Origin of the sequence: Saccharicrinis aurantiacus (genome assembly GCF_947489045.1) — a bacterium.
GTDB lineage: Bacteria > Bacteroidota > Bacteroidia > Bacteroidales > Marinilabiliaceae > Saccharicrinis > Saccharicrinis aurantiacus.
In genome coordinates this window covers 1-100,608 of the sequence record NZ_CANLCN010000020.1, presented here as the reverse complement: position 1 = coordinate 100,608, position 100,608 = coordinate 1, and the positions used below count along the sequence as shown (strand labels likewise).

Genomic DNA, 100,608 nt, shown 5'->3' with positions numbered 1-100,608 from the left:
GGGCGATGAGGGAGTCGAACCCCCGACCCCTTGGGTGTAAACCAAGTGCTCTGAACCAACTGAGCTAATCGCCCGAAAACGTATTCTTCAATGCTTTTAAAAAAGTGGGCGATGAGGGAGTCGAACCCCCGACCCCTTGGGTGTAAACCAAGTGCTCTGAACCAACTGAGCTAATCGCCCTTTTAGAAAACTAACTAAATTCTCGTTTGAATTATCAAGGCTTGTTTCCAAAAGCGGTGCAAATATAGAGGTCTTTTTTAGAACTGCAAAAATTATTTTCAAAATCACACAACTTCCGCAACAACAAAAGTACTTCCCCCAATGAATATCAAATCATTATGGGATGCATTTTTTTTTGCACCTTTCTTCGCTTCATCCACAGAATCGTACACTTTGCCCATTAAACCGTGTTTTTTGGCGAAACTTTGTAATTCAACAGCATCTAGTCCACGAGGAATATTTGGCCTCGCAAAGTAATATGTTGCATCCTTTGGTAATAACTTTAATACATTATCAACATCCTTATCGTTAACCATACCCCAAACGATGTGCAATTTATCAAACGCTGTTGATAATAACTGCTGCATCAACTCCTCCACTCCTTCTTTATTATGACCCGTATCACAAATAATTTGAGGATTCGCACCTAATACTTGCCATCGTCCCATAAGTCCAGTATTCTTCACAACCTTACACAAACCATTATAAATATCTTTAGATGTGATAGCGTACCCATTAGCTATCATCACATCAAGAACCGTTAAAACAGTCATTAAGTTTTTCTTTTGGTAATGTCCTAACAAATCTAATTTTAGATTTTCAAACTCTAACTTACCATCCTTATAAACCTGAAATATCTGACGGGCATCAATACCGTTCATTACAACTGGGCTCGAATAAATTTCTTCTGCGAATCTAATTTCAGAATTCCCAGCATTAGCTTTTTCTATAAAAACATTTTTAGTTTCAGAATGAATCGCACCAATAACTACAGGTATATTTGGCTTTATCACTCCTGCTTTCTCTATTGCTATTGCCCCTAAGTTATCCCCTAATAAAGCTGTATGATCCAGACCAATATTAGTAATCACTGAACATTCGGGGGTAATAATATTAGTAGAATCAAGCCTTCCACCTAAGCCGACTTCTATAATCGCAATATCAACCTTACAATCTGCAAAATATTTAAAAGCCATTGCAACAGTCATTTCAAAAAATGACGGTTTTATCTCTTCTATAATCTTTTTGTGATCAGTTACAAAATCAACTACATCCTCTTCCGATATACATAAACCGTTTATTTTAATTCGCTCCCTAAAATCTTTTAGATGCGGAGAGGTATATAAACCCACTTTATATCCAGCCTCTTGCAACACCGAAGCCAAACAATGCGACACCGAACCTTTTCCATTAGTACCTGCCACATGAATACTTTTAAACTGCTCATGCGGTTGTCCGAAATAAGCATCTAACTTTTTAGTATTATCCAAATTAGCTTTATAAGCTACCGCACCACTTCGCTGATACATTGGAAGTTGAGAAAACAGAAAATCTAAAGTCTCTTTATAATTCATTCTCTTAATATTTTCAATAAAAAATAAGTAATATATATCATCCTTATTTGTTAATAAAATAAATAACTTTAAGCATGTTCAACCACTAAAACGTCCTTTATATGCCTAAAAACCGGAAAATATTTGTACTTGACACAAATGTGATTTTACACGACCACAAATGTATATACAACTTTGAGAATAATGATGTAGTTCTGCCAATTGTTGTTTTAGAAGAGCTGGATAAGTTCAAAAAAGGAAATGATCAAATTAATTACCAAGCAAGAGAGTTTGTTAGAGATTTAAATAAAATTTCAGGAGAAAAACTCTTTAAGGAAGGTATTTCGCTTGGAGCAAAGCAGGGTAAGCTTTTTGTAGCCACCGGAAAACCTTTTACAGAGGCAATGCAGAATTCCTTTTTTGAAAAAAATGCTGATCATAGAATCTTAGCTATAGCCCTGCACATAAAAGAGGAATTTAACGGAAGAGTTGTAACCTTAGTTTCAAAAGATATTAACTTAAGAATGAAAGCCAAATCTCTTGGCCTATTAAGTGAAGATTATGAAACTGACAAAGTAAAAAACATTGACCTCCTAGAAAAAGGGGTTCAGATTCATGAAGACTTTGACACAGAAATTATTTCGAACTTATACAACTCAGAAGGTATTCCTGAAGAGGATTTTCCGATTAAGGACATGCCTGCTAATCAGTATTTTGTTCTGAAAAATGGCACACAAAGCGTTTTAGCTTGGTACGACTCTCAAAACAGTATAATTAAACGAGTTGAAAAACACAGCTGCTTTGGCATTGAGCCGAGAAATGCTGAACAAACTTTCTCGTTACATGCCCTAACAAACCCCAATGTCAAACTAGTTTCTTTAACTGGAAAAGCGGGAACAGGGAAAACTCTTTTGGCATTAGCAGCAGCTCTCCATCAACACAAAAACTTCAAACACATTCTATTGGCGCGACCAATTGTACCCTTAGCTAATCGAGATTTAGGATTTCTACCAGGCGATGTTAATGATAAAATTGGCCCATACATGCAACCTCTTTTTGATAATCTAAGTGTAATTAAAAATAGCCATGGAACTAAAAGCCGAGAAAATGTTCTGATTGATGAAATGCAACGAGATGAACAATTAACCATTACACCATTAGCATACATTAGAGGGCGCAGTCTTTCTGATGTGTATTTCATTGTTGATGAAGCTCAAAACCTGACACCTCACGAGGTAAAAACAATTATAACGAGAGCGGGCGCAGGAACAAAAATGATATTTACTGGTGATATTGAACAAATCGATTCTCCGTATCTAGATAAAACATCAAATGGACTTGCGTATTTAACTGAAAAGATGAAAGGACAAGATGTATTTGCTCATGTAAACTTAATAAAAGGAGAAAGAAGTTTCTTAGCAGAATTAGCTTCCGACTTATTATAAAACAACTAGTCTCATCACAAAACCGGCTCGCCAAAGAGTCGGTTTTTTTCTTTTTCGCAAAAACACACACAATCTCATTTTCAATTATTATCTTTGTGCCCTTATTTTTCAGAATTTAACTGAAAATAAAAAAGATACAACTACATTACCCAGATGGAGTTGCATTTAATTGGAGATTAGAGATGATTGATAAAACACAGTTTTTAGAGAAGAAAGTAGCTTTTCACACTTTAGGTTGTAAATTAAACTTTAGTGAAACCTCAACCATAGCCAGAGGATTAATGGAAGAGGGCTTTAGCAAGGTGAAATTTACCGACTTTGCGGATGTATATGTTCTGAACACATGTTCTGTTACTGAAATTGCTGACAAAAAGTGCAGACAAGCTATTAACAAAGCCATCAAAATAAATCCTAACGCCTTTATTGTTGTTACAGGATGCTTTGCTCAATTAAAACCCCAAGCCATTTCTGAAATGCCCGGCGTAGATCTTGTACTAGGCTCAAACGAAAAGTTTAAGATGGCTGATTATCTTGGCGATCTTCAAAAGAAAGCATCAGGTGAAATTCATGCCGGAAAAATTTCTACAAATAAAGAGTTTTTCCCAAGCTATTCTATGGGAGACCGCACACGAACCTTTTTAAAAGTTCAAGATGGATGTGATTACTTCTGCTCATACTGCACAATTCCTTTAGCAAGAGGAAAAAGCAGAAATGCAAACATAAAAACAACTGTTGATTTAGCGAAAAAAGCAGCAAAAGAAGGTGCCAAAGAAATCATTTTAACTGGAGTAAACATTGGTGATTTTGGAAAGAGCACTAATGAAACCTTCTTTGACCTAGTTAAAGAATTAGATAAAATTGAAGAAATTCAACGTTTCAGAATTTCTAGTATTGAACCCAACCTACTTAGTGATGATATTATTGAATTTGTTGCAAAGTCTGACAAAATAATGCCTCATTTCCACATCCCTTTACAATCGGGTTCAAATAAGATATTAGCTCTAATGAAGCGCAAATACAATAGGGAATTATTTGCCAAAAGAGTAGAAAAAATAAAATCATTGTTACCAAATGCCTTTATAGGTGTAGATGTAATTGTAGGTGTTAGAGGAGAAACCGACACACACTTTAACGAAGCCCTTGAATTCATAAAGTCATTAGAGATATCGCAATTACATGTATTTACGTATTCCGAAAGGCCTAATACAAAAGCACTAACAATAGAACATATTGTACCTATTGAAGAACGCAAAAAAAGAAGCCAAATTTTACACGAACTATCGGATAAAAAAACACGTTTCTTTTACCAACAATTCGAAGGTCAGGAAGAACAAGTTTTATTTGAGGGCAGCGAAAACAATGGTTTCATGAATGGCTTTACGCAGAATTACCTGAAGGTACGTATTCCATACAACGAAAAGCTTACAAATCAAATCACATCTGTAAAACTCAATAAGTTTAATGCAGAAGATATGATTTATGATGCGGAAGTTTTAATTGATTATTCTAGCTTTGAGCTTCAAGTTTAAAACTATGGATTATAAAACTATTTGCCAACAAGCAATTGACCTGATTAAATCAACAGGTGTCTATATTAAAGAAGAAGGTAAAAAACAAAAGCGAATTGAGACTAAAGGCAGTAACGATTTTGTTACTCATGTTGATAAAGGATCTGAAAGACTCCTTGTTGACGGCCTTAGCAAACTTTTGCCTGAAGCTGGTTTTATAGCAGAAGAAGGAACTTCTGAAGCTATTGGAGATACACATAACTGGATAATAGACCCTATTGACGGAACAACTAATTTTATACATGGATTATACCCACATGCAATAAGTGTTGCCCTCGAAGAAAATGACGAAATTGTTTTAGGTATTGTTTATGAAATAGGCTTAGATGAATGTTTTTATGCTTGGAAAAATAGTTCTGCATTTCTTAATGACGAACAAATCCAGGTATCGAACACACAAAGAGTAAAAGACAGCCTTTTAGCCACAGGTTTCCCATATTCGGATTTTGCCAAAATGGAAGGCTTCATGAAATCTCTTGATTATTTCATGAAGAACTCTCATGGATTAAGAAGACTTGGCTCAGCTGCAACAGATTTGGTATATGTGGCATGCGGAAGGTTTGAGGGTTTTTATGAATACGGACTTAAACCATATGACGTAGCTGCCGGAGCCTTCATTTTGAAGCAGGCTGGAGGTAAAAACTGCGACTTTAGCGGAGGTAATAACTACATTTATGGGAAAGAGATTATTTCCTCTAACAATTTAATTTTTGAGGAATTTAGAACAACGATTAACCAACTAATGAATTAGTAAATTGAAAACTTTCATAGTACACATAGGAATACTTTTAATTAAACTAATAGGTCACCTCCCATTTTGGGCAATATATTTTTTATCAGATATATTTTACCTCTTAGTTAGACTTATAGGCTATAGAAAAGAAGTAATTTTCAGAAATCTAAGAAATGCCTTTCCTGAGAAATCAGAAAAAGAAATATCAGAAATAGCTAAAAAGTTTTACAAACATTTATGCGACTTATTCTTTGAGACTTTTAAAGTACATGCCATATCAAATAACGAGATGGCAAAACGTATGAAATTTCACAATACAGAATTGCTTGACAAATTTTATGATGAAGGCAAAGATGTAATTATTATACTTGGTCATTATGGAAACTGGGAATGGGTACCTTTCGTAAATGGCCATATAAAAGCATTAGGAACGCAGGTTTATCATCCACTCAGGAACAAACCCTATGATAAATTCTTACTTAACATACGCTCTAAATGGGGCACATTAAATTTCCCGATGAAAACATGCTTCAGAGACATGTTAAAATTAAGACGAGACAAACAACACTTTATTATTGGTATGATTGCAGATCAATCTCCTGCAAAAAATAAAATTCAGTATTACACCAAATTCTTTAATCAAGAAGTTCCGGTATTACTCGGGGCAGAGAAAATGGCAGTTAAAACGAATAGCCCCGTTGCTTTTTTAAGAGTGGACAAAGTAAAAAGGGGCTATTACGAAGCTACTTTTGAGCTATTAGTAGAACACCCTAAAGAATGTGAGGAATTTGAGATAACCAAAACACACACCCAACACCTCGAAAACATAATTAAACAGAAACCTGAATACTGGCTATGGAGTCATGATAGGTGGAAACACAAAAAATAACAAACCTATATGACAACAGTAGCAATCGTTATACTCAACTGGAATGGAGAAAAACTACTAAAGGAGTTTATACCCACAGTAGTTAAAAACTCACATTCAGTTGATTTTAAGATCTATGTGGCCGACAATGCATCTACCGATAATTCTGTTTGCTATTTAGAAAACAAGCACCCAGAGATTGAAATCATAAAGCTTGATAAAAACTATGGCTTTACGGGCGGATATAATAGAGCCTTAAAACAGATAGAGTCCAAATATTACATATTACTCAACTCTGATGTTGCTCCGGCAAATAACTGGCTAGAACCGCTTGTTTTCGAAATGGAAACGCATGATAATATTGCTGTATGCGTTCCTAAAATTAAAAGCTATAAAGAACCAAAATATTTTGAATACGCAGGTGCAGCAGGAGGACACATTGACAAATATGGATTCCCATTTTGTGAAGGTCGTATTTTTAATAAAATAGAAGAAGACACCGGCCAATATAACACTTCAAAAAACATATTCTGGGCTAGTGGGGCCGCACTAATGACACGAGCAAACATATTTCATGAAGTTGGTGGTTTAGATGAAGACTTTTTTGCTCATATGGAGGAAATTGATCTATGTTGGCGCTTAAAGAACAGAGGGTGGAAAGTTAAATATATTGCAGAAAGTGAAGTATATCACCTAGGAGGTGCCACTCTAGATTATAGCGACCCAAGAAAAGTATACTTAAATTTCAGAAACAACTTATTTCTGTTAACAAAAAACCTACCTCGAAACAAATGGCTGTTTAAGTTAATTGAAAGAATGATTATTGACGGGATCGCAGCCCTGAAGTTCTTAGCATCTCTAGAAATTAAAAACTTTTGGTCGGTATTAAAAGCTCATCTTAGTTTTTATAAACACCTTCCCTTATTCTATAAGAAAAGACGCAAAAACCTTAAATATACAACTCAAAATAAGCACCCTGAAATATACCAACACTCTATTGTATTTCAATTCTTTTTTAGAGGGATCAGAAAATACTCAGACCTCAGACATAAAATATAATACTAAAGATATTTTACTACATCTTCGAGTTTATTACTCCTTGATCCTTTTATAAATACAAAAGAATCTTTAATCGGGTGATCTTTTAAGTAATTGATTAGATCTAATGTTTTAGAGAATATTGTAAAAGAATCATTACAATATGACACCTGGCTAAAACTAGTTCCAAGAAGAAAAACGTGCGAAAAATCTTCCTTAATAATTGTATCAATTATATTTTGATGCTCCTCAACACTTGATTCACCAAGTTCTTTCATTTCACCAATAACCAATACCTTATTCTGATGATCTAGCTTAATAAAGTTCGCTAACGCCAAAGCCATGCTACTTGGGTTTGCATTATAGGCATCAAGCAATATCTGATTAGTCGCCGTTTTTATTAACTGCGACCTGTTATTTGAAGGCACATACGACTCTATTGCAGCTTTAATATCTGATACAGCTATATTAAAATACATACCAATGGAAATTGCTGCCAACACATTCTCGACATTATAAACCCCAATTAAATGAGTTGATAAACTTATATCCTTTTCTCCAACTTTTGCGATAAATGAAAGAAGAGGTTGATTACTGATTTCCTTACACGATATATTATCAAGACCTGAATTACCATAAGAGATTGTTGTAGCTCCAACATCAAGCATACTGTTCAAATGTAGATTCTCACCATTAATAAAAAGGGTTCCATTAACACTTTCAATATATCTATATAATTCAGACTTTGCTTTCTTTACTCCTTCAAATGAACCAAAACCTTCAATATGTGCCTTTCCAACATTAGTTATTATACCACAATTTGGTTGAGCAATTGCGCAGAGCTCTGCAATTTCACCAACATGATTAGCCCCCATTTCCACAACACCAACTTCTATCTTCTCATCCATAGATAGCAAGGTTAAAGGAACTCCAATATGGTTATTTAAATTTCCTTTTGTGGCGCAAACATTTAAACCTTTACTTAGTACAGCATTAACAAGCTCCTTAGTTGATGTTTTCCCATTTGTTCCAGTAATCCCTATGATAGGAATATTAAGATACGTTCTGTGATAATTAGCTAAGTTTTGAAGAGTTTTAAGAACATCATCCACCACTATAACAGAATCATCACCCCATGCTTTTTCATCATCCACAATGGCACACTTTGCTCCATCTGCAATAGCTTGTTCAGCAAATTGATTCCCATCAAAATTAGCACCCTTCAAAGCAAAGAACATACTCCCTTCAATAATATTACGGGTATCTGTACATGCCCCACTTGACTTTAAAAACAACTGATGTAACTCTGCAATACTTTTCATACATGCAAAAATAAAAAAAGGTTGATTCAATTAAGAACCAACCTCATATATTTATTACAAAAAATTCTTTATTTCTTTTTCCCATTGCTAGTTGGACTACCTACGCGAGTCATCGCACAACGGAAACCTAAATCATCTCTAGCTTCTCTTTCATCAAGATAACGACGAGTACCTGGACTTAACCAATATGCTCTATCTCTCCACGATCCTCCTTTGTATACTCTAGTTCTATCTGAAACTAATGATCCTAACTGACCTGTATGCGCTCCATACATATCCGAAGTAGATTCTTCACTATCTAACCAATCACCAGTAGCTATATTTGTTTGACCATCACCATCTTGGTAATTTCTATTATCAGCAGTACGGTAATTTTTTCTATCCAAGATATCTTTATCTGTTTCCATTCTATAACGAATACGACCTAAGCTATCTTTTTCAACAACATAACCTTCTTCATCAAGAACTTTGGTTTTAAATTCATTACCTCTATATGGACTAAACTCTTCAACATCTTCGAATGATAATGGGCGGTAAACATCAGCAACCCACTCGTTAACATTACCTGCCATACAATATAAGCCATAGTCGTTAGGATAATATGATAATACATTTACTGTTTTATCACCGCCATCATTTAAATCTCCGGCTACCCCCATGTAATCACCTCGACTTCTAACAAAGTTAGCCATCATCTTGCCACGCTCCTGCTTACTTGCATTTCTTGTAATATGACCATCCCAAGGATAAATTCTACGATTTGTAACACGCTCTTCTTGAGAGTTACCAATTAAACCTAGTGCAGCATACTCCCACTCAGCTTCAGTAGGGAGACGGTAACGAGGCAATAAATGTCCATCTTCCCATCGAACTCTACGGCTATCTTTATTTGGATCTAAATCTGGCATTGGTTTTTTACCTGCAATACCATCATATTGACCTAATAAGTAAGCATCTGTATTAAAGTTATTATCACCTTGCTGATTCACATCCATTTCAAGAACGCCCATATCAACAAGAATCTTTTCATTTACTCTATCTGTACGCCAAGCACAAAAATCACTTGCTTGAAGCCAATTAACACCTACAACTGGGTACTCACTATAAGCAGTATGACGAAGGTAATTTTCTACCATCGGCTCATTGTAAGCTAAAGACCTTCTCCACACAAGAGTATCTGGCAATGCCTTTTTATAAACCTCAGGGTAATCAACAAAAACACGATTTGTCCAATATAAATATTCGCGATAATCAACATTACGAACTTCACTTTCATCCATATAGAAAGAAGGCACAGTAACTCTACGCGGTACATTATCCCAATCGTACATTACATCCTGCTCAACACGCCCCATAATGAACGTACCACCTTCAACAAACTTCAGACCAGGTCCTAATTCTTGTTCATAACCAGCATAATATTCAAAACCTCCATTTTCAGGGGTATTATAATCCCAACCTGTAACTGATGATACATTACCCGAACCACCTTTACTACATGAGGTAAAAACTGCAATGCTTAGCACAATTGTAGCATACGATAAAATACTTCTTAATCTCATAGTAATATATTAATACTTTATTTTAATTCTTCGATTACGACCCAAGAGACTTAATAAGATATTAAATCTCACTCTTGCATTATACTGCAAAAATAAAAAAAGGTTATAATCTGAATCATTAAAATGGATTTTTTTTTCAATAACTCTGATTCACACCTCAATGCTATCATTTTACAGCATACTGCATAATAAATTCCAATAGAATAACGTTTAAGTTATTGAATTCGTATTTTTGTAGCGAATTTATTTTTATCCAAACCAAAACTAACCAATTTCGTTTATTAGAAACGGCATTGCAATTAACACAAAAAGAGAAAGATGATTTTCACAGTATATAAAAAGATACTTTTATTTAACCTTTTATTTATTCTGACTATTTCTGCTGTCGCAGAAGAAAAGATACTTTTAAAGAAAAAAATTACTTGGCTCGAAACGAGCCAAGCAGCAATTCACGGAGAAGAAAAAAGTGTTTTAAGCTTTTCCAATAATGGATATACCAATGACATAGGTTTACCTGTTATTATAGAAACAATTGATATTCCTTCGAACATTGATTTATCAAGCCTAAAAATATCCATATCAGATGCAAGCTATAAATGGCCAACTCCAAAAGAGCACCTTGCTATTAAAGATATTGTTGAAAAAGACAGCATTGTAATTTCTTATAAGGTCAGCACATCACGAAACATAAATAATTTAGATGTATCAATAATTCCCGTTAAAAGAAACCCTGATGAACCAACCTTTAAAAAGCTACACCAATACACTTTAAACGTAAACTACGATACGCTAAGTGACGCAAATTTAAAAGGAGCCTCTAAGGTGTCTACCTTTTCGAATAATTCTGTACTAAAGGATGGTAAATGGGTAAAAGTTAAAATTAAGGATAGTGGCATTCATAAAATTTCATACACTGAGCTTAAAAATATGGGGTTTTCAAACCCTGATAAAGTTAGTGTTTATGGGAATGGTGGACGAATGTTGGCGAAGCTTAATAGTGATTTCAGACATGAGGATTTAGCAGAAAATGCAATTTGGCACCATAACAATGCCATTTATTTCTACGCAGAAGGAACTAAATATTGGAATTACAATCAGACTAAAAACATCATTGAACATGAAATTCATGATTTCACAGATGATGCAATTTACTTTCTTACTGATAAAAACTCAACTATAAAATCCATAACGAATTCGGATGAGCAAGGAGGATCTGCAACAATTAATGTGGATTACTTTAATGATTATAAATTCTTTGAAACAAACGAACAAAACCTGATTAAATCAGGTAGAATATGGTTTGGAGAGCGTTTTTCAACATACAGCTCACTATCATATGATTATACATTCTCATTCGATAATTTAATTACAACTGAAGATGTAGTTGTATATACCCAACTAGCAGCACGGTCAGCAACAACATCAAACTTCACAATTAACCATAATTCAAACCTATTAGCTACGGTTAGTATTCCATTTATTATACCAGATAAAACCGAATGGTATTTTGCTCAATTAAGAAGTAATGAAGTGTCTTTTTCTCCTGGTGAAAATAACTTCACCATTACATTACAATACAACGGTACAAGCTCTTCAATTGGTTATCTGGATTACATTGGGGTTAATGCAAAAAGAAAATTAATTCAATCAGGAAGTCAAATGATTTTTAGAAACATTGATATTGTTGGCGACAATCAGGTTGCAAACTATACCCTTGGGAATATCAATGCTGATTACAAGATTTGGGATATTACTGATCCAAGCAATTGTAAACTGCTTAACTATACTATAAATGGGTCTAATGCGTCTTTTAACTACAATGCAAACTTGATAAAAGAATTTATTTCATTTAATCCATCACAAAGTTATCCTAGTGTAACATTTGTTGAGAATGTTGAAAATCAAAACCTTCATAACTCAACTCCCGTTGACTACATAATAGTAACCAATGAAGATTTCATAGATCAAGCAGAACGCTTAGCATCAATACATCAAGAGCATAATAATCTAACAACCTTAGTGATTACACCAGAGAAAATTTACAACGAATTTTCAAGCGGTCAACCTGATGTAAGTGCAATCAGAGACTTTGTAAAAAGCCTATACGAAAAATCTGGCGACAATACCGATTTATTACCAAAATACTTACTTCTCTTTGGCGATGGATCCTATGATAATAGATCAACAACAGACAATACAAACAAAATTATCACCTACCAATCAGATGAATCATTGCACCAAAGTAATTCTTTTGTTTCCGATGACTTCTTTGGCTTCTTAGACTCTAATGAAGGTGTAAACATCCAAAACAATAAACTTGATATCGGAATAGGTCGTTTCCCCGTAAATACTATTGAGGAGGCAACTAATGCCGTTGACCGCTCTGAAAAATATATTACCTCGCAAAAGTTATCACCATGGAAAACTCAGGTTTCATTTGTTGCTGATGACGGTGATGAAAATACGCATATGAGAGACGCTGATTTCATCAACGAAACATTATCAGATAAACATCCGGAAATAAATGTAAATAAGATATATTTTGACGCATACCCCAGAATATCTACATCAAGTGGAAATAGGTATCCTCAAGTTGAAGATGAAATCAATAAGGCTATTCAGCAAGGAACTTTAATATTTAACTATACCGGCCATGGTGGCCCTAATGGCCTTGCTGAAGAAAGAGTAATAACAAAGGAAAGCATTAATAGTTGGACCAATATTAATAACCTCCCATTATTTGTTACTGCAACTTGTGAATTTAGTCGTTTTGATAATAAACTAGAAACTTCGGCAGGAGAAATGGTTTTTTTAAGCCCTGTTGGTGGAGGGATTGCGTTATTCACAACCACACGTATTGCATATACAGGAAGTAACAAAACGATAAGCTTAAATTTTTACAACAACGTTTTAGAGAAGGATGAAAACAATAAAAAGCTACGCTTTGGCGAGATAATTAGACGTACAAAGAATGATTGTAGTGCAGGAGTATACAAACTTAACTTCACCCTATTAGGTGATCCTGCTCTTGAATTAATTTTTCCAGACTTTGATGTTGAATCAACTAAGATTAATGATATATTAATCTCAGAGCCTGATAAAATAGACACATTAAAAGCTTTATCATTCAATAAACTAGAAGGTAATATAACATCTAATAATTCCTCTCAAAATACCGTTATTGATGATTTTGATGGAGAAGTAAACTTAACCATTTATGATAAAAAACAAACGGTTAATTGCCTAGGCCAGAATTCTACTAGTATCTTTTCTTTTGAAACGCAAAAAAGCACAATTTATAGTGGCCGTTCTTCAGTAAACCGTGGACAATTCAAGTCTGAGTTTATCATACCAAAAGATATTAAATACAATTACGACTATGGCAAAATAAGTTATTATGCGAGCAGCGAAGGTCGTGAAGCTTATGGCGCATTTAATGATATCATTATTGGGGGCATGAATGAAGATGCAATTGATGACAACGAAGGACCAGACATTAATGTATTTTTTAATAAACGAAGTTTTAAATCAGGGGATGAAACTACACCAGCTCCTTTACTTATAATTGACCTGTTTGATGAGAGTGGAATTAATACTACAGGAACAGGAATTGGTCATGATATCACCTATGTTATCAATGAGCTAAACCCAAGCCCTACGGTACTAAACAACTATTATATTGGAAAACTTGATAGTTACCAAGAAGGATCTGTAGAATTTAATCTACCGCAAATGGACATTGGAGAATACACACTAACCGTTAAAGCATGGGATAGCTTTAATAATTCAAATGAAAAAACCATTGCTTTCAAGGTGGGTAAAAACATAAAAATCGATTTTAATAATCATAAGGTATATCCCAACCCTGTTGCAAGTGGGACTGATGCATATTTTAGCTTTGAACATGACGAACCTAATTTAAGCCTAAGTATTGAAGTTAATATTCACACTTTAAGTGGAGAGTTATTAAGTAAACAAAGCAAAAATGTAGTTTCTTTAGGTAATACAATTCCGCCTATTCAGTGGAAAGCCAACTATTCAAATGGCAAACCTTTAAGTGCAGGTATATACATTTATCAATTAAGAGTGAAGTCAGAAACAGGAAGAGTTGGTAATCTTTCTGGAAAAATAATGATCACTCAATAATAAAAATCATTTTTTTGAGTTTACTTTGTAGACTATTATATTATACAAACAAATAATTTATGCAAAAATCAACCTTTAAACTAGTTGCTATTGTAGGTATTTTTGTTCTTTCTACAATTGCTTCTTTTGCGCAAAACGAAGTTGAAGAAGGAATATTGGTTCCAACCGCTACCCCATTCTTAAATATTTCACCAGAATCAAGAGCTGGAGCAATGGGTGATGCAGGTGTTGCCACATCGGCAGACCTTAGCTCTCAACATTGGAACTCATCTAAGTATGCATTTTTAGAGCAAGACATGGGGGTTTCTGTATCGTTTACTCCTTGGTTAAGAAACTTGGTTAATGATATCAACCTATACTATCTTACTTTCTTTAAAAGAGTGGATAAGATGTCTACGGTAAGTGCATCCTTAAGATATTTTTCTATGGGACACATTACCTTTACCGATGACAATGGAAACCCAACTACAACAGGTAATCCTAATGAATTTGCTATTGATGCTGCCTATTCTCGATTATTATCAGATAACTTTTCAGCATCTATTGCTTTTCGATATATTCGATCAGACTTATTGAATGGCAGTGGTACAGCTGGAGCCTCTCCAGGTAATGCCTTTGCTGCTGACCTTAACTTCTATTATCTACAACGCGTAAAATGGGGAGGCCGAAAAGGTGATGTATCTGCCGGATTAAACTTCTCCAATCTTGGTTCTAAAATATCCTACAATGGGGGTACTGACGAACAATTTCTACCTGCTAACATGCGCTTAGGGGGAGCTTATTCTACCGAGATTGACCGATATAACAAAATTGGCTTTACAATGGATATTAATAAGCTAATGATTGCAAAAGGTGAAGAAAACCAAGATATTTCTGTACCTGCTTCATTCTTTAAATCTTTTGGCGATATGACCCTTGAAGACTTCATGTTTTCTTTAGGTGCTGAATATTGGTACGATAATCAATTTGCACTTAGAGCCGGTTATTCTCATCAAGATGAAACAAGAGGAAATAACAAATATGCAACCGCTGGTGCTGGGCTTAAATTTAACATGTTCACTATAGATGCTTCGTATATTATTCCACTAGTTGCTAATAATCCGTTGGCAAATACAATCAGATTCTCACTAGCATTTAATTTTGATGAGATGACAGGGAAAAATAAACGACCTACTTATAAAAGAAAAAGATAATTGTTCTTAATATATTTAGAATCCCGTATACCCCAAGTATACGGGATTTTTTGTTTCATATAGTTTAATTAGCTTTACAAAAACATTAATTTAATTATCATGAAAATAAGAGTTGGATTTGGCTATGATGTTCATAAACTTGGTGAAGGTGAAGAGCTGTGGATTGGTGGAATACATGTAAAACACATCAAAGGGTCAATTGGTCATTCTGATGGTGATGTACTTATTCATGCAATATGTGATGCTTTACTTGGGGCATGTAACATGCGTGACATAGGTTTCCACTTCCCGGATACATCAAATGATTTTAAGGGCATTGACAGTAAAATATTATTAAAGCGAACAGTTGAAATCATCACAGAGAAAGAATTTGAAATTGGGAATATCGATTCTACTATTTGCCTCGAAAAACCTAAATTAAAAGATTTGATCCCAACAATGCAATCAACTCTCGCCAATGTAATGAACATTGACACAGATGACCTCGCCATTAAAGCCACCACAACTGAAAAGTTAGGTTTTGTTGGTACACAAGATGGAATTGCTGCTTATGCAACGGTATTGGTTCAAAAACTAACGAAATAACAAATATGAAAACTTTAGTAATTGGTGCTAGCCCAAAGGCAGAACGATATTCAAACAAGGCTGTTAAACTACTAATTTCTCATGGACACAATGTTATTGCCCTTGGGAATAGAGCTGGACAAATTGACAACACCCCTATTGTTACACAATTAGGTACCACAACTGATATTGATACAATAACAATGTACATTGGAGCTATACATCAAGCTCAATATTTCAACTTAATTAAATCAATTCAACCACGAAGAATAATTTTAAATCCAGGTACAGAAAATCCAGAATTAGAAAAATTTGCAACACAAGAAAATATTGAAATAATGCATGCGTGTACTTTAGTACTTCTAAGTACCAATCAATATTAGATAATCATAGTTATAATTTATTCCAACGCTTCTGAATATTTAATTAATCAAATGTTTGATTGGAGTTTGATGAAATACGAATCATTTCTTGATACTCATCAGCAGTTAAATCATTAAAGTAATAATGCGTTGGATTTACTTTTTTATTCTTAACCATAACCTCATAGTGCAAGTGAGGCCCTGTAGAAGTACCACTATTACCAACGTAACCAATTACATCACCTCTTTTCACCTTCTGCCCTTTTTTTACATTAAAATCATTTAAATGTGCATACAGAGTTTTATATCCAAAACCGTGATCAATTTCGATTCGTTTTCCATAACCAATACTTTGTTTGGTCACTTTTGATACTTTACCATCACCTGTTGCATATACTTCTGTACCAGTAGATGCTGTAAAGTCCATTCCATAATGAAAACGACGTGTTTTGTATATTGGGTGAATACGGTATCCCCATCCTGAAGCCGTACGTTTTAAATCTTTATTAGCAATTGGCATAATAGCAGGAGTTGCTTTTATTAGCTCTTCTTTTCGTTTAGCCAAACTAACTATTTCATCAAATGATTTTGACTGAACATACAGTTGTTTCATAATTACATCAAGCTTCTTAGATGTATTTATTACCAAAGCTGCATCATCTAAATCCTCTAGACCCTCGTAACGATTAACACCGCCAAAACCAGCATGTCTGATAGAGTTCGGAATCGAGTCGGCCTGAAATATAACCCTATAAATATTTTCATCACGCAGCTGTATGTCGTCCAAAACCAAAGCTACCTTATCAAACTTCTTATTAATGATTTCAATTTGGGTAGTTAACCTTGCATTCTCTCTCAGTAATCGTTTCTCTTTTGGACTATCGACCAAATTAGAGTACGCAAAAAAGAAGGCTAAGCCGAGAACAGCACCAAACAACGTGTACAATACAGCACGAGCCGTATAATACTTAAATCCGGTTTCTATTTTATCGTAACTTAAGGTTTCTGGGTTATATCGGAATTTAACTTTTGCCATACAACAAATAACTTATTGTAACTAGTGGATTTTTAAGATTATTTAGATGCAAAATTAGCGAAAAAATCTAACTTTGCAACTTCGTAAAATAGGTACAATAAGTAAGTATAACAATAATTAAGTAAGAACAATGAATGCTTCTGAGGTAAGAAAAAGTTTTTGGGATTTCTTCGAATCCAAACAACATCAGATTGTTTCATCTGCCCCAATGGTTGTTAAAAACGACCCAACATTGATGTTTATCAATGCAGGTATGAATCAGTTTAAAGATATTTTTTTAGGAAATGCCAAACCTTCTTCATCACGAATAGCAAACTCTCAAAAATGTCTTCGTGTTTCCGGAAAGCATAATGACTTAGAAGAAGTAGGTCATGATACTTACCACCATACTATGTTTGAGATGCTTGGCAACTGGTCTTTTGGCGATTACTTTAAAGCTGAAGCGATAGATTGGGCCTGGGAATATCTTACCGAAGTATTAAAAATTGATACAAGCAGACTTTATGCTTCAGTATTTGAAGGTGATAAGGATATGAAGCTTGAAAAAGATATGGAAGCTTTCAATTTATGGAAGAAACATTTACCCGCTGAAAAAATTATCAATGGAAATAGAAAAGATAATTTTTGGGAAATGGGAGAAATGGGACCATGTGGACCGTGCTCTGAAATCCATGTAGATTTACGCTCCGATGAAGAAAGACAAAAAGTTGATGGTGCTTCTTTAGTAAACGAAGATCACCCTGAAGTGATTGAAGTGTGGAACTTGGTTTTTATGCAATACAATCGTAAAGCAAATGGAGACCTAGAAAATCTACCTCAAAACCATGTTGATACCGGAATGGGTTTTGAACGTTTATGCCGTGTTGTACAAAAGAAACAATCAAACTACGATACTGATGTATTTGTGCCTATCATAAATGAAATTGCAACAATTGCGAACATAAAATATGGCAAGAATGAAGATTCTGACATTGCCATGCGAGTAATTTCGGATCATATCAGAACCATTGCATTTTCTATAACTGACGGACAATTACCTTCTAACAATAAAGCGGGCTATGTAATACGTAGAATATTACGTAGAGCAGTGCGTTATGGATATACATTTTTAAATCAGAAACAAGCATTTTTACACCAATTGATTCCTGCTTTAATTGAATCAATGGGAAGTGCATACCCTGAGTTAAAGCAACAACAAGATATAGTAACTAAAGTTATTCGTGAAGAAGAAGACTCTTTTTTAAGAACTCTTGAAACGGGTATCTCCATGCTAAATAAAATAATAAAAGAAACTAAAGCCGATGATTACAAGGTAGTACCAGGTAAGATTGCTTTTGAACTTTATGATACATTTGGTTTTCCATTAGATTTAACTGAATTAATTTTAAAGGAAAACGATCTTGTGGTAAATCGAAGAGAGTTTGAATCTGAAATGAATGCGCAAAAAGAACGTGCACGAAATGCAACTTCGATTGAAACTGACGACTGGGTTATTTTAAAACATGATGATGTTGAAGAATTTATCGGTTATGATAATTTAGAAAGCGACGTTTACATCACTAAATACCGTAAAGTAACGGCCAAAAACAAAACTCTATTTCAGCTTGTATTTAATATTACACCTTTTTATGCTGAAAGTGGTGGACAGGTTGGCGATACAGGATTCATTGATAATGGATCAGAGAAAGTAAGTATCATTGATACTAAAAAGGAAAACGGATTAATTGTTCATATGGTTAAAAAACTGCCAGCTAATTTAGAGCCAAGCTTTAAAGCTGTTGTTGCAGTTACCAACCGTAAATCAACCGATAGAAATCATACGGCAACCCACCTACTTCACCATGCCTTAAGGAGTGTTTTAGGCGAGCATGTGGAGCAAAAAGGGTCATTGGTTCATCCTGATTATTTACGCTTTGATTTTTCTCACTTTCAGAAACTAAGTCCTGAAGAAATTGAGCAGGTAGAAAATATAGTGAATACCAATATTAGAACCAATTATGCACTTAACGAGATGCGTGATATTCCGGTTAGCAAGGCACAAGAAAAAGGCGCTATGATGTTATTTGGAGAAAAATATGGCGATCTAGTACGTGCAATTCAATTTGGAGATTCAATAGAACTTTGTGGAGGTACGCATGTAAAGCACACTGGTGAAATCGGCTCCTTTAAAATAATTGGTGAGTCATCTATTTCGTCTGGAATTCGTCGTATTGAGGCAGTAAGTGGAGAGAAGGCATATCAAATGTTTCAAAAACAAACGCAATTACTCACAGCCTTAGGTAATATGTTTAAATCAACTGGTGATCTCGAGAAAAACATTGAGAACATGCTTAGTGAAAACTCAAGCTTAAACAAAGATTTAAACGGCATGAAACAGAATCTATTAAACATGAAAAAACGTGAATTAATAGATGATGCCCAAACAATTCATGATATCAAACTAATTACTGCAACAGTTCAACCAATATTAGGTGATAAGATAAAAGATCTAGCCTTTCAATTAAAGAAGGAGCTGGGGGAATACGTTGCCATTATTGGATCTGAAGTTAAAGGTAAACCACAAATATTAGTAGCTGTATCTGAAAACTTAGCGAAAGAAGGAAAAGTAAACGCAGTTGAGGTTATTAAAGATGCTGCAAGTGAAATTAAAGGTGGCGGAGGTGGCCAAGCATTTCTTGCAACAGCTGGAGGTAAAAATCTTGAAGGATTAGAAAAAGCAATCGACAGAGCACGTAACTTTGTCGAAAATAAAATAAGTTAATTATAAACTTACTATATAACCAAAGGCCGGGTTAATCTCGGCCTTTTTTTATGCCCTACAACACTATCTAGAAGGATTCTAAATACAATTACCCTGTAAAAGACAGCAGTTAAAATAGTGGATGAAAATCCTTTAATTAAAGATTAAAAGCTATTTTTTATACATATACATGAACCAAATGTGGTAAAAGAGGGTTAATGTTATGCTTAGCTTTAAATAAACTCTTAAATAAGTAAAGTGTCTCTAGATAGAACTAGTTTCACAAATATCTGTTTATTATGGATACAACAAAAATGAAAGATAATAGGATTCCATTCAAAAAGTTTCACGAGAGAAACGAAAAGTTAGAAGATCAATACGACGAAACATATTTTTCTAAACAACATGCCAAAGGTAAATTAACCGCTAGAGAGCGTATTGAATACCTTATGGATGAAGGTAGTTTTAGAGAAATTGATGCTTTTGTTAAACCTGCTGGAATGCCTAATGAAGAAAAATTTGGCGACGGAGTTATAGTTGGTTATGGAACAATAAACGGACGTCAGGTTTTTATATACGCCCAAGATTTTAGTTTTATGGGTGGTTCTTTGGGAACCGTACATGCGCGAAAAATCATAAAAGTTCAGGAGATGGCTCTTAAGATGGGTCATCCAATCATTGGGCTCATTGACTCTGGTGGAGCCAGAATTCAAGAAGGGGTAGCTAGTTTAGCTGGTTACGCTGGTATTTTTATGCAGAATGTAAAAAGCTCTGGAGTAATACCTCAAATTTCTGTAATTCTAGGGCCTGCAGCTGGTGGTGCTGTATACTCCCCTGCTTTAACTGACTTTAAATTCATGACTCGCGATACATCATATATGTTCGTTACTGGTCCTGATGTGGTTAAAGAAGTGCTTAATGAGGATACAACTTTTGAAGAATTAGGAGGTGCCGAAGTACACGCTAGCCAAAGTGGTGTTGCCGATTTAATTTACAGTGATGAGGAACATACTTTAATGGGTGTAAAAAAGCTATTAAGTTATTTACCATCTAATAATGTAGAAAATCCTCCTGTAACATCGGTAGAGAACGCTGCAAGTTCTAAAATCGAGAAGTTATCTATGCTATTGCCTGATGACCCTAACAAGCCTTATGACATTGTTGAGGTAATTAAGTTGATTGCTGATAAAGATAGCTTTTACGAAATTGCCGAAAATCATGCTCAGAATATAGTTATAGGCATGGCGCGCCTGAATAATCAAGTAGTGGGTATTGTTGCTAACCAACCAAAAGTAATGGCCGGAACACTTGACATTAACGCCTCTAAAAAAGCTGCTCGTTTTGTTCGTTTCTGCGATTCTTTTAACATTCCAATATTGGTACTTGAAGATGTTCCTGGTTTTATGCCTGGAAAAAGCCAAGAGCACAACGCTATAATTATGCATGGTGCTAAATTACTTTATGCCTTTGCCGAAGCTACCGTACCAAAAATTACTGTAATTCTGCGTAAAGCATACGGAGGTGCTTATATTGTAATGAATAGTAAAAATATGGGTGGCGACTTTAACTTTGCTTGGCCTACTGCTGAAGTTGCGGTTATGGGTCCTGAAGGAGCTGTTAAAATCTTAAATCGTAAGGAATTACTAAGTGCCAAAGATCCTGAAGAACTAAAACGCAAATTAATTGCTGATTATAAAGAGAATGTGGCTAACCCATATGTAGCTGATGAAAAAGGTTATATAGATGAGGTAATTGACCCTTCTGAAACAAGAGATATTATTATTAATGCATTTGCATTGTTAGAAAATAAAGTTGAGCAAAATCCTCAACGTAAGCATGGAAATATGCCTTTATAAAAAATTTAAAGGTCATACTTACTGAATTTCAACAGGATTGATGTAACTTTTAAGCAATCAGTCGTCTGTAAAAAAAAATTATAATGAAGATTAAATCGATTTTAATTGCAAATAGAGGCGAAATAGCCATTAGAATTGCACGCACAGCAAAATCTATGGGTATTAAAACCTATATGTTTTTATCTCACCATGAGCCAAATGCATTACATATTGAGCATGCGGATGAGGTGATTGATGTATCAGATAATACATTTATCAATGTTTATACTAATATTGATAAATTAATTGAAGTGGCATTAGAAAATAAAATTGATGCCATACATCCAGGATATGGTTTCTTATCTGAAAACCCATATTTACCAAGAGAATGCGAACGTAATAATATCATATTCATTGGACCTTCTTCTAAAGCCATTAATCAGATGGGTAATAAAGGGCTGGCCAGAAATATGGCGATTAAAAATAAGGTACCTGTTTTATTAGGAAGTAAGGGCGTAATCTCTACTCTAGAAGAAGCGGAACGTACCTCTGAAGAAATTGGATATCCAGTTATGCTAAAAGCAGTTGCTGGAGGTGGTGGAAAAGGAATGCGTGTTGTTCGTAAAAAAAGCGAGCTTGCACTGATGTATAAACTCGCAACCAACGAAGCAAAATCTTTATTCGATAACGATGCAATGCTTATCGAAAAGTTTGTTGAGAATCCACGTCACGTAGAATTTCAAGTTTTAGCTGATAAAAAAGGGAATGTAGTTCATCTTTTTGAAAGAGAGTGTAGCATACAGCGAAAGCACCAAAAGTTACTTGAAGAAGCTCCATCATCGGCTTTAACTGAAGAGTTGAGAGCCAAAATTGGAGCAGATGCAGTGCGCCTTTGTGAGGCTACCGGATATTACAGTGCAGGTACTGTTGAGTTCTTGCTTGACAAAGACTTGAACCATTACTTCATGGAAATGAATACACGTGTTCAGGTAGAACATCCAATTACTGAAGAAATTACTGGCTTCGATATTATTGAGCAGCAAATTAAAATTGCTCAAGATGAAGCCATGGATATCAAGCAAGAAGATATCAAAATTAATGGATGGGCTATTGAGTTAAGAGTTAATGCTGAAGATGTACAATCGGGTTTCGCTCCTTCAACAGGTTTAATTGAGCAAATGGATATCCCTAACAAGAAATGTTTACGTGTTGATTCGGGTTACCAAGTTGGCAAAGTGGTTATTTCTTCTTTTGATTCATTGGTTGCTAAATTAATTATAACAGGCAAAAACAGATCTGAGGCAATTAAGAACTGTAGATCTGTATTAAACAGCACCACAATTAAGGGAGTAAAAACTACACTACCATTCTTTAAGCAAGTGATGAGAACACCTTCATTTGTTAAGGGTAATTATAACACATCATTTATTGAAACTGACTTAGAGCAGAGCTTTTATCAAGAAGATGATGAGCTTGTGGCCGCTGCAGCATTAGCTATGCAAGCATACCTTAATGAGCAGGAAAAGATTAATTCTGATACATTATCTGACAAATCTGTTTCAGCCTGGGCAATGAGTAAAAAAATTAAGGGTAATTAAATAGTTGGTTAATAACCTTCGTTTTATACTCAAATAAAAACTTAGTAATTTGTAATTACATTTATTATGAGACTTATACATCATACAAAAAATTACACTTTAACTGGAGAACAGAAAGTTACAGTTCAGGTTAAGGATAAGAAGATTAATAAAATTAATAATAAAAAATCTCACGTTGAAATAGAACCTTTAAACGAAGAGGAATTTTTAATAAAAGGTGAAAAGAAATCTCATGTTGGCGAAATTGTTAGCTTAAAGCAGAATGAGGTAAGCGTGATGATTAATGGTAACACTTATACGTTTACTATTGATACTGAAATTGCTAGCAAAAGAAAGGCAAAATTAAGTAAAAAAGCAGGACCAAAAGTTGAGAAAGTAAATGCACCATTGCCTGGCGAAATTGTAGTAGCTCTTGTTGGCGAAGGCGCTGAAGTTCATAAGGGTGAACCTGTAATGATTTTAGAAGCCATGAAGATGCAAAATGAAATTACTAGTCCGATTAATGGTAAAGTAAAATCAATTCATGTTAAGGCTGAAGAAACTGTAATGAAAGATCAATTATTGTTTGAAATTGAGCCTTTAAAATAATAACATCAATCTTATTTTTGATTTAAGGAGTCTGATTATCAGGCTCTTTTTTTTTGCTTATACGCTAAAGAATCATATTCAGCACAAATATGATAATAGTCATATTTAACTAATATTCAACACCTTGTGAGAATTATCATTTTTTATTTTATGCAAAATAATGAAATTGAGATCATACCTAATTAATAAATAATCTCAAATACATATTGCATGATAAGTAAAGTAATAACAGCCATTTTGCCGCATCTTCCAAAGAAATTTGTTTGGATGTTCTCTAAAAAATATATCGCTGGTGATTCACTCTCCGATGCTATTAAAGTATCCCAAAAATTAAACAACCAAGGGATTAATGTCACCATTGATTTACTTGGTGAGTTTATAGAAAACATGTCGCAAGCGGATTATTATAAAAGACAATATCTTGATATAATTAATACCTTCGAAAATAAGAATGTAGAAGGAACGTATTCGCTTAAACCTACCAGTTTTGGACTCCTAATTGATAGAGAACAATGCTATAAAAATATTCATGAAATTGTTGCTCTGGCTAGTGCTTACAATTCCTTTGTTAGAATTGATATGGAGGACTCACCATGTGTTGATTTAGAAATAGAACTTTATAAGCGATTAAAAGCTGAATTCCCGCAAAATGTTGGTCTGGTATTACAAGCCTACTTATATAGAACAGAAAAAGACATTGATCATTTACTCACAGAACATAGTGCAGAATCTCCCTTAAACTTCAGACTCTGTAAAGGAATTTACATTGAAGATGAAAGCATTGCCATTAAAGATCCTAAAAAGATAAATGAGAACTATTTACTTTTATTAGAAAAGCTCCTCATTAATAAAGTATATGTAGGTATTGCAACGCATGATGACTTCTTAATAAAAGAATCGAAGAAATTAATACAAAAACATAATGTATCAGACGATATGTTTGAATACCAAATGCTATACGGTGTAACCCCTCACTTGAGAGATCAGATTGTGAAATCTAATAAAAAAATGCGGGTTTATATTCCTTTCGGAAAAGATTGGCTTAAATATTCAATACGACGCTTAAAAGAAAACCCAGCGATGACATCTCATATCTTAAAATCCTTATTTAATTAAGCATAAACTATAGCCAAATAATACCCTACCATTTTAATTGTATTTTGCTTATATTTAAAGAAGTAACTTGATTTACTCCTTAATAAGCAGAATGCAATAACTGGTAAACTATAACTTATGCTCTTATCCCCTCAAAAAATTCTTATTATTGACGATTCAAAAGCTAATATCCTAATGCTTGGGGAGGCGCTGAGCGATTACAAATGTGTTGCGGCAACCAAAGGCGAAAATGGTATTAGAATTGCCAAAGGAATAAAAAAACCCGATCTTATTTTGCTTGATGTTGTAATGCCTGGTATAGATGGCTATGAAGTATGCCGAAGATTAAAGGCTGATGAAGAAACGAAAAACATTCCTATTATCTTTTTAAGTGCCGCTACAGACTCCAATAGTCTTGTAAAAGGATTTAGCTCAGGAGGAGTAGATTTTATTACAAAACCCTTCAATTTTGAGGAGCTTCGTATTAGAGTTTCAACGCAGTTGCGCCTAAAAAAATCACTTGATGATAACACACGTTATTTAAAATCTATCGAAGAGATCTATTCAACCATTACAGATAGTATATTTTACGCCCAAAGGATTCAAGAAGCGTCGTTACCTAGTAATTTACATTTAAAGGAAACTTTAGGCGAGGACTTTTTTATAGTATATAAACCTCGTGATATTGTTAGCGGTGATTTTTATATTACACACCGCACCGAAGACAAAACAATAATTGTTGCAGCTGATTGTACAGGCCATGGTGTTCCCGGGGCCTTGATGAGTATGTTAGGTATGGTGTTTTTTAGAGAAGCCATTCGTTTTGACAACCTTACTACTCCATCTGTAATTTTAGATAGGGTAAGAAATGCCATTATAAACACGCTAGCTAACAATACCGAAAATGAGGTTCAGGATGGAATGGATGCCTCGGTAGTATGTATCAATCACTCGGAAAATACAATGGAATTTGCAGGTGCTAACTTACCTCTTTACATCATACGTAATGGAGAATTAATAGAATACAAAGGAGATAGAATACCCGTAGGTCCTTACCCTCAGATTCGACCTTATACCAACCATTTAATTAACATTACCAATAATGATTTAATTTACCAATTCTCGGATGGCTATGCAGATCAGTTTGGAGGAAGCTTTAATAAGAAATTAATGGCCAAACGTTTTAAAGGAATTCTACTAGAGCATCATAAACTAAAAATGGAGCGCCAAAAATACAAGCTTGAAGAAGCCTTTAGTAAATGGCGCGGCTTATACGATCAAATTGATGATGTATTAGTTATGGGTTACAAATTTAATGCACAGCCTTAATGAAGCTCAGCCACAACTTCCTCTACTAGTAATACTTCTTCTTTTAAATCATCGACAGATTTAACGTAATCACCTGAAGCTTGTTCCACCAAGTCTTTTCCTTTATTCAATTGATCTGATGCAACTTGAATTGAATCTACAATGGTTGAGATATCACGCGAATACTTCTTCGTTTCTTCTGACATTTGAACAATCTCACCAGAAATTACCCGAAAACCGCTACCTAAATCACCAACATACTGAGATTCAATAGATGCATTCAATCCCATTATCTTAATCTTATCAGACATTTCATGAATATACTTCACAATTTGGCTTGTTTCGCCAATTTTCTTACTTGTGCTGCTTACCTTATCAAATAGCTCATTGGTAAAGGTCATCATCTCGGATTGTTGCTTTGCCAAACGCCCAATTCTCATTGTTAATTGGTCAACACGTTCAATCAGTTTATCGCCGGCATTTTTACGCTTACTAATATCAGAATCAACCGTTACTAAGTGGATTATTTCGCCATTATCATCAAGTACTGGCGACAAAGAAGTATGAGTCCATATTTCGTTTCCTGATGGTGTAACATTAATCGCTTCGTATGATGTGGGTTGTTTTGTACTAAGCGTTTCGTTAATACATTGTCTCACTAAAGGGTTAAAACTCGTTTGTAAAATATTGGTGCCTCGTTGCTTTATAAAAGCTTCGAAGGTATACTCATACATACGAGTAAAACCATCATTAATCCATTGAATATTGCCCTCAACATCCATTACCATGATGGCATTATCGGTTTGCTTGGCAACAATAGAGAGTAGTTTTAATTCAGCTAAACGCTCATCATCCTTTTCTTCAAAAGAGTCACTTAATTTTTCTGCCTCTTCACGCATTGGTGTATTAATGTGTTGCTTTAAGCCTTTACATTTTTTTTGAAGCCATACTATATAACAAGACATAGCTATGCCACAAAAGCAAATAAAATAGATCATAGGTGGTGTATTTTTATAGTCTCCCAGTGCAAATATAATAATTATAAGAAATTCACCCCATAAAAAATGATAATTGTAATTAATAAAACCATTTTATTTACGATCTATCATAAAAGACATGTATTCATTTACAATATTGATTTATAATAATAAGTTATATTGAGTTCGGCCAAAGTAAGATATACTAAATTAATACCTCCACAATATATTTTACTGGCTATATAGTTACATAACTAATATTTGCCTTAGAGTTTAATCTTATCCTATTAAGCTACTTCTCTAGTTTGAATCAAAACCATACTGAGCAGTAATAAATAGTGGCTTATAATATATGACCTATAACAAAAAACGCCAAGCACATATTATTGTACTTGGCGCTGATGGTATTAAATAATAAGGTTAATGATCGTGATCATGACCTTCTTCTTCAACTACAATCTCCATCCACGTCGTTGATTCGTTACCAGCAACATCAAAGCAATAAACCCCTAAGTGGTACTCACCCGGTTCAGCGTTTTCAGGAACTTCAATTAAAAAGGCTACACTATCTTCTTGTTCTTCTTTAAGATCTCCAGACCATTCTTGATCCCATTCAACATGATCCTCTTCAGTAGCAGATTTAACTACGGCACCATGCTCATGTCCATCACCATTATAATGAATCGCAACTTTATAAGACTTAAGAGCGACATTATCTGTAAACTTCGCTTCAAATTCGAATTCATCACCCTGATGAAATTCAATATGATCCTCACCTGCATCTGCAACTGGTTTTATTATTTCAATAACGGGCTTTGTTGTATCAACGTCGTCATTATCGTTGTTACATGCTACTAAAAACATTGCTGCTACTGCAAATAAAAAATACTTCTTCATAATATAAAATGTTTGATTGTTTTTAAATAGATAATTGTGCGACACTATGTTGTCGCATTTCATTTGTGATAATTAAAATGGAACTTTAACCAATAATTGAATATTCCTTCCTTGCTCAGGAATTTCTATCTGTCGGTAAAAGCTCATGTGGTTGTAATACTTGGCATCCAATAAATTGAACCCCTGCAATACTAAATCCACCTCCTTATTACTTAATCTAACTTTTGTTGAAAAACCAGCTCCTAACGAGAAGTAACCATCTGTAACCTCTTCGTTTCGGGCCACATTTTCTTGTTTTGACGCAAAGCGGGTATTCACAAAAAATCGACTTTGCTTCAATACTTTTGAATGGGCAAAAGCAGCATAATCTATTTCTATAAATCCGTTTAACGGTGGTGTAAATGGTAAAGGATAACACTGTGAAGGATCATCAGATACTTGTTGATTATAAACATACTCGAGCGTAAAATCTGCACTGAATTTACCCAATTGCCTGCGTGCACTCAACTCTAAACCTGATACAATTGCAGCTGTTTGATCATAAGCATAAATCTGACCTGCATGCGGTAAACTACTCCATTCTCCTGTTGGGCGCAAATACAAAAAGTTGGTGAAATAATACAAATACGGACTTACCGAAAAACTCCACAAACTATTGTTGAATTCAACATTAGCATCGGTATAATACCCCTTTTCCGAATCGAGTTCGCCATTGCCTAACTCATGTCTGAACGAACCGTGATGAATTCCGTTAGAAGATAACTCAACTGCTGTGGGCGTGCGAAAAGCTTTGCCGACATTAAAACGCGTAATCCAATTATTAGCTGGTTCGTAAACAAAACCAACTAACCAACTGTAATCACCATAATCTTTATGCAATTCAGTGCTTCGTTGGGCATAAAAACTGGCTTCTTCTTCGCTACTACCTTTCGCAATAAAATAATCGTATAAAATAGGATCAAAATAAGCCTCGGTATCAATATTTGAATAATCAAACCTAAGCCCTACGTTCATTTTAAACTTATAGTTTATTGTATAAGTATCTTTAGCAAATAATCCGGTTGATAAACTCTGATATTGGGGCATTAAAAAGCTATAACCTCCTACTTTATTATCGCGATACTGCGATTGCGAACCTATGGAAATAGCATGCTTTTCTGTTTCCTTAAAAACATACTTAACATTAGCTGTATAGGTACTCAATCGAAATGCTAACTCTAAATCAGGATCTACTTCTGGGGGCGATTGATTGCCATAGTGTGTATGAAACTCACTTAACTCTTGCCTATTATTAAATTGATAAGCAAGATCAGCTATTAACTCACCTGAGTTGAAATAGAATTTGTTATTACTCATCACCTTGGTATGATTGGCCACTTGATAAGGAAAATCAATATTGCGATAATCACCATCATGTTTCACACGGTCAGCATCCGGCACACCGTGGGCTCCGGGAAAAAATCCGGATTTCTGGTAAACATTACTGATGGTGATCGACGATTTAAAAGCTTCGTGCAAATACCCATATTGAAGATAGGCATCGTACTCTTTACCTGCCGTATTTTTAAGTCGGCCATTATAAATGGGGACAATCCTATCTAAATAAATTATTTGATCTGTTGGCACTTTATAATCGCCATAATCAATGGCACTTGCCCTCACTTTCACATAGTGCTTATCCCCTCTTGCTTCAACAGCGCCCGATGCACCAAAAGTGGCATTTACACTCTTGGTTAAAAAGCTTGCTTCGCCAGAAACTGTATTAGGCAGAGGAACCTTATCGTTACTAATATTAATATATCCACCAATGGCATCGCTACCATACTCAATACCCGATGCACCTTTAACTATTTCGGCAGTTTCAATATTGAAAGGATCAATCTCTAGTCCGTGATCTGCGCCCCATTGCTGACCTTCTTGTTTTACGCCATTTTCACTTACAACTACCCTATTAAATCCCATTCCTCTAATAATAGGCTTTGAGGCATTGGCACCAATATCCATAGCATTTACGCCTGGTAATCTTTCTAAACTTTTAATAAAAGTGCTCGACAAGTTTTGAGCCATGAACTCCGCTGTTACGACTTCGTTTTTTCGCGATTTCATGGTATCAATCCTATTTCCTTTAACAGAAATTTCCTGAACCATTTCGTGCGACGGAATCATGTGAATATCCAAGCTTGTGTTTGAACGAACTAAAGTGTCCAAACTATTATAGCCCATAAAAGTAAAGGTAAGATTTGCTGTTAAGGCCTTAGCCTCAATTGTAAATGCTCCATCACCATTAGTTATGTTACATGTTTTCCCGTAATGAACATGGCATCCTGGCAAAGGCATACCTGTTTCATCAGAAACAACACCCTGAACAGTAAACTGTGCAGAAACATAACTTACAGATAGAAATAGAACAATTATTGTAATAACAATATTCTTATTCATCGTAATCTGATCAACAAATTTATACAACCTATGTCTCTTAATATTTTTAAGAAATAGGTATCCCGGGCATCCTTAAAAACTATACAAGTTTTTAATAAACGCCAATAAACTATTGTATAAGCACAGATATATTGATGCACTTTACCGCATAAAACGGTAAGGCATTATAACTGACACTTAACTAAACCAGATTATTTGGTGGTCCGCGATGGGGATTGGATGAAAATAGAATGGAATTATAGCCTCGTTGCAAACGAGCCGCAAATTCCCTTTGATAAGTATTTGTAATGTGATTTAAAAAAAGCTGCCTTTCAACTTCAAAACCTGCATAATGGAAATTACAGATATAACAATTGTGGTTTGAAACCTCTGTTATGTTACTAGCAAATCCATCGCTCTGCTTTTCATCGGCATGGTGATGATCGCAATACTGGTGCGTAGCTTCACAATGATGTAGCAACTTAGCCATGTTAGGAAACGCGAAAGCTCCCAACACTACAAACGCCAATATTTTAAACCAACTCTTCATAAAAAACATATTCGACTCTATAACTCGAAATGGTTTGTTTTGTTTAAATGAGAGCGCAAATCTATATAATTTTTAAGGAATAACTATTCTAATCTCCGCAAAAGCCATTTTAGCTACAAAATAATTCCTGAACATTATGTAGCCTATCATCTTTATAGAGTATCACCAAAATTTACTAGACTATGAGAGCATATGAATTTGTTATTATTGGCGGCGGAAGTGCTGGTTATAGCGCCATAAAAGCCATTAGGGAAGAACAGAAGAGTGCAAGTATATTATGGATTACCGATGAAGATCGTCTACCCTATAAACGAACTCATATCAATAAAAATATAAAATCGGGTTTTAAGCGAGAAGCCTTTGCTATGGTTAGCAATGAATGGCTCAGTGAGCAGAACATTGAGTTACGTTATGCGCATGTAACTAAAATTGACGGCCCAAATAAAAACCTCACTTTCGCAAATAATGATAGTTTACGTTTTGAGAAACTTATTATTGCGGTGGGTCAATTACCTAAGAAACTAAGCATCGAAAACCTAGAGCACATTGCGCATGTTTATACAGCTCAGCAAGTAGAAGATATCATTAAAAAAGCAGAGCATGCCACTAATGTTTTAATTGTAGGAGCTGGAGTTGAAGGCGTTGAAACGGCCTCACAATTGGTGGATATGGGCAAAAAAGTGGTTTTAATAGATAGAAGTGATATGCTTTTAAAACAGTTCTTCAATAAGCGTTTTAGTGAGCTGATGGCAAATTCCCTTGCTGAGGCAGGAGTTGAATTACAACTAGATTGTAAGCATATTTCTTACAATTCTGATTCGGAAATAACTTCCATCGATGGCAAAAACTACCAGTTTGACATGCATATTAGTACCATTGGATACGTACCAAATATTCAATTGGCTATGGAAAGCGGTATAGCTTGCAAACGAGGGATTATTGTTGATAAAAATCTTAGAACCTCTGTTAATGATATTTTTGCAGCTGGCGATGTGGCCCAACATCCAAATGGACAAACCACAGGCCTTTGGCACGCAGCCGAACAACAGGGTTATATTGCAGGCAAAAATGCTTGTGGTGGTTCTTTAAATAACGAACTTCCTCCGTTTAGAATGAAAACTCAGGTGTTTGAATCGTTCTATTTTTCTGTTCCTCCGAAAGATAAAACATATGAGATTATCGACGATTCGAATGACACCATCACCAGAGAACTCTACTTTTATGATAATAAATTAGAAGCTGCACTGGTAAAAGATGATGCTACTAGAGCCAAATTGTATCAGAAAGCATTATTGGAAGGATGGGATAAAAAGCAAGTAATTGAAAAACTAGCCTTATAGTGTTATAATAGATATTTAAATTCAATCCAAAATATAACAGCAAAATTACCCCTTCCCTATTGAATAAATACATCTATTCAAACAAAAAAACAGTACCTGAACAGAAGATGATAAGTCCACTATGCATATTACCCTCCGCCTATTGCGAAAAGGTATTTCTTAATTATCTAAAGGCAACGCTTTATATCAATAGGGCTGTTCCCGATGGTAAAAAGTGACTCTTTGTCACAAAAAGGCACTTCCCAAAGGTTAAAAGGCACTTCCCAATGACAAAAAGGAACATTTTGTCAGGTAAAGGCTATTCCCATACATTTTGCCTACCATCCATAATAATTATCATCCTTTTGGTGAGATGCTTTACGTAATTTTGCCCTAAACAATCACAAACAATAAGTATGAGCCAAATTATAGAAACTTCAGTTGATTCAGAAATTGGAGAATTAGAAGGAGTAATATTACACACGCCAGGTAGCGAGGTTGAAAATATGACTCCGGGTAATGCAGAAAGAGCCTTGTACAGTGATATCCTAAACTTATCAGTAGCTGATGAAGAATACCAACAGCATGCCGGTGTTTTAAATAAGGTGACTAAAACTTTTCAGGTTAAAGATTTATTGGAAAGCTGCCTTAATAACAACTCGGTAAAAAATAACTTAGTTACAGATATCTGTACCAGCGAGAACGTATTATTTTTAAAAGATAAGTTATTGGATTTGCCTTCAGCTGAATTAGCCCAACAAATTATTGAAGGTGTGCCCTTAGAGAACAATACTTTAAGTGCATTTTTATCTGATGAACGCTATGCTTTACGACCTTTGCATAATTTCTTTTTTACACGCGATGCTTCAATAACAGTGCACGATAAGGTGCTGATTGGTAAGATGGCGAATAAAGTGCGAGAAAGAGAATCGTTGGTTATGGAAACCATATTTAACAATGCTCCGTTAATCAAATCATCTACCATTAATCCTACCGAAAGCTCGGGCGATCAAAACCTGATTTCTATCGAAGGTGGTGATGTACAAATTGCACGTGAAGATATTTTAGTAATTGGTACCGGCGAAAGAACCACAACACAAGGGATTGATTTTATAGCAAAATCGATACAACAAAGACATAAAGGCAAACACTATATAGTGGTGCAACAACTGCCATCGAAACCCGAATCATTCATTCATTTAGACATGGTTTTTACCTTTTTGGATAAAGACAATTGCATGGTATACGATCCGGTAATTATGCAACCCAACAGGTATCAAACCATTTTAATTACGATAGATAATGAAGAGGTTCAGAAAATTGAAAAGAAAGATAACCTGCTAAATTGTTTAAAAGGTTTAGGTATGGATCTTAAACCAATATTTTGTGGGGGCAGAAAAGACCTTTGGATTCAAGAGAGAGAACAATGGCATAGTGGGGCTAACTTTTTTGCTATTGCTCCGGGTAAAGTTATGGGCTATGCCCGAAATGTTTATACCCTTGAGGATATGAATAACAATGGCTATGAAATAATCTCGGCAAGTGATGTAATTAACAACAAAGTTGATATTAACACCTACAACAAGTGTGTTGTAACTATTCAGGGTTCTGAATTAGCCCGAGGTGGTGGTGGTGCACGATGTATGACAATGCCTATCCGCAGAAAAACGGTTACTTGGTAAGCAATAAGTATTATTGCAACAGTTGAGTATTTACAAGACACATAAAAAAAGGCTATAAAACATCTGTTTTATAGCCTTTTCTATATTATCAATTATCGCTTATCTAAGCTCTAACTTTTTTGTATTACCATATTCACCGCGTATCGCTGTAAATTCAGCTAACATTTCCTCTAATTTCTCAGGCTGTGCTTTTGCTAAATTATTCTCTTGGCCAATATCTTCTTTTAAGTTGAATAGCATAAAGTCTGTGCTAATTCCCATTTCAATATTAACCTGAGTGTTAACTGGCTTTCCTTTGTAAGGAGGAATTAAAATCCAATCTCCTTTACGGAAAGCAGTTTTTGTATTTGCTTCAATTACTAAGCTTTCTCTTCCTTTAACTGAAGTTCCTAAAAATGCATCCAATACATTTTTACTATCCGAATAAGTTTTATCAGAACCTAACATCGCTCCAATCGAAGTCATTAAATCCATTTGGCATACTAAAGCATCAGATACTTGTGGCTTAATAGTACCTTTCCAATAAGTCATTAATGGCACACGTGTACCCGCTTCAAATAAACTATACTTTCCACCTTTTAAAGGACCTGTAGGCTTATGATTTCCTAATAACTCAACAGCATCATCATTATAACCATCGTTTAATACTGGTCCGTTATCACTAGAGAAAACCACTAAAGTATTTTCTAAGATACCTTCTTCCTCTAAAGTTTTCATAAACTCACCAATTACCCAGTCAGCTTCTAAAATTACATCACCTCTTGGTCCCATACCTGATTTACCAACAAAACGAGGATGTGGTGTACGTGGTACGTGAGGTTGTTGCATTGCATAGTATAAAAAGAATGGTGCGTCTTTATGATTCTTCACATAATCTTGAGCTTTAGCTAAGAAGTGATCTGCCATATCAACATCGTTCCAACGTGCTTTCTCTCCACCTTTCATGAATCCAATACGAGGAATACCGTTGATGATAGTGCTGTTATGACCGTGATGCCACATCATTTCACATAATTCAGGATTATCTTTACCTGTAGGCTGACCTTCAAAGTTGTTTTTATAATCTACTTCGATAGGATCGTTAGGATCTAAACCAACAACATTTCCATTATCAATATATACCGTAGGAACACGATCTTGTGTTGCTGCCATAATATATGCCTCATCAAAACCAACTTCGTTTGGTCCAGGAGTAACATGCTCGTTCCAATTCACCACGCCCGTTCCTAAACCTAAGTGCCACTTACCAACAACTGCAGTTTGGTAGCCATGCTCTTTCATCATTTTTGGGAATGTAAACTGATCTGTTTTAATCAACAAAGGAGCTGTACCTGGTAAGATACGGGCATCTTTATTTCTCCAAGGATATGTACCTGTTAATAATGCATAACGAGATGGTGTACATGTAGCAGAAGAAGCGTAACCATTGGTAAATTTAACGCCACCATTAGCAATAGCATCAATATTAGGAGTTTGAATTTCAGTAGCTCCGTAAGCACTTAAATCGCCATATCCTAAGTCATCTAAATAAATAACAACTACATTAGGCTTAGTTTCTTTTTTTGTCTCTTTAGTTGTGCTTGTTCCGCATGATGAGAAAAGCGTTAATACTAAAGCGAACACAAGGGATAATGATAAATATGTTCTGTTCATCTTCAAATAAATTATTATGTATAAAAGTTTATTTTAAATAACGATGCGCAATGTACAAAATAATAGATTGTAACATTGTTCTTGTAAGTACAATTGACATGTTCTTGAGTGTTTGCCCCCCCAAATAATTAAACACACCTTATTAAAAAAGTACTCAACTGTACATTTGTACAGTTTTTAAAATGGATACGCACAAAAAAAGCTGCCCATAGATATGACAGCTTTTATAAATCAAAATGTTTTAAACTTTAAAACAATCGCTCATCAGTATATATCGTACATGCTGATGTTGCTGAAAGTACTGTATCATTAGCTGCAGTAATTTCATACTCCTCATAAACACCCACGCTATCAATTGCAGTTCCACTTATGTGATAAAAACGAATAAGAGTAGTGTCATTATCATCCTCAGTAAGTGCTTCTCGTTCTAAGGTGTAATTTACAAGGTAACCTTCGCTTGAAGTTTTATCCTTAAAATCTACCATCGCAAAACTTTTTAAAGTTGAAGCTTTTTCAAATTCAATAAGTAAAGCCTTTTCTTTATACACCTCAACTGCGTGTAACGAGATATCATCATTTAAATCTGTAAGTAAATAGATAGGCGTAAGAGCCGTATCTGAATCTTGCCACTCTACTTCATCGCAACTTGTAAAGGTTAGTACTGCTAAAGAAATCCATATTGCTTTATATAATAATTTCATTGTTTCTGATATTTAGTGCAGCTCCCAAAAGAGAGCTGCATGAATAATAAACTATGGTCGTAATTCTAAATTAGTAAACGAATGATCGTCAATATAAAAGGTTTGATCTCCAACTGCAGTAGGGTTATCAGCTGGGTTCACTAATAAATCGTATCGTTTCCCAGACACAATTAAATCGGTAGTTACTTCTTGACTTAAAGTAACCCACTTACCTCTTTCCACATCAGTAAGATCCCAAGGAATAGCTTGATATGGTGTTTGAATCGCCGTTTTGATTTTAGTCATTGTATTACCACTTTCTAAGTAAATATTTAGCGTAACAAGGTATGTACCTGCTGGTATATCTCCTTCCTTTGAGAAGTCTGATCCTTGCAGGGTTCTATTTTTAGTAAAACCATCTGTACTGCTGTACCTCATAGAAGCCTTGCCTGATAATGACATACTTTCCGTACGTTGATAGGTTCCATTATCATTAATCGCAGCTCCCCAATATCCTTCACAATAAGCTTTTAAGATATTTGAATTGAAAACTTCGAATCCTGCCCAATCACTATCTAATATATTTTCACCCGCATAGATAAGAACATCTTCATTAGTAAATAAACTTAAACTACGCTCATCAGAAGATTTTATTTCTCCTTTTGCAGGGTCGTATGATACCTTTATTTTATCGGTATTATAAATTGGATCTGCTAAGGTTAACTTTATACTAGTTGGGTCTTCAGGATTTACTTCTGCTAATTGCACTGCAATCACTTCATCAAAACCTGTTTTATCATTTGTTACATTTACTGTAAATGCGCTTTCGATACCAGAAAATTTAGCAACTGTACCTGAAACACTAAATGTGATAGATTCATCCTCATGCTCCATAAGTCCACCTATAAATACAAATGGTTTTGAAGAAGCTACAGTTCTTACGTGCAATGGAATACGTTTCAATGTATTAGCTGAAGGAACACTGTTATTTTCACTAGTTCTCTCAGAACGTAAAGTACCTGCACCATTATTAGTATCTCCTAGTTTATTGTAATAAACAATGCTTTCAGCAAGATTTGAAACCTCATTCGGTTTATTAAAAAAGGTCCAAGTTCTACCAGTTGGTCGGTCTGTAGTAGTTAAATCAACATATTTTAGTCGACTTCCCATCTCAACCTCAATTGTATCCCACTCTGCGGCATCTTCCAATTGAGGATCCCACTCTTCATCTACACTAAGGATTTCTTTCTCTTCAATTATATTACCATCCTCATCTTCTACTAATTGAAAAACCTGAAATGCAGGTTTCATAGCTCCGTAAACATCCACAATAAAAGTGGTATCAATTACCCATATATCACCTTCTTGAATAGCTTCAAATTCAACCGCTCCTTTGTAGCTAACTTTTTCAGAGAAAGTATTATAAAGTCTTACTTTTCTTTCGCCAGGCTTCGTAAATAAAATACTAACAGCTGCATCATCACTTGATAAACCTTTCGTTTCATCAATAAACAATGGCAATGAGTCATTTTTACTAAAACCATCTTTTAAAAAGTATGCGCCTTCTTCAATGATCCATTCGTGACTAAGAAGCCCCTGTGAGAGATCCATAAAAGCCATATACTCATCTTCGTTGAGCTGATAATCTGTTCCGTTTCGCTGACTGGTATACCATGATACATCGGATACAAAACCTGCTGGCTCATATTCATTATCGCAAGCTCCCACAAAAAAACTGAAGGCTAGCAGAATTACTAGTATGTATATATTTTCTAATCTTTTCATTTTTCTTCGCTTTTAAGATTAATTGCCGTACAAACCTGGATTACTTACAATCTCTGTTGATGGAATTGGCAACCAAGCATGTAAATCGTACTTAAAGTTAATAGCTGCTTGCTCAAAGTCTTTAGCAACCGCTTTATTCGGGTCGTTTGGATCTATCTTGGTAATGGTACTATTCCATTTTACCTTACTGCCATCTTTAGGGGCATAATCAGCTGTCCAGAATGTTTCAGCAGCGCGTTTCTCAAAGTTCGACTCCAACTTACCCCATCTGCGCAAGTCAATCCATCGGATAGAATGCCCTTCGATAGACATCTCTAATGGCTTTTCAATTTCTTGCAAACGATCTAACAAGCTCTGATCATCATAAGCAACTTCATTGTAAGTGTACTGAGTATCTCCATTACTTAAGCCCAATCTTATTAAGCCCCAACGACTACGTACATCATTGATCAACTTTAAAGCCTCATCTATTTTGTTTTGATAGATATAACACTCCGCTAACATCAAATACACATCTGCTAAACGATTCACTGTGATATTTTTTCCTGAGTGATTTCTACCTCCTGGATTATCATTTTCATCGCTTAAAATATCATGGTTGGTATACTTTTTATATCGAGAGAAACCATTATCGTAACTAAAGGGTGCTTTACCACTATATACTGCTGGCTTACCATAATACAACGAATTTTCATCTTGAAATAAAGCTACCATCGCTGATCCTCTTAAGGAAACATCTCTCATTGTTGAAGTCACATCATAGTTTCTTGTGTCCAATGGATCCATTTCTTCGTTAAGGTACTCCCATATCATCCAACATGAAGGAAAAAATGATGAAGTGGTATTTGACCATGAGTCAGAAGCTAACCTATTGGTTAACCTATCCTCTACCCATGTATTTAACTCTGGCTTTAAAGCAGTAGTATATTCAATTTCAAAAATAGACTCTTTGTTATTCTCTCCGGCCGTGGTAAATAATAACAGAGTATCCTGCACTAACTCATAAGCATATGATTTTTCGCCATCAACGTTATTGATATTACAAATATCCTCGAACATTACAACTGCTGAATCTATTTCATTTTCATACAGAAAACTAGTTCCTAAAATTGTAGCAGCGCTACCTCTGGTTACTCTATAATTATCCTTAGCATCTTCGAAGATTGTTGGTAAAGTTTCGTAAGCATATTTTAAATCCTCTCTGAAAAATTTAATTACATCTTCTGATGGGGATAATGCTTTATTATATTCTTCAGTTGTACTTGGTACAAAATCTCTTATAATAACACTTCCCTTATTAAAATCAGAGTGCAAATAAAAATGAAATAAGCCTCTAAAGAAACGGGCCTGCCCCATTTGTATAGCCCATGCATCAGGATCAACAGAATCTTTACACTTTTCTAAACCAGCAATGGTTTGATTAGCTCTAAATATACCTAGATAGAGGGACTCCCATTTGTTATAAATAGAAATATCTGTGTTGGTATATAACTGAAAGTTCCACTGAGCACCAGTTTCTCCGTAGTTAGGGCGACCGAACCCAGGTACTGCCATATCTGATCGATAGGCCTCTTCTTTAATATTAAGCACATAATGACTTAATAAACTAGCATAAACCGAATTTAATGTATAATCTGTTTGCTCCAGGTTATTCCAAAATGATTCACTATCTGATTGATTAGGATTTGATTCCTCTAACCAATCTTCACAAGCCATAAAAGATACACTCAATAAAATGGCAATTGTATATTTTAATATGTTCTTCTTCATAAGTTCTAGTCTTTAAAAGTTTAGATTAAAACCAACGGTATATAATGCAGTAACAGGATAATTTCCTTTATCCAAACCTTTACTCCTTACATTACCTCCTACTTCTGGATCATAACCTGTATACCCAGTAATAGTTAATGGATTTTGAGCAGTTACATATAGTCGACACTTACTAATACCCCATTTTTGAGTTGTTGAATTTGGTAAAGTGTAACCCAGGGTTATTTCCTTTAAACGAACAAAGGTTCCATCTTCGAGCCACAAATCAGTATATCCTGCATAATTAGGATGTTTATCAGGTTCCCCTCTATAGGATGGTATGCTAGAACCCGGATTATTATCAGACCACTGATAAATTAAATCGGCGTGGCGTCCCCAACCATAAGCAGTAGCTTTGGCTCCATTCATAATTTCATGGCCAATTGCAGAATACCACTGCATCGAAAAGTCAAATCCTTTGTAATCTGCTCTGGCATTTAAGCCGGCTTCGTACTTGGGTAAACCACTACCCATGTAAACTCTATCTAAATCAGAGATCTCTCCATCGCCATTATTATCAACATAAATTAAATCACCCAAATTTGCATCTGGTTTTACTTTTTGGTATTCTGCCAACTTTGCGTGCGTATCAACAATACCGTTTGTTTCATAAATAAAGAAAGCACCTGCCTCATAACCTTCAGCTAAAGCAGTAACCTGCGATACGGCTTTTTTACCTGAAATCAGACCTGAATCATCCATTAATGTAAAACCACCTAAGCCATTAATCTTAGTAACCTTATTATCGTTTGTACTAAAAGTTCCGTTAAAGCGCCAATTTACTTTTCCTGTTCTGGCTCTATAACCAAGGGCAAGTTCAATTCCTTGGTTAGTCATATCACCAACGTTTAAATAAACAACAGATACCTTATCATGACTCATATTGACATTTGGTATATTACCTGTTGAACCAGGCAATGTTATAGGCATAAGCATATCTCGCTTGTTGGTATTGTAATACTCCGCTGTGAATGTAATTTTATTCTTTAAAAAGGATAAATCAATTCCTATATTACTCTGTATTGATGTTTCCCATTTCACATCGCCATTTGCAAAAGAAGTTTGCGCTGCTCCGTATTTAATATTATCGGCATTTGAATAATCTAAGCCAGCTTCAATACCTGCAGAATAAGCATAGTTTCTAAAGTTCTGGTTTCCTACAGCACCATAACTACCTCTTAGTTTCATATTATTAACAACGTCTTTTAAACCTGACCAGAAGCTTTCATCGGAAATATTCCATGCAGCTGAAGTAGATGGAAATACTCCCCAACGATTCTCTTTAGAGAACCTTGATGAACCATCGCGTCGAACCGAAGCACTAAATAGGTATTTACTTTTATAACCATACTGCACCCTACCTATTGTACCTATTAATTTATTGACATAATCGTTACCTTGAGAACTTGCACTAGGATTAGCTATTGCCCCATCAAGAACATCTATTTCGTTATTAAAAACCGCAGCTTTTTTAGATTGATGACTTTCGAACTGAAACTTCTCTAAAGACTGAGCCGCCATCAAAGTAAGATTGTGAACCTTGTTAAACTTTTTACGATAAGTTAAGTTAGCATCCCACGTTAAAGCAGTTCTGCGACTGGAAGTATTGGTTACTGAACTATTGGTTTCTTTACTTCCTATTAACTCTCCGTCCACATCATAAACTTCCTGAAACGGACTAAATTGATGACGATAGTCGTTGGTTGCATTTGTACCTAAACGAGTAGATAAGTTTAAGCCTTGTATGATTTCGTAGTTAATATTAAAGTTTCCGTATGCATTAACTCTATTGCTTTCGTCAGTATTTCTAAAACTGTCCATTACCCAGTTAACACGATTGGATTCTGTAGAATGACTCGTTTCAATTGGTGAATCACTATTCGGATCAATCATCTCCATGGTAGGATGATACTTAATCGTTTGTGTTATAATTCCTCCTGGCGCACGGTCTGTTTTTTCTTGAGTCATACCAATACTTGCATTTATACGCCATTTTCCGTGTTTGTAAGTCGTATTTGCTCTGGTATTAAAACGCTCAAAGTTTGAGTTTACAATTACCCCTTCTTTGTTATAATATCCTGCAATTACATTGTAAGAGATATCTTTTGTTCCACCTGAAATATTAACACTATAGTCTTGTACCGGTGCATAGTCAATAAAAACTAAGGAACCTAAGTCTGTATCATTCTGAAAACTTTCAGCAGAACGCAAAGTTGACAAAAACATATCATCATCATTACTACCACTTACAATTCTACTAGTTAAGAAATCGGCATAAGTCTGTTCCGAAGCATTCATCAGCGGTGTTCCTGAACGAATATCCTGAATACCGTAACTACCGTTAACCGAAACTTTTAAAGATCCTTCTGTACCCTGTTTGGTAGTGATTAAAATAACACCTGCAGCACCACGAGTTCCGTATATGGCACAAGAAGCTGCATCTTTTAAGATATCAATGGTTTCTATTTCATTGGTACTTAAACGAGGATCTCCTTCTTGAGGGACACCATCTACAACATATAATGGTGTATTGTTACCATCAATAGAACTTACTCCTCGAATTAAAATACTTGAATTCTCTCCTGGCGCACCAGAGTTCGCAGTAACGTTAACACCCGCTACTAGACCTTGTAAAGCAGTTCCTACATCAGAGGTTACCACACGGGTAATATCATCTGACTTTACTTGCGCAACAGCACCCGTTAATTCTTTCTTTTTAACGGTGCCATAACCAATGGCAACAACTTCATCCAAACCAATACTCTCGGTTACTAACTTAATGTTTAGCTGAGGACTATTCACTACCTGTTCTTGGTTTTCCATTCCAATAAAACTAAAAACTAGCGTTTCGCCTTTTTTAGCTTTTATTACGTAAACCCCATCAAAATTACTAATTGTACCTGATGAAGTACCCTTAACTATAACACTAACTCCGGGAATTGGTAGCCCATCCTCTGAAGCAGTAATTTTTCCTTGTACGGTAATATTTTGAGCATATATTGGTGCCCAAGATATTGCAACAAGTAACAACATAAGAAAGACGCATTTTGGCGCACCTTTCATAAGATTTTTTGCTTTCTTTGATTTCATATTAATTTAGGTTTTATACCAATTGGTATCAAAACGACGGTAACAGTATTTCGACTCACGGTTATCGTCGTTTCATTTCATTCTTGTTTTTTCCAGATTCTTACTTGCTTGCAGCACTCACGAAGAGTTCTCTACTGATGTTTTAAGTTTTTTCATTATTTAGATCTATTTGAATTGTATTTCGTTAGCAACACCATCGCTCACAATCATTTCAGATGCTTTGCCATCGTAACTATTATTACTAAAAATTACATTCTCAGAATGATTGATTATAACTACCGGGTTTTGCGCGTTAAGCTGTGGGAAGGTACCTGAGTTGGTAATTTTATTACCGCTTACTTTAACACCATCAGCATTTGAAATTTGCAGTATCAAATTATCAAACTGATTAAATATATTGTTGGTAATTTCTACATTACGGAAAGCAATATTATCATTGTCATCATCGGTATCAAATCGTATAACACCTCTATCGAATCCGCTATGTTGGCAATCCTGAAAAGTATTATTGTTAATAAATACATTGGCTGCATTTCCTGACTCGTACCAATGTCCACTTTCAACAGGAACTAAGATTGCTTCCATCTCAGTATGGAAAAAGCAATTCTCAACTACTGTTTTCTTAGGCGTTGATAACAACAATCCACGGGCTCTATTTTTACTAATATTACAATTGCTAATATAGGCTTCAGGATAAGCGCTTAAGTTTTCAACTAGGTCTCCGGCTTTCACTGAAGCAGGAATTTTTTCATTAAAAGTGATAATTTGATATCGCCCGTTTAAATACTGAATATCCTTAATGGTTAATTCATTATATGGATAAAAAGAATCACTTAATCGTACCAAACCTATGGTATCATTAGCAATACCAATGGTAAAACCCTTCTGTTGGTCGTGCCCCATCCTAACCCCTAAACGGTAATCATCTAATACATCAACAATTTTCTGATAAGTACCGTGAATATTAGATGCATCATCTAATTGATTATTGAACGTACAGTTTTTCAACACCACTTTTCCTCTACATCCTACAAAGTGTGTAGCATCTGCTGTGGTTGATACCATTCTACCATGAGAAGGAGTAACATTAAAATTATCCAAAATAATATCCGCTGAATTCTCAGCAATAATTCCCATACCGCCCGCATGGTGAATATTTACATTTGTTCCTTTAAATCCATATACATGTGTTAAACGAAAGGCTGGCGCTACGCGATTTAAACCCTGAGATCCTTTGGCAGTAAGAACCATTCCTACTTGAGGTAATTTTTTAGTGTGGTTAAATATCCGTACCACACCTGGCTTAATTTCTTTACAAACTAACTTATTCTCTCTACCTAAGTTTTTATACTCAACAGCACGCTTATCAACTTCGTACTTATATTTTACCTTATCTATATTTCGCTTGGTCTTAATTCCTTTTACTGCAGTAAGATTTGTATAAGATTCCGTATCAAAAGTAATTGCCTCTCGAGCAGGATCGTATAAAATAGTTTGTCCTAAACTATGCTCATAATATGGTTTCACAAACCATAACTGCCCATTACGAATTTCATATGGGTAGTCATCACTAAACTGTACATCAAAAGTTTTGTCTTTTGCATTATTGGCAACAATTAAACCCTCACTATGAAACGGAGTTTCCCAATCAATACTCAAATTTTTGATATTGATATTCTTTGACTCATCCATTAAAAAAGGAATCATAATACCATGAAATATGAAAGTAGAACCTTGGCCATCGACAGTTAGATTTTCAAAATTCTGTAAAGGAAATGGGGTACTAACCATTACATCACAATGGTTTGAAATATGACAATACTGCTCTAATCCTTTATCAGGATAAAAGTGATAAGTACCCTTTTCAAACTTAATTTCTGAAATAGGATTATTTGTAGCCTCTAAAATTCTACTAACTACAGAAGGTGTTGCATCATCAGATATGCTTGTTGTAAACATTACATGTTCACCTGGTTTAACTGCTGGTGTACATCCCACTAAGGAGAATAAGGTAATTAATAATAATGCAAAATGAATAACTATTCTTCTCATTTAAAGCTCTGTTAATTGTGTGTACTTTGATTTACAATACAAACATTTAACTTTTTTAAACAAATAGCGCATTCATCAGTAATTGCCATGTACTTATTAGTTATATTTCAAATACAACCAATCCACACATTTGCTCAAATCACTGTTTACATGACTATTACACTCTAAATTATTATATTATCAACTACTTCTATTTTTGTTAAAAAAAGCATTAAATAATGATCAATAAGAGGATTGCAGACAAAAAAAATCCCACCTCGCAAATGAGATGGGATATATAATAAGATGTTATTCTATTCTTTAATGAAAAGTAAGCGTTGCTAAAACTACTATAACAATACCCACTATTAAAATCAAATTTTGAAGTTTATCGAATTTTGGAAGATAAGAAGTATCGTTACTCTTCTTTATCCTTTTCACATAAATACTACCTACAATAATTAGTATCAAACTTAATACAACTAGGACTAATTTAGTAGTTAATAATGGCATTACTCCAAGTACCGACCAATATGGTGTCATTAGGTATCCGCCTGAAAGAATCAATAACGTAATCCCTAGTTTCAATACATAAACCAATGGAAGCACTGCCTTTTTGATTTCTAGTGCCAATTGGTCTTCTTTTTTGTTTGCAATTTTTGTTACCACAAATGCGGCAAAACCACTCCCAACAAATATGGCTATCGATATAAAATGTATTATTAACATTACGTCTCTCATCTTCTATATTTTTAGTTTCCTAAACTGGTTAATCAATACATAAAACAACTCATAAACTATGAATTTGTTTATTGTACGAGTTAAGAATAACTTCAAATTTTAAAGCGCACGCTTTTATCAAGCTCGTTTCTGACCTAATGCTCGCCCAAGATGTTTATGGAGTATAGAATTAAGTGCTCTTGCCTAACTTAACTACAGCCAAGTAAAGTATGGCAAAACCAGCTATAAACAACCATATTGAGGAAATACCAAATGCTGCGGGTATCGTTCCTACAGCTATTGAAACACCACCTACTAATAGTGCATACGGCATTTGGGTACGCACGTGTGATAGGTGATTACATGAACTCGCCAATGAACTTAAGATAGTAGTATCTGATATTGGCGAACAATGATCGCCAAGAACAGAACCTGCCAAAACTGTTGAAACAACATTGTAGAATATTGGTAAAGCCATTTCGGGGGTAAAGCCATATTCCATTGATATTTTCCAACAAGCTGGTAAAATAAGTGGATATATAATTGCCATAGTTCCCCACGACGAGCCTGTACTAAAAGCAATTAAAGCCGAGAACACAAATGTTAAAGCAGGTACCCAATAAGGACTCATCTTTAGAAACTTCAGCAAATCTGTGATAAAAATTGCAGTATGCATATGTTCGGTAATAAGTGCCACACTCCAAGCTAGTACTAATATTAAAACGGCATTAAACATGGTTTTAAATCCACTAACCATTCCTTCCATTGCCTCCCTTAAGTTGGAGATTCGCTGGGCAAGAGTTAATGTTAACGCAGCAACAACACCCAAGAGCGAAGACCATAATAGAGCTACAAAGCTATCGGCATTACCTATAATTTCAGAAAGTTTTGTGGTTATAGGCAATGAAGTATCATTCCAAACTGCCGAGTCCCAACCTGTGTAAACCAAGCCTGATATTGTTCCAACAACAACCACAAAAACTGGGATAAAAGCATTGTACCATCGTCCTTTCACACTATCTGGCACATCAAACTCGTTAGCTCCATGGGCACTTTTAACTGCATTAGTGTTGATGCCAGAACTATTTCGCGCCTCTATTTCACTATGATACATAGGGCCGAAATCTTTCTTCTTCACTATTAAAAATAGAACGAAACCCAAGGTGAATATTGGATAAAAAGAATATTTTAAGGAGTGCAAGAATACTTGGTATGCAGATTGGTTAAGCCCCAACTGATCAATACCCTCGGTGATGTAACTTAACTCGGCTCCAATCCAGGTAGTAATAAATGCAATGGATGCAATAGGTGCTGAAGTAGAATCTACAATGTACGCAAGCTTCTCTCTTGAAACTTTAAGTTTATCAGTAACCGGACGCATTGTATTACCTACAACCAAAGTATTGGCATAATCATCAAAAAATATCAACAAGCCCATTAGCCAAGTAATAAACTGACCCGAACGTGGGCTATTGGCATAACGCGATAATTTATTAACTACCCCTTTCATACCTCCGTTAAGGGTAATAAGTGCTACCATACCCCCAATTAACATCGAAAATATAATAATAGAAATATGTCCGCTATCGTTAATGGCTTCTAAAGCATAAGTATCAACAACGCTGAACATCCCTTTAAATAAACTTATAAATAACGAGAACCCTTTATAACGCCATATTATTGTTGTTCCAACAAGTAGCCCCACAAATAAAGAAGAGAAAACTTCTTTGGTTAATAGCGCCATAATGATGGCGATTAACGGAGGAAGTATCGACATCCATAAAGGAATGGGCGTTAATTCTTTTTCATATAATAACTTATCATTTTCATATACCTTTAATTCACTTCTAGTCTCAACTTCAGCATGTATAGTTGCTACCTCATCTTCCCAAGAAGCTTGAACTTTATTCCCATTTATTTCGAACCAAATATTATCGTATGAATTGGCATCTAAATTAGATATATTTAGCTCCAAATCTGAAGGTACGGAAGATACAAATACATCAGGAGTTTTTAGATCAATAACTTTAGGTTGTGCATTAACTGTGTTTAACCCAATTAACAAACATAAAAAAACAATAAACCGCATACTGGAAATTTATAAACTAATTAAGCATAAAGGTACTAAAAACTGAATTTCTATGTTATACTTTATACAATGAGTTGATACTGACTTACAAAATAAGGGCCAATATTTTTTTATAACAAGCAAATAATTGTTAATTTAAAACAATAGATTTAACAAAATGAGCAAAATAAATTTTGACATATTTAAGGTTGAAAGACCCAAGATTAAACCTGATAAAGGCACAATCTTGATTGCAGACCCTTTTTTAAAGGGGCCTTATTTTAGTAGGTCTATTGTTTTATTAACCGAATATGGAGCACATGGTGCAGTAGGTTTTGTACTAAATAAAACCAGTCATATTTTTCCGGATGAGATTATTGATGATTTATTAAGCTTTAAAGGTGAATTATATATCGGAGGCCCAGTTTCATCAGATACTCTACACTTTATACATAAATTAGGAGACAAAATTCCAGGAGCATTAAAAATATCAGATTCCCTTTATTGGGGAGGTGAATTTGAAGTACTCAAAGAACTAATAAACAAAGGTAAAGCGGATGCAAGTAATGTAAAATTCTTTGCCGGATACTCAGGGTGGTCATCAGGTCAACTTGAAGAAGAAATCAATGAGAACTCTTGGATTGTAACAGAAATGAACGAAGAATTTGTTATGGAAAGAGGTGTAGACAGCATCTGGCGAGATAGTCTTTCGCAACTTGGCGGTAAATATGAAACGTGGTCAAAATTCCCTGAAGACCCTACCAGTAATTAAATAGATTGGTAAGTAAACTCATTCAACAATTGCTGTAGTTGTCGAGTCATTTGATTAAAATAACGCCTATCATTATACCCTACTATCCATTGAACACCCTGAATAGCATTGCATAAAAACATCTCGTCAACATTTACAAGTTCCTCCTTTTGCACACCACTTACTTCTATTACATTTGGCCATTTAGAACTTTTAATGATTTGAATAATTACCTGACGCATTATACCTCCTACACAACCTGAAAAAACAGAAGAAGTATAAAAAACACCATCCTTAATCCAAAATAAATTAGAGCTGATGGCCTCAATAATTTTACCTTCATTATTATAAATGAAACAATCATCAACATTACAATTTACCTTTTCAAAAGAAGCCAATATATAAGGTAATGCATTTCCACTTTTAAAAAATGAGATAGGATTATAACCTTTCTTTACCTCAGTAAAATCTCCCAATAAGAGCCCTTTTTTATTCAGTTCGTAGTTTGTGCTTACAAGCTTACTACATTCAATTACAAAATCGACGTTATTTGTTTCGGGTGTATATAAACCCATGCCTGAACGAAGAACTTCTATTCGAACACGACTGGCACCAAAACACTTATTCTGTTTTAATAAACTAGATATTAAATGCTCTAACTCGTGCTGCGGTGGCAAACTGGCTATTTCCATTTTAAGACTCATCAAAGCCTTAATCATCCTTTTGTAGTGCAGGTTAAAATGAAGCGCTTCATTACCATTACATCGGATGGTTTCGAAAAAAGAATCTCCAAACTTAAAGGCCCTATTGTTAAACCTTATTGGAACCTCATCATCATGATAAAACCTTTTATTATAACAAACGATGGAAGCATTCATAATTATTGCTTTACTATACTTTCACATATACCAAGAATTGAAGTATTCTTTTCAACTCTATAACTTTGCTTCACTCCTGCTGCTTCACCAGCCTGAATATCTCGTAAAGAATCGCCTATCAAAAAGGATTCTGACAAATCTATATCATATTCTTCGGCAGCCTGTAATAGCATACCGGGCTTTGGTTTTCTGCAATCACAATTAGATACTTCATTATGATGGGGACAACAATAAATTGCATCAAAATTAGCATTATAAGTTTGTAAAACACCTTGCATCTTTTGATGAATTGCATTCACATCATCAACAGTATAAATACCTTTGGCAACTCCTCCTTGGTTGGTTATTAACACAAGCATAAAACCTGCCTCTTTTAGCAAAGCAAGTGCACTTGGAAGATCTGGGTTTAAAACAAAATCTTCTATTTTATAGATGTAGTAATGTCCTTCATCACTATTTACAACCCCATCTCTATCAATAAAAACTGCTTTTTTCATTATAAAAATGGAAATAATCTATAAATGAAATCGATAAATAACGAAGGCTTGTAAAGAATTGGGAAAATTAATCCAAATACTGCTCCCCAAAAATGCGCATCATGGCCAATATTATCCATCCCTTTTTGTGCCATAACCCTAGAATAAACCAAGTATCCAACACCAAAAACAATTCCAGGAATAGGTACAATAGCAAATAAGTAAAGCATACTATAAGGACTAAAAAAGATACTTGTAAAGACTACTGCTGAAACAGCACCTGAAGCACCAATGGCATTATAATATGGGTTCTCCTTTTCTTTTACTAGCGAATATAAACTTGAGAAGATTAGTGCTGCAAAAAAAAGAATAAAGAACATTAATAAACCTCTGCCTGGAAAAGCTTGATTAAAATAGTAAATCACGGCTCTACCAAAAGAGTACAACACAAACATATTAATTAGTAAGTGCGACCAACTACCATGCAAAAAACCATGTGATATTAATCGAACATATTCCTTATGCTTAATAATTCTATAGGCGTTAAACTGGTATTTTTCAATAAGGTGCGGCTGACTAAATGCGGTAACACTAATGACTACGATAACTGCAATCAATATAAATAATGCGTTCATTATAAGTTCTATTTTAATGTAATATTTTAAAAATCATCTCTTTTAACAAGTCTCCGGTATCGGCAGAAACATTGTTAAAACCTTTACTCTTCATATCGTAATCTCTAAGTATTGAGATGATATCAACAACTTTTCTACCTGAATAATTCCGAGCTCCTAATGCATAATCCTGTACAAAAAATGGATTAATAGATAACTCCTTCGCCACATTTGCTTTACCCTTATCCTTTAGGTAATAGTATATCATTAACTTTGAAAAGTAATTAAACAATACTGATATTGTTGCCTGGATAGGATGATCTTTAGGATTATTGGCAAAAACCTTAATTATTCTATTGGCTTTTAGCACTTCCTTATTAACAATGGCTTTTTGTAATTCAAAACTATTGTAATCCTTACTTAGTCCAATATTCTTTTCTACATCATCAGCTGTTATTTGCTGCACATTGTTACCTAAGGCAACCTTAAGTTTATCGAGTTCCTTTACTATTTTTGATAGATCAGAACCCAGTGAATCCGACAATAATGACGAAGCTTTTAGGTCAATACTTAAGCCATTTTCTTTTAAATAACTTGTTATCCACGGTGCTACCTGATTATCATAAAGCTTTTTAAACTCAAATATACTCTTACTCTTTTTTAAGGTTTTAGATAGCTTCTTTCTACTATCAAAGGTTTTGTATTTATAGTTAACAACTAATATGGTTGAATTCAGTGGATTTTCAGCGTAATGTACTAACTCTTCAATCTTATCTAAATTCTGCGCTTCCTTTACCACTACCACTTGATATTGCGACATCATTGGATAGCGTCGAGCAGTAAGAATAACCGTATTAACATCGGTATCTTTACCATACAGAATTGTTTGATTGAAGCCTTTTTCCTCTTCAGTCAAACAATTATCTGTTATATAATTGGTAATTTGATCAATGTAATACGTTTCTTCACCCATTAAGAAATAAATAGGCTCAAACTGCCGATTTTTTAAATCGGCCATTATCTGCTTAAAATCGTTCACGCTTGTAGTTGTTCTCTTTTAGTATAATACAAAAGTACAATTATCCTTCAAAATGTAGGTGTTTCACAGATAAGCCTTCATCAATAATTTCGCGTATTGAATCAATTCCTATTTTAAGATGTTGCTCAACAAACTCTTCTGTTACTTTTTTATCGCTTGAATCCGTTTTTATGCCTGTAGAAATCATAGGCTGATCTGACACTAATAACAAGGCACCCACTGGAATTTCATTTGCAAAACCAACCACAAAAATTGTAGCCGTCTCCATATCAATGGCCATGGCACGAGTCTCCTCCAAGTATTTTTTAAAATTAGAATCATACTCCCATACCCTTCTATTGGTTGTAAAAACAGTACCCGTATAATAATCTCTTTCGTAACTAACTATAGTTGACGAAACCGCACGCTGTAAATTAAAGGCAGGCAAAGCAGGCACTTCTGCAGGCAAATAATCATTTGATGTACCCTCATTTCTGATAGCCGCAATTGGAATAATTAAATCACCCAGCTGATTCTTCTTTTTTAAACCACCACATTTCCCTAAAAATAGAACAGCCTTTGGTTTGATGGCTCCTAGTAGGTCGATAATAGTGGCCGCATTAGGACTACCCATTCCAAAATTGATTATGGTAATTCCATTGGCACTTGCATTAGGCATATTAGCATCTTCACCAACAATAGGTACATCGTACCATTTGGCGAATAAATCAACATAATGCTGAAAGTTTGTTAGCAATATATGTTGAGTGAAGTCCTCTAATTTTCTACCTGTATATCGAGGCAACCAATTGTCTATGATATCTTTTTTTGTTTTCATGGCTGTATTTTTTAGTTGATTTGACTTTTTATTTGAGGCCCTAATATACCTTATTTCGCAATAACGACTTTAGTAAAAAAGTTATATTTGTATAAAAATTGATACGAATGGATCCACTGAATTTGCCACAATATAATTTCACAATTAAAGAAGAGCTCGGCAAAAAAAAGATATTTGATAAGATAAGGCGTAAGTATGTTGTTCTTACTCCGGAAGAATGGGTTCGGCAGAATTTTGTATCTTTTTTAATGGAACAGTTGAATTACCCTTCATCCTTAATGGCTATTGAAGCCAAAGTAAACATCAATGGACTTTCGCAAAGAGCCGATATAGTAGTTTATAACACCATGCGTAAACCTTTGCTGATAGTTGAATGTAAAGCTCCAAAAGTAAAAATAACGCAAGCTGTATTTGACCAAGCTGCCCGATATAACATTAAACTTAGAACCAAGCTACTTGTGGTAACAAATGGTTTAAATCATTATTGCGCTTCTATTGCGGATGATGGCATAAACTATCAATTTTTAGAGCAAATACCAGCATACAAATAGCTTACTGATTGTTGATCAATTGATACATAAATTCATCCTCGTATTTATTGGCTACTTTGCGCCACTCTTTGCGCGTACCCATTAATGTAAAACCCTTATTTTCAAACAACTTTACAGAGGCTTTATTAGAAGTAATAACAGAACAATATAATTGATGAATGCCAAGGTGTTGAAATGAATATTTGATTAATAGTTCTAACGCCTTACTTGCAACACCTCTATTCTGAAATTTTTTATTAACAATAATTCCCACTCCTGCTCTATTATGAAACGGATCGAAATCAAATAAATCAATGATACCAGCCACTGCTTTTTGGTCGTTATGATCTATCTCAACAATTAACCTAAGTTCTTTATTTTCATAGATATCATTATTCATTGAAGCAATATACTGCTTCAGCTGAAAACGCGAAAATGGAACTAGGGTCTCAGATGCGACCCATAATTCCATTTTATTTTCTAGTTCATAAAGCGTATTGATATCCTCAGGTTCAACAGCTCTTAAACGTATATTTTCATCTAGCATTATTCTCTCATTTCTTCTATTTGGTAAATATAGCGAACAAATGGATCTTTATAACTAACTATTTTTAATAATTCTGATTTGGCCTTTTTAGCTTCACTATAAGAATTGTATGCACCATATAAATATCTAACATTACCATCTTTACATTTCACAATATCTACTCGAGTCATATCAAGCTTATTAAAGTACGTTGTTAAATCAACTTCCTTTTTAAGGGTTAAAAATTGAATCGTATACTTTGCATCTGTACTTGAAATGTTACTTGTTCCACTGGTATTTGTGACTTCTTTATGAGTTGCAGCATCCGCGACTATAGTATTGCTTTCTTCTGGAGCTTTAAGTGTAACTAATTGAACCGGATCTATATTTACAAGATTCTCTCTATTATGATAGGTCATTTCTCTATTCACTTCAATCCCTTTTGTATAAGTCTCAAATTCATCTCCTGAATAAATGATATCATAACTCTTGTCAGCCTCTAAAATCATTAGGTAAGTATTATCTTCAGGGTTTACCTTATACTTACCAACAACAGTTTCTTCATTTTTAACCAATATTTTCAACTCCTCCATTGGCAAATCCGCATCATTACTAATTGCTCCTTTTAAAACAGCCATTCTTTCAATCTCTGGCTCTTCGTACTCAACTTGGTAAATATCTATTCCCCCAATGTTAGAATCAAAACGAGACGATGCCATATAGGCTTTATTGGTTGATGCTGTAGGTACGAAAAAGATATCATCATCAGGAGTATTAATCGGGTAACCCATATTTATTGGGTCGGTAAATGTACTATCCGGTAATATTGAAGAGTAAAAAATATCAAAACCTCCCATACTATTATGTCCCTCAGAACTAAAATATAAAGTTTTACCGCCTGGGTGAAGCATTGGTGTTTCTTCATCAAACTCAGTATTAATTTTTGGGCCAAGATTTACAGGCACTCCCCATTCTCCATTAGGTATCTTTCTAACGTAATAAATATCTAATCCACCATAACCTCCAGGACGATCACTTGTGAAAAGCAAAATAGATTTATCGGCACTGATGGACGCATGCGTTTCATTAAATCTACTGTTAATTCCTTTAGGCAATTTATATGGCTCACTCCAAGTTTCCCCATCGTAGTTACTAACATATATTAAACTACCATCAATATTGCTCCTTAACAAATACATTTCAGAACCATCAGGAGAAATAGATAATACAGATTCGTGACTATTTTCATCGAGAATGGAAGTAATAATCTCTGATTCTTTCCACTCTCCATTAATATACTTTGAGTGATAAATCTTCTCTGAAAACTGTCCATTAGGTATTTTCTGGGAATAAGATGATTTCCTTTTGGAAGTAAAAAACAGCTCCGACTCATCTGCACTAACAACTGGCGTATGGTCATCGTATTTTGAGTTTATTTCGTCTCCTAAATTGTAAACGTCTAACTCAACAGGATTCTTCATTAACTCAATTCCGTTCTGTGAAGTTTCTATTTCGCGTTTAATAACCTCTTTCAAATCCTCAAAATCCTCAGGTATAAAACCTAGAATATTTGAATATGTTTCGATGGCCTTTTCATAATTATAAGTACGCTGATAGGATTTAGCCAAAGACATATTCACATCTATACCAAAGTCGGTATTCCGCATTTCTGGCTTTAGTAGCTCCTCTGCTGCAATAAAATGTATTACTGCCGAATCGGGCCCATGTGCTGTATTAAGGTAACAATGTGCCAATTGATATTGTACATCAATATTTTCAGGGTCGTTTGCTTCTACTCTTTTTAAAAGAGGAATCGCAGCATTATAATCACCGTCTTTAATAAAATCCAGACTTCTTTTGTACATTTTATCAAAACCATCATTCTGTGCAGAAATGGGTTGTGAAATTTGAAAAAGACATATTAGCGCTAAAAGGGTAGTTAGTAGTTTCATATATTACTTTTTTATCTACATTTTTATATCGTAGCTATCGAACTTAATTACATACGCTTGTAGTATTATAATTATTTAAGATGGCCTTATTTTAAACTATTCTTCACTTATTTACCAATGGGTTCTAACACAATAGGATCTATATAAAAAGTAAATCCTTTACTCTTAAAAGCCTTGCCTCCTGGCACAATCACCTGTTTCTCCACAGGTTTAAAACCATCACACTCCACATACATTGTGTAATCCTTATTGGCTGGTAGAATCAAAACATACTTTCCTGTATTCGGATTCACTCTATAGGGTTCTTCCTTTTCTTCATCACTGTTATCCACCAAAATTATATTTGCTTGTTCTGCAGGCTTTTTCTTATCTGTATAAATAAAACCACCCACCGTTGTAAGCGAATTCGTATGCTTATCAGGATACTCAATTAAATAAATATCACTTCCACCAAAGCCTTCTTTGCGCTTTGATGCATAATACACTCTATGCTCATCAGCGGTTGGACAATAAAAAAGGTCATCATAAGGAGTGTTTATAGGATAACCAATATTTTCTACTGACACCCACTTGTTGTCATCATCTGAATGCGCTTTAAATATATCGTACCCGCCCATACTATTATGACCTTCAGAACTGAAATACAAGGTATGATTGGTATCATCAATAAAAGGACTGCTCTCATCATAAGCTGTATTAATGCGAGGACCCAAATTTATTGCTTTACCCCAATTACCATCAGGCAACTTAATCGACATATAAATATCCATTCCGCCAAAACCTCCAGGTCGATCGCTTGTATAATAAATTGTATCGCCATTAAATGAAAATGCAGCATGCGTTTCGGCATAAAGAGAATTTATTGGAGCTGGAAATTTAATTGGCTCTTGCCACTTTCTATTTTTGTAATTGCTATAATATAAATCGCCAACACCTCCATTGCTCCTATACAATACTAGCGTTTTACCATCTGATGCTAAACTAACTGTAGCCGTATTGCTTTTATCATTTAAATAAATATGTTCTGGTTTTTTCCATTTTCGATCTCTCCAAACCGTTGAATAAATCCTCTCATCATCATTAATACCCAAAGAATCAGACTTTCGAGAAGTAAAAAGCAGCAAGTTTTCATCGTAACTAATAACTGGGCTATGCTCATCAAGGGCTGTATTAATATTTGAGCCCATGTTTGTGATCTTAAAGTATAAAGTATCCTTAGTTAACTCTATCGCATTATTACAATATGAAATCCCTCTATTAATTTTAGAAATGGCCTCTAGCTCTTTTTCGGAAATCCTTGATAGTAGAGATTTATATTCGTCAATGCTTTTATTAAAAGACTCACCAAGGTGATAACATTGTGCCAAGTAATACGAGGCTATTAATGACTGTTCATCAGTACTATCAATTGATAAATAATACCCTGCTGCAGATTCTAACAGTTCTATTGCAAGCGGTATTTTTGCTTCTGCAAACAAAAAACACTCTCCGGCCTTTAATTCCAGATAGATATCATCAGGGTAAGCACTTAATAAACCCTCGTATATAGCCATTGCCTCGCTATAGTTCTCGGTGGCCACTAAATTGCTTGCCTGCTGAACTTGCTTTCTATATGTTTTTTGCTGTGCATTTACACCTATGGTAATAAGTATACACACAACCAAGATAAAGTGCTTCATTTCACGCTATAAAATAAAATCAGTATTTCATAAAAGTAAACAATTGACCTTATAATAATAAGGTATTAAGTTAGTTATTTGTTAATGCGCACGATTACTTTGATGAATGACTTTTTTTAAGGGATAGTAATTCCCGAAGTATTTGCGTAACAACGCTTAGTGCATTATTATTGACAAATACAGCACTTCAGATGTAGAACTTATAAAGTGATAACCGCTAATAATGGTTTTATAGCATGAGGTATTGGACTAAGATAACTTAACATAAACAGACCTCTTTGCCAATATAGTCTGACTGATGCTACGAGCCAACATAAACAAATTCATCGATAGCCAAATAGCCTGAGTTCCAATATGCCCTCTCAATAGATAAAAAGGAATAAAGAAGAATATTACAGATGATATTAACATTGAATTTCGCATGGCACGTGAAGAAGTGCAACCGATATAAATACCATCCCAAATAAAGGAAGCAAAACTAGCTATGGGTATAAACACAAGCCATATTAAATATTTTGAAGCCTCATCTAATACTGCATCCTGATTGGTAAAGATTTGCAATAACTCCCTGCCAAACACCCAATATATTAGGGTGAAAAACAAAGCAAATCCTCCACCCCAGATAAACAACTTAAATACCGATTCCTTTAGCTTGAGTTTGTTTTTAGCACCAAAATAATGACCTACAATAGCCTCTGCAGCATAGGCAAAACCATCTAAGAAATAAGAAAACAAAAAGAAGAATTGCAATAAAGCACTATTGGCAGCTAATTGAATATTACCAAAACCGGCTGACTGACTAGTAAAAAAGGTAAATACAGCAATTACACATATGGTTCTGATAAAAATATCGGTACTTACGTTTAAAAATTCTTTCAATTCGTTTAAACGCAATATCTCTTTAACTTTAAAATAATGGAGTACATGCTTATACTTCTTTAAAAATAGAAACACCGACAACAGCAAGCCACCATACTGTGCAATTACCGAGCCCATGGCAACACCCCTTTCTTCAAAACCACCCAACTTTACCAATAAAAAACTACTGCCTATATTAATCACATTAATGATAATGGATATTAGCATTGGATAAATTGAATTTTGCATTCCAATAAACCACCCATTGATAACCATTAGAGCAATGGCGGCAGGAGCAGCCCAAATACGAACATAAAAGTAATTAGATGCAAGCTCTTTTACTTCAGACGATCCATCGAGAAGCCAGAAACTGAAATTACCGATGTATTTTTGAAAAATCAGAAGAAATAGACCTCCACTAAGGGCAATAAACAAACCTCGAAAAAGAACCATGGCCATTTCGTTGTTGTTCTTTCTTCCGTTTGCTTGGGCAGAGATACCACTGATACTCATACGCAAGAAAGCAAATCCCCAATACACAAAATTAAATATAACCCCTCCAAGAGCTATTGCTCCCATATATACATCAGAATCTAGGTATCCCATCAAATGTAAATCAACCATACCCAACAGTGGAACTGTAAGATTAGATAGAATATTAGGAATGGCTAGTTTTAGTATTTTCTTATGCATATGTTCTGAAGCTATTGGTGTTTATTCCCAATTTGGGTGCAAATATAAATATTATATCTATTGGTAATTCATCAATAGTTCTTTAGTTTTTAGTAAGTAAGCATTAGTAAATGCTATTAGCGGATATTGCAGATAAAAATTTATCAATGACTCTATGTATACCTGAGTCTTATAAACAAAAAAATGGGGCTTCGAATCATTATTCGAAAGCCCCACATTACCCAGACAAAATAAACAAACTAACCTATTAATTCTATGAACAACATTGAGCAATAGGTAATGCTCAACATATTTTTATATTTTACTTTAATCTTTTTGCAACCTCATCCCAATTAATAATATTCCAAAATGCTGAAATATAATCTGGACGTAAATTTTGGTATTTTAAATAATACGCGTGCTCCCAAACATCTAATGCCAATACAGGAGTACCTTTCACTTCTGCTATATCCATTAGTGGATTGTCTTGATTTGCTGTAGATGTAATGGCTAAACTACCATCCTCCTTTTGTACCAACCAAGCCCAACCTGATCCGAAACGTGTAGCTGCTGCTTTCGAGAATTCATCCTTAAAAGCATCGAAAGAACCAAAGCTCTTTTCAATAGCTGCTAAAACATCTCCTGTTGGAAGACCGCCTCCGTTTGGACTAAGTACTTTCCAAAATAACTCGTGGTTATAAAAGCCACCTCCGTTATTACGAACAGCTGCCGATTGAGAAGAAATTGAAGCTAAAATATCTTCAACTGATTTACCTTCTAAATCTGTACCTGCAATAGCAGCATTTAAATTATTTGTATATCCTGCATGATGCTTGCTGTGGTGGATTTCCATTGTGCGTGCATCAAAGTGTGGTTCTAAAGCATCGTATGCGTAATCTAATTTTGGTAATTCGAATGCCATAATTAAGTTGTATTTGTTTAGTTATATTTTTGTAGAGGTATTTAAGACCTCTATATCTTTATTAAATTTCATAGGTTAAACAGGATGTATTATAAAAGGTTCAAAAAGGATTAAAAAAAAATACAATATTTTTCAATCACGCTCTAAATACCACTATATATAAGGCTATTACAGCATACCTATTTTATATATTTCTTCCCCCCTAGAAAAAGAGGGCTGGCTTGAAAAGAATTTTATAGGATTGCAGGAGTTGGGGGATTTTGGATATTGCAGAGTCAATCCCCCTAAAATATTAATTTGTGAGAAATTGAAGATAACCCGCTTCGCCAAGGGGGAAAAGTATTATAAATATTAAAACGAAGAAATTAGGAAAGAATCGTATTCTTAAATTTTAAGATAAAGGTAGTGCCTTTACCTATGATGCTTTCAACATCTATTTCGGCTCCATGAGACTCGATAAAGTTACATACCAACTGAAGGCCTAAACCTAAACCTTTTTCGTTGTTTGTACCGTAGGTACTTGCAATATCACCTGAGCATAGGCGCTTTTTAAAATCGGCTACTTCTAAACCAATACCTGTATCAGCTACTTTAACAATAATATGGTCTTTTTCGCGATAGGCACTTACGGTTATAAAACCGCCAACCTTGGTAAACTTTAGGGAGTTACTAATAAGGTTACGCATAGTCATTGCAAAAAATGGCTTATCTACGTGCAACTCTAGGTCACTGGCTATATTCGATTGTATTTGTATGTCTTTTGAGTTGGCAATGGGTTGTATGTGAATCAATTCTTCTTGAAACACTTGCAGAATAGGCACATTAACCTTGTTTATCTTTATGTTTTTCATTTGAATAACCCCCCACTGCAATAGGTTATCTAATAATTGCACTACACTTGCCGAAGAACGCTCTAACTCTTTGGCTAATTGAGGTATTTGCTCATAATCGTTGGTCTCTAGGTAATAGTTGAGTACTTCTGAGTAGCTATTAAAGGTTGCTATGGGGCTGCGTAAATCGTGGGAGAGTATGGAGAAAAACTTATTTTTAGTATCGTTGGCAATCTCTAGTTCTTTATGCTGCTTAGCTAAAGCAGTGGCATCGCGCTTACGTAATCTACGGTTACGGTACAAATGCGCCACATGTGCTAATAACAAAAACAAAACAACAAATAATGAAATACCAATTATAGTATAACGCTCTTTCTGATTTACCAAAGCATCTACTTCCTTTTGTTTTTGGGCTACTTCGTATTTGGTGCGGAGATTAGCAATTTTACGAACCGTTTCTTCGTTGTTAATGCTATCCTTAAAAATTACATATTGACAATGCGAATTATAGGCTCTTTCATATTCTATTTCTGCACTATAAATCTTAGATAAAGTTAGATAAGTATCTCTAATTTGTTCCAATAAACCATGTTCCTTAGCCAAGGTCATACTTTTATTAGCACTTTCTTGTGCTTGATAAAAATCACCTTCCATTAAGAAGACCCTTGCTAAACCTTCGTAATAAGAAGAAATAGCATAATTATCATTAAAGGACTTTAAAATTTCCATACCTTTAATTAGTTTAACTTTTGCACTATCAATTTGAGATAGTTCAATATAAACTAATCCGATATTGCCCTCAGTATAACCTAGACCGTATACAAAGTCAATCTCATCAAATAAATCATAAGCTCGTTTATAATAATACAATGCAGAATCAAATTTATTACATAACCGCATACATTCACCAAGGTTTAAATTCACTGATGCACTATGTAATGTATCATTAAGAATTTCATATAGATTTAAGGCCTTAAAATAAGAATTAACGGCATTATTCTGTTCATTATTTTTATGATACAGAGTTGCTATTTCCTGATAACAAGCAGCAATACCCTCATTGTCATTTAGATTAGAATATAGATCTAATGATATTTGCGATAAATCAATAGCTTTTAAAAAATCACCTTTATGCCTATAAGTTATTGCTTTAAGAAGTATAGCTCTCGCTTCCCTTTCTTTATCACCTATTCTTTTCGCAATAATGTATGCTGAATCAGCGAACAAAAACCTCATCTCAGGATCATCAGTCTCATAAAAATTTTCGTAATACTGCCTATATCTATCAATATTTTTTGTTTCGTGATGATCTGACACATCAAGACCACTACTAAATAATATTAGTAATGGCCCCATAATAGACAATATTTTAAAATAGATCTTCAATTTTCAAATGGAAAGGCCTAGTAGATTAACACTTGGATATTACTTAATAATACTTATTTTTTAGGGGGTACATCAATAAAAGGATCAATGGTAATTTCCCTTCCATCTTTATACTCAAATTTGATATTATACCCTTCTTGCCCTTCAATATCTTTATCTATTACGGCTTTCCATTTAGAATCATTTACTCGATGAGGTTTTACGGAAAAAATCTCAATACTATCTTCCTTTTTATAGATATTAATGATTTTATTTATATTACTTTTCTTTGACAACTTCCATTTCACTTTCTGTCCACGAGCCCCTTCTGATTTTAAATTATCAACGCCAACATTGCCTTCATTATCGCTTAATAATAATTCAACTTTGCCGTTATTCTCTACAGCTTTCAAACGTATTTTCAATGACATAATTTTAATATATTTATTTGTAAATCTATTTTTTTGGCGGAATTTCGATAAATGGATCTATCACCACTACACTCCCATCCTCATATTCAAAATCGATATTATACTCAATGCTATTAGCTGCCCAGGGGGCTACTTTGGCTTCCCAAATACCATGTGATACACGGTAAGGTTGCACTTCAAAAATATCAGCGCTATGCTCCTTTTTATAAATATTGAGTATTTTGTTTATTTTGCTATCCTCGTCCAACTCCCATCTGATAATAAAGTTGGGCTCTGCTTTGGTCTTAATCATTGGAGTACCTGTGTTACCTTGTGTATCCCAAAGGTCAAGGGTAATTTCTGAGCCTGTATCTATAGCACGCATGCTAATGGTAACATCTGCTATTGGTGTTTCTTCTAAATCCTCTTTGCTATGAGTTTCTTTTAAGTCCTCTTTGCTACAGGAAATACATATCAGTATTGCCATAGCACTTAATAATAGGTTCCGTTTCATATGGTTTTAGGTTTTAATTATTAAAAACGATGCTAAAAATAGTAATTTTATGTTTACATAAAACCTATTGTTTAAAAAAACACTCTGTAGTCTGAATATTTAACATTGAACCTAAGCAGCAAACACATGCAACTATGCGCATATAACGGGCTACACAGGAGTTATAGCTCCATTATTATACAGTATATAAATTACACATTTTTACGCACTACAGAATAGACTAGAAACACCTTTCTTTATATAACTACAACGCAGAATACAATTAAAATTGAACAGTCAGGCTTACAACAAACAAATGGCTGGGTGGATATTTGTTTGCATGTTACAATAAATAATATTAGTTTAAAGTACTGTTAATAAAACAACAATAGTATATCTTTAATCCTAAAATTATTATGAACCGCATCTTTATTCCCATTATTTTCTCATCTCAAGTATTTACCACTATCCACATTATTATCTACGGTAAAAAAATACGCCTCTACATCACCTAGCTGAGTATTTTTACTACTAAAAATAGGCATCCCCAATTTCTTTATAGCACATATAGGTGGCTAAAATAGGTCTGAACAAAACATTTAGCCTGTTTCAGCGTCAAAAAAATACCCTCACGTATTTGTACATGGCTTATCTGCTACCAAGAAATGGCTTACCCAAAATGGGGAAAGCATTTTTTACTAAAAAAAATAGCCTTACATAAATGTATAGGGTACTTTTTTAAGGCCAGCAAAGCATAACGGAATATGGCATGCATATTTACAATGCTAGGCAAGCCCTTTACAAATACGGGAGGGTATATTTTTATAAAAACCATAACACCAACACTGAGGTATTGATACTTATTATTGAATAGTCGCCCATAAAATATTCTATTAACCGTACCTATTGGTACATAAAACAATTTAACATGAAAATTAAAAGTATTGAATTGCGTAAACTTAGAAATGCCGAAAGCCTAGAATTTAACTTGATGACCTTGGGTATCATAAAACAGAGTAACACCGAGTCTATTGAACTTCCGTTTGCTACCCAAATACTTAAACAGGAAGAGCGCTTACAGGTTTTTAGTAACTCGTATAAGCTTTCGAACCGTAGCGAGTATACCGCTATTATACGGGCATACGATGCTGGCAGAGATGATGCCATAAAGGGTTTAAAGGCTAATTTATTGCCATTTAGCAGGTATCATGCCGACTCAACAGTACGCAAAAAAGCAAGCTTGTTGCTTTATATAATTGATAAATATGGGAGTTCTATACACGCTAAGCCCGATGCTGAGGAAACTGCCATAGTGAGCAACCTTATTGATGAGCTACTCAATACGCCTGAATATGTTGATATATTAAATGAATTTAACATGATGTTTTGGGTGGATGCCTTAAAGGAAAATAATACAGCCTTTAAAGTGAATTATATTGATAGAGCCATGGAAGCTGCCGATAAACCAATGGTTGCCCTTGCTGATCAGCGTAAAGAGTTAGAGGCCGCCACCAAAGAGATTTTTGATATATTGGAGGTTTTTGCTCTGATGCAAAAAGGTATATACAATGATATGATATTGAGCATTAATGCCCTTATTGATAAGCATACCAAAAGCAAATCGGACAATAAAAGTGAGGTTGTTGAAGAAGGTGTTGCTGAATAGTATTTTGAAAACTACTGGCTCTGTGCATACTAAAAACTTTAACCGCTTTTTTGTATGCATAGTGCTTAGGGGTTTTAATAGCCCCTATTATACATTACAACTAGCGAACCTACCTTTAAACCATAGGCAAATGCAAAATAAACGTAGCACCTTTTCCTAACCTACTTTCCACATCAATGCTACCATTATGCGAATTAATAAAGCTACAAACCAACTGCATCCCTAAACCAAGTCCTTTTTCGTTATTGGTGCCGTAGGTACTTAAAATTTCACCGCTTTTAAGTCGCAATTTAAAAGCATCCTCATCTAAACCAACACCAGAATCAGCCACCTTAATAATAACACTATTGTTTTCGCGGTAAGTACTCACACAAACAAAGCCTCCCTTTGGGGTAAATTTAATGGCATTGCTAATAAGGTTTCGAAGCGTCATGGCAAAATAGGCCTTATCTACAAAAAGCTCAATATCGGCAGCTATATTTGATTGTATTTGAATATCTTTTGCCAAAGCAATGGAGTTCAGGTGATGCAATTCTTCTTTAAAAACTTGTATAACCTTAATTTGCTGTCGTTCTATTTTTATGTTTTGCATTTGAACCATACCCCACTGTAGTAGGTTATCAAGCAAATGCATAACACTGCTCGATGAACGCTCTAGTTCTTGCACCAATTTGGGTAATTGTTCAATTTCATTGGTATTAATATAATAATTAAGTAATTCAGCATAGCTATTAAAGGTAGCAATGGGGCTGCGTAAATCGTGCGAGAGTATTGAGAAGAACTTATTTTTGGTATCGTTTGATTTTAATAAGGCATTACGTTGCTCCTCAAGTAATAATTTATCGCGATTACGCTGCTTACGATTTTTGTATAAGTAAAATATATGAATGCCTAATAAAACAAGTATTATAAGTAACGCCACAAGCAACAATTGGTGCTTGCTCTTTTTATTTTGTAAGTCATCTACTTCTTTCTGTTTTTGTGCCACCTCGTATTTAGTGCGTAAGTTGGCAATTTCGCGTATGGTATCTTCGTTCACTAGGCTATCGCGATAGATTACATAGTTATAATGATGATGGTAAGCTTCTTTATAATTTTGGGTGCTACTATATATACTCGACAAACACAAACTGGCATCGCGTATTTGTTCTTTTAATCCGTACTCGTTAGCCAAGCGCAAACTCTTCTGAGCCAAGTGTTCTGCTTTTTTCAAATCACCATCGGCAATGGCCAAGCGTGCTAGGCCTTCTAAATAGGCAGACACCGCGTAATTATCTCCCGTAGGTTCTAATATGGCAATGGCTTTGTGTAAATTAATTTTGGCACTATCTGGTTTATTGAGGTCTATGTAAACTAGACCAATATTTCCTTTGGTGTAGGCAGTTCCTCTTATGTAATTAATAGAAGTTAATATGCCATCTGCTTTTTTTAATTCAACAAGTGCTTTCTTTGGTTTATGCCATTCCCTATAAAGTTCACCAAGATTACATATTGCTGCTGCGGACCTTAAAGAATCAAGTTCCAATAATTCATCAATCGCAACTAAATAAACTTCTTCCGATTTAGCAAAATCATTATTTTTTTTATAAACACCAGCCTTTCGGAATAAACAATCTGCAACACCTTCTCTAAATTCAACCGCTTCATGCTTATTTTGTGCCTTATCTAAGGTTAATAATGCATGCACATTATTCCCTTGTAATTGATATGCCCTTGCCAATAATACTAAAGCTCCACCTTCCAACCTACTATCATTAAAATGATGTGCTAAATAACAAGCTTTATTAGCATAAAAAATCTTGGTAACTACTTCATTTGAATTAAAAGATATTTCAGTATAGCGATGGTACAATGATCTCCAAGATATTGTTGCAGAGTCCTTATCGCATAAAAAAATTAAACTATCAATTTTGGTTTTTGAGCTAACAGAAAAACAATGAAATACTATCAACGAAATTATCCATATCTTTAGAAACTTAATCAAATAGTATTTCATTATTTAAATCATTAAGTAGCTGGCGGTACATCTAGATCTGGATCCACATGAACTGGAGTTCCATCCTCATAGACAAAATCAATATTGTACGATTCTACACCTACAGCATCATCAGCAACCGTAGCAGTCCATTCGGTACTACTTTTGGCTGCAGGTCCCTCACTAAAAACAGATATACTGCCTTCTTTTTTAGAAATACCTGTGATTTCTTTTATGGAACTTTCATTAGCTAGTTTCCATACAATTTGATCGCCATCCTTAGCTTTGGTTGTTAGGTCATTTTTACCCATATCGCCCTCATTGTCGGCTAGGTAAAGATTAATTGTGCCGTCTTCTTTAACAGCCTTCATAAAAATATTAATGATCACAATTTTATATAATTATTTTAGGTTATTTATAATAATACTCAAATATTTGCATATAGTTTTTTCATTTACACCAAGTGCTAATTAGTTTACGCTAATTACATTAATAACCATATAAACAACTATATACTAATGCATACTATACAATCTGCTAATCAAACACAAAGAAGTAATAAGTGTTTATAAACAATGCACTAAAAAGTGGAACCAAGTTTATTTTCACCGCAACTATATAAAGAAGCACTAGAAAACAGTACCTACAATATCAAATAGTGCAAGCTTTTTTTGCGGATCTATATACTAGATTCTATCTTCGCTTTTTTAAGCGGAATAAAAAACAAGTATATGCAATTAGATAAGCAACAACTCCTAATGGAACTATTTACCCAATGGTCGGGGCAAGAAGTGGAAAGCATTAGCACCCTACCCCCATCGGGTTCGTACCGCGAGTACATCCGCATAAGCGGAAGTAGCAAAAGTGCTTTGGGTGTTTACAATGCCGACACCAAAGAGAATGATGCTTATCTGGGTTTTACCGATCACTTTATAGAACAAGGCTTGCGCGTGCCCAAGGTTTATACGCGTATGAATGCTGAAAACATCTATTTAATAGAGGATTTAGGCACCATTACCCTTTTCGATTATCTGCAAAAAACACGTATTGAAGAGGTTTTTCCTGATGAGTTGATTGAGGTATATCAAAAAACGGTTCGCGAGTTGGTGCAATTTCAACTGAAGGGTGGCAAGGGCTTAAATTACGATTTATGCTATCCCCGTAAGGCTTTTGATAGACAATCGATGCACTGGGATTTATCCTATTTTAAATATTACTTTTTAAAGCTTGCGCAGATATCTTTTGATGAACAAAAGCTTGAGGACGATTTTAATACGCTAATGGATTACCTATTATCAGCAGAACAAGATTTCTTTTTGTATCGCGATTTCCAAAGCAGAAACATTATGCTTAAGGATGGCGAACCTTGGTTTATCGATTTCCAAGGCGGACGCAAAGGTGCACTGCAATACGATTTAGCCTCGCTACTTTACGATGGCAAAGCCGATTTACCCAACGATGTGCGCGAGGGTTTACTACAAACCTATCTTACCGAACTAAAAAAATACCACAAGGTTGATGAAACTGAGTTTAGCCACTTGTTTTATGCGCATGTATACATTCGTATTATGCAAGCAATGGGTGCCTATGGTTTTAGAGGTTTTTACGAGAAAAAAGAGCATTTTTTGAAGAGTATACCGTATGCCTTAAAAAACATCACTAAACTATTACAAAACAACCCGCTTCCTTTAGAAATACCTGAGCTTACAAAAGTGTTACGCTCACTAACGCAAAACGAAAAACTAAAGCAAATTAATTCCCTAACGGTAACTATCAATAGTTTCTCGTATAAAAGAGGTATTCCGTTTGATATGAGCGGTAATGGCGGAGGTTTTGTTTTTGATTGTAGAGCCATCCATAACCCTGGTAGATATGAAGCTTATAAACAGATTACAGGTAAAGATCAGCCTGTAATAGACTTCTTTGAAAAAGAACCCGAAATGCACGAATTTTTAGATGGCGTGTATAGCATGGTATCTAAATCGGTTGAAAAATATATTTCGCGTGGTTTTAAACATTTGATGGTCAATTTTGGTTGTACAGGTGGACAGCATCGCTCGGTATATTCTGCCGAAAATTTAGCAAAATACCTTAAGGAGAAATATGCTGTGAGTATTAAATTAAAACACGTTGAACAAGAAATTAAGAAAGGGTAACTTTAAGTTTACAAGTTTTCAGGCAGAAGAGAGATGTGAAACTTTAAATTAAATGCCTATTGATTGATAAGTTATGGGTAATAAGAAGTGCAAAGAAAAGGGCTTGAAGAAAAAATGTGAAGAGCTTCCGAAACCAAAGAAATACATGTGCAAAAAATGCGATGCTACTTCAAATAAAGAGGGAAGGTTGTGTAAACCTAAAAAGAATAAGTTAAACGATTAGATTTTTAGACTTTAGATAATAGACTATTACAAAACACTAAAAAGGCTGTATGATAAGTATAATACACTTACCATACAGCCTCTTTTTTTTATTATTGAGAGAACATTCTATAATTCTACACAAACTATCCTCCGTAATGCAAAGGTGCTCCTGGGCCAATTGGTAAGCCTAAAACCATCCAAATGGCTAGCATAATACTCCATCCTATAAAGAAAACAATTGAATAAGGGAGCATAATGGAAATAACGGTTCCGATACCTGCTTTTTTATCGTACTGATTAATAAATGCAACAATTAGGGCAAAGTAACTCAGCATGGGGGATATAATATTGGTTACCGAATCGCCAATACGATATACCAATTGTGTAAACTCAGGTGAGTAACCCAATATCATAAACATAGGAATAAACACAGGCGCCATTATGGCCCATTTAGCCGAAGCAGATCCCATGATGATGTTAATTAAGGCGGCTATTAATATAAAGCCTATCATAAGTGGTATGCCGGTTAATTTAATGCTTTGTAAAAACTCGGCCCCCGATATGGCTGAAATCAAACCAATATTTGTCCACTTAAAATATTCTACAAACTGAGCTGCAAAGAACACCAAAACAATATACGAACCTAGGGTTTCCATTGATTTACCCATCCCCTTCATTACATCCGCATCGCTTTTAATGGTTTTGGCTCCTACCCCATAAGCAATACCCGCAACAGCAGCCACAACAAATATTATAGTTACAATACCTTTTAGGAAGGGCGATTTTAAAATACTGCCTGTTCCTGCTTCTCTTAAAAACCCACTAAAAGCAATAAAACTATCCTCAGGTAATAATCCCCATACCATTACAAGCACCATAATCAGCGTGGCAATGGTAGCATAAAAAAGTCCTTTCTTTTCTGCGGCATTGAGCGGATGAATATCTTCAGCTTCGGCATCACCTGTATACAATCCTAGTTTAGGAATTACAATTTTTTCGGTGACCAATGTTCCTAATCCAGAAATTAAGAAGGTAGATACAAACATAAAGTAGTAGTTACTAGCCGCACTAACCGTATAAGTTTCATTCATAATTTGTGCTGCTTCTTGCGAAAGCCCAGCCAAGAGTGGATCAACAGTACCCAAAAGTAAGTTGGCACTATATCCTCCAGATACTCCAGCAAAAGCCGCTGCTAATCCTGCTAAAGGATGGCGCCCTGCAGCTAAAAATATTACTGCAGCCAAAGGCACTAATAACACATATCCTACTTCGCTAGCTGTATTTGAAATAACCCCTGCAAAAACTACTACAAAAGTTAATATTTTAGCAGGCGATTTCAATACTACCAAGCGTAACATGGTTCCTATAAGCCCTGAGCTTTCAGCTATGCCAATACCTAATAAGGCCACCAATACGGTACCCAGAGGTGCAAAACCTGTAAAATTAGTTACCGTTCTAGTTAATATTAAATCTAAACCTTCCTTAGAAAGTAAGTTCACCACCTTTATGGTTTCTTTCGTACCCGGATGAATTACCTGCGGATCAAACAAACTCATTACAAAGCTAAGTACTAAAATAGTAGCCGATAAAATGGCAAATAAGGTTGCAGGATGTGGTAAAGCATTTCCTGCTCGCTCAACTATATTTAAGAATTTATTAATCATTCCGCCATTTTCGGCCTTGGTTTCTTTTACAGACATATGTTGTGTTTTTCTTAATATTCAGGTATACTTACCTAGTAAGTTTTTGTTATGCTGTTTGCGAAAATAAGAGAAAAAAACGGTTTCTCTAAACTGTATAAAATCATGTCGCACCTGTAAATGAGATGGATGCTGAATACGGGGCAATACAAATAGTAAAATAATGCACTAGGTTTCATTATCCTTAACTAATAAAGAAGCAGTTTAGTGGTAAATAAGTCTTTTCGTAAATCAATTTGAACATTACAGAGCTCAATATCCTTATTCCAGTATAATAATACCTAAAGCATATAATATTTTATAATAGTTTTATGCAGTTTTTATAGATACAGATAGTATTTATGATTTTAACATTGCATTTTATTGAAGTCAACCCTCTCCATAAAAAAGCAATAGAAATATATTCAAATGAAAAAGGCAATGATGATTATTCTTATAATAATAGTGAGTTTTGCAGCGGCTACTTACCTATTTATGCAGCAAAAAAAGTTTGGAAAGCTTCCGAGTGGCGAACGCTTAGAGCGCATTAAAGCATCTCCCAACTATCGAGATGGTGAGTTTAAAAATCTAAGTCATACGCCTAGTTTAGCCGAAGGGCACAGCATATGGGGCGTTCTTAAAGAGGCCATCTTCTCTGATAAATCAAAAAGAAAACCTTCTGATATAATACCCTCTGAGAAAATTGACTTGCACAATTTGAGTCCTGAAGAGAATATTTTGGTTTGGTTTGGCCACTCCTCATATTTCTTACAAGTAGATGGCAAAAAAATATTAATTGACCCTGTGCTTAGTGGTGCTGCATCTCCAATTCCGATAACTACAAAAGCATTTGAAGGTACTGATGTATATGCCTATAGCGACATTCCTGAAATTGATTATTTGTTTATTACCCACGACCATTGGGATCACCTAGATTATGAAACAATTATGGCCCTGAAACCAAAACTTAAGCAAATTGTATGCGGATTAGGAGTTGGTTCTCATTTTGATAGATGGGGATTTAAAAAGGAAGCCATTATTGAAACGGATTGGAATGATAAAACCACACTCGATAAGGGGTTTGTGGTTCATACTACCCCTACCCGTCATTTTTCAGGACGAGGATTCAAGCGCAACCAAAGTTTATGGGTAGCCTTTGTTTTTCAGAGCCCTAGTTCACAGCTCTTTTTTGGCGGCGATGGTGGTTATGATACGCACTTACTTAAAATAGGAAAACAGTTTGGTTCTTTTGATTTAGCACTTATGGAGAATGGCCAATATAACGAGGCATGGAAGTATATTCACATGATGCCTAACGAAGTACTACAAGCTGCCAAAGACCTAAATACAAAGGCCATTTTACCCGGACACTCAGGAAAATTTAGTTTAGCCAACCACGATTGGGATACCCCATTATCAGAAATTACAAAATTACATAAGGATACAACGTTTCATATTATTACTCCCCTCATTGGTGAAAAGGTACCTATAAGCAATTCTGACAAAACGTATACTTTTTGGTGGAATGGAGAAAAAAGCGAAGATGAACCAAAAGTAGAGCTTGTAAACAATAAAAATTAGTATATTAACAAGCAGAATTACTTTTTAGCATTATTGGTTTATAAATAACAAAAAATCCCACTGAAAATGTTTCTGTGGGATTTTGATTTTTCATAAGCTTTCCCAGTTGAGTATCTAGAAAATTAAAGAGCTCAGGATACTACTATTCCGAAAGAATATTAGAACTTACGGTGCCTAATATACCAGCTCCTCCCTCTACATTAGAGTAAATCTGAACAGGTTCTGAGAATGGACTATCTCCGTAATAGTTAGATGCAGTAACTGTTACAAAATTCTTATACAAGCCCTCGCTTATGTGCTGTACATCTACTTTTATTTCATCTAAATACCATTTCTTTTCTTCTTCATTTTCAAACCATATAGTAGGATTATCTACTTCGAATTGGAGCACATAAGATTCACCATCAAATAAAATGTCATCAAATACAGTATACTCGTTATACGGATTATCTTCAAAATCATTCTCTGTAACCACTTTATTGCCATTCAATACCGGATCTTTTGAATTAACATACATCGTATAGTTTCCTTGCTGCATACTAATAGAGCTCTCCTCACTTTCGTAATCATAATCATAACTCACCGAAGGACCATAAACCCTTAGTCGGTAAAAATCATTTCCCTTAAGGTCATTAATCTGCACTCTAAATTTTAATACCTCGCCGCTACCCCCATAATAATAGTTATTCGAGCTTGATAAGCCCTCTTCCATAGATAGTATTTTGGCATCAACAGGAGTTAAAATAGCCTCTGAAGCTTCGATGCTGGCATATTTATTATGACTGCACTTTATGGCATAATTACTCCCAACCTCGCTTCTAATTCCAGCCTCAGAAAAATAATCTCCAAAATAATTCTTCTTCAGCGTTTCAACGAATTCTCCATCTTTATAAAGATTGACTTCAGCATCATCTATGCTTTGAATTTCTCCCGATTCTAATAAGGTATTACTGCGCGTTATCCTACACTCAATTAATGAGTCTGCAGTTAGTATTGAATTTAATACCATAAAATTAGTGAGCTCCTCCCCATTGTATGCAATGTCTTTTTCGCAGGATAGGATAAAAAACAAAACTATAGGACTCATTATATATTTTATATACTTCATAGCTTAAAAATTATAAGTGTAAGAAACTGAAGGTAGTATTGGAAATAGAGATACCTGCTTCAAAGATTTAGTAGCTCCATTACCATAGCCGTCATCAACATATAAATAGAAAGGATTTTGCCTGTTGTATAAATTATAGACACTGATGTTCCAGGTTCTTAAACCGCGCTTTTTCTTTTTATGAAAATTACAACCAATATCTAACCTATGATAATTAGGCATTCTATAATTATTACGCTCCTTAAAATATGGCACGGTATTATTGTAGTAATAAGCATCTTGTGCAGGTATATAGTCAACCTGATGTGTTGGTAATGTGATGGCATTACCTGTACCAAATACCCACGTTGCCCCAAAGTCGAATTTATCCGATACTTTGTAGCTATACACTACACTTACATCGTGCGTTCTGTCGTACCTAGCAGGAAACCATTGTCCATCATTCAGGTTTTCAAATAAACGCTCCGATCGCGACCAGGTATAACCAATCCAACCCGTACTACTTCCTTGTTCCTTCTTCAATAAAAACTCAACACCATAAGCTTTTCCATCTCCTGTTTCTACTTTATCCTCCCACCCTGTTGATGAACCAAAAAACGAGGCTCCCTCTTTATATTCAATTAGGTTTTGCATTTCCTTATAAAAGCCCTCAGTGGAAAATGTGTATCCTGAAAATATATTATAGACTACACCTGCTGCCACTTGATGTGATATTTGAGGTTTCACCTTATCGGTTACAGGCAACCATAAATCGGTTGGCAAACCAATTGTAGAATTACTTAACAAATGTAGATATTGTTGCATTTTTGAATAAGCTACCTTAAAGGTTAATTTATTACCTGCTAAATAGCGCATACTCAAACGAGGTTCAAAAGAAGAATAAAAACTATTGTTTACGCTAAACATAGAATAGTGCAAACCTACATTGGCTTTTAGTTTATCGGTTAAAATAATATCATCCTCAATAAAAGTATTGATCTCTTGTGCATTGGTAGCATCTCCGCCAGTGGTTTGATCAATATTATCCGACTCACCACTAGCCTTAAAAACCTCAACCCCTGGTGTAAAAGTGTGGTATATATAGTTTAAGCCAAACTTTATATTATTGGTATAATTAGGATACCAATCAAACTCTATTTTAGCACTCATATCGTCAATCCCTGATTTGTATTTGTAAAATACATCTTCGGTTTTTACATCGTACTCATAGGTTTGCGATTGACTTTGTACATTAAAATTATACTCACTATAAGTAAGCGTAGTATTACTAAATAACTTGTTGTTAAAAACATGATTCCACCTTAAAGCGGTAGTTACATTACCCCAATACAGCTTACTTTCATCCTTATATCTATAGCCACTGTAATCGTAATCATAACTATCATCCCATGTACTACTGGCCTTATCCCTGCCCGCATATGCACTCAAATACAAACGGTCTTTTTCTGAGAATTTATGATTCACCTTTGCATTTAAATCGTAAAAGTAATAGCCCGCAACGCCATCTTCTTGATTCATAAAAGGGCGCATTAAAGCATCAACGTATGTACGCCTAGCCGATACATGAAAAGCTGTTTTATCTTTTTTGATGGGCCCTTCTAAGTGAAATTTAGAAGAAACTAAGCCCACTTGAACGCCTCCATGGAATTCCTTTTCATTTCCTTCTTTCATTCTAATATCAACAACCGAAGAAAGGCGACCGCCAAAACGTGCTGGAAAACCCGCTTTGTAAAGCGATACATTTTTAATAGCATCAGGATTAAATACGGAGAAAAAACCAAACAAATGATTGGCATTGTAAACGGGCACACCATCGAGTAAAATAAGGTTTTGATCAGGACCACCACCGCGTACATATAAACCCGATGTAGATTCTGAGCCCGATTGCACTCCAGGAAGCAGCTGCAAGGCCTTCATCACATCAGCCTCTCCCATAAAAGCAGGCATCGATTTTACCATTTCCATAGTAAGCACTTCTTTACTCATCTGGGAATCCTCGAGCTTATTGGTAACTGCACCACCTACTACGGTTACCTCATCAATAGATTTGGTATAATCTAGTGCCATATTTAGCACCTGATCTTCCTTTAAATTAATTTCTACGATTTTGCTCTCAAAGCCGACATAGGAATACACAATTTTATAATCTCCTTCGGGTAAGGATAAACTATAAAAACCGTATACATTACTCACTGCACCTTTATAGGTGTTGGGATCGTAAATATTGGCGTTAATGAGTTTTTCTCCACTTCCGGCATCAATAATATATCCTGATATGGTGAAGTTTTTAGTTTGAGAGAAAGCATACGTTCCCATAAGTAGGAAGAGTATGCTCAACAAGTTTGTTTTCATTTAAGTTTAGGTATTTATTAGGTATTAATACTGCCAATCACAAGATTAACAGGTGAAATAACGCACAAACATAAGTATTATTATAAATATATGATGTATTTTTTCACTTTACTAATACACACCGAATCTTACATATGCAGCCTACCGCTTTAAAATGCTAGTTTAATACAAGATGATAAGGCACAAAAAAGCCCAATGAAAATAATTCCATTGGGCTTACTATATTTTAAAAAGGTTCTAGTTGATACCTTTCATCATTTTACTCAACCAAGGAGAAAGAATAAATAAAAGAACAGATGCAACACCTGTAATTACGGCTACAAACCAAAATACATTTACTGGCTGACCTATTGAAGCTTCAACTGATGCAGAAAACTTCTCCATTTGTGATGCACCCATGTTACCTGCTGCAAAAGAGAACATCCAAACACCCATTAGTGTAGAAACTAATTTTGGTGGAGCTAATTTTGTTACCATAGATAATCCAATTGGTGAAATACAAAGCTCACCCATAGTAAAGATTAAATATACAGCTGTTAACCATAATGGAGATACTAACTGCATCGACTCACCTCCATTAGAAATCCCATCAGCAACGGCCATAACAGCAGCACCAACAGCTAATAACAACATTCCCCATCCAAACTTAAATGGCGTTTTTGGATTTAGTTTTAACTTATCTAGTTTTAACCAAAGTATAGAAAACACAGGAGCTAATAATACAATAAAAATAGCGTTGATAGCTTGAAACCATGAGGCAGGAATTTCAAAACTCCCAATCATACGGTTAGTATTGTCAGCTGCAAAAAGGTTAAATGTTGTACCGGCTTGCTCAAAACCTACCCAGAAAAAGATATTAAAGAAAGCTAGTATTAATATAACTGCAACTCTAGCCCATTGCTCTTTACTTTCAACTCCACGAACAATTGAAATAGTAAGATAAATTCCACCAATTGCACCAACTACCTTTGGTATTGCACTTTGAGCACCTTCGCTTAAAGCGTTCCATCCTTGCATGAAACCAATAACACCAAATACTAATACTGCGGTGTAAATACCAACTTTCGTCCAATCAACAGCGTTTAATTTAGTTCTTGATTCATCAGCTTTAGGAGGTAAACCAATACGACCTAAAGTTTTTTCAGAACGAACTAAAAACCAAACTACACCAATTAACATACCTAAACCAGAAGCTAAATATCCATACTCCCAGCTAATTTGCTCGCCTAAATACCCAGCTACAAACGGCGATAAAAATGCACCTAAGTTAATACCCATATAAAAGATAGTAAAACCACCATCTTTGCGCGGGTCATTATTATCGTATAGGTCTCCAACCATAGTTGAAATATTAGGCTTGAAAAATCCATTACCTAAAATAAGAACACCTAAACCTGCATAAAACCAAAATTGACGCGTTTCCATGGCATCGCCACCTATTGCAGCAGCTGATAGCATAAACTGTCCAACAGCCATGGTTAATCCACCAATGTAGATGGTCATTCTCTGGCCTAATACTTTATCGGCTAATACTCCACCTAAAAGAGGGGTTACATAAACCAAACCAGTAAAAATACCGTAAATGGTAAAGGCAGCTTCTCTATCTAATCCAAAACCTCCTGTTGCTAATTCAGCTGTTAAAAACAGTACTAAAAGAGCACGCATACCATAATAGCTAAATCGCTCCCACATCTCTGTGGCAAAAAGTGTAGACAATCCCATTGGGTGTCCAAAAAATCCTTTATCCTGATTACTCATTTTATAGAAATTATATATTTTGTAATGTTTAATATTTGTATAAGCGCGGCAAAAATAGACAAATTACCCTAGTTAAAAAGTGTTTTTTCTCATATAAACCTGAGTTATACACATAAACTTAAAATATTAAGTAATGATATTTGTATCTTCCGATTGATATAAATAAGGCCTCATAGGTATTATACCATATAATATGGCATGTAAACATCAAACAAAATCATAGAGAGTATGAAGATTCTTCCTCCACTTCAAATTAAAGCTTTAGATGCATTTACCATTAAAAATGAACCCATCAGTTCAATTGATTTAATGGAAAGAGCAGCCTCCAATGCTGCAGATTACCTACTGCATTACTACCCTAATAAACCTTTTTATATTTTTTGTGGTAATGGAAATAATGGTGGCGATGGCTTTGCTATTGCCCGACTACTCTCCAATGCCTTACAATCGGTTCATTGCTACTTAATAGACTTGGGTAAATCTTTAAGTGAAGATGCCAGTATAAACCTTGAGCGCTTTAAAGCACTTGCCCCCGATAAAATAAAGTTAATTTCTAAAAGTGCTCAACTTGATAATATCCCCGACGATGGAATTATAATTGATGCGCTATTTGGCACTGGTTTAAACCGACCTATTGAAGGACCAATTGCTGAAATAATTACACAACTAAATATGCTAAACAGAACTGTTATTTCCATCGATATTCCATCGGGATTAATGGCAGAAAACAGTCCTCATCCCAAGCATTCGATAATTAAAGCCACTGAAACCTTAAGCTTTCAAATGCCTAAATTAAGTTTCTTATTTCCTGAATGCGATTGTTACGTTGGAAACTGGAGTTTATTAAATATTGGACTCTCCAATTCGGGCATAGCCTCTAGTAAAACCACCAATTACTTTGTGGATGAAGAAATCCCTAAAGTAATATTGAAAAAAAGAAGTCGCTTTGCCCACAAAGGTACTTTTGGTCATGCCCTATTAATTGCAGGAAGTTACGGGAAAATGGGCGCTGCCGTGTTATCAGGCAAGGCCTGTTTAAAATCTGGCCTTGGTTTATTAACTTGTCATATTCCGCATTGGGGTTATCAAATAATGCAAACTAGCGTGCCCGAGGCCATGGTAAATATCGATAGGTCGGAAATGTATTTTACGCAATTCCCTACTCTCGACACCTATGCAGCCATAGGCATTGGCCCTGGTTTAAATACTAAACCTAACAGTGCAAAAGCCTTTGAGCAGCTCTTAATAAATAACCAAAAGCCCATGTTAATAGATGCCGATGCTTTAAACCTATTGGCAGAAAATAATGCGTTATTAAAACATCTTGGCTCACATACGGTTTTAACTCCGCACCCGGGAGAATTTAAACGCTTAGTTGGTGAATGGGAAAATGATACTGAAAAATTAGAGAAGCTTACATTGTTTAGTAAACAACATAAGTGCACCACCATTTTAAAGGGTGCCTATACCATTACCTGCCTTGCTGATGGTACATGTTATTTTAACAGTACTGGAAATCCGGGCATGGCAAGTGCCGGAAGTGGTGATGTGCTAAGCGGAATAATTTTATCTTTACTCGCACAAGGATATTCATGTAAGGATGCATCAATATTAGGTGTATATTTGCATGGCTTGTCTGCCGACATAGCCCTAAATACCGAATCGCAAGAATCGCTTATTGCTAGTGATATAATAAATCATTTAGCAGCAGCGTTTAAAGAGATAAACAACAAATAATATTATACCAAAAACAGTAAAATGCACAAGTACATTAAAACCTTATTTATCGGAGCTTCCGTTGCGTTTTTTGTGAGTTGCTCAGTACCGCAAGAAGTCGTATCAAAAGTTAACATTACGTCAACTAATTCTATTGATGATGCAACCAGTCAGTCATTAAGCTACACCTTACCAAAATCAATTATTCAGGTAGATATTGTAACTGAAAAAGTGATTCAAAAAGCGGGTCCTTTTTACAGATATTCACAACGTTTTTTAAACTTGAACAATGTAATTACCCAGGATAATGAAGAGTGGCACATCAAAAGTGTTAAGGTTTATACCAAAGGTATTGCTGATGAAAACAAAAGGTATAGTATAACTACTGAAGGGAACTCTTCTGCAGATCATATTAACCTAACAAAGGATGGTGTGTTGAGAGGATTTAATAACCCTGCAGAACCAAAAACTACAGCTCCATGCAAGAAACAAGAAGAAATTCCTCATTTAGAGGATATCACCTTTAATGAAGTTGAGCTTACCGAGGATATTTTATTAAAAACCTCCTCAACGGCAATGGCTCAAGAAACTGCCAATATGATTTATAATATCAGAGCCAATCGCTTCGATATTTTATCAGGAAATATTGATAATACTCCAGCTGATGGTATTGCCTATCAGCAAGTATTAAATAGGTTTGATCAAATGGAGAAAGACTTTGTTTCTATGTTTGCAGGTAAAACCATTAAAGCATCAAAAACTCAGTCTTTTAGTTTTGCACCTTCGCAAGAAGGAGGAAATGCTGTTTTGTGCCGATTCTCAAAAAGCAATGGTATTGTAGATGCTATGGACTTAAGTGGTACGCCAATCTATATTAAAATAGATAGAGCTGATTTTAAAAAACTTGAAAACAATAAGGTAGTTGATCCAAAAAAAGAAGATGTAGTACTTCGCAACGGTATTTATTACTGTTTACCAGGATCTGCCAATGTTAAAATTGTTGATAAAAACATTGAGCTATTGAGCCAAGATCTTAAAATTGCTCAATACGGACAAGTAGTTTCTATGCCATCAAGCATACTAGAGAAAGAAGGTACTGTGGTTAAGATTTGCCCAACTACAGGTGCGCTAATTCAAATTTCGGATAAGTAATCATCAAAATAAATAGGCATAAACCTCACCCAATGGTTTGTGCCTCACTATTTATAAATAGCAAAAACACAATAAATGGAAAATACTATCGCCCAATTAGAACCTAAAGGTTTATGGGAAAGCTTTTATGCCTTAACTCAAATTCCCCGACCAAGTAAAAAAGAGCAAAAAGCAGCAGACTTTATAGTTGCTTTCGGACAAAAACTAGGTTTAGAAACCATTGTTGATAAAGTTGGAAATATAATTATCAAAAAGCCTGCTACTACAGGTATGGAGAATGCTAAAACTGTTGTGATGCAGGGCCATATTGATATGGTTCCTCAAAAAAACAGCGACAAGGTACATAACTTTGAAACCGACCCTATTGAAACGTTTATTAAAGATGGATGGGTTAAAGCCAATGGCACAACCTTAGGAGCTGATAATGGTATTGGTGTAGCTGCAGCAATGGCTGTTTTGCAAGCTACCGATTTAGAGCACGGCCCGATTGAAGCCTTAATTACCATTGATGAAGAAACTGGTATGACAGGAGCTTTTGGTTTAGAGCCTGGCTTATTGGATGCTGATATTTTATTAAACCTCGACTCGGAAGATGAAGGTGAATTATATGTAGGCTGTGCTGGTGGTTCAAATGCCAATGCAACTTTTAAATACACCGAAGTTGAGGCTGATACTAATTCTGTTGCTTTTAACATTTCCCTTACGGGCTTAAAAGGAGGCCACTCTGGTATGGATATTATCCTAGGCCGTGGAAATGCTAACAAATTAATGTTCCGCTTATTGAAGGAGGTTATTGTTTGTTATGGCGCACGCTTATCATCTATTAATGGAGGTAGCTTACGCAATGCCATTCCGCGCGAAGCCTTTGCAACTGTTACTGTACCTGCTAACAATGTAATTGAGTTTGTTGAAACCGTTGAGGAATTTGAAAAAATATTTCAAACAGAATTAACTGTTACAGAACCAAACTTATCGTTGGTAACTGAAAAGTGCGATCTACCTGCTTTTGTTATGGATGAAATGGCACAAGACGATTTAGTGAACGGAATACAGGCTTGCCCCAATGGTGTTATCAGAATGAGTGATAGCATGCCAGGCCTTGTTGAAACTTCATTAAACTTAGCTATTGTAAAATCTGAGAATGGCGTTACCAAAGTAATGTGCCTTATTAGAGGCTCGGTAGATTCAGCTAAAGATGATGTGGAATCAACATTAGAAAGTGTATTCAGATTAGCGGGTGCCGATATTGAATTTAGCGGTCAGTATCCAGGTTGGAAACCAAACCCTGATTCAGCAATACTCAATACTATGAAGGAAGTGTACTTTAAGCTTCACGGAGAAACGCCTGAAATTAAAGGCATCCATGCTGGTTTAGAGTGCGGAATTTTAGGAGCAGCTTATCCTAATTGGGATATGATTTCTTTTGGTCCTACAATTCGTTTTCCTCACTCACCTGACGAGAAAGTAAATATTGACTCAGTTGAAAAGTTTTGGGAATATCTAGTAGAAACCCTCAAGAATATTCCAAACAAATAAACTTCGGTTTTATATAATACAGCAAAGGGCATCTCTATTAAGGTGCCCTTTGTTATTTTAGTGCGTAGGTTATATCAATTAAAGTTTTGAATGTATTCTTTAAGCTTAACATCCTTCTGCAAATCCATCTTTTTCTTTAAGCGGTAAATTTTTAAGTCCACACTTCGAATAGTAATTTTAAATATTGGTGCCAATTCTTTTGAAGAAAGATTAACCTTCAGGTAAGCACACAATTTAAGATCTTCAGGTGTTAACTTTGGATGTTTTTCTTTTAATCTTTTAAAGAAATTCTGATGCGCCTCAGAAAAGGCAGCTTCAAACACCAACCAATCTTTAGTTTCGTCAATATTGGTTTTTATCATACGAGTAAGGTTATCAATATGACGTGCATTCACATATCGCTGCTCCTTTTTTATCCCTTGTAGTACGTCCTTAATATTATCAATAACCTCCTTCTTTTTAGTATTTTGTAGTAATAGGTTAGTTAGTTTATCTGTTTTATTGGTAACCTCATACTGCAACTCCTTAACTGTAGTATTTAACTCTTCTTTAGTATTTAATAATAACTGCTCATTCCTAATCTTGCGTTGTTTCAACCTTTGTTTTAAAAGTTTCTTACGTGCAATTGATTTCGTAAATACTTGAGTAAGCCATAATATCAAAACCAAGGTAATAAGGTACAATGTATAAGCAATTGTCGATCTGTAAAAAGGAGGTTGAACTACAAATTTATAAGTGCTGACTTGTGTATTTCCTACCTCTTTTACATTAAAAGTATACTCACCTTCTCTTAAGTTCTGAAATTTTACCCAATTTCTATTTTTTATAGTACGCCACTCTGTATGATAACCCTCTAAATAGAATTCGTATTTTGATTTAGTCTGATAATTTAATCCTGAGAATGTAATATTAATAGTATTAAAGTCATAAGGCACAAGCTGTGTACTATCTACATCGTATTGCTCACCGCGTCTATCATTACTAAAATATATATTGGTTATAATGGGTTTATTATTCCTTACAGGATGCTGCAAAAGGCTATCAATATTAGCATACACTAAACCATCGGTCAAACAAATAACATAGGATCTGTCTGCTATCTTTCTTATATTTTCGTATTTAAAAATTAGGTTGCTTTCAATTCTTCCCAAGTCATATTGAATATCTACATAATTGTTTTCTTTTGAGTTAAACAGTCGCAACTCTGTATCTTTTAATATAAAACTATAATCATCAATCGATTCTGACACGTAATTAATTCCTTGTAATTCTTTTGGAGCAATCTGAAGGTATTCATCTTCATAATAGAATGAAGTATCGTTAGTAACCAATAAGTTTTTATTCCCAATTTTAAATGCACGTATCCAATTAGAATTTGAAAATGTCGCATGCTTACTAATATCTTTTATTTGTGCACTCTGTGCTTCATGATTGGGGTACACGTGATAGGCCTCTTTATACTGTGTTGTTACAATTAAAGATCCATCTTCATTTTCTATTACATCACGCGTAGGTCCATCTATGTTAGTAATCGTATAAAACAGGTTCCAATTATTATTTTCTTTTTTATATACTGCTACTCCATAGTAAGAACTCTGGTAAATAATATTAGTATTCAGTTTACTTTGTACAAATTGATATCCACCAGCAATGTGGGATAACTGCTTAAGTTTTTCACCATCTATAAGTAAAGTTGACGTGTTGTGCCCCAAAAAAAGTTTATCATCGATATGGTACATACTCCATACCTGGCCCTGAGTTCCATCTACCAATTCTAACTTAAATTCGTATGGGAAAGTATGATCTACCTTACTTCTATAGACGCCCTGATTAGTGCATAAATAAAAATAGCCATTGTATTCTATCACATCGTAATTAATGCCCAGGCCAGCACTTCTATTTTCAAGGTAACGAAATGGATTTTCTAAATTCACTAAAGAAATTCCATTTTCAGTGCCTATCCATAAGTTTTGATCGTTTTGCCTATGCAGGCTATGAATTCGATTGTTTGGTAATCCATTACTCTGATTTACAATATATTTTATCTTCCCGGTAATATCCGCAACAATAACGCCTCCATTAAGAGTTCCAAAAACATAAGTATCTGCATTTAATTTAAGAATACGGTTGATTTTGTATTTTTTAAGCATGGAATTTAATTTCCCATTCAGAGGTGTTAGTTTGCTGTTATCTAAAATAAACAAACCATTGTCTAAAGTTCCAATCAAATACTTATCAGCATTTAGTTTAGATATGTAATTAACCATATAATCTTTCAATAAAGTATCCTGTACTAAGCGATTGCTGTTTCCATATGGTTTAATGGCATAAAGTGGCCCGTAATTAATTTGATAGTAAATTTCGTCATCAATTAAATAGGAGTAACTAGTATTACCCTCCGTTAAACGCTCAATCCCAATTCGCCCCTTTTTATCCAGATAAAAGAATCTATTAAATGATTGAAAAACAATCTCGTTATTATACTTATATATCTTCCAAATATCAGATTGTATATTTGATAAGGAATGAAATTGTGACAGATTCTCTCGCTCTAAGAAGTATCCCATTAGGCCACTTCCTCCAACATAAATAGTATCACCCGAGCAGTAAACCGATCTTAAAACATTATCTGTTTTATAGAGGCTCCAATTTTCACCATCATATTTTAGTAAACCTAAAGAGTTGGCAAAATATACTAAACCACTCTCGGAACTACTAACACTCCAATTCTGATTCTCAGCTTTATAGTCTTGCTTGGTAAAAGTCCTTAGAGATGGTGTAACCACAACTGATTTCGAGTCCTCATTTACACTTGCAGCATTTGTATTTTGAATAAATAAAAGGCAGGTAATCAATATGAATATTGAATCCTTTATATATGGTTGAATCATATTTTATAGTTATTTCTTACAGCTTTAACGTTATATATAGCTGTATTGTTTATTCAATTTCCCTGCCAAAAATCATGATGTACATTCATATATCTTAAGTATTTAAAAACTTTATTTAAATCTTATTTACAAATGCACGAAAATCTGGTTTACAGGCAATTAAAAACCTAACAGTGTCTATGATGTACTTTTGATGTATGTCTAAATCATGTAAAATTAGCCTTTATCAGAATATTTGTTTCGTAATCACAACAAATGTAGAGCACGAAACATATGAAAAGGAATGTAGTAATAGCAGTTTTAATTTTTATGTATGCGGGTACTTTGGTTTCTCAAACTAAGGAATCGTTTAATGATGGTTGGTTTTTTAATTTAAATGGATCTGATAAAGATCCTGTGCAAATTACTTTACCTCACCATTATAATAATGATGCTTATCAAACTGCAAATTACTATAGAGGTGAAGCTACTTATACAAAACATTTTTTTATTGATGCTATCAGTAAAAACGCAGATAGCTACTTATACTTTGAAGGCGTTAACTCTTTAGCTACTGTAATTGTAAACGGACAAACCATCAAAACTCATAAAGGGGGCTATACTGGTTTTTATGTAAATATTAATGAAGCCATAAAATATGATAGTGTAAATACTATTAGTGTAGTTGTTGATAACACCAATCAAGACATCCCTCCCCTTTCGGGTGACTTCACAATTTTTGGAGGAATATATCGCCCTGTGTGGTTCATTCAAAAAAATAAATTACAGTTCGCCATTGATGATCTTGGAGGAACCGGAGTTAAATTCTATACCAAAAGCGTTTCACACTCTGAGGCAAGAGGAGCATTAACTATAGATGTTAAAAATAATACTGAAACAAAGTTAAAGTCAACTATCCAAATTAAATGTATTGACCCGAATGGTGAAGAGGTATTTAATAAAAGCATTAAGCAAAATATCAGCAACGGAGTAAAAAGCATTAATTACTCGATGCCTGAGATTAAAAACCCTATGCTTTGGAGTCCTGACACTCCAAACTTATACAAACTTGAACTAAGTATAATTAACAATAAGGGCGTTGTTGTAGATGCACTTAGAGAAAATATAGGTTGGCGTTGGCTCGAATTAGATAATAACAATGCTCTTGTTTTAAATGGGGAAGCACTAAAGCTAATGGGTGTTAGCCGCCATCAGGATAGAGATGCACAAGGAATTGCCCTTACAGATCAACAACATTACGACGATATAGCTCTAGTTAAAGAAATGGGTAACAATTTCATTAGACTAGCACATTATCCGCAATCTAAAGCTGTGCTAGATGCTTGTGATGAGTTGGGATTATTGGTATGGGAAGAAATCCCGGTAGTGGATTTAGTCAATAACAACAATGCGTTTAAAGCAAATGCAAAATCAGCTTTATCAGAAATGATACAGCAACATTTTAACCATCCATCAATAGTTATGTGGGGTTATATGAATGAGGCTATCATTCAAGTTCCTTATAGAATAAAAGATAAGAAAGAGCGCGATGCGCAATATAAAGCTACGGTAGATTTAGCCTATGAGCTGGAAGGTTTAACAAAAGAACTTGATCCTTCTCGATATACAGTTATGGCCTATCATGGCACACAATTATATAACGAAATTGGCTTAGCCGAAGTTGCCGATATCTCTGGTTGGAACCTATATGATGGTTGGTACGGAAATAGCATAAATGATTTTGAAGATTTTATAGCCAACGAACATCAAAAATACCCAACACGTCCTCTTATCATCTCTGAGTTTGGTGCTGGTTCAGATAAGCGTATTCATAGTTTCAATCCTCAGAAATTTGATTTTTCAATTGAATATCAGCAGGAATTTATGGAGCATTACTGGCCAGTAATTAGAGATTCAAGTTACATTCTGGGAGGTGCCATGTGGAACCTTATCGACTTCAGTTCTGCTGCCCGACAAGAATCAATGCCACGTATCAACAACAAAGGTATGGTTTATAAAAACCGTGAACCAAAGGATGTTTTTTATTATCAGAAAGCATTACTAACAGACCATGAGCCTGTTTTGCATATCGCTACGCGTGACTGGGACAATAGAATACTATTGGAAACAGATAGTATACAATTCATAAAAGTTTATTCTAATTCTGATAGCATTAAGCTTTATATGGATGATGAATTCATCGGCCAAAAGGCTGTCAAAAACTTTTCTGCCAAATGGGCATTAGCCATTAAAAATGGTAAACATGTATTAAAAGCTACAAGTATCTCCAATGATGGGAAAAAGGCCGAAGATATTACTTACATAAGTATCAATACGCAAGAAAAGCAAATTGCTGGTAGCGATAAAGTAGCTATACATATCAACGCTGGTAGCGAAGCATATTTTCATCAGGATAATTCTTCAATTGTTTTTATGCCTGATGTGGCTTATGAAAAAGGAAGCTGGGGATATATCTCAGGCGAGCCATTAATTAAAGGAGACAGACCTGGAACTACAGCTGAAATAAAAGGTACTAACGATGATCCTTTATTTCAAACGCAACGCCAAGGAGAGTTTACTTACAAATTTGATGTAAAACCTTGCACTTATGAGTTAACACTGCACTTTGCCGACTTACAGCATTCTGGAGCTCCATTGGCTTATGATTTAGGCGCGCAGCAAAATACGCATACCGAAAATGTTAGCATGGATATAACTGTGAACAACACAGTTATTGAGAAAAACTTTTCTCCTTCTGATTTGGTGGGCGGATGCCATAGCTTATCTAAAACCTACCTCATTACAACGGATTCACAATCAATCGAAATAAATTTTAATTCAGTACAGAGCTTACCATTTATCAACGGTATCTCTTTAATAACTAAGTAATAATTATCTATAATGATTAGAAAATTTCTATTTATGTTTTTGCTGCTAAGCCAAGTGGTTTTAGCGCAAGAAACGGTAACTGTAACAGGGCACGTTTTTGACGATTCTGGCTTTGAGTTACCTGGGGCAAGTGTTATTATTAAAGGCACAACTACGGGGGCTTCAACTAACCTTGATGGTTACTTTGAACTTCCGGGAGTAAATGCTTCTGATGTATTAGTGGTATCCTTCATCGGATTAATTAGTCAGGAAGTAACTATTGGAAACCAAACAAACCTTAGAGTTGTACTTAAGAGTGATGCCAGTGACCTTGAGGAGGTGGTAGTAATAGGTTATGGTACCAGTAAATCAAAAGACCTTACTTCGCCTATTGCAAGTGTCTCTGCTGATGAAATTACCTCAATGAACTCTTCTTCGGCAATGACTGCTGTACAGGGTAAAGTTGCAGGTGTAAACATTGTAAACTCAGGTGTTCCCGGAGAAGGCCCATCTGTAAGTATACGTGGTGTTGGGTCTATTCAAAACTCAAACCCGCTTTACGTAGTAGACGGAATGTTTTTAGATGATATCAATTTCCTTAATCCTAACGACATTGAAACAATGTCGATTCTTAAGGATGCTTCTGCCGCAGCAATATACGGTGTTCGTGCTGCAAATGGTGTTGTTTTAATTACCACAAAAGGTGGTGGCAAAAACCGCGAAATGCAGGTTACTTATGATGGATACTACGGTGTTCAATCGGTAACTCAACGTGTTGAAATGGCTAATTCTGCCCAATATGCAGAATTAATGAGAGCTTCTGGTAATGGACGTTTTGTTGATAATGCCATTGCAAAATATGGTGGTGCTAATGGTGTTCCAGGAGTTTCTACCGATTGGTATGATGAATTGATTAAAAGCACTGCTCCAATTCAAAATCATAACTTATCTATTACAGGTGGTAATGACAAATCGGCGTATGCCTTTAGTGTTGGTTACTTTAGTCAGGATGGTATTATGGATGCCACTGGTGGATATGATCGTTTTAACCTACGTGGTAAAGTTGATTATGAGGTTTCTTCAAAGTTAAAAATAGGCTTTGGTACTATCTTAACGCAAGAGCATCGCATGATTGATGATGATCAAGCATGGTTTCAGGCTTATGTAAATAATCCAATGTATCCGGTATACGAACAAGAGAATAGTGGTAACTCTTACCCTGTTCCTTTTGATAATCCACATGACTTAGGTTACGGAACGTATTATTCAAACCCAGTTTCAAGAGCCTATTATCATGGAGATAATAGTTCTGACATCACACGCTTTATGCCAAATATTTATGCTGAATTAAAGCCGTGGGATAACAAGGATATTACATTACGTTCATCTATGAACATGGATTTCAGATATGGAGCCGCAACATTGTATACTCCAGAGTATGTCGTAGGAAACAACCAACAACTGGTTAATAACTTAAGTAAAACAACCAATTGGAATTACGACTACGTATGGGACAATACCGCAACAGTACGTAATAACTGGGGTGGTCATAGCTTAACCTCGATGGTTGGTTTCTCGGTACGTGAAGAAAATTATCGTTGGTTAAATGGTACTGCTCAAAATGTTACCAATAAAGATTACTTAAGTTCTGGTGACGCTGATACCAGAAGAAGTGACGATGGAGGAGCTCGCTTTAGAGGCATGTCAGCCTTTACTCGTTTCTCTTACGATTACAACCACAAATATCTATTATCACTTACAATGCGTGCTGATGGATCATCGAAATATCAACAAAAATGGGGTTACTTTCCATCACTTGGTGCTGGTTGGGTAATTTCTCAAGAAGATTGGGCTAGCGGATTATCAAATGCTAATGTTGATTTCTTAAAAATGCGTGCTTCGTGGGGTCTATTGGGTAACGATAGAGTTCCGGGTAACGATGGTTTTGCTTCTATTGCAAATGGTGGCTTAGGTGATTCGGGTATTTTTGGAGGAACAAACTTAGTTCCGGGTATGGTAAACAACCCAATTTTCACTGATTTAGAGTGGGAAATGGTTGATGAGAAAAATATTGGTATTGAAGCCAAAATGTTCGATTATAGATTAAGTACCGAAGTAGATTACTACAATAGAGAAACACGCAACATGGTTATTTTAACCACGCTTCCTATGGGTAATGGTCACTTATTACAAAATGCAGGTTCTGTTCGCAACTCGGGAGTTGAAGTAATGGTAAACTGGTCGGATAAAATTGGTGACAATTTCCATTATTCAATTGGTGGTAACATCACAACTATTAAAAATGTAGTAACCGATTTAAGTGGTGAGCCATATCTTCAAACAGGAACTGCCGAGTTACCTCAGCGTTCTTATGTAGGAGGCTCATTATACTCATTCTATGGATGGCAAACAGATGGTGTGTATCAAACACAAGCAGAAATAGATGCCTGCCCTATTGCACAAGATAACAACCTACAAGTAGGTGATTTTAGATATAAAGATTTAAATGGCGATGGCCAAATAGATGATAATGATCGTACTACATTAGGCGACCCGAATCCGGATTTCACATACGGTATTAATGTAGCTGTTGGTTACAAAGGTTGGACTTTAGCTGCTAACTTCCAAGGTGTTCAGGGTGTATCAATATTAAATGCCCGACGTGCCGATATTAACAAACATCCTGAAAATAATGTTGATGCCAACTTATACCATAGCTTATGGACAGGACCCGGATCAACAAATAGCGCTCCTTCAGCTGAAGGTTTATACCGCTCATGGAATAACGGTCGCTTAAGTGATGCCTTAATTGAAGATGGATCTTATTTCCGTATTCAAAACGTACGTTTATCGTATGATATCCCACGCACAGCTATGGAGAAAATTGGCTTACAGGCTGCACAAGTATTTGTAAACATGGACAGACCATTTACATTCTTTAATTCAAATGGTTTTACACCTGAAGTTCCAAACGGAATTGATTATTCAGTATATCCTGTACCTGCAATCTTCTCTTTAGGAGCACGCATTAATTTTTAACAATACATTTTATTTGAAACAGCCAAATGAACTTGTTCTGTACTCCAATTTAACATCCATTTGGCGTTTCTTTTAAATGACATAAAATAGCAATTCAATGAAAAAATTAAATAAAATAGCATTAATGCTGATCATGTCAGTTTTAATGTCATCCTGCACCGATTGGTTAGATATTGTTCAAGAAGGAACTATCCCTTCTGAGGATATCGACTATACTGATAAAAGCCTGATGTATGCACCAGTATCTGGGGTATACTCACAAGCACGTGCTCGTTTATCGCAATGGGAAATTTGGCCTTTATTAAACGTACGTGGAGACGAAGTTACTAAAGGTGGTGGCTCATTAAACGATCAGGGCGAATACTTAAACGTTGAAAACTTCAACTATCCACTGGCTAAAGGATTTTGGGCTTTAAACAACACATGGGTATCGTTTTACAAATTGGTTTTTAATACACATGATAATCAAGTGCTAATGGATAACTTCCGTGAGCATTTAACTAGTGATGAAGATATTGCATTAATCAATTCTTACGAAGCTGAAATTATCTTCCACAGAGCTTTAGCATACTACCTTATTAGTAACCTTTGGGGTGATGTACCTATCATTAATCCCGAAGATATTACTTACGGTATCCCTTACCAACCTTACCGTAATTCTTTACCTAAAGTTAGAGAGTACATTAAAGAAGAATTAGATTTCTGTATTCAACATTTACCAGAAACTCAAACATCGCACCCTGGTGCTGTAACCAAATATACGGCAATGGCTTTAAAAGCAAAAGTTGCCTTGATGGAAGGAGATTTCAGTTTAGTTGAATCTATTACAGATCAAATTATTCTTGAAGCTGGTATCAGTTTAAGTGAAGGTGATGCATATTACAATTACTTTAAAATACCTGGAAAACTAGCACCTGAATCACTATATGAACTTCAGTTTACTGATTTTGATAACGGTAGTGGCGACCAAATTTACGGTGGCTCATGGTTCGGTCATCAAGGTCCGGCTCAAGGAGAAGCGCCAATAACTGGTTGGGGTTTTATCATGTTTGAGAAAGAACATTTAGATTTTATGAAAGATCGTAACGAAGATCTTCGTTGGGAAGTTTCTATTTTATCATCAGGCGAATTTACGCCTGCAGGAGATTCTATTCCTTTGTTTGAGCCAGATTACCAAGACATAAAAGCTTATTACAACGGTAAGCCTTATGTGCCATCTGATCAAATTACTCCCGGACGTAACGACTATGGCTCGAACAACAATATAAAAGTACTGCGTTATGCCGATGTTCTGTTAATGAATGCCGAAGCTAAAGTAATGGTTGGCGGTAATGCTGCAGGCCCATTAAATGAAGTACGCACAAGAGCTGGTTTAGATCCAATCAATAGTCCAACACAAGATGATATACTAGATGAGCGTCGTGCTGAACTTTCAGTAGAATGGGGTAACCGTTTCTTCGATTTAGTGAGAACAGGAAAAGCTGGCAAGCTTGAAGGTTTTGTTGCTGGTGAGCACGAGTATTTACCAATACCATTAGCTCAAGAGGATTTAAATCCAAACTTAGCTGAACCAGCAGTTGACTAATCACAAAGGGGAGAGTCTTTCTCCCCCTCAAAAATTAAGAAATATGACAATTAAAAAATATATTTACTCAGGAGCTGTTATTGCAGCCGCTCTATTTTCATCATGCAGCTATCCCAAAACGGTTCACATACCGGGTTGGGATAGCTTTAGTGGTGATAAAGCAATTGAGCAAAAAGTTGATTCTGTTCTTTCATTAATGACTCTTGATGAAAAAATAGGTCAGATGAACCAATACTCGGCAAACTTTGCCGCTACTGGCGAGCTTGCCGAAAACCAATCGGCAGAATATCTTAAAAAAGGTATGATTGGTAGTACTTTTAACGCTTTTGGTGCTGATTATGTACGCATGCTTCAAGAGCAAAACATGAAGCATTCACGCCTTAAGATTCCAATGCTTTTTGCTGCTGATGTAATTCATGGTTTAGAAACTACTTTCCCTATTCCTTTGGCTGAAGCTTGCTCATGGGATTTAGATATTATGGAACAAACTGCCAGAGCTGCGGCTGAGGAAGCTACTGCTTCTGGTGTGGCTTGGAATTTTGCTCCTATGATTGATATTTCTCAAGATCCGCGTTGGGGTAGAGTAATTGAAGGTGCAGGTGAAGATGTATATTTAGGTTCTCTTGTCGCACGTGCCAGAGTAAGAGGTTTTCAGGGTATTTCTGATTACAACGACCTAAGCGATAACAATACACTTATTGCCTGTGCCAAGCATTTTATTGCCTATGGAGCCGGACAAGCTGGTAGAGATTACCATACTACCGATATGTCGGAGCATAGATTACACGAGACTTACTTCCCTCCTTTTCAAGCTGCTATTGATGAAGGTGTAGGTACTTTTATGACTGCATTTAACGATTTAAACGGAGTACCGTGTACCGGAAATAAATACCTCTATTCAGATATTCTTCGCGATAGCTGGAAATTTAAAGGAATGGTGGTTACTGATTATACGGCTATTACTGAATTAATTCCTCACGGATATGCTAAAGATGCCAAGCAAGCTGCCCAATTAAGCTTAGATGCTGGTATTGATATGGATATGATTAGCGAAGCTTTTGTAACGCATCTTAAGGAGTTGGTTGAAGAAGGAAGTATTCTTGAATCTCAGATTGATGTTGCTGTGGCACGTATTCTTGAAATGAAGTTTCTTTTAGGTTTATTCGACGATCCGTATAAATATTGCGATGCTGAGCGCGAAAAAGAGGTATTAATGAAACCTGAGTTTATGGAGCTCGCTCATAAAGCTGCGCAAGGTTCAATCGTGTTATTAAAAAACGAAAATAACATTCTCCCTATTAAAAAGGAGAAAGCTAAACGTGTGGCATTAATCGGTCCATTTATCGATGAAAGAGAAAGCTTAAATGGCGAATGGGCCATGAAAGGTGATCGTAGCAAATCAGTAACAGTTCGCGAAGGTTTAGAAGCTAAATACAACAATACTAGAGTAAAATTCTCTTATGCCAAAGGAACTGATTTACCATTAATCGATCGTTCTACAGAGAAGGTTTCTACGGTAAATGTGCCTAATAAAAAAGGATTTGCTAAAGCGGTTAAAGCTGCAAAAAATAGCGATGTGGTTTTAGTTGCGATGGGCGAAAACTACCACTGGTCAGGCGAAGCGGCTAGTCGTAGTGAAATTACCCTTCCGGGAAATCAGCGCGAGCTTTTAAAGGAATTGAAGAAAACAGGTAAGCCAATTGTTTTGGTATTATTCAATGGCCGTCCGCTTGATTTATCATGGGAAGCTGAAAATGTAGATGCCATAGTTGAGGCTTGGTATCCGGGTATTAAAGCAGGTGATGCTGTTGCCGATATCATTGCAGGTGACTACAACCCATCGGCTAAATTAGTAATGACTTTCCCGCGTAATGTGGGTCAGGTGCCTATTTATTACAACATGAAAAATACAGGTCGCCCATTTAACGATGATGCTCCTGCCGATTACCGATCAAATTATATCGATGTGGAAAACACTCCGCTATATCCATTTGGTCATGGTTTATCATATACAAACTATAAGTACAGCAATTTAAAATTGAGCAGTGCTGAATTTTCTAAAGGCGGTTCTATCAATGTTTCAATTGATGTTACCAACAATGGAAATTACGATGGCGAAGAAGTAGTTCAATTGTATATCCAAGACATTGTGGCTTCGGTTACACGTCCGGTGAAAGAGCTAAAAGGTTTTGAAAAAGTTGCCCTTAAAAAAGGGGAAACTAAAACCGTTGAATTTACCATTGACGAAAGTACTATTGAGTTTTTAGATAGCAACATTAAACCAACTGTGGAAGCAGGCGACTTTAATGTGTGGGTAAGCACTAGTTCTAGCGATGAAAGTAATCACAAAACTTTCTCATTTAAATAAAAAGTTACTTAACGCTACTTGGCACATTGCTAGGTAGCGTTATTCTTTACCCAATTTCATCAAACTATTGTCTAAAAACTATTAATCTATCTTTTTATCAAACCCAATACAATTAATAAATTATATCATGATACATAGAATTAATATATTATTACTCATTCTTGCTGGTCTCTTAGTGGCTTCATGTTCTGGTAATAAATCCAAAAATAAAAAGCAGCCAAACATTTTATTTATCATGACGGATGACCATGCTTTGCAAGCTATAAGCTCTTACGGACATCCAATATCTAAGTTAGCTCCCACACCAAATATCGACCGATTGGCTAACGAAGGTTTCCTATTTACCGAAAACTATTGCGCCAACTCCATTTGTGGTCCAAGTAGAGCCACCGTTCTTACCGGTAAGCATTCTCATGCCAATGGTTTTATGAAAAACGATGGCACGCGTTTTAATGGCGAACAAGCCACTATTGCCAATATCCTACAAAATAATGGTTTCGAAACAGCTGTTATTGGTAAATGGCACCTCAACTCACTTCCCGTAGGATTTGATCATTACAACATACTACACGACCAAGGTGAATACAATAACCCCGATTTTATTACAAAAGATACTACGGTAAAAGAAAAAGGCTATGTAACTAGTTTAATTACCAAGCACACGCAAGAGTGGTTAAGTAATCGAGATACTAAAAAGCCATTCTTTTTAATGATGCACCACAAAGCACCACATCGTAATTGGATTCCAGAAGAGAAGTACTATCGTTTATTTGAAAACACAGAGTTTCCAATTCCTAGCAATTACTTTGATAATTATAAAGGACGTCAAGCTGCAGCGGGGCAAGAAATGAACATTTATGTGGATGCCTACGAAGGGCATGATTTAAAAATGGTTACTGGTGTTGATAGTGATACACTTTTATACGATAGGTGGCCTGATGTATTCTTTGGACGCATGACAGACGAAGAACGTAAAACTTTTTTAGAGGCCTATCGCGAACGAAATAATGATTATTACCTTACTGAAAGAACAGAAAAGGAAAAAGCAGAATGGAAACTACAGCGCTATTTACAAGACTATTTGGCATGTGTAAGGTCTGTTGACGAAAGTGTTGGCGAAATGTACCAATACCTCGAAGAGAACGATATGCTAGATAATACCATAGTAGTGTATACCTCAGACCAAGGTTTCTTCCTTGGCGAGCATGGATGGTTCGATAAGCGATGGATGTACGAAGAGTCATTCAGAATGCCATTGATTATTCGTAACCCATATACAAATAAGCAAGGGGTAGAAATAGACAACTTTACACAAAACATCGATTTTGCACCTACCTTTTTAGATATGCTTGGTGTAGAAACGCCAACAGATATGCAAGGAGAATCATTTTTACCATTAATGGAAGAGAATGCAGAAGATGTTCCTTGGCGAAAATCATTGTATTATCATTACTACGAGTTTCCTGGTTTCCATAATGTTAGAGCACACAATGGTGTTAAAAAAGATCAGTTTAAACTCATCCATTTTTATAAAGATAGTGTTTGGGAAATGTATGATCTTGAAAGTGACCCTGACGAAATGATTAATATCTATGATAATCCAAAGTATCAAGATAAGAAAACCGAGCTTCACAATGAATTAGATAGCTTAATTTTAAAATATCAAGTACCCGATAAATACTTAAACTAATGATATCAATATTCTTAACATGGCTATTTATGCTAAATACCTCTACTGATAGCATCAATATGGATGTAAGTGAGAAATTTCAGAAGAGTTCTTATATACAGAACTCTGACACTTTGCAGTATCAGATTCTATTACCAAAAGGTTTTAATCCGAATAAAAAATATCCATTGGTACTTTTCTTACATGGGGCAGGAGAACGAGGAATCGATAATAAGAAGCAACTTACTCATGGCGGGTCTTTATTCACTAATGCGGAAAATTTAGATAACTTTCCATGTATTGCTGTGTTTCCACAATGCCCCCCAAGCGAAATGTGGACCACTCGAAAAAAAGTTCACACGGCCTCTTATGGTACCGTTTTTTCTTTTGATGTGGAAAAGCCATTTCCCAAGTCATCGCAAATGGTAAACCAATTGGTTAATGCACTATCTGAAACTAGCTATGTGGATGCCGAACGCCTTTATATTATGGGTATTTCTATGGGAGGAATAGGTGCCTTAGAGCATTTGTATAGATACCCTGCTAAATATGCAGCAGCCGCGGTTATTTGTGGAGGGCACGATGCCAATTTAGCCAAACAATACGCAAATACACCTATTTGGTTTTTTCATGGAGCACAGGATGATGTGGTTCAACCAGAGTTATCACAGGATGTTTTTGATGTAGTAAAAAAACAAAATGCACAATCTAAATATTCACTTTATCCATACGATAATCATAACAGTTGGGATAGTGCTTTGGCCGAACCCAATTTATTAGAATGGATATTTAACTATAAAAAATAAATAACATGAGGAGATGCTTAATTATACTTTTGTCTATAGTTACCAGTGCCGGTTTTTCTGTATATGCACAGGATCAATTGCCGCAAACCTATTGTAATCCTATCGATATCGATTACACTTATATGGTTTATAATTCTGCCAATAATTTATCCTATCGCTCTGGTGCCGATCCTGCAGTTGTGGAGTTTAGGGGAGAATATTACATGTTTGTAACCCGATCTTTCGGATATTGGCACTCTACAGATCTTGTAAATTGGGAATTTATCAAACCGGCTCAATGGTTTTTTGAGGGATCTAACGCACCTTCGGCATTCAATTATAAAGATTCAGTAATCTATTTTGCAGGAAATCCTGCAGGTTATGGTAGTATTCTTTACTCTGACGATCCTAAGTCGGGTACGTGGACTCCAACGGCTTCTATTTCAAAAAACATACAAGATTCTGAAATATTCATTGATGATGATGGCAGAACTTATTTGTATTGGGGATCGTCCAACGTGTTTCCTCTTAAAGTAAAAGAGCTTAATAAAAATGATAGAATGCTTGAAGTTGGGGAACCGCAAGAACTTATTTATTTAAATGAGGAAGAGCATGGTTGGGAGCGTTTTGGCGAAAATAACTTTCATCCAACCATAAAGGAAGGTTATATGGAAGGGGCCTCAATGACCAAGCACAATGGTAAATATTATTTACAGTATGCTGCTCCGGGTACACAGTTTAATGTTTATGCTGATGGTGCTTACGTAGGCGATTCACCAACTGGCCCTTTTGAATATATGAAAGGAAATCCAATTAGTTTTAAACCTGGTGGTTTTACCAATGGTGCCGGTCATGGTATTACCGTAAAGCAAACCAACAATCAGTATTGGCATTTTGGCACAACAGCACTAGCCTCTAATGCGCATTGGGAACGCCGTTTATGTATGTATCCCACTTATTTCGATAACGAAGATATTATGCATAGTAATACCCACTATGGCGATTATCCGCGTTATGCACCAAGTCATCCAACAAAAGCGGGTCAACACAATGGGTGGATGTTATTATCATACAAAGGTAAATCCACAGTATCAAGTTCTGTTCTGCAAATAGAAAAAAGCACAGCCGATGATGGTGAATTCGATATTGAAGAAATGCAAGAAGAGCGCACTGCTGATGGTAAAATATTATCAAAAATATTAACTGATGAAAACCCTAAATCTTATTGGGTTGCAGAGGCTAATGATGATAAACAGTGGATAGAAATTGAAATGCAAAATGTTGGAATGATTTACGCATTGCAACTTAATTTTCACGATCATGAGACGGGTATTTATACACGTGTAGAAGGTCTTCGTCATCGCTATACAATTGAAGCATCTCTTGATGATACAAACTGGGAAACTATTGTTGATAAAAGCAAAAGCTATAAGGATACACCTAATGCATACCTCCCTTTAAGCCTTCCTGTAAAAGCTAAGTATGTACGTTATAATAACATCGAGGTTCCAGGAAATAACTTTGCCATGTCTGAGGTACGCGTATTTGGTTTGGGCGAAGGGAAAATACCATCAAGCGTTAAAAACTTTAAAATTAGCAGAGAAGCAGATCCACGTGATGCTGTTATGTCGTGGGACGCTGTTAAGGGCGCTCAGGGTTATAATATCCGTTGGGGTATTGCTCCCGATAAATTATACCATTCGTGGTTAGTTTATGATGTAAACGAGCATAAAGTTCCATCCTTAGATAAAGGAACGGGTTACTATTTTACCATAGAGGCTTTTAATGAAAATGGAATATCCAAGAGTACAAAACCAGTGCTCGTTAAATAAGTATCTAAAATCAAATAGTTGTAAATGCAACTATAAAACTACCAATAGAATCTTCACGTTTGTATAAAGCGTGAGGATTCTAAAATACAGTTATCAATATACAATCCATAAACTAAAGTTTGATGAAAAGGTTAATAAATACACTACTAGCGCTTGCTCTTGTAAGCAATCTATTTGCACAAAAAAACGATCACCAAATACTTGAAGAACTTCTGCAAAATACTTGTAAGTTTTACGATATGCTCCGCACTGATAAAGGTTTATATAACGATTATGTGAGCACAAAAGAGAGTTCTGACAGAGGATCTTCTGCCAATATTGGTATGGGCTTAGTTTCTCTTTGTGTGGCTACAGAAATGGGATGGACTAACAATGCAGAAGAGCAAATCATCGAAACCTTAGAAACAGTTTTAGGCATTAACGATTATGGTGTTAATCTAGAGAAAACTGATGAAAATTGTTTCATCCACTTCTTTAATATCCATACAGGCGAATCAATGAGTCATGATTTTAGCCCCATTGACACCGATTTAATGTTAGGTGGAGTACTATTTGCCAAGCGATATTTTCATGAAAATAAGAAAATTGGAGAATATGCCGATCGTTTATACAATATGATCAATCATGAAGTATTTGTTGGCGATTGGGAAAAAGGTCAAATTGCACTTGAGATGAACCCTGATGGTTCAGCTAAAAACAACTACACCTTACCCTACAATGAATATATGATTGTAGCGTGGTTTGCTAAAAATCAGGCTAAAAAGAAGAATGATGCCGCCAATAAGTTGTGGGATAAATGGTATGCTTCAACTCAAAACTTACCACATGCTACCTACACCAGTAAATCGGGCGAAAAATTTGATATCCCTACAGATCATGCCGTAACTAAAGAGTTTACCTCTAATTTTACATTCATGTTTAATTATATGTTTGTGCACGATTTTTCAGTGAGCGAAGAATATCATGAGGCGATGAAGCAAGCTGCACTAGCAGACAGAGCTTGGTGGCATGATAGAAATGATCTTGATGAAATGGGAAAGCAAACATACGAATGGGGAACTACTGCAGGAATTGGCCTAAGAGATAACAATGGAGAATTAGTGGAAAGTTATTGTGTAGATCGAATTTGTGAAATTAAAGACATCAACACAGGTAAAGATAGAAACAAAGGTAAAAACGTAGCACTAAGCGCCATGGCAGGATATTCTGCAGTATTACCAGATTTAGTTCGCGAAGATTTAATTGCAATATATCGAGATTCTCGTGGACTAGGTAAAATGGCACTACCAGCAAGAGAAGGCATTTCTGATGGTGGAGATTACATTTTATGGAAATACAGCTATAGTGACTTAAATTGGCGCCCATCTAAAGTAGAAGGTGTTGATTATGGTTGTATGCTATTTGGATTAGCGGCCTTACCTGAAATGTTAGGAGTTGAATTCTTTCAAGAATATAACGACTTCTTTAATAAGGAAAAGCCAAGTTATAAAAGATAAAATCAAACAACAGTTTGTAAAGGAGAATGGTACATACTGTTCTCCTTTTTTTGTGCCTATTTACCTTCCCCTGCTAACATGGTTCTAATGGTAAATAACGTGAGTTCGATCTAAGCAGCCTTATTAATATGGTCATTATCTATGATGTCTATATTTAAAGAGGGTTTC

The 100,608-nt window shown here is 35.2% G+C and carries 69 protein-coding genes and 2 tRNA genes; 33 read left to right on the top strand and 38 right to left on the bottom strand.

Features of this window, described 5'->3' with window-relative positions; genetic code table 11:
- From QMO11_RS18515 to QMO11_RS18505, 3 genes are all read right to left on the bottom strand, one after another.
- A tRNA-Val gene (locus QMO11_RS18515) sits at positions 1 to 74 on the bottom strand.
- Positions 75 to 105: 31 nt separating this feature from the next.
- Positions 106 to 180: transfer RNA gene (locus tag QMO11_RS18510), tRNA-Val, on the bottom strand.
- A 104-nt stretch (positions 181 to 284) separates the two neighbouring features.
- Positions 285 to 1,574 (bottom strand): bifunctional folylpolyglutamate synthase/dihydrofolate synthase, encoded by a 1,290-nt coding sequence (locus QMO11_RS18505; protein ID WP_282039105.1) that lies wholly within the window; start codon positions 1,572 to 1,574, stop codon positions 285 to 287.
- Positions 1,575 to 1,675: 101 nt separating this feature from the next.
- Between QMO11_RS18505 and QMO11_RS18500 the strand changes: the two genes are divergently transcribed.
- The 5 genes from QMO11_RS18500 (at position 1,676) to QMO11_RS18480 (ending at position 7,226) form a co-directional block, all read left to right on the top strand.
- Positions 1,676 to 2,998 (top strand): PhoH family protein, encoded by a 1,323-nt coding sequence (locus QMO11_RS18500; protein WP_282039103.1) that lies wholly within the window; start codon positions 1,676 to 1,678, stop codon positions 2,996 to 2,998.
- Between the two features lie 182 nt (positions 2,999 to 3,180).
- Positions 3,181 to 4,527, top strand: a complete 1,347-nt coding sequence (gene mtaB / locus QMO11_RS18495; protein ID WP_282039101.1) for a tRNA (N(6)-L-threonylcarbamoyladenosine(37)-C(2))-methylthiotransferase MtaB — start codon at positions 3,181 to 3,183, stop codon at positions 4,525 to 4,527.
- 4 nt (positions 4,528 to 4,531) lie between these two features.
- The gene (locus QMO11_RS18490; protein WP_282039100.1) at positions 4,532 to 5,317 is read left to right on the top strand and encodes an inositol monophosphatase family protein; all 786 of its coding nucleotides are present in this window, start codon (positions 4,532 to 4,534) and stop codon (positions 5,315 to 5,317) included.
- Between the two features lie 4 nt (positions 5,318 to 5,321).
- A complete protein-coding gene (locus tag QMO11_RS18485) occupies positions 5,322 to 6,188 on the top strand; it encodes a lysophospholipid acyltransferase family protein (RefSeq protein WP_282039098.1) in 867 nt (288 codons plus the stop codon).
- Positions 6,189 to 6,197: 9 nt separating this feature from the next.
- The gene (locus tag QMO11_RS18480; RefSeq protein WP_282039096.1) at positions 6,198 to 7,226 is read left to right on the top strand and encodes a glycosyltransferase family 2 protein; all 1,029 of its coding nucleotides are present in this window, start codon (positions 6,198 to 6,200) and stop codon (positions 7,224 to 7,226) included.
- A gap of 2 nt (positions 7,227 to 7,228) precedes the next feature.
- On the opposite strand, the gene QMO11_RS18475 is transcribed toward QMO11_RS18480, so the two are convergent.
- Entirely contained in the window at positions 7,229 to 8,527 is a 1,299-nt protein-coding gene (locus tag QMO11_RS18475) for a UDP-N-acetylmuramoyl-tripeptide--D-alanyl-D-alanine ligase (RefSeq protein WP_282039094.1), read from the bottom strand.
- 68 nt (positions 8,528 to 8,595) lie between these two features.
- The gene (locus QMO11_RS18470) at positions 8,596 to 10,089 is read right to left on the bottom strand and encodes an SUMF1/EgtB/PvdO family nonheme iron enzyme (RefSeq protein WP_282039092.1); all 1,494 of its coding nucleotides are present in this window, start codon (positions 10,087 to 10,089) and stop codon (positions 8,596 to 8,598) included.
- Positions 10,090 to 10,407: 318 nt separating this feature from the next.
- On the opposite strand from QMO11_RS18470, the gene porU reads away from it, so the two are divergent.
- The 4 genes from porU (at position 10,408) to QMO11_RS18450 (ending at position 16,375) form a co-directional block, all read left to right on the top strand.
- Positions 10,408 to 14,235: a type IX secretion system sortase PorU gene (gene porU, locus QMO11_RS18465; RefSeq protein ID WP_282039091.1), complete on the top strand. Its 3,828-nt coding sequence runs from the start codon at positions 10,408 to 10,410 to the stop codon at positions 14,233 to 14,235.
- Positions 14,236 to 14,294: 59 nt separating this feature from the next.
- Positions 14,295 to 15,428, top strand: a complete 1,134-nt coding sequence (gene porV / locus QMO11_RS18460) for a type IX secretion system outer membrane channel protein PorV (protein ID WP_282039089.1) — start codon at positions 14,295 to 14,297, stop codon at positions 15,426 to 15,428.
- Positions 15,429 to 15,527: 99 nt separating this feature from the next.
- Positions 15,528 to 16,013 carry a 2-C-methyl-D-erythritol 2,4-cyclodiphosphate synthase gene (gene ispF, locus QMO11_RS18455; protein WP_282039087.1) on the top strand — a complete coding sequence of 162 codons (486 nt, stop codon included), beginning with the start codon at positions 15,528 to 15,530 and terminating at the stop codon, positions 16,011 to 16,013.
- 5 nt (positions 16,014 to 16,018) lie between these two features.
- The gene (locus QMO11_RS18450) at positions 16,019 to 16,375 is read left to right on the top strand and encodes a CoA-binding protein (RefSeq protein ID WP_282039085.1); all 357 of its coding nucleotides are present in this window, start codon (positions 16,019 to 16,021) and stop codon (positions 16,373 to 16,375) included.
- Between the two features lie 43 nt (positions 16,376 to 16,418).
- Here QMO11_RS18450 and QMO11_RS18445 read toward each other — a convergent pair whose 3' ends face one another.
- On the bottom strand, positions 16,419 to 17,390 hold the full coding sequence (locus QMO11_RS18445; protein WP_075602339.1) for a M23 family metallopeptidase: 972 nt from the start codon (positions 17,388 to 17,390) through the stop codon (positions 16,419 to 16,421).
- A 130-nt stretch (positions 17,391 to 17,520) separates the two neighbouring features.
- Here QMO11_RS18445 and alaS point away from each other — a divergent pair, with 130 nt between their 5' ends.
- From alaS to QMO11_RS18415, 6 genes are all read left to right on the top strand, one after another.
- On the top strand, positions 17,521 to 20,151 hold the full coding sequence (alaS, locus tag QMO11_RS18440) for an alanine--tRNA ligase (RefSeq protein ID WP_282039082.1): 2,631 nt from the start codon (positions 17,521 to 17,523) through the stop codon (positions 20,149 to 20,151).
- A gap of 278 nt (positions 20,152 to 20,429) precedes the next feature.
- Entirely contained in the window at positions 20,430 to 21,986 is a 1,557-nt protein-coding gene (locus tag QMO11_RS18435) for an acyl-CoA carboxylase subunit beta (RefSeq protein ID WP_282039081.1), read from the top strand.
- 83 nt (positions 21,987 to 22,069) lie between these two features.
- The gene (locus tag QMO11_RS18430) at positions 22,070 to 23,563 is read left to right on the top strand and encodes an acetyl-CoA carboxylase biotin carboxylase subunit (RefSeq protein ID WP_282039079.1); all 1,494 of its coding nucleotides are present in this window, start codon (positions 22,070 to 22,072) and stop codon (positions 23,561 to 23,563) included.
- A 66-nt stretch (positions 23,564 to 23,629) separates the two neighbouring features.
- Positions 23,630 to 24,151 carry a biotin/lipoyl-containing protein gene (locus QMO11_RS18425; RefSeq protein WP_075602336.1) on the top strand — a complete coding sequence of 174 codons (522 nt, stop codon included), beginning with the start codon at positions 23,630 to 23,632 and terminating at the stop codon, positions 24,149 to 24,151.
- A 210-nt stretch (positions 24,152 to 24,361) separates the two neighbouring features.
- Entirely contained in the window at positions 24,362 to 25,267 is a 906-nt protein-coding gene (locus QMO11_RS18420; protein ID WP_282039077.1) for a proline dehydrogenase family protein, read from the top strand.
- A gap of 117 nt (positions 25,268 to 25,384) precedes the next feature.
- A complete protein-coding gene (locus QMO11_RS18415) occupies positions 25,385 to 26,575 on the top strand; it encodes a response regulator (protein ID WP_282039075.1) in 1,191 nt (396 codons plus the stop codon).
- Here QMO11_RS18415 and QMO11_RS18410 read toward each other — a convergent pair.
- The 4 genes from QMO11_RS18410 to QMO11_RS18395 all read right to left on the bottom strand — a co-directional run bounded on the left by QMO11_RS18410 (position 26,572) and on the right by QMO11_RS18395 (position 31,396).
- The gene (locus tag QMO11_RS18410) at positions 26,572 to 27,552 is read right to left on the bottom strand and encodes a methyl-accepting chemotaxis protein (RefSeq protein ID WP_282039073.1); all 981 of its coding nucleotides are present in this window, start codon (positions 27,550 to 27,552) and stop codon (positions 26,572 to 26,574) included. The two genes, QMO11_RS18415 and QMO11_RS18410, sit on opposite strands and share 4 nt — an antisense overlap.
- 399 nt (positions 27,553 to 27,951) lie before the next feature.
- Entirely contained in the window at positions 27,952 to 28,428 is a 477-nt protein-coding gene (locus QMO11_RS18405) for a DUF4625 domain-containing protein (RefSeq protein ID WP_282039072.1), read from the bottom strand.
- 72 nt (positions 28,429 to 28,500) lie between these two features.
- A complete protein-coding gene (locus tag QMO11_RS18400; protein WP_282039071.1) occupies positions 28,501 to 30,867 on the bottom strand; it encodes a TonB-dependent receptor in 2,367 nt (788 codons plus the stop codon).
- 181 nt (positions 30,868 to 31,048) lie between these two features.
- On the bottom strand, positions 31,049 to 31,396 hold the full coding sequence (locus QMO11_RS18395) for a hypothetical protein (RefSeq protein ID WP_282039070.1): 348 nt from the start codon (positions 31,394 to 31,396) through the stop codon (positions 31,049 to 31,051).
- Between the two features lie 182 nt (positions 31,397 to 31,578).
- Here QMO11_RS18395 and QMO11_RS18390 point away from each other — a divergent pair, with 182 nt between their 5' ends.
- Positions 31,579 to 32,736 (top strand): NAD(P)/FAD-dependent oxidoreductase, encoded by a 1,158-nt coding sequence (locus QMO11_RS18390; protein ID WP_282039068.1) that lies wholly within the window; start codon positions 31,579 to 31,581, stop codon positions 32,734 to 32,736.
- A 395-nt stretch (positions 32,737 to 33,131) separates the two neighbouring features.
- A complete protein-coding gene (locus QMO11_RS18385) occupies positions 33,132 to 34,397 on the top strand; it encodes an arginine deiminase (protein WP_282039067.1) in 1,266 nt (421 codons plus the stop codon).
- 99 nt (positions 34,398 to 34,496) lie between these two features.
- Here the strand turns inward: QMO11_RS18385 and QMO11_RS18380 are convergent, their stop codons facing one another.
- The 8 genes from QMO11_RS18380 to QMO11_RS18345 all read right to left on the bottom strand — a co-directional run bounded on the left by QMO11_RS18380 (position 34,497) and on the right by QMO11_RS18345 (position 48,254).
- Entirely contained in the window at positions 34,497 to 36,050 is a 1,554-nt protein-coding gene (locus tag QMO11_RS18380; RefSeq protein ID WP_282039065.1) for a sulfatase family protein, read from the bottom strand.
- Between the two features lie 248 nt (positions 36,051 to 36,298).
- The gene (locus QMO11_RS18375) at positions 36,299 to 36,751 is read right to left on the bottom strand and encodes a hypothetical protein (protein ID WP_282039064.1); all 453 of its coding nucleotides are present in this window, start codon (positions 36,749 to 36,751) and stop codon (positions 36,299 to 36,301) included.
- 51 nt (positions 36,752 to 36,802) lie between these two features.
- Complete coding sequence (locus QMO11_RS18370) at positions 36,803 to 38,515, bottom strand: hypothetical protein (RefSeq protein WP_282039063.1); 1,713 nt, start codon at positions 38,513 to 38,515, stop codon at positions 36,803 to 36,805.
- An 18-nt stretch (positions 38,516 to 38,533) separates the two neighbouring features.
- Positions 38,534 to 40,285, bottom strand: a complete 1,752-nt coding sequence (locus QMO11_RS18365) for a RagB/SusD family nutrient uptake outer membrane protein (RefSeq protein WP_282039062.1) — start codon at positions 40,283 to 40,285, stop codon at positions 38,534 to 38,536.
- Positions 40,286 to 40,297: 12 nt separating this feature from the next.
- Positions 40,298 to 43,357, bottom strand: a complete 3,060-nt coding sequence (locus QMO11_RS18360; RefSeq protein WP_282039060.1) for a SusC/RagA family TonB-linked outer membrane protein — start codon at positions 43,355 to 43,357, stop codon at positions 40,298 to 40,300.
- A 222-nt stretch (positions 43,358 to 43,579) separates the two neighbouring features.
- The gene (locus QMO11_RS18355; protein ID WP_282039058.1) at positions 43,580 to 45,466 is read right to left on the bottom strand and encodes a right-handed parallel beta-helix repeat-containing protein; all 1,887 of its coding nucleotides are present in this window, start codon (positions 45,464 to 45,466) and stop codon (positions 43,580 to 43,582) included.
- A 300-nt stretch (positions 45,467 to 45,766) separates the two neighbouring features.
- The gene (locus tag QMO11_RS18350; protein ID WP_282039056.1) at positions 45,767 to 46,186 is read right to left on the bottom strand and encodes a hypothetical protein; all 420 of its coding nucleotides are present in this window, start codon (positions 46,184 to 46,186) and stop codon (positions 45,767 to 45,769) included.
- Between the two features lie 169 nt (positions 46,187 to 46,355).
- Positions 46,356 to 48,254 (bottom strand): Na+/H+ antiporter NhaC family protein, encoded by a 1,899-nt coding sequence (locus QMO11_RS18345; RefSeq protein WP_282039054.1) that lies wholly within the window; start codon positions 48,252 to 48,254, stop codon positions 46,356 to 46,358.
- A 157-nt stretch (positions 48,255 to 48,411) separates the two neighbouring features.
- Here QMO11_RS18345 and QMO11_RS18340 point away from each other — a divergent pair, with 157 nt between their 5' ends.
- Positions 48,412 to 49,005 (top strand): YqgE/AlgH family protein, encoded by a 594-nt coding sequence (locus tag QMO11_RS18340; protein WP_282039052.1) that lies wholly within the window; start codon positions 48,412 to 48,414, stop codon positions 49,003 to 49,005.
- Here QMO11_RS18340 and QMO11_RS18335 read toward each other — a convergent pair.
- The 5 genes from QMO11_RS18335 to QMO11_RS18315 are packed head-to-tail and all read right to left on the bottom strand — an operon-like array spanning position 49,002 to position 52,808.
- Positions 49,002 to 49,862 carry an aminotransferase class IV gene (locus tag QMO11_RS18335; protein ID WP_282039050.1) on the bottom strand — a complete coding sequence of 287 codons (861 nt, stop codon included), beginning with the start codon at positions 49,860 to 49,862 and terminating at the stop codon, positions 49,002 to 49,004. The genes QMO11_RS18340 and QMO11_RS18335 overlap by 4 nt on opposite strands.
- Before the next feature lie 2 nt (positions 49,863 to 49,864).
- The gene (locus QMO11_RS18330; protein ID WP_282039048.1) at positions 49,865 to 50,359 is read right to left on the bottom strand and encodes a D-glycero-alpha-D-manno-heptose-1,7-bisphosphate 7-phosphatase; all 495 of its coding nucleotides are present in this window, start codon (positions 50,357 to 50,359) and stop codon (positions 49,865 to 49,867) included.
- The gene (locus QMO11_RS18325; protein WP_075602320.1) at positions 50,359 to 50,973 is read right to left on the bottom strand and encodes a rhomboid family intramembrane serine protease; all 615 of its coding nucleotides are present in this window, start codon (positions 50,971 to 50,973) and stop codon (positions 50,359 to 50,361) included. The genes QMO11_RS18330 and QMO11_RS18325 overlap by 1 nt, the downstream gene beginning before the upstream one ends.
- A gap of 13 nt (positions 50,974 to 50,986) precedes the next feature.
- On the bottom strand, positions 50,987 to 51,991 hold the full coding sequence (holA, locus tag QMO11_RS18320; protein WP_282039046.1) for a DNA polymerase III subunit delta: 1,005 nt from the start codon (positions 51,989 to 51,991) through the stop codon (positions 50,987 to 50,989).
- Positions 51,992 to 52,031: 40 nt separating this feature from the next.
- Positions 52,032 to 52,808, bottom strand: coding sequence for an AMP nucleosidase (locus QMO11_RS18315; RefSeq protein WP_075602318.1), 777 nt, complete (start codon positions 52,806 to 52,808; stop codon positions 52,032 to 52,034).
- 107 nt (positions 52,809 to 52,915) lie between these two features.
- Between QMO11_RS18315 and QMO11_RS18310 the strand changes: the two genes are divergently transcribed.
- Positions 52,916 to 53,359 (top strand): type I restriction enzyme HsdR N-terminal domain-containing protein, encoded by a 444-nt coding sequence (locus tag QMO11_RS18310; protein WP_282039044.1) that lies wholly within the window; start codon positions 52,916 to 52,918, stop codon positions 53,357 to 53,359.
- Between the two features lies 1 nt (position 53,360).
- Here the strand turns inward: QMO11_RS18310 and QMO11_RS18305 are convergent, their stop codons facing one another.
- The 8 genes from QMO11_RS18305 to QMO11_RS18270 form a co-directional block, all read right to left on the bottom strand.
- A complete protein-coding gene (locus QMO11_RS18305; protein WP_282039042.1) occupies positions 53,361 to 53,885 on the bottom strand; it encodes a GNAT family N-acetyltransferase in 525 nt (174 codons plus the stop codon).
- Positions 53,885 to 55,816 (bottom strand): tetratricopeptide repeat protein, encoded by a 1,932-nt coding sequence (locus QMO11_RS18300; protein WP_282039040.1) that lies wholly within the window; start codon positions 55,814 to 55,816, stop codon positions 53,885 to 53,887. The genes QMO11_RS18305 and QMO11_RS18300 overlap by 1 nt, the downstream gene beginning before the upstream one ends.
- Positions 55,817 to 55,923: 107 nt before the next feature.
- The gene (locus QMO11_RS18295) at positions 55,924 to 57,495 is read right to left on the bottom strand and encodes a hypothetical protein (RefSeq protein WP_282039039.1); all 1,572 of its coding nucleotides are present in this window, start codon (positions 57,493 to 57,495) and stop codon (positions 55,924 to 55,926) included.
- Between the two features lie 249 nt (positions 57,496 to 57,744).
- Positions 57,745 to 59,046, bottom strand: a complete 1,302-nt coding sequence (locus QMO11_RS18290; RefSeq protein WP_282039037.1) for an MATE family efflux transporter — start codon at positions 59,044 to 59,046, stop codon at positions 57,745 to 57,747.
- A gap of 301 nt (positions 59,047 to 59,347) precedes the next feature.
- Entirely contained in the window at positions 59,348 to 59,947 is a 600-nt protein-coding gene (locus QMO11_RS18285) for a superoxide dismutase (RefSeq protein ID WP_075602312.1), read from the bottom strand.
- A gap of 365 nt (positions 59,948 to 60,312) precedes the next feature.
- The gene (locus tag QMO11_RS18280) at positions 60,313 to 62,133 is read right to left on the bottom strand and encodes a tetratricopeptide repeat-containing sensor histidine kinase (RefSeq protein WP_282039034.1); all 1,821 of its coding nucleotides are present in this window, start codon (positions 62,131 to 62,133) and stop codon (positions 60,313 to 60,315) included.
- Between the two features lie 83 nt (positions 62,134 to 62,216).
- Entirely contained in the window at positions 62,217 to 62,573 is a 357-nt protein-coding gene (locus tag QMO11_RS18275) for a hypothetical protein (protein WP_282039032.1), read from the bottom strand.
- 25 nt (positions 62,574 to 62,598) lie between these two features.
- A complete protein-coding gene (locus tag QMO11_RS18270) occupies positions 62,599 to 63,066 on the bottom strand; it encodes a hypothetical protein (RefSeq protein ID WP_282039030.1) in 468 nt (155 codons plus the stop codon).
- A 907-nt stretch (positions 63,067 to 63,973) separates the two neighbouring features.
- Between QMO11_RS18270 and QMO11_RS18265 the strand changes: the two genes are divergently transcribed.
- Entirely contained in the window at positions 63,974 to 64,711 is a 738-nt protein-coding gene (locus QMO11_RS18265; RefSeq protein WP_282039029.1) for a DUF6261 family protein, read from the top strand.
- Positions 64,712 to 64,826: 115 nt separating this feature from the next.
- On the opposite strand, the gene QMO11_RS18260 is transcribed toward QMO11_RS18265, so the two are convergent.
- Positions 64,827 to 66,707: a tetratricopeptide repeat-containing sensor histidine kinase gene (locus QMO11_RS18260; RefSeq protein WP_282039028.1), complete on the bottom strand. Its 1,881-nt coding sequence runs from the start codon at positions 66,705 to 66,707 to the stop codon at positions 64,827 to 64,829.
- Positions 66,708 to 66,718: 11 nt separating this feature from the next.
- Complete coding sequence (locus QMO11_RS18255) at positions 66,719 to 67,057, bottom strand: hypothetical protein (RefSeq protein ID WP_282039026.1); 339 nt, start codon at positions 67,055 to 67,057, stop codon at positions 66,719 to 66,721.
- 360 nt (positions 67,058 to 67,417) lie between these two features.
- On the opposite strand from QMO11_RS18255, the gene QMO11_RS18250 reads away from it, so the two are divergent.
- Positions 67,418 to 68,842: a RapZ C-terminal domain-containing protein gene (locus QMO11_RS18250; protein WP_282039024.1), complete on the top strand. Its 1,425-nt coding sequence runs from the start codon at positions 67,418 to 67,420 to the stop codon at positions 68,840 to 68,842.
- A 347-nt stretch (positions 68,843 to 69,189) separates the two neighbouring features.
- On the opposite strand, the gene QMO11_RS18245 is transcribed toward QMO11_RS18250, so the two are convergent.
- Positions 69,190 to 70,746, bottom strand: a complete 1,557-nt coding sequence (locus QMO11_RS18245) for an AbgT family transporter (RefSeq protein ID WP_075602304.1) — start codon at positions 70,744 to 70,746, stop codon at positions 69,190 to 69,192.
- Between the two features lie 408 nt (positions 70,747 to 71,154).
- Between QMO11_RS18245 and QMO11_RS18240 the strand changes: the two genes are divergently transcribed.
- Positions 71,155 to 72,306, top strand: a complete 1,152-nt coding sequence (locus tag QMO11_RS18240) for an MBL fold metallo-hydrolase (protein WP_282039023.1) — start codon at positions 71,155 to 71,157, stop codon at positions 72,304 to 72,306.
- Between the two features lie 142 nt (positions 72,307 to 72,448).
- Here QMO11_RS18240 and QMO11_RS18235 read toward each other — a convergent pair whose 3' ends face one another.
- The 3 genes from QMO11_RS18235 to QMO11_RS18225 form a co-directional block, all read right to left on the bottom strand.
- On the bottom strand, positions 72,449 to 73,414 hold the full coding sequence (locus QMO11_RS18235) for a DUF4249 domain-containing protein (RefSeq protein ID WP_282039022.1): 966 nt from the start codon (positions 73,412 to 73,414) through the stop codon (positions 72,449 to 72,451).
- 3 nt (positions 73,415 to 73,417) lie between these two features.
- Complete coding sequence (locus tag QMO11_RS18230; protein WP_282039020.1) at positions 73,418 to 75,766, bottom strand: TonB-dependent receptor; 2,349 nt, start codon at positions 75,764 to 75,766, stop codon at positions 73,418 to 73,420.
- Between the two features lie 237 nt (positions 75,767 to 76,003).
- Positions 76,004 to 77,524, bottom strand: coding sequence for a peptide MFS transporter (locus QMO11_RS18225; protein ID WP_282039019.1), 1,521 nt, complete (start codon positions 77,522 to 77,524; stop codon positions 76,004 to 76,006).
- 228 nt (positions 77,525 to 77,752) lie between these two features.
- Between QMO11_RS18225 and QMO11_RS18220 the strand changes: the two genes are divergently transcribed.
- The 3 genes from QMO11_RS18220 (at position 77,753) to QMO11_RS18210 (ending at position 81,928) form a co-directional block, all read left to right on the top strand.
- Positions 77,753 to 79,261: an NAD(P)H-hydrate dehydratase gene (locus QMO11_RS18220; protein WP_282039017.1), complete on the top strand. Its 1,509-nt coding sequence runs from the start codon at positions 77,753 to 77,755 to the stop codon at positions 79,259 to 79,261.
- A gap of 21 nt (positions 79,262 to 79,282) precedes the next feature.
- Complete coding sequence (locus tag QMO11_RS18215; protein WP_075602298.1) at positions 79,283 to 80,392, top strand: DUF4831 family protein; 1,110 nt, start codon at positions 79,283 to 79,285, stop codon at positions 80,390 to 80,392.
- A 75-nt stretch (positions 80,393 to 80,467) separates the two neighbouring features.
- A complete protein-coding gene (locus tag QMO11_RS18210; RefSeq protein WP_282039015.1) occupies positions 80,468 to 81,928 on the top strand; it encodes an aminoacyl-histidine dipeptidase in 1,461 nt (486 codons plus the stop codon).
- 74 nt (positions 81,929 to 82,002) lie between these two features.
- Here QMO11_RS18210 and QMO11_RS18205 read toward each other — a convergent pair whose 3' ends face one another.
- Complete coding sequence (locus tag QMO11_RS18205; RefSeq protein ID WP_282039013.1) at positions 82,003 to 84,819, bottom strand: triple tyrosine motif-containing protein; 2,817 nt, start codon at positions 84,817 to 84,819, stop codon at positions 82,003 to 82,005.
- A 273-nt stretch (positions 84,820 to 85,092) separates the two neighbouring features.
- Between QMO11_RS18205 and QMO11_RS18200 the strand changes: the two genes are divergently transcribed.
- From QMO11_RS18200 to QMO11_RS18165, 8 genes are all read left to right on the top strand, one after another.
- On the top strand, positions 85,093 to 87,687 hold the full coding sequence (locus QMO11_RS18200; RefSeq protein WP_282039011.1) for a glycoside hydrolase family 2 TIM barrel-domain containing protein: 2,595 nt from the start codon (positions 85,093 to 85,095) through the stop codon (positions 87,685 to 87,687).
- A gap of 12 nt (positions 87,688 to 87,699) precedes the next feature.
- Positions 87,700 to 90,705, top strand: coding sequence for a SusC/RagA family TonB-linked outer membrane protein (locus QMO11_RS18195; RefSeq protein WP_282039009.1), 3,006 nt, complete (start codon positions 87,700 to 87,702; stop codon positions 90,703 to 90,705).
- Positions 90,706 to 90,802: 97 nt separating this feature from the next.
- Positions 90,803 to 92,290: a RagB/SusD family nutrient uptake outer membrane protein gene (locus tag QMO11_RS18190; RefSeq protein ID WP_282039008.1), complete on the top strand. Its 1,488-nt coding sequence runs from the start codon at positions 90,803 to 90,805 to the stop codon at positions 92,288 to 92,290.
- Positions 92,291 to 92,333: 43 nt separating this feature from the next.
- On the top strand, positions 92,334 to 94,658 hold the full coding sequence (gene bglX / locus QMO11_RS18185) for a beta-glucosidase BglX (protein ID WP_282039007.1): 2,325 nt from the start codon (positions 92,334 to 92,336) through the stop codon (positions 94,656 to 94,658).
- Positions 94,659 to 94,785: 127 nt separating this feature from the next.
- Positions 94,786 to 96,348 carry a sulfatase family protein gene (locus tag QMO11_RS18180; RefSeq protein ID WP_282039006.1) on the top strand — a complete coding sequence of 521 codons (1,563 nt, stop codon included), beginning with the start codon at positions 94,786 to 94,788 and terminating at the stop codon, positions 96,346 to 96,348.
- Positions 96,348 to 97,133 carry a carboxylesterase family protein gene (locus QMO11_RS18175; RefSeq protein ID WP_282039005.1) on the top strand — a complete coding sequence of 262 codons (786 nt, stop codon included), beginning with the start codon at positions 96,348 to 96,350 and terminating at the stop codon, positions 97,131 to 97,133. Before QMO11_RS18180 ends, QMO11_RS18175 begins: the two co-directional genes overlap by 1 nt.
- Before the next feature lie 5 nt (positions 97,134 to 97,138).
- Positions 97,139 to 98,944, top strand: a complete 1,806-nt coding sequence (locus QMO11_RS18170; protein WP_282039002.1) for a family 43 glycosylhydrolase — start codon at positions 97,139 to 97,141, stop codon at positions 98,942 to 98,944.
- Between the two features lie 122 nt (positions 98,945 to 99,066).
- On the top strand, positions 99,067 to 100,440 hold the full coding sequence (locus QMO11_RS18165; protein WP_282039001.1) for a hypothetical protein: 1,374 nt from the start codon (positions 99,067 to 99,069) through the stop codon (positions 100,438 to 100,440).
- The last annotated feature ends 168 nt before the right edge of the window (positions 100,441 to 100,608 follow it).

Bases quoted from the DNA above. Each gene is read 5' to 3' on its own strand.
- QMO11_RS18505 (WP_282039105.1), bottom strand. From the start codon at position 1,574: ATGAATTATAAAGAGACTTTAGATTTTCTGTTTTCTCAACTTCCAATG.
- QMO11_RS18500 (WP_282039103.1), top strand. From the start codon at position 1,676: ATGCCTAAAAACCGGAAAATATTTGTACTTGACACAAATGTGATTTTA.
- mtaB (WP_282039101.1), top strand. From the start codon at position 3,181: ATGATTGATAAAACACAGTTTTTAGAGAAGAAAGTAGCTTTTCACACT.
- QMO11_RS18490 (WP_282039100.1), top strand. From the start codon at position 4,532: ATGGATTATAAAACTATTTGCCAACAAGCAATTGACCTGATTAAATCA.
- QMO11_RS18480 (WP_282039096.1), top strand. From the start codon at position 6,198: ATGACAACAGTAGCAATCGTTATACTCAACTGGAATGGAGAAAAACTA.
- QMO11_RS18475 (WP_282039094.1), bottom strand. From the start codon at position 8,527: ATGAAAAGTATTGCAGAGTTACATCAGTTGTTTTTAAAGTCAAGTGGG.
- QMO11_RS18470 (WP_282039092.1), bottom strand. From the start codon at position 10,089: ATGAGATTAAGAAGTATTTTATCGTATGCTACAATTGTGCTAAGCATT.
- porU (WP_282039091.1), top strand. From the start codon at position 10,408: ATGATTTTCACAGTATATAAAAAGATACTTTTATTTAACCTTTTATTT.
- porV (WP_282039089.1), top strand. From the start codon at position 14,295: ATGCAAAAATCAACCTTTAAACTAGTTGCTATTGTAGGTATTTTTGTT.
- ispF (WP_282039087.1), top strand. From the start codon at position 15,528: ATGAAAATAAGAGTTGGATTTGGCTATGATGTTCATAAACTTGGTGAA.
- QMO11_RS18450 (WP_282039085.1), top strand. From the start codon at position 16,019: ATGAAAACTTTAGTAATTGGTGCTAGCCCAAAGGCAGAACGATATTCA.
- QMO11_RS18445 (WP_075602339.1), bottom strand. From the start codon at position 17,390: ATGGCAAAAGTTAAATTCCGATATAACCCAGAAACCTTAAGTTACGAT.
- alaS (WP_282039082.1), top strand. From the start codon at position 17,521: ATGAATGCTTCTGAGGTAAGAAAAAGTTTTTGGGATTTCTTCGAATCC.
- QMO11_RS18435 (WP_282039081.1), top strand. From the start codon at position 20,430: ATGGATACAACAAAAATGAAAGATAATAGGATTCCATTCAAAAAGTTT.
- QMO11_RS18430 (WP_282039079.1), top strand. From the start codon at position 22,070: ATGAAGATTAAATCGATTTTAATTGCAAATAGAGGCGAAATAGCCATT.
- QMO11_RS18425 (WP_075602336.1), top strand. From the start codon at position 23,630: ATGAGACTTATACATCATACAAAAAATTACACTTTAACTGGAGAACAG.
- QMO11_RS18420 (WP_282039077.1), top strand. From the start codon at position 24,362: ATGATAAGTAAAGTAATAACAGCCATTTTGCCGCATCTTCCAAAGAAA.
- QMO11_RS18415 (WP_282039075.1), top strand. From the start codon at position 25,385: ATGCTCTTATCCCCTCAAAAAATTCTTATTATTGACGATTCAAAAGCT.
- QMO11_RS18410 (WP_282039073.1), bottom strand. From the start codon at position 27,552: ATGATCTATTTTATTTGCTTTTGTGGCATAGCTATGTCTTGTTATATA.
- QMO11_RS18405 (WP_282039072.1), bottom strand. From the start codon at position 28,428: ATGAAGAAGTATTTTTTATTTGCAGTAGCAGCAATGTTTTTAGTAGCA.
- QMO11_RS18400 (WP_282039071.1), bottom strand. From the start codon at position 30,867: ATGAATAAGAATATTGTTATTACAATAATTGTTCTATTTCTATCTGTA.
- QMO11_RS18395 (WP_282039070.1), bottom strand. From the start codon at position 31,396: ATGAAGAGTTGGTTTAAAATATTGGCGTTTGTAGTGTTGGGAGCTTTC.
- QMO11_RS18390 (WP_282039068.1), top strand. From the start codon at position 31,579: ATGAGAGCATATGAATTTGTTATTATTGGCGGCGGAAGTGCTGGTTAT.
- QMO11_RS18385 (WP_282039067.1), top strand. From the start codon at position 33,132: ATGAGCCAAATTATAGAAACTTCAGTTGATTCAGAAATTGGAGAATTA.
- QMO11_RS18380 (WP_282039065.1), bottom strand. From the start codon at position 36,050: ATGAACAGAACATATTTATCATTATCCCTTGTGTTCGCTTTAGTATTA.
- QMO11_RS18375 (WP_282039064.1), bottom strand. From the start codon at position 36,751: ATGAAATTATTATATAAAGCAATATGGATTTCTTTAGCAGTACTAACC.
- QMO11_RS18370 (WP_282039063.1), bottom strand. From the start codon at position 38,515: ATGAAAAGATTAGAAAATATATACATACTAGTAATTCTGCTAGCCTTC.
- QMO11_RS18365 (WP_282039062.1), bottom strand. From the start codon at position 40,285: ATGAAGAAGAACATATTAAAATATACAATTGCCATTTTATTGAGTGTA.
- QMO11_RS18360 (WP_282039060.1), bottom strand. From the start codon at position 43,357: ATGTTGTTACTTGTTGCAATATCTTGGGCACCAATATATGCTCAAAAT.
- QMO11_RS18355 (WP_282039058.1), bottom strand. From the start codon at position 45,466: ATGAGAAGAATAGTTATTCATTTTGCATTATTATTAATTACCTTATTC.
- QMO11_RS18350 (WP_282039056.1), bottom strand. From the start codon at position 46,186: ATGAGAGACGTAATGTTAATAATACATTTTATATCGATAGCCATATTT.
- QMO11_RS18345 (WP_282039054.1), bottom strand. From the start codon at position 48,254: ATGCGGTTTATTGTTTTTTTATGTTTGTTAATTGGGTTAAACACAGTT.
- QMO11_RS18340 (WP_282039052.1), top strand. From the start codon at position 48,412: ATGAGCAAAATAAATTTTGACATATTTAAGGTTGAAAGACCCAAGATT.
- QMO11_RS18335 (WP_282039050.1), bottom strand. From the start codon at position 49,862: ATGAATGCTTCCATCGTTTGTTATAATAAAAGGTTTTATCATGATGAT.
- QMO11_RS18330 (WP_282039048.1), bottom strand. From the start codon at position 50,359: ATGAAAAAAGCAGTTTTTATTGATAGAGATGGGGTTGTAAATAGTGAT.
- QMO11_RS18325 (WP_075602320.1), bottom strand. From the start codon at position 50,973: ATGAACGCATTATTTATATTGATTGCAGTTATCGTAGTCATTAGTGTT.
- QMO11_RS18315 (WP_075602318.1), bottom strand. From the start codon at position 52,808: ATGAAAACAAAAAAAGATATCATAGACAATTGGTTGCCTCGATATACA.
- QMO11_RS18310 (WP_282039044.1), top strand. From the start codon at position 52,916: ATGGATCCACTGAATTTGCCACAATATAATTTCACAATTAAAGAAGAG.
- QMO11_RS18305 (WP_282039042.1), bottom strand. From the start codon at position 53,885: ATGCTAGATGAAAATATACGTTTAAGAGCTGTTGAACCTGAGGATATC.
- QMO11_RS18300 (WP_282039040.1), bottom strand. From the start codon at position 55,816: ATGAAACTACTAACTACCCTTTTAGCGCTAATATGTCTTTTTCAAATT.
- QMO11_RS18295 (WP_282039039.1), bottom strand. From the start codon at position 57,495: ATGAAGCACTTTATCTTGGTTGTGTGTATACTTATTACCATAGGTGTA.
- QMO11_RS18290 (WP_282039037.1), bottom strand. From the start codon at position 59,046: ATGCATAAGAAAATACTAAAACTAGCCATTCCTAATATTCTATCTAAT.
- QMO11_RS18285 (WP_075602312.1), bottom strand. From the start codon at position 59,947: ATGGCATTCGAATTACCAAAATTAGATTACGCATACGATGCTTTAGAA.
- QMO11_RS18280 (WP_282039034.1), bottom strand. From the start codon at position 62,133: ATGGGGCCATTACTAATATTATTTAGTAGTGGTCTTGATGTGTCAGAT.
- QMO11_RS18275 (WP_282039032.1), bottom strand. From the start codon at position 62,573: ATGTCATTGAAAATACGTTTGAAAGCTGTAGAGAATAACGGCAAAGTT.
- QMO11_RS18270 (WP_282039030.1), bottom strand. From the start codon at position 63,066: ATGAAACGGAACCTATTATTAAGTGCTATGGCAATACTGATATGTATT.
- QMO11_RS18265 (WP_282039029.1), top strand. From the start codon at position 63,974: ATGAAAATTAAAAGTATTGAATTGCGTAAACTTAGAAATGCCGAAAGC.
- QMO11_RS18260 (WP_282039028.1), bottom strand. From the start codon at position 66,707: ATGAAATACTATTTGATTAAGTTTCTAAAGATATGGATAATTTCGTTG.
- QMO11_RS18255 (WP_282039026.1), bottom strand. From the start codon at position 67,057: ATGAAGGCTGTTAAAGAAGACGGCACAATTAATCTTTACCTAGCCGAC.
- QMO11_RS18250 (WP_282039024.1), top strand. From the start codon at position 67,418: ATGCAATTAGATAAGCAACAACTCCTAATGGAACTATTTACCCAATGG.
- QMO11_RS18245 (WP_075602304.1), bottom strand. From the start codon at position 70,746: ATGTCTGTAAAAGAAACCAAGGCCGAAAATGGCGGAATGATTAATAAA.
- QMO11_RS18240 (WP_282039023.1), top strand. From the start codon at position 71,155: ATGAAAAAGGCAATGATGATTATTCTTATAATAATAGTGAGTTTTGCA.
- QMO11_RS18235 (WP_282039022.1), bottom strand. From the start codon at position 73,414: ATGAAGTATATAAAATATATAATGAGTCCTATAGTTTTGTTTTTTATC.
- QMO11_RS18230 (WP_282039020.1), bottom strand. From the start codon at position 75,766: ATGAAAACAAACTTGTTGAGCATACTCTTCCTACTTATGGGAACGTAT.
- QMO11_RS18225 (WP_282039019.1), bottom strand. From the start codon at position 77,524: ATGAGTAATCAGGATAAAGGATTTTTTGGACACCCAATGGGATTGTCT.
- QMO11_RS18220 (WP_282039017.1), top strand. From the start codon at position 77,753: ATGAAGATTCTTCCTCCACTTCAAATTAAAGCTTTAGATGCATTTACC.
- QMO11_RS18215 (WP_075602298.1), top strand. From the start codon at position 79,283: ATGCACAAGTACATTAAAACCTTATTTATCGGAGCTTCCGTTGCGTTT.
- QMO11_RS18210 (WP_282039015.1), top strand. From the start codon at position 80,468: ATGGAAAATACTATCGCCCAATTAGAACCTAAAGGTTTATGGGAAAGC.
- QMO11_RS18205 (WP_282039013.1), bottom strand. From the start codon at position 84,819: ATGATTCAACCATATATAAAGGATTCAATATTCATATTGATTACCTGC.
- QMO11_RS18200 (WP_282039011.1), top strand. From the start codon at position 85,093: ATGAAAAGGAATGTAGTAATAGCAGTTTTAATTTTTATGTATGCGGGT.
- QMO11_RS18195 (WP_282039009.1), top strand. From the start codon at position 87,700: ATGATTAGAAAATTTCTATTTATGTTTTTGCTGCTAAGCCAAGTGGTT.
- QMO11_RS18190 (WP_282039008.1), top strand. From the start codon at position 90,803: ATGAAAAAATTAAATAAAATAGCATTAATGCTGATCATGTCAGTTTTA.
- bglX (WP_282039007.1), top strand. From the start codon at position 92,334: ATGACAATTAAAAAATATATTTACTCAGGAGCTGTTATTGCAGCCGCT.
- QMO11_RS18180 (WP_282039006.1), top strand. From the start codon at position 94,786: ATGATACATAGAATTAATATATTATTACTCATTCTTGCTGGTCTCTTA.
- QMO11_RS18175 (WP_282039005.1), top strand. From the start codon at position 96,348: ATGATATCAATATTCTTAACATGGCTATTTATGCTAAATACCTCTACT.
- QMO11_RS18170 (WP_282039002.1), top strand. From the start codon at position 97,139: ATGAGGAGATGCTTAATTATACTTTTGTCTATAGTTACCAGTGCCGGT.
- QMO11_RS18165 (WP_282039001.1), top strand. From the start codon at position 99,067: ATGAAAAGGTTAATAAATACACTACTAGCGCTTGCTCTTGTAAGCAAT.